Source organism: Nocardia sp. NPDC058499, from assembly GCF_042719915.1.
In the GTDB taxonomy this organism is placed as follows: Bacteria; Actinomycetota; Actinomycetes; order Mycobacteriales; family Mycobacteriaceae; genus Nocardia.
This window is the reverse complement of the sequence record NZ_JBHXMZ010000008.1, coordinates 115,344-230,686: the sequence shown is the minus strand read 5'-3', so window position 1 is coordinate 230,686 and position 115,343 is coordinate 115,344. Positions and strand designations below refer to the sequence as shown.

Below are 115,343 nucleotides of genomic sequence, written 5' to 3'. Positions count from 1 at the left end.
GGGCTGGTTCGAGACCGGGTGCGCGCCGCTGCCATGTGGGACCGACCCGGTGTCGGCCGGAATGGGCCGGTCGGCCGTCGGGTGTGCGCCGCTGCCGTGCGGGCCCGGCGCGCTGTGGGCCGGATCGGGCTGATTCGCGAATGGATATGCGCCGCTGACGTGTTGGCCCGATCCGCTGTCGGCAGGATCGGGCCGGTCGGCGAGGGGGTGTGTGCCGCTGCCGTGAGCGGTCGGACCGCCGTCCGGTGAGTCGGACTGCTGCGGTCCGGGTGCGACCGACGGGTCAGCCGGGGACTCGGCGGCCGTATCCGCCCGCGACGATGCCTCCTCCGGTGGGGGCGGCAGGTCGGGGAGCCGGCGCAGTGGTTGCTGCGTCACCGGTGTGTCGCCGGTCGGGGGCGGGTCGGGTAGTGGTGGCGGCGGGGGCCGGAAATCACCTGGGCCGGTGGTGGGCGTATCCGCCGACCGGTTCGGGGTAGATGCGCTCGCGGAATCGTCCGATGGCGCGGGCAGGGGCGGGATCGGATGGTGCGGCCGTAGCCGGTCGAACTCGGGAGCCGGTTGGCTCGGGTTGCGTACCGGCAGGCCCGGCCGCTCCGACTCCGGGGCCTGGAAGGCCGTCGGCGCGGCGGACGCGGAGGCGTCGAATCCGGAATCGGCGGCCGAGGTGTTCGGCCGGTCCGGGCCGGGTGCCTGCGGTGGCGCCGGAGTATCGGTGGGCTGGGCCGCCGCGGTGAACTGTTGCTGAGGCGGCGGTGCCGGTGGGAGACCCGTGCCGTTCGGCGGTTGCTGACCATCGGGACCCCGCCGCGGACCCGGCCCGGTGCCCCATGCCGGCTGCCCGTCCGAGGGCTGCGGCACCGGCGCCTGCTCCGGCGGACCGGGGATATTCTGCGGTGCCACCGGCGGCAGTTGCGCCGGCGGTGCGCTCGGACCGGCCTGCGGGAACGCGTCCGGGGAAGGACCGGGCTGTGAAGGCCGGTCCGCGTGCGGATCGGCGGGGGACTGCGGAACCTGCTGCGTAGACCACTGCGCGGTTCCTTCGGCCCAGTTGTTGCGCTGCGACGGCCGCGGACCGTTGTTGTTCGGCAGCAGCTCGCCGACGCGTTCTTCGAGCGAGGGTTCGGACTTGTTCTTGTTACGGAACCAGCCCTTGCCCTTCTTCTTGTCGCCCTCGGAATCGGATCGGTCGTCGCCGCGTCCGCGCCGGTTGAAGAAGCCGTTGGCCGGTTCCGGGGTCTCCGGGATGAACTCGTCCTGCGGAAGGTTCTCCACCGGTGGTGGTTCGTAGTTCCGGAAATTGGTCTGCCCGACCATGGTGACCTCGGTATCGGCCAGCCATGGCGGCAGCATGGGGAGGCCGTCGTTGCTGCCGCTCACCGGTTCCCCTCCTGGAATGGTCGTCCTCGGTCAGCGGCCAGTTTACGCGACAAGTCCCATTCCACTCGGTGCCGGGGAGACATCCGCGTACGCCGCGCGACGCCACCAGCACTTACCCCTTTTTGCCCGATTGCAGACCTACCGGTAAGCTGACCAGGCGGTGTATCAAAGCGCCGCCTGTTCGTGTGCGATCGGTTGTGGTCATCCGCGTTGTGCAGTGCGAGCCACCGTGGGTGGCCACCGCGGCGCTTCGGCCGGATGCACCGGGCAGTACCAGGTAATCAGACCAGGTTGAGTGTAACCGGGATCGCGGAGGATATGGCGAAGAAAGACGGGGCCATCGAGGTCGAGGGGCGGGTTGTCGAGCCGTTGCCCAATGCGATGTTCCGGATCGAGCTCGAGAACGGGCACAAGGTCCTCGCGCATATCAGCGGCAAGATGCGTCAGCACTACATTCGCATCCTGCCGGAGGACCGGGTCGTCGTCGAGCTGTCACCGTACGACCTGTCCCGCGGTCGGATCGTCTACCGATACAAGTGAACGATGTGAGCCCCGGCTCGCTCATCCGAGATTTCCCCGGTCGTGCCCGACCGGGGTCAACTGTGTTCACACCCCGGTGTGGACCGCAACGAAAGATTGGACGGACGTGAAGGTTCAGCCGAGCGTCAAGAAGATCTGCGAGAAGTGCAAGGTGATCCGGCGTAACGGCCGGGTCATGGTGATCTGCGACAACCTGCGGCACAAGCAGCGGCAGGGCTGACGCCGGCGCCGAGCACCGAACGCGGTTCGGATTGGCACTACAGAAGAACTCCCAGCGCCAGCCGCACACTGAGGTTTTCCGGAATTTTTCCGGAGGGTGTGCGTGCCTACCCCCGGTACGGAGGCCGGGGCCCCACCAGACGAGGGGACGGACAGGGAGCAGACCTCCGCAACAGTGAAGGAACTGCCAGATGGCACGTCTCATGGGCGTCGATCTCCCGCGCGAGAAGCGCATGGAGATCGCACTGACCTACATCTACGGCATCGGTCGTACCCGCTCCAAGGAGATCTTGGCGGCCACGGGCGTCAGCCCGGACCTGCGCTCGAAGGATCTCACCGACGAGCAGGTCACGCAGCTGCGTGACTACATCGAGGGCTCGTCGCTCAAGGTCGAAGGTGATCTTCGCCGCGAGGTTCAGGCCGATATCCGTCGCAAGATCGAGATCGGCTGCTACCAGGGCCTGCGTCACCGCCGTGGCCTCCCTGTGCACGGCCAGCGCACCAAGACCAACGCGCGCACCCGCAAGGGCCCGAAGCGCACCGTCGCCGGCAAGAAGAAGTAGGGGATAACAGATGCCTCCGAAGTCCCGGGCCTCCGGCCCGAAGAAGAGCCAGAAGTCGCGTCGCAGGGAAAAGAAGAACGTTCCCCACGGCCACGCGCATATCAAGAGCACGTTCAACAACACGATCGTGTCCATCACCGACCCCACGGGCAACGTCATCTCCTGGGCGTCCTCGGGTCACGTCGGGTTCAAGGGTTCGCGCAAGTCGACCCCGTTCGCCGCGCAGCTGGCCGCCGAGAACGCGGCCCGCAAGGCGCAGGAGAACGGCGTCAAGAAGGTCGACGTGTTCGTCAAGGGCCCGGGTTCGGGCCGCGAGACCGCGATCCGTTCGCTGCAGGCCGCCGGCCTGGAGGTCGGGACGATCTCCGATGTCACTCCGCAGCCGCACAACGGTTGCCGTCCGCCCAAGCGGCGTCGCGTCTAAGCGGGAAGGAAGGTAGAGCACAATGGCCCGTTACACCGGACCCATCACCCGCAAATCGCGTCGCCTGCGCGTCGACCTGATCGGCGGTGACCAGGCTTTCGAGCGTCGCCCCTACCCGCCCGGCCAGCACGGCCGCGCGCGGATCAAGGAGAGCGAATACCTGCTGCAGCTGCAGGAGAAGCAGAAGGCCCGCTTCTCCTACGGCGTTATGGAAAAGCAGTTCCGCCGGTACTACGAAGAGGCCAATCGCCTCAAGGGCAAGACCGGTGACAACCTGCTGCGTCTGCTGGAGACCCGGCTGGACAACGTCGTGTACCGCGCCGGTCTGGCCCGGACCCGTCGTCAGGCCCGCCAGCTGGTCAGCCACGGCCACTTCCTGGTGAACAACAAGAAGGTCAACGTTCCTTCTTTCCAGGTCACCCAGTACGACATCATCGATGTCAAGGAAAAGTCGCTGGCGACCCTGCCGTTCCAGGTGGCCCGTGAGACCACCGGCGACCGGCCGGTCCCCGGCTGGCTCCAGGTCGTCCCGGGCCGGCTGCGGATCCTGGTGCACTCCATGCCGGAGCGCGCCCAGATCGATGTGCCGCTGCAGGAACAGCTGATCGTCGAGTACTACTCGAAGTAACCGGCCGGCTGTGCCGCTGGTGCGGGCCGTCGAGAGGACGGCCCGCACAACCACTGAACGAGGCGTCAAATAGCGGGCGCCCAACACAGGAGGATTGATCCCATGCTGATTTCCCAGCGTCCGACCCTCACCGAAGAGGTCATCGCCGACAACCGGTCGAAGTTCACCATCGAACCGCTCGAGCCGGGTTTCGGGTACACCCTCGGTAACTCGCTGCGGCGCACCCTGCTGTCCTCGATCCCGGGGGCCGCGGTGACCAGCATCCGCATCGACGGCGTTCTGCACGAGTTCACCACCGTGCCCGGGGTGAAGGAGGATGTCACCGACATCATCCTGAACCTCAAGGGCCTGGTCGTGTCCTCCGAAGAGGACGAGCCGGTCACCATGTACCTGCGCAAGCAGGGCCCGGGGACCGTCACCGCCGATGACATCGTGCCGCCGTCGGGTGTGGTCGTGCACAACCCGGATATGCATATCGCCACCCTGAACGACAAGGGCAAGCTCGAGATCGAGCTGGTCGTCGAGCGTGGTCGCGGTTATGTCCCGGCGGTGCAGAACAAGGCGACCGGTGCGGAAATCGGCCGGATCCCGGTGGATTCGATCTACTCGCCGGTGCTCAAGGTGACCTACAAGGTCGAGGCCACCCGTGTCGAGCAGCGCACCGACTTCGACCGGCTCATCCTCGACGTGGAGACCAAGAACTCCATCAGCGCGCGGGACGCGCTCGCCTCGGCGGGCAAGACCCTGGTCGAACTGTTCGGCCTGGCCCGTGAACTGAACGTCGAAGCCGAAGGTATCGAGATCGGCCCCTCCCCGGCCGAGGCGGATCACATCGCCTCCTTCGGGCTGCCGATCGAGGATCTGGACCTCACCGTCCGTTCCTACAACTGCCTGAAGCGCGAGGGTGTGCACACCGTCGGCGAGCTGGTGGCGCGGACCGAATCGGATCTGCTGGATATCCGCAACTTCGGCCAGAAGTCCATCGACGAGGTCAAGGTCAAGCTGCACGCGCTCGGCCTGTCCCTCAAGGACAGCCCCGCGTCCTTCGACCCGTCCAGCGTGGTCGGCTACGACGCGGCCACCGGCACCTGGTCCGACAGCGGCACTTTCAGCGACGACAACGGCGGCGAGCAGGACTACGCCGAAACCGAACAGCTCTAGGCCGATCGGGGCGGGCGCCCCGTTAGCGGTCTTTACCAAGGAGAACCCACAATGCCCAAGCCCAAGAAGGGTGCTCGCTTCGGCGGGTCGGCGTCGCACCAGAAGGCGATCTTCGCCAATCTGGCCACCGCGCTCTTCGAGCACGGTCGGATCACGACCACCGAGGCCAAGGCCAAGGCGCTGCGCCCCTACGCCGAAAAACTGGTCACCAAGGCCAAGGCCGGTACGCTGGCCGACCGCCGCGAGGTGCTCAAGGTGATCCGGAACAAGGATGTCGTGCACGATCTCTTCGCCGAGATCGGTCCGTCGTTCGAGGGCCGCAGCGGCGGCTACACCCGGATCATCAAGACCCTGCCGCGTAAGGGCGACAACGCCCCCATGGCGATCATCGAGCTGGTCCGGGAACAGACCGTGACCAACGAGGCCGATCGCGCCCGCCGGGTTGCCGCGTCGAAGAAGACCGAGGAGCAGGCTCCCGAAGCCGAGGCGACCGAGGCTCCGGCCGAGGAAGCCGCGGCCGAGGAGAAGGCCGACGACAAGGCGTAATTCGTCTGCCGTGGATACGTACCGCGCGTCCACGGTTCGTCGATGAGCCCGCCGCCCCGTAACGGGCGGCGGGCTCGTCCCGTTTCCGGAGGATGATCTGGTGCTCGAATACGAGCCGGAATCGCAGGCTCGCCCCCGAACCACGGCCACCGGCCGCCGCACTACTGCGATCGGTGACGCGGTTGCGGCCGGCGCCGCAGGCCACACCGAAAGACCGGGGCCCGGTGGCGCCGGTGAGGGGCCGGTAGCCGGCTCCTCCGATCTGTCTCCGTCGGCCGGCGAGCACGCACGGCCCGGGTCGGTGCACGACCGCGTACCGGCGAGTGCCGGTGCCGATCCGGTGACGGCGGAAACGTGGGAAGAGGCCGCAACAGATGTGGCGCGGTTCCGGCTGGATATCTCCTACGACGGCACCGATTTCACCGGGTGGGCGCGGCAACCCGGACTGCGGACCGTGCAGGGGGAGCTCGAGGAATCACTGGGGAAGGTGCTGCGAGAGCCCGTCCAGTTGACGGTGGCCGGGCGGACCGACTCCGGTGTGCACGCCGAAGGTCAGGTCGCGCATTTCGATACCGCGGCGGACGTGGATGCGGACAAGCTGATCCACCGGATGGCGAAATTCCTGCCCCGGGACGTGCGAATCACCGGAATCCGCCCGGTACCCACCGAATTCGACGCCCGTTTCTCGGCGATCCGCCGCCACTACGTCTACCGCCTCACCACCGCGCCCTACGGTCCCGACCCACTGGCCGCGCGCAGTGTGGTGGGGTGCAGGCCGGTCGACCTGGAAGCGATGCGCGCCGCGTCCCGCGCTCTTCTCGGCCTGCACGATTTCGCCGCCTTCTGCCGGCGCCGGGAAGGCGCCACCACGATCCGGGAGTTGCAGCGCTACGAGTGGGTGCGCGACGGCCACCGGCTCGACGCCTACGTGAGCGCGGACGCCTTCTGCTGGTCGATGGTGCGCAGCCTGGTGGGTGCGGTCCTCGCGGTCGGGGAGGGGCGGCGCACGCCGGAATGGGTTGCCGGGTTGCTGGAAGAGCGGCAGCGTTCGAGTTCGGTAACGGTGGCTCCCGCGCACGGGCTCAGCCTGGTCGCGGTCGACTACCCTGCGGAATCCGAGCTCGCGGCCCGCAACGCGCAGACCCGTGAAGTCCGCTCGATTGCGCCGGGTGGCTGCTGCGGGGGCTGATCGGCATTAGCCTTCCAATAGGCATGGCCATCGCGCTTGTTCAGGAGGGTGGGCGTACACCACGGGCACCGTTGCCGCATCTAGACGGCAGGCGCTCGATCAGCCGGAGTCACTACCGAAGGGACTGCGACGCGGCGCCCCCGGCCCCGGCCCGGTGCGGTGGTGTGTGGCCTGATGCGGTATGGCTCGGCGCAGTGTGGGTGTGCACCCGTATGGTGCGGTCCGGCGTCGTGCGGCACGGCTGATTCGGGGAGCCTCGATGCCGGGATCCCCGGCGTGCATGCCGTTGCCGGGAGCACGTGAAAACGATATCGCGGCAACAGGTTTCGGGTAATCGATGACGTCTCTCGGTGTAGGACGGGCGTCGGGCGACGTCAGGGCGGTGGGGGACGGGGATAGGGTCGGTGGCGGAATTGTCCGGTCGACGACAAGGTTGCGGTAGACATGACGATTGATCTCGGACCTTACGGCGTATGGCGCTACTACAAACTGTTCACCCCGCAAGCGGCGGCCGAGCTGGAGGGCCTCGGCTACGGGGCGCTGTGGCTGGGTGGTTCGCCGACCCCCGATCTTCCGGTGGTGGAGGACCTGCTAGCGGCGACCGAAACGCTGAAGGTGGGCACCAGCATCGTCAATATCTGGACCGCGCCGGCCGGTGCGGTCGCCGAATCCTTCCACCGGATCGAGCAGCGGTTCCCAGGGCGCTTCGTGCTCGGTATCGGCTGTGGTCATCCCGAAGCCGATAAGCCCTACCGATCCCCGTACGAGGCACTGGTCGAGTACCTGGATGAACTGGACGCCGCGAAGGTGCCGGTTTCCGGCCGAGTGCTCGCCGCGCTCGGCCCCAAGGTGCTGAAACTGGCTGCCGATCGCACCGCCGGTGCCCTGCCCTACCTCACCACGCCGCAGCACACCGAGCAGGCCCGCACCGCAGTCGGTGACGCGCTGCTGGTGCCCGAGCAGAAACTGGTCGTCGACACCGACCCGGAACGCGCCCGGGCCACCGGCCGCACGGTGGTCGAGATGTATCTCGGGCTGCGCAACTACACCACCAACCTCCGGCGGCTGGGCTACACCGACGACGATATCGCCAAGCCCGGGAGTGATCGCCTGCTGGACGCGCTCGCCGTCCACGGGTCGGCCGAGGAGGTCGCCGACCAGGTCCGCGCGCATATCGACGCGGGCGCCGACCACCTGGCGCTGCAGGCGCTGGGCGAGGACTATCTCGCCACCCTGCGCGCCCTGGCCCCGTTGCTGAACCCCTGAACAGCTTCGTTCGCCGAGCTGTTCATAGCGGGCCGGGCTTTCCGATGCCTTCATGGCCGTTGCGGCAGATGTCGTCGATGAGACTATTGGTGTTCAGGAGCGGACGAGGCGGGCGATGGCGTCGGTGGCCTCTTTGATCTTGGCTTCGGCCTCGGGGCCTCCGGCGACCGCCGCATCCACGACGCAGTGGCTTATATGGTCCTCGAGCAACCCCATCGCGACGGCCTGCAGCGCCTTGGTCATCGCGGAGACCTGCGTGAGGATATCGATGCAGTACTTCTCCTCTTCGACCATCCGCTGCAAGCCCCGCGACTGGCCCTCGATCCGGCGTAGCCGCTTCAGATAATCTTCCTTGCTGGTGATGTAGCCGTGATGTGCGTGTCCGTGGGCGGCCGTCGTGTCGGTGGCCGTGTCGGCTGTGGTCGGGTCGGAAGTCACCGGGTATCTCCTCTGCGCCGGTCGGAAGACCGTCTATACCCCCATAGGGTACAGTCACCGGCGATTTCTGTCAGGTGCCCGCCGTGCGTTCGCGGGCCGGGCGCGCGAGAATCGACACTATGACATCCCACGATCGACCTGCGCTGGCGGTTATCGGCGGTAGCGGATTCTACGACTTTTTCGACGGCGCCATGGAACCGGTTACGGTACGCACCCCGTACGGGGACCCGAGCGCACCGATAACGGTCGGCACCGTCGAGGGGCGTCCGGTCGCATTCCTGCCCCGCCACGGCAGTCGGCACGAGTATTCCCCGCACACGGTGCCCTATCAGGCGAATATGTGGGCGCTGCGTTCGCTGGGTGTACGGCGGATCTTCGCCCCGTGCGCGGTCGGCAGCCTGCGCCCGGACTGGGGGCCGGGCACGGTGGTGATCCCGGACCAGCTGGTCGACCGGACCTCCGGCCGGGCCCAGACCTATTTCGACGCCAACGGCATCCACGTATCGTTCGCCGACCCGTACTGCCCCGACCTGCGCGCGGTCGCGGTGAAATCCGCCGACAGCGCGGTCCACGTGCAACCACACGGAACCATGGCCGTGATCCAGGGCCCGCGTTTCTCCACCCGCGCCGAAAGCCGGTGGTATGCCGCGCAGGGCTGGGAACTGGTCAATATGACCGGTTATCCCGAAGCCGTCCTCGCCCGTGAGCTGGAAATGTGTTACGCCGCCCTCGCCCTGGTCACAGATCTCGATGCCGGGCTCACCGAAGGCGACGGGGTGCATGCGGCGGATGTCTTCGCCGAATTCGAACGCAATATCGGGCCTTTCAAGAAGCTCGTCCACGACGCGGTTGCCGCCATCGCCGATACCGGCACCTGCGAACACTGCCGGGTACACGCCGGTGTCGCACTCCCGTTCGAGCTGCCGTGAACGGAGCGGACGAGCCACGTGCCGTGGACGGTCCGCTCCGTTTGGAGGTGATAGTCGCCAGTATCCGGCCGCAACGTTTCGCCCCCGTGGTCGCCGACTGGTTCATCCGCACGGCCCGCGCCCGGCCCGAGTTCGATACCGGGGTCATCGACCTGCTCCATGCACCGCTTCCGCCGGACCTTTCCGAAACGCCGGAAACCGAGCGTTTCCGGGAACGACTCGCGGCCGCCGACGCCTTCGTCGTGGTGACCTCGGAGTACAACCACGGCTACCCGGCGTCCCTGAAAACCGCGCTCGACAGCGTCAAACACGAGTGGCGGGCCAAACCGATCGGATTCGTCTCCTACGGCGGTCTATCGGGCGGCCTGCGGGCGGTGGAGCAGCTGCGCCAGGTCGTCGCGGAAATCCATATGGTCTCGGTCCGGGAGACGGTGAGCTTCCACCGCGCACGTAAACAGTTCGACGCCGACGGTAACACCGGCGACGGTGCCGCCATCGACGCAGCCGAGCGGATGCTCTCCCAGCTGGCCTGGTGGGGAAGGGCCCTGGCCGCGGCTCGGGCGAGCGACCCGTATCCGGGATGAAGGCGAGCGGCCCGTATCCGGGGTGAATCGGTTCGCGAGTGCCGTCGGATCGGCATTCCCGCATTCTCGATGCGTGCCGCCGCTGGGCTTCCTGTGCGATTTGTCGCAGCAGAGTGCGACGATGGCGTGCGGGAGGAGGATTCGATGAAATCGACAGATTCACCGGAGCCGCAGCGTCCGGTATCGATCGGGGAATGGGTGGCGCGGGCCGTCGCGGTGGTGCTGCTCGTTCCGGTGCGGCTCGTCTGGGAGGGGCTGAAGCTGTGCGGGCGGGCCATCGTGGCGGCGGGTGTCTTCATCCGGGACAGGTTGCTGGTGCCGGCGAGCCGGTTCGTCTGGTATTGGCTGATCCGGCCGCCGTGGCTGTTCCTGACGGATGTGGTGTGGGGCTGGGCCTTTCGGCATGTGCTGTGGGGAATGGTGCTCAGGCCGCTGGGTGCGTTCGTGCTGGACTGGGTGCTGCGCCCGCTCCGGTATGCCGTAGAGCAATGGCTCTGGCGGCGCGCGATACGACCCGTGCTCGTCATGGTGTGGCGGTGGGTGCTCCGCCCGGTGCTGTACGCGATCGCGGCAACCGCCGAATGGTTCTGGCGGTGGCTCCTGCAGCCGGTGCTGTACGCGGTGGCAGTCACCGGCCGGTGGTTGTGGCAGTGGGGTGTCGTATGGCCGCTGCGCATGGTGCAGCGATGGTTGCTGCGATTCTGCTCGCGGCCCTCGCCGCGTACGGCTGGCGGGGCGCCACCGCGGTGGTACGCGTGCTGGTCGTCGTGCCGTGTGTGTTCGTCTACCGCTATGCGTTGCGCCCGGTGCTGCGGGCACTGGCGGTGGTCGGTGAGGTGGTTGTGGTGCACCCGATCGCCTGGGTGCACCGGCGGGTGGTGGCACCGATGAACCGGATCGTGGCCGACCTGTGGAAGGCCGTATTCGGCCGCTGAAACCCGGTGCCGCGGTGCGGCTTTCCTCAGCGGCGCTGCGGCTGGCGGGCGGGGGCGGGCCGTGCCCGGTCCGCCGGCTGGCGGGTACGGGGTTCGCCGATATATGTGTGCTCGCGCGGGATCGAGACCAGGTTCAACGGGATCTGAGTGGTCGCGGTGCGCAGAACCACCCGGCTGCCGATCGCGCCGGGCTGCTGGATCGACAGATCCGGTTTTGTGGCGGGCCAGCCCATCGGGTCGCCGGTGACGTAGATCGTGGTGATACCGGCGTGCGGGGCAGGCGCCATCACACCGTCGACGACCGTCGCGGTGAACCCGGCGTCGGACTGGTGGGTTTCCATCGCCAGCATCAGGCGTTCGGGGTTTCCGATCGTCTCGATCAGCTGATACCAGGCATGCGGCCGGTTCGTGCGGACCAGGATCCGCTCGCCGACGGCCAGCGCGCGGAAGACCAGCTGCTGGGCCAGATACAGCTCGCCGGCGACGTACACCGCAGAAATACCGGCACCGATGATGCGCAGCGCGACGCCGTTACCTTCGTCGTCCGAGCCGATCAGCTGACCGCAACCCGACGACGGCAGGGCGAGCGCGTCCAGGACCTCGACGGGGTATTCGGCGGTCGGCACTACATCTTCCAGGTCGGGAACACCGATCGGCAGATGCGCGAGCAGGCTGTCGCGATGCCGGCCGTTCACCGACACCATGCCCTTCGATTTCGTCTTCTCCGGCATCTCCCGCAGCGTCGACCGCCAGGCCGCCCCCACATGCACGGTGTCCGCGGTTGTACCCGGGCGCAACCGCACTGCCACCGTGGTACCGCGCGACTCCGCGACCCACAACTGCGAGAGGATCTCCGACCCCAGCTGTTTCGGGTCGATCGCCGCCCCGATGTTCACGCTGTTGCCGAGTTCGGCATAACGCCACCGATGGGTGAGATCGCGCGCATCCTCACCGTGGATGACCTGCCGCACGGCCGACCGGATCTCCGATGCGGTCAGCAGGCGCGACGCGCAGCCCGCGTCTTCCAGTGTGCGTACGATCCGCTGGGTCGCGATGGTCACCGACCGTGCGGCTCCCTCGTCGCCACCGCCCCGCCGGGACGCGGCGCCGGGGCAGTCGACCATATCGAAACCGATCGCCAGCCAGACGGTGCGATGCGCCGTGGCGGGCAGCGGGCCCAGCAGCGATTCGTAGATGGCACCCGCCGGTGTGCCGGAGCGGCTGCGGTGGCCGTGACTGATGATGTCGATACCGCTGAGCAGGATGTCGTGCTGGGCGAGGCAGGTCGCCAGTTCGGCCATCGGCAGCAGGTGCGAAGCGTGGACCGCGGTGCGGTCGATCCGGGTCAATCCTCCGGGCGGGGGCAGTACCTCGACGACGGCGACAACTCGGCTCTCATCCCAGTACAGGCCCAGTGAACGGTCGTCGGGGCCACGGAAATCGTCGCTGTCGCCGATCCGGTATTCCCGGTGCGCGCGGTAGTTCCACCAGGTGGCGATCCAATCCAGCAGTACCCGGCGGCCGATCGGGATCAACGGGATCAACCCGGTGACCACCGCGACCCCGAGGGCGATCCACGGACTCAGTCCAACCAGCAGCACGACGGTCGCCGCGCCGAGCGCGAGTACCTGCGCGATGAGCAGATTCGGCATCGAAATACGCCCGAACAGCAGGTTGCGCCTGCGTCCCGATGTGGCTGGCACGGCCATAAGAGTCCCCCAGGTACCCGGTGTCGGCCGATTATCGGGCGGCCGAGCTGAACTACGTCCCCGGGAACTGTACTGTGTTCCGCGAGCACGAGCACAGTTCGGGGGAAGACGATGCCTTCAAAGCCCACAACTCGGTGGCAGATCAGCGGCTACAACTTTCTGGTTCGCCGGATGGAGCATGCGCTGGTGCGACGCGACGTGCGAATGCTGCACGATCCCATGCGTTCCCAGGTGCGTGCCTACGTGGTGGGCCTGGTCCTGGCCATTGTGGTGCTGGCGGGGTGCGGTGTGCTGGCGCTGCTCCGCCCGCAGGACAAGGTCGGCGACAACACGCTCCTCATCGGTAAGGAATCCGGCGCGGTCTACGTGGTGCTCAACGATGTGGTGCATCCGGCGCTGAACCTGGCCTCGGCCCGGCTGGCTGCCGGTGATGCGCCCAAGGCGGTGATCGTCAAGGAATCGGAGGTCGGTAAGAAGGCGCGGGGGCCGCTGATCGGTATCCCCGGTGCGCCCAGCGCGATCCACTTCGATTCCGAAGGCAAAGGCCGGCCGTGGACCATCTGTGACGTGCTGAAGAACGACGGCAGTCAGGACCGCACGACCTCGGTGCTCGCGGGCGGTCTGGAACTGGGCGCGAAGGCCTCGGCCGTGGAACCCGGTAAAGCACTGCTCGTGCAGGGGGAGAAGCACACCTACCTGGTGTACGACAACAAACGCGCCCGGGTCGATATGAACGATCGCCCGGTCACCGACGCTTTGAACATCACCGGTGCCACGCCGCGCCCGGTGAGCGAGGGCCTGATCAACGCGATCCCCGAGGTCCTGCCGCTCATCGCTCCGCCGATCGCCGATCCCGGCGGTGTCCCCGATTACCAGATCGGCGATCACCGTATCGGTGAGGTGGTGCAGGTGGGCACCTCGCAGGAGTTCTATGTGGTGCTCGCCGACGGTCTGCAGCAGGTCTCGCCGCTGACCGCGGACATCATCCGCAACGCCAACCCGCAGACCTCCAGCGATTTCATCATCGACCAGGCCCAGCGCACCCGCGCCGCCGTTTCCTCGGCGCTGCAGGTCCAGACCTACCCGGCGACGGCGCCGAGCATCCTCGAGGCCATGGACCGGCCGGTGAGCTGCCTGTCCTGGAAACCGGTCCCGGAAGCGGGCGAGAACACCGGCACCCGCGCCGAACTGCAGCTGATCACCGGAGTGAGCCTGCCGATGAAGGACAGCGCCAAACTGGTTCCGCTCGCGCAGGCCGACGGTTCCGGCCAGAACGTCGACTCCACCTATATCGCCCCGGGCACCGGCGCCTACGTCCAGACCACGGGTATCGAACCGGACAGCAGGCGTAAGGACAGCATCTTCTATATCGCCGATACCGGTGTGCGGTTCGGGATCAAGAATGCCGACGCCGTGAAGGCACTCGGCATGCCGGACAAGGCCGAACCCGCACCCTGGCCGATCGTGGGTTTGCTGGCGTCCGGGCCGACCCTGGGCCGGGAAGAGGCGCTGGTCGCACACGATGGTGTCGCACCGGATCCGGAGCCGGCGGATCAGCCGGTCGCTTCCACGAAATAGTCCGCGTTCCGGCTCCCCGGACCAGCAGGGGAGCCGGAGCCGCACCTACCCGCTTGGCCGGGTGAGCCTGTCGAGTTCGGCCCTCGGCCCGGTCGTGCGACCGGTCAGCGATCTGTTCCCGAGCCGGCCGGTGAGATGCTGATCGGGCCGGCGCACTGACGATTTCCGACCTGGACCAACCTCCGCCGAGGTATTCCGGGCCAAGCTTGCTCAGTCCCCTCGGTGACCCACCTCGCCACATCGATGCCGGGCCGGCGGAGCGGAATCGGCACTGGCGCACATCCTTCAACCGCCCCGGACTCCGTCCCGAGGATGCCGAATCGGCGGAACCAGGTCCGCACACCGGATGAACCCGGCGAGGGGCGACGTCGTACTTCCGGAACGAACTCGAACACCTGGTCCGGACACCCATGACAGGTGCAGTAGGCATCGCTGTGCAAGGAAGACATCCGAGTCGCCGGCCCGCTACTTCCTGGGAACGCACCCCGGCACGGCGGCAGGCCGGATGGTCCCGATCGCTATACCGACGGTTCTCAGGCGTCGTCTTCGCCGACTCCGAACCGTCGCCGCGTGGGGAACGACGCCAGATAGCCGATGATCAGGCTGCCGCCGATGATTCCGCTGCCGATCAGCGCCACATTGCGGGCCGTGTGGTCCGGCGGGTCGGGTGGCGCGGGTACCGCGAGTTGTTTGCTCATCGGCGGATTCGGTTCTTTGGGCCGGAGTTCGCCGGTGACCTCGTTGGTCAGGGCGGCGACCGGGTCGACCGCGCCGTAGCCCACGTACGGGTTCCAGCCTTCGGCCGGGGCGTGCGCGGTGGCCTGGATCCGTTTCATCACTTCCACGGCCGAAAGTTCCGGGAAACGTGAACGAACCAGTGCGACCACACCGGAAACATAGGGAGCGGCGAAGCTCGTTCCGTTGATGCTCTGCTGGCCTTGGGCGCCGACAGTGCCGTTGATGACCCCGGTGCCGACCGCATCCAGTGACACGATGTTCTCTCCGGGGGCGGCGACGCTCAACCACGGTCCGGGAACGGTGAATTCGGAGGGTGCACCGTCGGCGTTGATGGAGCCGACCGAGAGCACCAGATCGTCATAGCGGGCCGGCGTGACATTGACGGTTGTTTTGCTCCACGGATCCGCAGCGGGATCGAGTGGATCCAGAATGTTGGTGTTGCCCTTGCAGTTGTCGTTGTCGGTATTACCCGCGGAGGTGACGACCACGGCGTTCTTCGTATGCACCGCGTAGTGCAGTGCCGCGCCCAGCGAACCGTCGGAGATGGGGCTGGAACTGCAGGCGACCTCGGAGATGTTGATCACTGTGGCGCCCATATCCGCGGCGCGCCGGATGGCCTGCGCCATGGTCGCGACATTTCCGTATCCCTCTTTGGAGAGGTCCTCGGGGGATTTGGTGGCGTTACTGCCCGCCTTCACGTATTTATCGCTCGTCTGGCGAATCGCGAGGATGGTCGACGCGGGTGCCACACCGGAAAAACCTTGACCCGGAACTTGACTCGCGGCGATGATGCCGGCCACCAGTGTGCCGTGCGCATCGCAGTCCTCGGTGCCGTCGCCGCTGTTCGACACGAAATCTCCGCCGGCGCGCAGGCCCGGCAACCGCGGATGCCGGGCGACGCCGGTATCGATCACCGCAACAACTTGACCTTCTCCTTTGGAGAACTGCCACGCGTGCGGGAGGTCCAGCGCCGCCTGCGCGGCGGGCACGGTCGGGCCCTCGCCGCCGGCGACCGTGCTGGTGCACGGGGCGTTGGCCTTGCGTTCGGTCGGTTCGCTCGGTTTCGCCGGATCACCGGAAGGCACCTGCCCCGGGTCCACCGCCGGGGGCCGGTCGGCGTAGGCGATCGGTTGCGCGAACCCCAGCGATGCGCTCACCCCCAGGACCGCGGCCACGGCCGCGGTGCGGATCCCCCGGCTCACAGTCCGCGGACGAGGGAGTAGAAGTCGGCCACCCAGAACACGAGCGGCAGCACGGCGGCCACGAACCCGTATTCGATCAGTTCGGCCGCGCGCCGCATCGGCGGTGTCGCCGACTGGTTGGGGACGATGATGCCCAGGATCAGGGCCGCGATCACCATCACCAGCGCCGCCCCGAACGCCGCCAGCGGCAGATCGGCCACGAACGCCATGGCCGCCAGCATGACCAGCAGGATGGCGGCACCGGCGACGATCAGGATGACGGCCTGTTCCGCGCCGGCGTAGGTGCGGCTGCGGAACATGAGAACTGCCGCGCAGACGAGCGCGAGGGCGATGCCCTGCCAGTAGAAGCCGCCGTAGTCGGGATCGGTGGCCACCAGGGCGCCGACCACCGTGACCAGTGCAGTCGCGGTGACCAGTCCGCTCAGATAGGTGCGCGCCCGCATGGATTTCGCGTGCAGGATGTCGAGCGTGGGCAGGGCGCGATGGTCGTCGGGATCTTCCTCGGTGGGGTCGATGGGGGTCCCCGGGGCCGGAACCGGCGGCAGCGGTAGTTTCGCCAGCGCCATCGAGATACGCGGGGCCAGCGACAATGCGCCGAGCCCGACGGCCGCCACCACGGCGCCGACCGCCTCGAGCCGCTGCGCGGTGAGCAGCCCGACCAGCGCCGAGGGCACCAGGAAGATCGCTACGGTGCCGGCGCCGATGAACACCCCGAGCCCGACACCGGTCACACGCCAGGCCAGGATCGCGGTGGCCCCGAACAGTGTGGACCCGAGCAGCAGATGCGCCCAGCCGTAGTGGTCCGGGACGATGAGCATGCCGCCGGTGAAGGCCAGTGGCAGTGCGCAGGCGCCGAGTACCAGCGCCGTTTTCGGATCCCCGTAGACGCGGCTCAGGACCATCGCCGCCGCCACCAGCAGTACGGTCACACCCAGCGCGATCGCGCCGGTGATCCAGCCGGGCATCGCATCGGGCGCCGCCAGCAGGCCCGTGCAACCCGCCAGCATGGCGAGAACGGCCAGGATCGAGCCGGTGGTCCGCGCGGTCTTCGGGTTCCAGCCGCGGAAATGTTCGGCGTCGGCGACGGCGACGTTGTACATGATGTCGTCGAACAGTGGAGTGGGCGCGGTGTTCGCGGAGCTCTCCAGCATCAGCAACTCGCCGTCGCGGATGCCCTGTTCGCCCAGGCTCAACGAGTTCGACAGCGGCGGCTGACCGATCCGCGCCAGCACCCAATCGGCCGGTTCGAACCGTTCGCCCTGATTGTCGAACTCATTGGTGCGGCTGTGCGCGGCGACCATATCGACGACGCTGGGAATGACCAGGGCCACGGGCACATCTACCGGGATGGCCATATCGACCTGTGTGTGTTTGGCCAGAATGGTGACCCTGGTGAGATCCGGTGCGCGGACTATACCCCGCGAGGAATCTTCCTCCATATGGTCGAGTCGCGCATGCGTCACGCTTCCCCCAAGTTTGTTCGCTACCCTGCCGTTTTCACATTCTCCCAGCAGACGGCGCGGGTTGCGTGCCCCCGTCGCGGCCAGCAGAATGCAGGTCGAACTGTACGACATGTTCGCGCCTGCCTCTACACTGAGCCCGAACATCGCATTGCCACAAGGGGGATCTCGCTCGATGACCACGGTTCGGTTTCAGCGGCGTGCGCGCCGGGAGGTTCCACGAACCCCGGGCGGCGAAGTGACACTGCAACCGCCCCCCGAGATTCCCCGGGTAACGCCGGGAAACCTGCTGATGAAGCTCATGCCGGTGGTGATGATCATCGGCATGGTCGGGATGATGGCGTTGATGTTCACGCAGGGCGGCGGTATCGCGTCCAACCCGATGTCGTTGATGTTCCCGATGATGATGATGGTCTCGATGATCGGCATGTTCGCCGGTCAGGGGAACGGCAAAGGCGCCAAGGCGGCCGAGGCCAACGAGGACCGCAAGGATTATCTGCGTTATCTCGACCAGGTCCGCAAAGATGTCGACGTGACCGCCACCGAACAGCGGTCCGCGGTCGAATGGAGTCACCCCGAACCCGGTCTGGTCTGGATGCTCGCGGGCACCTCCCGGATGTGGGAACGCCGTCCCAGCGACAAGGACTTCTGTCATGTGCGCATCGGGATCGGTGGTCAGCGGCTGGCCACCCGCCTGGTGGCGCCGGAGACCGGCCCGGTGGAGGAACTCGAACCCATCGCCGCGGTATCGCTGCGACGTTTCGTCCGGGCCCATTCCACGGTCCCGGATCTGCCGACCGCGGTCGCGGTGAAGGGTTTCGCCACGATCGCGCTCGACGGCGACCGCGCCCAGGCCCGCGATATGGTGCGCGCGATGATGGTCCAGCTGGCCATGTTCCACGGCCCCGACCAGGTGCTCACCGCGGTGGTCTGCGGACCCGACACCAGCGCGGAATGGGAATGGACCAAATGGCTGCCGCATACCCAGCACCCGGATGCCCAGGACGGTATCGGCAGTCAGCGCATGTTCTACGGCTCGATCCGGGAGATGATGGCCGGTTTGGCGCCGGTCCTGGCCAACCGTGTCCGCTATTCGCGTAACCAGCCCACCAACTCCGCCATGGTGCATGTGGTGATCCTGGTGGACGGGGGCCTGCTCGAAGCCGAGGAGGATCAGCTGCGCGAGGCCGGGTACGAAGGTGTCACCGTTATCGACCTCTGCGGCTACGCTCCACGGCTCGCCGTCTCCCGCGGGATCACCCTGACCATCCGCAACGGCGAATGCCTGGGTCGCGGAGCCACCGGTAACCAGGAACGTTTCGCGATGATCGACCGGCTCAGTCCGGAGCAGGCCCAGCAGGTGGCCCGCCGCCTGGCCCCCTACCGGGCCGCGACCCAGCGCAGTAGCGATGTCGAGGTCACCGAGGGCGAAACCATCGACACCTGGGCCCAGCTCATGGGCCTCGGCGACCTCGGTTCCTTCAACCCGGAGAGCGCCTGGCGTCCCCGCTACGGCCGGGAACGCCTGCGGGTGCCGTTCGGTGTCGGCGCCGACGGGCTGCCGGTCGTTCTCGATATCAAGGAAGCCGCCGAATCCGGTATGGGCCCGCACGGCCTGTGTATCGGTGCCACCGGTTCCGGTAAATCGGAGTTCCTGCGCACCCTGGTGCTGAGCCTGCTCGCCACCCATTCGCCGGACCAGCTGAACCTGGTCCTGGTCGACTTCAAGGGTGGTGCGACCTTCCTCGGCCTCGACCAGGTCCCACATGTCGCGGCCGTGATCACCAATCTCGAAGAAGAGGCCGACCTCGTCGACCGTATGCGCGACGCCCTGGCCGGTGAGATGAACCGCCGGCAGGAAGTTCTGCGTCAGGCCGGTAACTTCGCCAATGTCTCCGACTACGAGAAAGCCCGTGCCGCCGGCGCCGACCTGGATCCGCTGCCCGCGCTGTTCGTGGTGCTCGACGAATTCTCCGAACTGCTCACCCAGCACCCGGATTTCGCCGAACTGTTCGTGATGATCGGTCGTCTGGGCCGCTCGTTGCATGTGCATCTCCTGCTCGCCTCGCAGCGGCTGGAAGAGGGCAAACTCAAGGGCCTCGAATCCCACCTGTCCTACCGGATCGGCCTGAAAACCTTCTCCGCCAACGAATCCCGCCAAGTACTCGGCGTTCCCGATGCGTACAACCTGCCCGGCGTCCCCGGCGGCGGTTATCTGAAATCCGATTCGGGCGAGATCCAGCGTTTCCAGGCCTCCTACGTTTCGGGCGCGTATGTGGGTGGTGGTCCGCAGCGCGATATCTCGGTCGCCACCAGCGCCGGTGAAATCGATATCACCGCGCGGCCGTTCCTGGCCAAACATGTCGAATTCCGTGCCGCGGATCGTGTTCCACTGGCTCCCGAACCCGTCGACGAGCCGGAACCCCTGGTCGAAGACGGCGAACAGATCTCCAACCTGGGCATGATCGCCGCCCGGATCCGCGGGCACGGCCGCCCCGCGCACGCCATCTGGCTGCCACCGCTGGACGCCGCCCCGCCGCTCGACGAGCTCAACGAGCGTTCGATCCTCACCGGCGAATACAACGCCGTCGCAAGCCTGCGCGCACCCATCGGCATCGTCGACCGCCCCTACGATCAGCGGCGTGATCCGCTGGTCGTGGACCTGTCCGGCGCCCGCGGCAACGTCGCCGTGGTCGGCGGTCCGCAGTCCGGTAAATCGACGATGCTGCGTGCGCTGATCATGTCGATGTCGATGACCCACACCGCCGAACAGGTGCAGTTCTACTGCCTCGACTTCGGTGGCGGCACCCTCGCCAGCCTCGAGGGCCTACCTCATGTCGGTTCGGTCGCGGCCCGCCTGGACCAAGACAAGGTCCGCCGCACAGTTGCGGAGATGACCACCATCGTGCGCAACCGTGAACTGCGGTTCCGCCAGCTCGGCATCGAATCGATGTCGGAATTCCGCCGCCTGCGTGCCGGCGACCCCTCCAGCAGCCAGGCCGCCGCCGGCGCCCACGAGGACCCCTTCGGCGACGCCTTCCTGGTGATCGACGGTTACGGCTCCATCCGCCAGGATTTCGAGCCCCTCGAACAGGCCATCATGAACCTCGCCGTCCAGGGCCTCTCCTACGGTGTGCACGTAGTGATCGCCCTGTCCCGCTGGATGGAGGCCCGCCCCCAGCTCAAGGACCAGATCGGTACCCGCCTCGAACTACGTCTCGGCGATCCGGCCGACTCCGAATTCGGCCGCAAGGTCGCCGCACTGGTACCGCAGGGCCGTCCGGGACGCGGTATGACCCCGGAGAGCCTGCATATGATCACCGCGCTCCCCCGGGTCGACGGTTCCTCCGATCCGGACGACATCAGCCGCGGTGTGGCCGACGCCGTCGCCCGCCTGCAGCAGGCGACGCCGGGACGCCCGGCGCCCCAGGTCCGGATGCTGCCCGAACAACTCGACCGCGAGCAGTTCGTGCGCGCCATCGGTCCCTGGCAGGGGCCGCCGGACCGGCGCAATGCCGCGATCCCGATCGGTATCAACGAATCCGAGCTGGCCCCGGTATTCCTCAACTTCGACGAGAATCCGCATTTCCTCATCTTCGGCGACACCGAATGCGGGAAGTCGACCCTGCTGCGCAATATCGTCAGCGGGATCATCGAATCCAACGCGCAGAATCAGGCCGCGCTCATCCTGGTCGATTTCCGCCGCACCATGCTGGGTGCGTTCCCGCAGGAAAGGCTGGCCGCCTACGCGACCGGCGCCGAGGGCCTCAAGACCAATATGCGCGATCTCGCCGGACTCTTGCAGACGCGTCTGCCCGGCCCGAACATCACGCCGCAGGAATTGCGCGACCGTTCCTGGTGGTCCGGCCCCGACCTCTACGTGGTCGTCGACGACTACGACCTGGTGTCCAGCGGCTCCGCCGGTAACCCGATCGCGCAGATCGTGGACTACCTCGCCCACGCCAAGGACATCGGCCTGCATCTGATCATCGCGCGGCGTTCCGGCGGCGCGGGCCGGGCCATGTACGAAGCGGTGATCTCGCGGATGCGGGATCTGGCGACGCCCGGCCTGGTCATGAGTGGTAGCCGAGAAGAAGGCAACCTGATGGGCAATGTGCGCCCGAGCGCAATGCCGCCCGGGCGGGGGACCCTGGCCGGCCGGTCCGCCGCCGAGCTCATCCAGACCTCGTGGATGCCGGGCCTGTAATGCCCGCCGTCGAGATCGCGCTGACCGAAACCCGGCTGTGGGCATGGAGTGCGAACACCCATGCAGACTTCGTGCCCTCGGTCGTCCCGGGCAGCGACGGTCGTACTCTCGTTGTCGGCGAGCCGCTGGCACCGCCGTCGATCGCGGTATCGCCGGCACAGCTCATCACCGCCGACCGCATCGCCTACGACCCGGGTATGCCGAAACCGGTGGACGCGCTGGCCACCGTTTTCGGCCACACCCTCACTCAACTGCGTATCAATTCACCCTGCGAGCGCTTGACGGTGGTGCACCCCAGCGAATGGGACCCGCATCGCCTGGCCGTCCTGCATTCCGCGGCCACCCGCCATGCCGGCCACGTAGAACTGCAGCCGGCGGCTCTTCGCGCGGTAATCGCCACACAGCGGATCCGGGACGTGCGCACCGTGGTCCTGGAATTCGGCCCGTTGTCGACCACCGCATCGACGGTGGTGCCGAGTGACAGCGGCCCGCGGCTCGAATTCTGTGAACACGAACCACTTCTCGCCGCAGTCGAGATCAGCGGCGACGAGCACGGCCGTACGTCCTTCCGTTCGATGATCGAACGCCTGATCCACGGCTGCCAGGTCGATTCCGTGGTCATCGTCGGCCGCACGGACGCCGATTTCCTCAATCTCGTCGCCGACGTGATCGGCGAACTGTGCCGCGCCGAACTACTCGTTCTCGGCGGCGCCGACCTGGTGCGGGCCCGCAACACCGACCCCATCGACCAGCGGCCCAGCCTCCCACCGGCCGCCGCCGACGCCGAATGGCTGCAACCACTGCGCGAACGAGCGGCCGCCACCAGGCCACCGCGCTCGAAAACTCCGCTCTATGTCGGCGCTGCCGCGGTAATGGCGCTTGCGGTACTGGTGGCCGGTGGAGTCTTCCTCGGTATGTCCACCGGAGGAGATTCCGAGGCGGTCGCCTCCACTCCGACGACCACCAGCGCCCCCGCCGAATCACAGGAACCCGCACCCGACTCCGGTTCCATGACCGTAGGGCCCATTGCGTTCACCGTTCCCGAAGGCTGGCGGGTCACCAACCCCACCACCGCATCAACCGACCGCGTGGTCCTGGAGCCCGCCGAGGGGCTGAAGGCTCGCATCACGGTCATCCAGGAACAGTTGCTGGCCTCCGGCGCCGGCTACGAACAGGTGGCCGCCGACCTCGAAGCCAAAAGAGCGTCGGCCGCAGCAGGTTTGTACTCTCCGATCCGCCGCGACGTGGTCTTCGGTGGCCGCTCCGGGCTCGCCTATTCCGAGCATCCGGAGGGCGGATCCACCGTTGACTGGCATGTTATCGTCGAGCACAGCATCCAGATCAGCATCGGATGCCAGTATCAGACAGGGGGGCAGGACTCGATTACACCTATCTGTGAAGACCTCGCATCCTCGCTGGACATCACCCGATGACACCCGGCCGGGATTTTTTCCGAAATTCGTTGGAACCGATTGGGCGGGCACTCCGTCCAATCATCATGAAGGCAAGTTCGGACCGTTTGCGGACGCAGGGGGTCCGGATCCGAACTCGTAACGAGGAGGAATCATGTCGGTAGTTGCCGATTTGGCCGCAATGGAGACTGCTGCCAAGCACGTCGAGACGGTGAACTCGCAGATCCAGTCCGAGATCGGCAGGGTCCGCGACATTGTCGCCGGTTCTCAAGGCGTATGGGAAGGCGCAGCCGCTGCTGCCTTCGTCAGGATCATGGGGGACTACGACCAGAAGGCGCAGCAGCTGAACAGTGTGCTTGCCGAGATCGCGGTCCAGATCCGGGAGAACGGACGGGGCTACGACGCACAGGAAGAGGCCAACCTGGCCGCCCTGAACTCGGCAGGTGCCTCGGGTGATCTCGGTGCCCCTGCTTCCAGCCTGAACATCTGAACCCAGCCGCCACATCAGACTTAAGGATTTTCCATGTCGAAGGTGAATTATTCGAAGGACCAGCTGATCGCGATGTCGGGTGACCTTCGCGCTGCGAAAGGTCGCTTGTCCGAGACGCATCAGGAGCTGCTGGGATACGTGAACGGCCTGGTTGCCCAGTGGGAGTCCGGTGCCCAGCAGGCCTACCTCGATAAGCAGACGCGATGGAATAATGCCATCGAGAATCCCGCTGACAACTCGGGACTTCTGCCCATTATCGAGGCTATCGCAAAGGTTGTTGAGGACGGCGCCATCGATATGGCGACCACCGATGCGCAGAATGCCGCGAAGTGGATGTGACGTCATCCTGCCGATAGCCCTGTGCCTCGAGCTAATCGCTTGGGGCACAGGGCTTTATCGCTACTGTGGCGCTTCGTTCAGGAGCAGATACTGGGCCGATGTTTTCTGATGTAGCTCCTGTATCTGGATGGCATCCTTGATGTAGGCCGCATAGCGGCCGTTGGTGAAGTAACAGGCCAAAGACTGGGTTTCCTCCGGGTTTTCGACACAGTGCGCAGATGGCAGCCCGGGCGGGGCTTCGACAGGATCGAGCTCAGGTTCCAGTTGTGAGATGAAGAAGGCTTTCAAGCGGTCTGCTGCTGCCGAATCGCTCGTCCTGTAGACGGTGGTGCCGGCATCGCCGCCGGCCAGGGAGAGTAGATCGACTCCGGCGTCTTCGTAAGCCCGCTTTGTCAAATCGGGGCGCTCGGTAAGGTGGAGTGCAACATCCGGGCCGATCGCCACTTCGGGGACGCCTTCGCCGCCGGGCAGTGTGTACCGAATGATCTCTTCATTATCGATTGGGAGCTCGTCGAGCTCGTCGACAGGTGTCGGTTGATAGCCTTCGAGGCTCGCGAATTGCTTATCGAGGACGGATTTTGCGGTATTTGCCAACGGAGCCGGGTCGGGCGGTATGTCGACCCCCGGCCCCACTTCGATCGCGACCATGTATTCACCCTGGGTGGTCCAAGCATAGATCCTGTCGTATTGTCCGATGTACGCTCTTGCGCCGGGGTAGTCAGGAATCGCGGTCGGGCCTTTTGGTGGGTATCGCCCGTTCAGGTATTGATCGGAGAGATAGTTCGCGGCGTGGGTTGCTTGATCAGGCGTCGAATACCGCAGAACTCTCAGAGTTACGGCTCGCCCGTGAAGTTCGTCTTCCCTGCGCTGCCCTCTGGTTTCCCAGCCTACGACAAATCCGGGTACGTCTGTTGTGAGGTTTTGAGTGAACTGGGGAGGGTTGAGCTGTGTGAACAGATTCTGCTGATTGATTATGCGGCCGAATACCAGTTTTGGTTCGGTTTCCATTATCAATGGTACGAACTTCGCTAATCGAAGCGCTTCCTGAGCGTCGATATTCTCAGGCTTCCGTACCTCTTCTGCTTCCCGTGGCGTAGTCCTGTAGTTGCCGGGCTGCAGTGCTGAAATGTCTACGACCGCCCCGGTTTCGGTTTCCTGTCCGCATCCCGCTGTCACGGCTGTAACCAGCACGGCCATTGCTACCGAAATTCTATTGGTCCACTGCATGTATTCCCCCTGCTATGGGTCAACCGACGACGTTCGCGATGGCTGGAACGAGTTCATCCACCATTACGGCTGGTGATTGATCGGTCCACACCTGAAAACCTTGCACGGCATTGATATCGTCGATAACAACAATTTTTGCCGACGACGTAAGAAAATCGTTGGGTAGTCCGCCCAGTCCGCCGTTCCCTGCGCTGCTATCGGATCGAGAAACTATGACCAAGTCGAGAGGTTGAGGAAGGTTGAATGAGGCCAGTGACAGGTCGCGGGGGGACTTTTCGTTCTTGACCGGAAGATACTCGTCGCTGTAACGGAACCCGATATCGCGCAGAAAGTTTGCCTGTGGGGATCCGTCGAGCGCCACGGAGAACAGGGAATTCCCGTAGTTGAAGGCCGCTACTGTTTTGCCCGCAAACTCCGGATGTTCGGAGCGTATCTCTGCCAGGTCTGCTCCGGTCGAGCCTCCGGAATCGCCGCTCGATACCGTGAAGACAACACCGACGGCGGCAAGAACAGCGACAACGGCGACTGCGGCGAAAACGAGGATTCCTCGCCTCTTCCCGACGGTCCGTGATTGGGGATTGCGGTCTGTGTACGACTCCCGCGGTTGCGTGACAATAGATTCCTGGTTCCGGGGAAAATTCGGAGCGCTGGGATATCCGCTGGTGTACGGGCCGCCCGTAGTCTGGTAGCCGGAGTGTAGCGTTGTATCTCCGCCCGCCGGAGCAGGGTGCATACCTTGTCCGAAAAGCGCCGCATGCGCGTCGTATACAAACTCGCGGCAGCTGTTGTATCGGTTGGTGGGGTCTTTCGCGAGAACTTTGGTGAAGACATGGTCCAGGGCAGGCGGCAGGTCTCGGCGTACTGATGAAATGGCGGGCGGCACTTCGTTCAGGTGGCCCATCATGACCACGGCCGGAACCGTCGAAGGAAAAGGGTTCTGACCGGTGAGTAACCGATAGAACGAGCACCCGAGGCTATAGATGTCGGAGCGGTGGTCGAGCGGCTGTCCCAGTAGTTGCTCCGGGGAAGCGTAGGCCACGGTGGCCATGAACTTTCCTGTTGCTGTGAGGTCTTGGCTGTCGTCCACCGACTTGGCCACGCCGAAATCGGTCAGCAGCACTCGTTCCTGTTCGTCCTCCGCGGAGCGGGAGAGCAGGAAGTTGGCCGGTTTGATGTCTCGATGGAGCAGGCCGCGGCGGTGTGCGTAGTCGAGACCTTTGCCGACCTCTGCGATGATGTGCATCGACCGCTGCGGCGGCATGGAGGCGGGACCTTGACGTGCCTCGTCGGCGGCATCGGCGCCGGGCACGTACTGCATCGCGATCCATAGCCGGCTGTCTTCCTCGCCGCGGTTGTATACCGAGACGATATTGGCATGGTCCAGGCCGGCGGTGAGGTTGGCTTCCCGTTCGAAGCGGGCGCGGAACTCCGGGTCACGGGAGAGTTCCTCGCTGAGGACCTTGATCGCGTCCTGACGAGGAAGGCTCGGATGCTGCCCCAGATACACCGAACCCATACCGCCACTGCCGAGTACGCGCACGATGCGGTAGCCACCGATAACGGCGCCGGGCGGTAACGCCATCTAAACCTCCTCTGGTTCGACCGCCCGGTAGTGAGCAATCGTTCTATCGGGCATCGTCGAACAAATCCTGCCCCATGGTCCGCCGCGCGGCACGGCGACCTCGATGCTCGCTGTCACGCCGGTTACCTACTGTTGGCCAGGATCGCGTACTGCGCGGATGTCGCCTGAAAGAGTTCCGGTGAGGGCAGATTCCTGAATCCCATGTCATCGACCAGCGCGACGTAGCGGTCGTAAACCACAACGCAGTAGTAGGGTTCGAACATCAGGCTGGACTCGTCGCGTTGGACGCAACGGGCGTCGGCCAGTCCCGGCGGCCCATCGAACTCCTCGTCGTACTTGCCGGGGCGTGCGAGTACGCTCTGCAGGGCGAACGCCTGGGGAACGCCGGCCGTCCGATAAACGATTGCATTATTCCGGGCAACTAGATCGACGCCGTACGCGTTGTAATCCGGGATTGCCGCCGCGTCGTACTCCCAGTGGAGATGGGCAGCCGCGGAGAAGGCGCCGGAATCGTCGAACGCAGCGTTGTTTTGATATTCGTTGGGCAGCGCGAGATTCACGATGCCTTCTGGGTTGGTGGGTAGGTCCAGCATCTCATCGGGCGGGGTCGGTGTAACGTCCTTCAAGGCAATGGACTGAAGGTCGAGGATCCTTTTCAAGCGCTCACGCGTCTGACTCACTTCGGTAGCCGGTGCCTGCATCGCCGCGACGATGACATACGGGCCGTGCGCAGCATAGAGCTGCGCTCTGTCCTGGCTCGGTGAGATACCGGCGTAGGTATCCGTGTACCCGGCCAACTCGAGCTTCTCGCGGATGGGGGACTTGGACTCGGTAAATGCATTGAATTCGGCTGCTGCGGTTCGAGCATAATGGTCGTTGCCGAATCGCATGAGACCGATAACGGTGTCTTTCAGATTGCGGATGCTGTTGTTGGATCGGGCTGTTGCGACGCCCGAAACGAAGAAGTTCTTGTTTGCGATCGGGACAAATTCCTCGGGCGTAAGATCGTTCAAGGTATCCGTTCCCTCGCGGAGAAGCGATGTCTCTCGGAGGTAGCGGAGATCGGGGTCCACGGTGTGCGGAGAGATCAGGAAGTCCAGCATTCTGCGTGACTCGAGAGCGTATATATCCCAGGCGGTGCTGACTTTCATCTCGAAGGGAGTCGGCTCGGTGGGGAAGGTGCCGTAATCCAGTGCATCCAGGTCGACTGAGGTCATGCCTGGTTCGGGATGTCCGGCAATTTCTTGTGAGCAAGCGGTTGCCGTCCCGGTGGCGAGTAAGGCGATCGACGCTGCCGCCAGGCAGCGTATCGCATATGTGGTTCTCCCCTTGGCGACTTTCACTATCTCCCCCTATCTGGCAAGCAAGGCATACTGAGCTGAGGTCTTCTGGTGCAGATCCTGAATCTGTGATCCTTCTACCTGCGCGAAAAAGTGTCCCGTCCGGAAAAGGCAGAAGTTGGATGGCCTTGTCTCGTACTCCTCGAGCTTCCTGCTGTAGCAGTGGACCTGGCCGCCGTCGATTCCCTCGGGAACTTCGATCGGCGTGGATTCGGTGGAGTCCGTCTTCGGCTTGAAGTTGTTCAGCAGTGCTTCGGCGCCCTCGGCGGAATCGCTCCGCATTACTACAGATTCGGCCAGCCCGATGGCTGAAACCTGTCCCTTCTCGAAGAAGTCCAGGTTTTCTATTCCGCTGAGCGCGAACAGTGCTCCGCGCCCGCGGAATGCTCCCGCCGGTCCCGTTGTGGCAATTAGTGTTTCGCTTTTCGGGAGCGTCAATGCCAGGATGTTGTCCGGATCGAGTTCGACATCGTTCAACTGCTCGGCGGGTGTGGGCTCGAATTCATCGAGCAACGGTAGCTGGATATCGAGCAAGGCTTCGGTACGTTGCACCATCTCGGGTAGTTCCGCCCTACCCGAGAGATCGTTGTACTTGATGTAGGTGACGTAACGGTCGTGGCTGGTCCAGCTCCCCAGCGAGGTTATGCCAGGACGCCAATGCGCCTTGGAGTGCGGATATTTGCTGAGCTGGACCGGCCGGTTGTCGGTGTTGAAGGTGAAATCGTCGTGTTCGAGCCCGGTTGCCACGGATTCGGCGGTGGCTGCGTCCGGGAACATCAGGACCGCGATGCTCATCTGCTGCGATGTATCGACCTCACCGCCGGTCGACCAGGTGTGTACCCAGCCTGCCACCAGTTCGCCCGCGACCTCGTCGAAAGTATCGTTGATCACCAGCGATTGCATATCTCGACGGTCGAGTACAACCGGTCCACCCATGCCCATCAAGCGCGTGACGTACGCGGGATCGGCTTCCAACGGCAGCGCGACAAAGTCGCCCAAGCGCTGCGCCTCGCGGTAGCGCGCCGCATCCTCATCCGCTGCCGTTCCGTATTCGAGCGGTTCTGTCGGATAGTTCCCCACATCGAGATCGGCGAGATTCGGTTCGGCCCGGACGGCCTCGCCCGGCACCACCGAACCGCAGCCCCCAACCGCCGCCGCCAGCACTCCAGCTGCCAGTATTGCGCGAAATCTGCGCAGCAGAGTACGTCCTGGTCGGTGCATGGCGGCGGCCCCCTACATTCTGATCTCGCGGAATCGTACTGCACCTACCGCGTCGGAATTGGATAAGTCCGGCGTATGAAGACCAACCAGCACTGATGTAGTCGATTGGCCGACACGACGTTCCGTGGGAGCCGCGGGCAGGAACCGGGACGGCCTGCGCCTACCGGAGATGGCCGATAGCACGACCGGCCGGGTGGGATGCCGGACACAATCAGCGCGGTACCCCGCCGCCGGCGCGGCGATCTGGATGATGGATGGTGTGCGTTCCCGCAGGTACGGCGTTATCGCCGCTTCGATCGTCGCGTTGTTCCTCACCGGGTGTGGGGTGGGTGAGGAACTCGTGCCCATTCCCGAGGGGACCCCACCCGGCCCTGGGGTGCCGGTTCCGGTGATCGATATCGACGCTCCCGGCCGGACCGCGGCGTTGTTGAACGGCTGGGCGGCGGAGCATGCGGATCGGCTGGAGATGCCGGTGGCGGCGTTGGAGGCGTATGGGTATGCGGCGGTGGTGATGGGGAGGTCGCGGCCCGAGTGTGGGGTGGCTTGGACGACGTTGGCGGGGATCGGGAGTGTGGAGAGTGATCACGGTCGGCATCGTGGTGCCGAGGTAGGGGTGGATGGGTTGGTGCAGCCGGGGATCATCGGGATTGCGCTGGACGGGTCGCCGGGGGTGGCGGAGATCCGGGATACCGATGGTGGGCGGTTCGATGGGGATACGGTTTTCGATCGGGCGGTCGGGCCGATGCAGTTCATTCCCGAGACCTGGCGGAAGTGGGGCGTGGACGCGAACGGGGACGGGGTCGCTGATCCGCACAGTATCGACGATGCGGCGTTGACGGCTGCCCGTTACCTGTGCGTCAGCGGCGGGGATCTGCTGAGTGCGGAAGGGTGGAGCCGGGCGCTGTTCACCTATAACCGGTCACAGAGCTATATGGAGGAGGTCCGTGACCGGGCGGCGGCCTACAGCGTCGGCCGCCGCGTGTGATGGGAATTGCCGCCCCCGCTCGCTGAACTCGCATCGCCGTCGGTGCCGGGCGAGACCTCCACTGGGAGTGTCGGCGAACCTGCGGCGACCGCGTACCGCCGAGGTCGCCGTGGGAACCTGTCGCCCCGGCGAGAATCAGGTCGCGTCAGATCGTCCCCGCGCCGTCGAGGTGCGTGCGGTGGGTGCACAGAGTCTCGCCCACCCGGCCGGCGACTACGGGCCCCTGGACAAAGCTGCTCGCGGACCGACCTCGCTCGGGCGTGCTGTGGCTCATGGGCGGCGTGTGCGCGCGACCTGGTGGCACTGTCCTGGGCGGCAGGGTCCGTTGTGTGGCGGTGTACCGGATGGGCCGCGGCTTCCGGGGAGCTCGGCGTGGTGCGGGGCGGCAGATGGACTGGGTCCGAGCGGGCCTACTAGGCTCGCGATTGCACGGCTCTTTCCTGATCACACCGTGCCGACAGCCGAAGGAGTGTTGTTTTCGTGGCCATCATCGAACAGGTCGGAGCTCGCGAGATCCTGGATTCGCGCGGTAACCCCACCGTCGAAGTCGAGATCGCCCTCGACGACGGCACCCTGACCCGGGCCGCGGTGCCGTCGGGTGCGTCCACCGGTGAGCACGAGGCCGTGGAACTGCGGGACGGCGGGGAGCGCTACCTGGGCAAAGGGGTGCAGAAGGCGGTCGAGGGGGTGCTGGACGAGATCGCGCCGGCGGTGATCGGGCTGGACGCTGTCGAACAGCGGACCGTCGATCAGGCGCTGCTGGATCTGGACGGCACCCCGGACAAGTCCCGGCTGGGTGCGAACGCGCTGCTGGGTGTGTCGCTGGCGGTTGCGCGGGCGGCGGCCGAGTCGTCGGGGCTGGAACTTTTCCGTTATCTCGGTGGGCCGAACGCGCATGTGCTGCCGGTGCCGATGATGAACATCCTCAACGGTGGCGCGCACGCCGATACCGGGGTGGATGTGCAGGAGTTCATGGTGGCGCCGATCGGGGCGCCGACGTTCAAGGAATCGCTGCGCTGGGGCGCGGAGGTCTATCACGCGCTGAAAGCGGTGCTGAAGGAGAAGGGGCTGGCCACCGGGCTGGGCGACGAGGGCGGTTTCGCCCCGGACGTCGCCGGCACCCGGGAAGCGCTGGACCTGATCAGCGTCGCGGTCGGGAAGACCGGGCTGAAGCTGGGCCGGGATGTGGCGCTGGCGCTGGATGTCGCGGCGACCGAGTTCTACTCCAACGGTGCCTACCAGTTCGAGGGCTCGGCGCGCAGTGCCGCCGAGATGGCGAAGTTCTACACCGAACTCCGCGCCGCGTACCCGCTGGTGTCCATCGAGGACCCGCTGTCGGAGGACGATTGGGACGGCTGGGTCGCGCTCACCGACGAGATCGGCGACAAGGTGCAGCTGGTCGGCGACGACCTGTTCGTCACCAACCCGGAACGGCTCGAGGACGGTATCGCCAAGGGCGCCGCGAATGCGCTGCTGGTGAAGGTGAACCAGATCGGCACGCTCACCGAGACCCTGGACGCCGTCGACCTCGCGCACCGCAACGGGTACAAGACGATGATGTCGCATCGGTCGGGTGAAACCGAGGACACCACCATCGCGGATCTGGCCGTCGCCGTGGGCAGCGGGCAGATCAAGACGGGTGCACCGGCGCGCAGCGAGCGGGTGGCGAAGTACAACCAGCTGCTGCGGATCGAGGATGCACTCGGCGATTCGGCCCGGTACGCCGGCGATGTCGCCTTCCCCCGGTTCACGTTCGAGGACTGAGCAAGACGATGGCGGAGCGGCGTGCGCGCGGGGCCAGCCCGGCCGGGCGTGGTAACCGGCGTACGTCGCGTGCGCCGTCCCGGCGGCCTGCCGCCGAAGTGCACGGTGGTGCCGAACGGGTGCGTCGTACCACCCGCCGGTCCCGCAGTCGCGCCGCGGGGGCCCGGGACTGGTCGGAACGGACCATCCTCGGGCTTTCCGCCGGTAAGGCGATCATTCTGGCGATGGTGGTGTGTGCGCTGGCCATGACGCTGGCGGTGCCGATGCGTACCTTTTTCACGCAACGCTCGGAAGCCGCCCAGCTGGCGGCCGAACGCCGGACGCTCGAGGCCGATATCGCCGTACTGAAGGACCGCCGGGCACAACAGGAGGATCCGGCCTACATCCGGTCCGAGGCGCGGGACCGGTTACGGCTGGTGATGCCGGGTGAGACCCCGTATATCGTGCAGGTTCCGGGTATCGAGGTACCCGCCATTCCTGACCCGCAGGCGCCGCGCGACGTTCCCGACCCGTGGTACACCGACCTGTGGCGCAGTATTTCCGAACAACCACCCGTCGAAGAATCGGCCCCACCCGCGCCGCAGCCGGAAGGAAACAGGTGAGCACACCCGACGACCGAGATCTGCAGATCGTCGCCGAACAATTGGGCCGCGCCCCGCGCGGGGTGCTCGCCATCGCCTACCGGACACCCGACGGTATGCCCGCGGTGGTGAAGACCGCGCCGAAACTGCCCGACGGCACTCCTTTCCCGACGCTGTATTACCTGACCGATCCGCGGCTCACCGCCGAAGCCAGCCGGTTGGAGTCCGCGGGCGTGATGAAGGGGATGACCGAACGGCTGGGCCACGATCCCGGGCTGGCCGCCGCCTACCGGGCCGCGCACGAAAGTTATCTGGCCGAGCGCGACGAAATCGAGCCGCTGGGCACCGATTTCAGTGGCGGCGGTATGCCGGACCGGGTGAAATGCCTGCACGTGCTGATCGCGCACGCGCTGGCCAAGGGGCCGGGGGTGAATCCGCTCGGTGACGAAGCGGTGGCGCTGGCCGCCGAGAACGGTTTGCGGGGGACCGCGGTCCCGGCGGACTGGCCGCAGTACCCGCCGCCGGAACACGAATCATGATGCGAGACCCCGCCCGCCGCGGACCGCATGTACCAGCTTCGAAGGAGTCGCCGTGACCGACAGGGTGGCCGCCGTGGATTGCGGCACCAATTCGATCCGCCTGCTGATCGCCGATATCGGCGCGGACGGCACGCTGACCGATGTGCATCGGGAGATGCGGATCGTGCGGCTCGGCAAGGGCGTGGACGCGACCGGCCGGCTCGACCCGGCGGCGATCGAACGCACCCGGGTGGCGCTGGCCGACTACGCGACCCTGATGGCCGAGCACGAGGTGCGGCGGGTGCGGATGGTCGCCACCTCCGCGACCCGCGATGCGGCGAACCGGGAAGATTTCTTCGCGATGACCCGCGCCGAACTGGGTCGCGTGGTGCCGGGCGCCGAGGCCGAGGTGATCACCGGCGACGAGGAGGCGCGGCTGTCGTTCGCGGGCGCAGTGGGTGAGCTGCGGCCGGAGGACGGGCCTTTTGTGGTGGTCGATCTGGGTGGCGGCTCCACCGAGCTGGTGGTGGGGGACAGTACCGGTGTGCGGGCGGCGTTCTCGGCCGATATCGGCTGTGTGCGGGTCACCGAACGGTGCCTGCACGGGAATCCGCCGACGGCCGACCAGGTGGCCGCGGCCCGCGATTTCGCGTCCGAGCGGCTTACCGAGGCCTTCACCCATGTACCGGTGGACGGCGCGCATACCTGGGTAGGGGTGGCCGGCACGATGACCACACTTGCCGCGGTGGCCCTGGACCTGCCCGAATACGATTCCGCGAAAACGCATCTCGCGCGGATCGAACTGCCGGACCTGAACGCGGTCTGTGATCGGCTGATCGGGATGGATCACGACGAACGAGCCGCGCTGGGCCCCATGCATCCGGGACGGGTGGATGTCATCGGCGGCGGTGCCGTGATCACCGAGGTGCTGGCGGCCGAGCTGGCCGAGCGGGCCGGTATCCGGGCACTGGTCGTCAGCGAACACGACATTCTGGACGGTATCGCCCAGTCGATCGCCTGATCCCGGCGCACGCGTCGACGTGCGATATCGGTTCGGTGCGGTATGCCACGCGGCGGGTGTGGTTCATGGCACAGTCGGAGAATGTCGGAAGCACCTTCCACGGCGGTCCCCGGCCGGACCTTTTTCGGGCACCCGATCGGCCTGGTCAATCTGTTCGGTGTGGAACTGTGGGAGCGGTTCTCCTTCTACGGCATGCTCACGATCCTGGGCTATTACCTGTACTACGAGACCACCGAGGGCGGGCTCGGGCTCGACCAGGACGCGGCTGTAGGGCTGGTAGGTGCCTACGGCGGTCTCGTCTATCTGTGTACGGTGCTCGGTGGATGGGTGTCCGACCGGCTGATCGGGATGGAACGGACCGTCTTCTACGGCGGGGTCGTGGTGATGGCGGGGCATATCGCGCTCGCCCTGATTCCAGGTCTGGCCGGGGTCGGTATCGGCCTGGTGCTGGTCGCCTTGGGCAGTGGCGCGCTGAAATCGAATGCGTCGGCGCTGCTGGGCACCTTGTACCCGAAGGGGGACGCGCGGGTCGACGGTGGTTTCACGCTGTTCTACCTGGGGATCAATCTGGGCGCCTTCGTCGGGCCGTTGCTCACCGGGCTCCTGCAGGAGGAGTGGGGTTTCCATGCCGGCTTCGGGGCGGCCGCGGTCGGGATGGCGCTCGGGCTGATCCAGTATGTGGTGTTCCGGCGCAATCTCGGAACCGCCGGCCGCGACGTACCGGATCCGCTGCCGCGCCGCGCGCTCGGCCCGCTGGCGGGGCTGTTGCTCGTCGCGATCCTGGTGATCGTGGGTGTGCTGGTAACCGGCCTGGTCACCATCGGCAATCTGCCGGATGTCACCACGGCGCTCATCGTGGTGGCCGCCCTCGTCTACTTCGCCGTACTGCTCACTCACCGCCGGGTGACCGCGGTCGAACGGAGCCGGGTGTGGGCGTTCGTGCCGCTGTTCGTGGCGAATGTTGTGTTCTGGGCGCTGTTCCAGCAGATCTTCACCGTGCTGGCGGTGTATTCCGACGAACGGATGAACTGGAATATCTTCGGCTGGACGGCGCCGTCGAACTGGATCGGCTCGGTGGAACCGGTGTGGATCATCGCGCTGTCGCCGCTGTTCGCGTTGATGTGGACGAAACTGGGCGGCCGTGCGCCGAGCACGCCTCGCAAATTCGCTTTCGGTGTGATGGGCATGGGGGCGGCGTTTTTGCTCTTCGTGCCGATGGCGGGGACCACCGGTAAGGCGGTGCCGGCGCTGGCGGTGCTGTTCATCATGGCTGTGTTCGCCGTCTCGGAGCTGCTGATCTCGCCGATCGGGCTGGCGGTCACCACTCAGCTGGCGCCCGAACATTTCCGCGCCCAGATGATGGCGCTCTATTTTCTGTCGGTGGCACTGGGCACCACGCTGTCCGGCGTACTGGCCCGGTTCTACTCGGCAGATGCCGAATTCGCCTACTTCGGGATCACCGGGCTGGTGGCCATCGCGGCCGGTGTCGTGATTGCGGCGTTGTCGTCGTGGATAACCCGATATATGTCGGGAGTGCACTAGCGTTCCCGATACTCGCGCCGGAAAGACGAGGAGACCGCCGTGACGACCCCGAAAAGCCGCAGTTCGCTGTTCCGCACCAAATCGGTGGAGCAGTCGATCCGTGATACCGACGAACCCGGCGCGAAACTCCGCAAGGAGCTCACCGCATGGGACCTCGCGATCTTCGGTGTCGCCGTCGTCATCGGCGCCGGTATCTTCACCCTCACCGCCCGCACCGCGGGCAATGTCGCCGGGCCGTCGGTTTCGCTGGCGTTCGTTTTCGCCGCCATTGCCTGTGGGCTCACGGCGCTGTGTTATGCCGAATTCGCCTCGACTGTGCCGGTGGCCGGTAGTGCGTACACGTTCTCCTACGCGACCTTCGGTGAACTCGCCGCCTGGATCATCGGCTGGGATCTGCTGCTGGAGTTCGCGCTCGCCGCCGCCGTGGTTTCCAAGGGGTGGTCGCAGTACCTCGGTCAGGTGTTCGATCAGGGCGCCGCGGTCGTCGATATCGGCGGAGTGACTTTCGATTGGGGCGCGGTACTGCTGATCGCGGTCCTGACCACGCTGCTCGCGCTCGGCACCAAACTGTCCTCGCGCGTTTCGGCGGTGGCCGTGGCGATCAAGATCGGGGTCATCCTGCTGGTGATCATCGTCGGCCTGACCTTCTTCGACTCCGCCAACCTGACCCCCTTCATCCCGGAGTCGGTGCCCGGTGAGGAAGGCTCCGGCCTGACCCAGTCGCTGTTCTCCTGGGTGACCGGCGGCGGTAACAGCAGCTTCGGCTGGTACGGCCTGCTCGCCGCGGCGAGCCTGGTGTTCTTCGCGTTCATCGGCTTCGATGTGGTCGCGACAGCGGCCGAGGAGACCAAGAACCCGCAACGCGACCTGCCGCGCGGCATCCTGGGCTCGCTGGTCGTCGTGACCATCCTGTACGTGGCCGTGACGGTGGTCCTGACCGGGATGGTGCCCTATACCGAACTCGCCGGCGACAACGCCACCTTGGCCACCGCCTTCGAAGTGCACGGTGCCACCTGGGCCCACCGGATCATTTCCATCGGTGCGCTGGCCGGTCTGACCACTGTTGTCATGGTGATGTTGCTCGGCCAGACCCGAGTGCTGTTCGCCATGTCCCGAGACGGGCTCACTCCGCGCTGGTTCGCCAAGACCGGTTCGCGCGGTACTCCGGTGCGGATCACGGTGACCGTCGGCATCGCCTGTGCGATCCTGGCCGGTTTCGTGGACTTCGGCACGCTCGAGGAAATGGTCAATATCGGGACCCTGTTCGCGTTCCTGCTGGTCTCCATCGGCGTGGTGGTGCTGCGTCGCACCCGCCCCGACCTGCCGCGTGGTTTCCGGGTTCCGTTCGTGCCGTGGGTGCCGATCTTGGCGGTACTGGCCTGCCTCTGGCTGATGGTGAATCTTTCCGTCGAAACCTGGCTGCGTTTCGTAGTCTGGATGCTGCTCGGTTTGGTGATGTACTTCGCATACGGCCGACGGCATTCGCTGCTCGGCAAGTCCGCTTCCGAACAGGGGTGATGGCGATGCATCTACCGTGGCGGTGGTTCCGGCGCCGGGACGTACCGACGATCTACGACCCGCAGCGAACCGATGCCTCGGGCACCGAACTGGTGGTGGAGTGGATCGATGCGGTTACCACGGGCCTGGCCACGGCTCCGCCCGGACCGCCCGAAGCGGCCCCGGCCCGGGTCTGCGACGGTATGTTCACGGCCGCCACGATCGTCGCGGTACTCATCGACAAGATCGCCGACCGCACCGAGTACCGGGTCGCGAACAACCGCTGTATGGCCTCGGCGGTGGATTTCATGAAGGTGCTCGGTGAGGACACGCTGCGCCGCTACCGTATCGACGGGGTGCAGCCGGTGGGCTGGGAGAACCTGGGTCCGGAGATGGACGAGGCGCTGATCGCCCGCCGGCTGGGCCGGCTGGGTGAGGCGCTGCAACTGGCCTTACTGGCGGTGACAACAGATTACGATCTGTCCGACGAGGTTCGCGAGGCGGCGGAGGAATCGGGTTTGCTGGCGGCGGACGTATTGGTCGAGGCCTGTCAGGCGATTCAGACAGATCCCACCATGTGACTCACTTGCGCCGGGTATTCCGGTACGGGTGTACGAGTCGGTAGTGTGTGGTCCGCACGCCCCCATAGCCCAATTGGCAGAGGCAGCGGACTTAAAATCCGCACAGTGTGGGTTCGAGTCCCACTGGGGGCACCGCTGCGCCACAGGTGAATCGGTGTTTTCACCGGCAGTGGCGGAGCCGGGCCCCTGTTCGGTCCGCAGTGAGTCCGCAGTTTGCCTGTTCGGGAGATATCGGGAGTTGCCGGTCCGGCGCGTGCGGATCGCGCCACCCGTCAGGAGGCTTCCGGGGAGCGGGCGTCGAGGGCGCGCAGGATGTCGTCGGCGAGTTGTTCGAGCACCGCCGACGCGGTGGTGACTAGGGCTGCAGGGTGGACTCGGGCCGCTTCTTGTAAACCCCGCGGCCCACCTGCAGGTAGGACAGGCGGTCGGCCGCGCGGGTGCTGAACCGCCGGACGATATCGAAGACGTGGGCATCCTTGCCGATGACGACCCGGCCCTTCCCCTTCATCGTCGCGTCGACCATCCGGCGCGCGACATTCTCGGGTTTCGCCGCGAAACCCTCGGCCAGCTTCTCCGGTGCCCCCATCTGCTGGGAGACCTGGCGTACGAGATCGGTCCACACTGTCCCGGGCAGCACCGTGGTGACGGTGACCTTCGAACTGCCGCGCAGATCCTGCGCCATCCCGTAGCTGAACAGCGCGAGTGCGGCCTTCGAGGCGCCGTACACCGCGGAGCCCGGGAACGGGGCGATCGCCGACAGGCTCGAGGTGTTCATGATGACGCCCGCCGGTCGTTCCTCGAGGTGCGGGAGGAAGGCGCGCGACATCCACACCGCACCGAAGAAGTTCACGCGCATCAACGTTTCGATCCGGTCGTCGCTGATATCGGCGAGGGTCTGCAGGTTCTGCGGGATGCCCGCGATATTGAACACGCCGTCCACCTGTCCGTGTGCGGCGATCACGGTCTCCGGGAACGCGGCCACGGCGGCACGGTCGGCGATATCGAGCCGGTAGGCGGTGAAGCGGCCGGGGTCCGAGGCCAGTGCTGCGGTGCGGGCCAGGGCCTGCTCGTCGAGGTCGGCGCCGGCCACGGTCGCGCCGCGGCCGATCAGCTCCAGTGCGACGCATCGCCCGATACCGTTTCCGGCTCCGGTGACTACGAAGACGTTTCCCGCGACCTGCATGCTCGATCTCCCGTGTGTTCGCTGGACAGCTGTCCGAACGTATCAGGCGAATCGCGCACGGTGTCGTCGTCATCCTGTGCATCGGGCATAGTCGGGGTGTGCCGAACAGCAGAGCGCCCCGCGTACATCTGGGTCCCGATCAGGAGACCGCCCTGGCCGATGGTGTCGAGCGCGGCGGCGGTGTATTGGTCCCGCTCGCCGACGCGGACGCGGTGGTCTGGGCGCAGGGCCCGGATACGTTCCCCGCCGAGCTCCCGGATTCGGTCCGCTGGGTGCAGCTGCCCTCGGCCGGCGTCGAATCGTGGCTGGCGGCCGGACTCGTCGACCATCGGCGGATCTGGACCTCCGCGGCCGGCGCGTACGCGGGCAATGTCGCCGAGCACGCGACACTGCTGCTGCTCGCCGGGGTGCGTGGGCTCGCCGAACAGGCGCGGGCGACCTCCTGGCGCAAGGCGGAGTTCGATGCCCGCGTCGGCACGCTGCGCGGCGCGACGGTGGCGATCGTCGGCTGCGGCGGTATCGGCCGCGCGATGATCCCGTTGCTCACCGCGTTCGGCGCGCAGGTCCTGGCGGTGACCCGATCCGGTATCCCGGTGCCCGGTGCGGCGGAAACGGTGGACGCGACCCGCACCGCCGAAATATGGTCCCGCGCCGATCATTTCGTTATTGCCGCCCCCTCGACCGCGGATACCGCGCACCTCCTGGACGCGGACACGCTGGCCCGGATGAAGCCGACGGCGTGGATAGTGAACGTGGCCCGTGGCGCCCTGATCGATACCGAGGCACTGGTGCGCGCGCTGGGCGACAACACGATCGGCGGCGCCGCGCTCGATGTCACCGACCCCGAACCGCTGCCCGCCGGCCATCCGTTGTGGACACTGCCCAACGCGCTGATCACACCACATATCGCCAATCCCGCGACCGGGCTCACCAGGGCCCTGGCAGATCATGTGCGGGCCAATGTCGAACGTTTCGCGGCCGGGGAGCAGTTGTTTGCGGTGATCGACACCGAGCGCGGCTACTGAGATGTTGTCCGGTGCTCTGCTCCAGGGCGAGGACGAAGGCCCACCCGGGATGCCGGGCCAGGGCCGAGCGTGCCCTGGCCCGGGCGTTGCCGCTGTCACTCGTGTCGCGCTGGGGCACGCTCCCGAGCCACCCCGTTTGCGGCGGTGGCGGGTGGATCGGTGACGGTGCACGAACGCACCGGCGCGAATTCCGGCGACATGCCTGCCCGATTCGGGTGGGAGCGCGGGCCCGGGCGGGGTAGTTTCTGCCTATGACGGATCCGTCGTACAACTATGGACGGCAGGACCCTTACCGACAGGGTCACCAACAACAGCCGGGGTACCCGCAGCAACCGGGGTACTCCGAGCCGCCGGGGTATGCGGAGCCGGCGGAGCCGAAAATCAACCTGGGCCGGTTGTGGGCGGGCGGGCTCGGCACCGCCGTGGTGGTGGCACTGGTCATCGTGGTCGCCATCATGCTGGTACGCGGCATCCTGAACATCGCGGTCCTGGCCCCGGAGGGCGCGGGCGCCTATGGAACGGTCTCCACCACCTCGTACGCGATAGCCGGCGCGGCTGCCGCGATCGCCGCCACCGGCCTGCTGAACCTGCTCTTGGCGCTGATGCCGAATCCGCTGCAGTTCTTCTACTGGATCACGGGGCTGGTCACGGCGCTGGCGGTCCTGCTGCCGTTCACCCTGGTGGCCGGGCTCGACGCCAAGATCGCCACCGCCGTGATCAACCTGATCGCCGGCCTGTGCATCATCACGCTGCTGGGGTCGATCGGGGCGGGCGCGATCGACCGGCGCCAGCAGTACTGAACCGGAGCTGACCCGCCGCATCGAGGATAGGCGCCTACCGGCCTCCGACGAGGTCTTCGGCCCAGGGCAGGACGCCGGTGGAAACCCGACCGGGCCGGCGCCGCCCGCAACTGAGCTGTCGTAGAACTCGGCGAGGTGCCGGCTCCGGAACGCTTCACACCCGGGCGAATGATTCCGTGTGTTCCGGCGGTGCCGGCGCGAGCGGTTCGGGTTCCGGGGGCGAGTTCTCGGTACGGGGCCGTGACCGGTGGCGGATGTAGAGCAGTTGCAGCACGCCGATACCGATGAGACCGAGTACGAAGGTGGCAATTCCCAGCGGCGTACCCGGCGGCCGCCACGTGACCTCGAGTTCGGCGTTCTCGGTGCCTGCCGGTATCTCCACCGAGACGAATATTTCGTCGAGGGCACCGGAGTCGTGCTCGCGCCCGTCGATCGTGGCCCGGTAGCCCGGCCAGGCCAGCCGTGCGAACGTGATACGCCCGCCCTGCTCCGACGAGACCCGCACGGTACTGGTGTTCTCGGTTTCCGAGACCGAGACGGCGTCGACACCTTCGGTGTGGGCGATTCGGCCACCCGTCGTCGAGACCGGGCCGGTATCGCGCTCCAGGACCCAGATCCATTTGTCGTTCGGCGGATAGTCCACCCAGTGCCAGCCGGGTGGAGGCGGATTGTCGCGGGCATCCGGATACACCAGCCGCATCAGGGTGATCCGGTCGACCTTCATCAGGTCGACCAGGGGTTCACCGGTCAGCGGTTCCGGGGCGAAGATCTTGTCGAAGGCCTCCGGGCAGGTGCTGCCCTCCCAGCGCATACAGGTGTGTTCCGAGAACGCGCGGTGCCCGATGGGGGTGTAGCCGTTGACGTAGTCGAGTCCGAGGTCCGCGGCATAGAGACCCACGACCAGCGAACTGTAGACGCCGGTGAGATCCTTGGCGTCGCCCGGGAAGATCGCACTGTTGCCGAGTTGCAGGGTTGTGCCGTCGAAGTCCGGGAACAGTGCCTGCGCCGCGGAGCGACGTTCGGGCAGGTTCCACGACATCGGGTGCGGATACGAGCTGTCCACCTGGTAGTACGCGATCGGGGCGAAGGTGACCAGCAGCGCCGTACACGCCGCGATCCGGCCCCATTTCGCGAACACCACCACGACCGCGATCCCCAGTACCACCACGACCGCGGCGGCCCCGATATGCGTCCAGATGCGGTCCTGCGGAGCCGATGACACCGACCGCACCAGCAGTGCCAGCACCAGCACCCCGGCTACCCCGAACCGCGTTCGCCAATTCGTGAGGGTCCCGTGGCGGCTCAGCAGGACACAGCACAGCACGAGCAGTGCCAGGGCGAGCATCGGCAGGATCCGCGCCGGCCACCGCAGTGGACCGAAGGCGGCCGGGCCCGCGGTCCACATCAGTGCGATACCGGCGAAGATCACCGCCCCGGCGGACTGCCGCAAGGTCTGCCCGGCCGCCTTCCAATCGATGAATGCCAGCGCCGGAATCAGGAACCAGGCGATATAGACGATCGGCATCGGTTGGATCAGGCCGAACCACGAATTGAACGACGGGAGTGTGCTGGGCAGGCTCGCATTCAGCGATTCCGACCACGGCACGGTCATGAAACCGTCGTTGTTGATCATGTCGTCGGCGGTCCGCCAGGTCACTTCGGCCGAGAGTATCGAGGGCAGGTAGGTCATGAGGCCGGCTGCCCCGGCGCAGCCGGCGGCCAGCAGTAGTCGCACCGACGGCCACGGTGTGCGCTGATACACCCACTCCCCGGCGGCGACGGCGACGATCATGAGCGCGGATTCGACACCGGGCCAGACATAACCGAGAGTGATTGCGAAGAACAGGAATACGAACACCGGAACCGGGCCGCCGCGGCCGCGTGCGTAGCGCACCCCGGACGCCCACGCATGCGTCAGCCACGCCGTACCGGCGAGACCGAGCACCCAGCTCGCCTGGTCCAGGAACAGCAGCCATCCCGAAAAGCAGAACGCGGCACCCGCCACCGCCGCCCACGCCGGGTGCGCCCGGTACGCCAGGCACACCCGGAACACGCCGAGCGCGAGAACGATCGAATACGCGAGCTTGACCAGGGTCGCCAGCACGACGAGGTTGTCGAACGACGGCGCCAGCAAAGCGACCAGCAGCTGCGGCGGGTTGAACACACTGGCCTGGCCTTCGACCAGGAAGTTCCCGGACATCCACTGTTCCGGTGCGATACCCGGGAATTCCCCCTCCCGCAGGCGCCGTCCGACGTCGAGCCAGAGGGGAACGTACTGGGCCTCGGTGTCGTCGGTGTAGAAGTGCCGGGAGTTGGCGAACAGTACCGCAGCGTACCCGGCGAGCACCCCGAGAACGGTCGCGGCGGCCCAGCACAACGTCGTCTTTCGTTCAGCTCGTAAACCGAAGTCAGGCACGGTTCAGTGACATTACAGTCCACGCGGTCGGCAAAAGTGGTGTGGGTCTCATAAATCGGCTTACGGCTATCGAAAGCCCCGCGAATCGGCTGCCGGATTCACGGTTCCGCCGCCCAGCGCCGGCACTGTCGAACCGGGGCTATTCCGCCATTCGCACCCGGACCAGCTGTTTGCCGAGGTTCGCCCCGTCGAACAGCCGTTGCAATGCGGCCGGGGCATTCTGCAGGCCGTCGACGATATCCTCGGCCCAGCGCAGTTCTCCTGTGGCAGCCCAGCCGGACAGCCGCGCAAGTGCGGCCGGGAACACCGCGGCGTGGTCGAAGAACAGGAAGCCCTCCATGCGGGCGCGACGGAAGGCCAGCTGCATATAGTTCGCCGGGCCGGTTCCGTAACCGTCGTCGGTGTAGCCGGAGGAGATGGAACCGCACAGGGCGATCCGGGCGTGCACAGCCAGGTTGTCCAGTGCCTGTTCCAGCAGCGCACCGCCGATATTGTCGAATACCGCGGTGAGACCGTCCGGCGCGAAATCGCGTAACCCGGCCCGGATATCGTCGGTGCGATAGTTCAGGCAGGCGTCGAACCCCGCGGTATCGCGTACCCAGCCGGTCTTGCGGTCCGATCCCGCGGTACCGATAACCCGCGCGCCGGCCAGCCGGGCGATCTGCCCGGCGAGGGAACCGACACTTCCGGCTGCGCCGGTGACAAGTACCGCGTCGGATTCCGCGACCCGTAGTACCTCCGTTACTCCGATATAAGCGGTGAGTCCGCTGACTCCGAAAACCGTGAGCGTATGGCGGGGTTCGATACCCGGCGGTACCGGATTGACGCCGAAGAGGCCGCCGGTGCGTGCGATCGCGTACTCCTGCCAGCCGAGTTCGCCGTAGACCCACCGGCCCTCCGGCAGCTCCGGGTTGCGCGATTCGACCACGCGACCCACCCCGCTGCCGCGCATCACCGCACCGATATCCACCGGCTGGATGTAGGTCGGTCCGGGGTTGAGCCAGGTGCGCTGGGTTGCGTCGATACCGAGCCAGAACACTTCGATCAGCGCCTCACCGTCGGCCGGGACCGGCCGGGGGACGGTCTCGGTGGTGAAGGTGGTAGTGGTGATTCCGGCGGCAGGCCGGTCCCGGAGGATTATCCGGCGGCAGGTTCGGGCGGGCACCGGCCAGTCTTACCAGGCGTGGGAGAGCTCGCCGAACGATTATTCGGGAGAACCCTGTGATCTGCGGATCTGTCGCGCCGGAGGGGTTGTGTTCACGGTGATTGCAACCGGTGCCCCGGCGGCTCGGGCGCCGTAACCTCGATCTCCGGTCCAGGTTCGGGAGCACACCGTCATGATCAAGTTACTTGTTTTCACCCTCGTGGGTATCGGCGCGCAGATCGTCGACGGCACGCTCGGGATGGCCTTCGGCGTCACCGCGACGACACTGCTCGTGCTCAGCGGTACGGGTGCCGCGCATGCGAGCGCGGCGGTGCATTTCGCGGAGGTCGCGACCACGCTGGCGTCGGGTATCTCGCACTGGCGGTTCGGCAATGTCGACTGGAAAATGGTGCTGCGGCTGGGCGTGCCCGGCGGTGTCGGCGCCTTCCTCGGCGCGACCGTGCTCTCCCGGATCTCCACCGAGGCCGCCGAACCGGTGACCGCGGGAATCCTGCTGGCGATCGGCGTCTTCCTGGTCATCCGGTTCTCATCCCGGCCGCCGCTGGAGATCGCCGCTTCGGAGAAGGCCGCGCATTCCGCGAAATTCCTGACCCCGCTCGGCTTGTTCGGCGGTTTCATCGATGCCAGCGGCGGTGGCGGCTGGGGCCCGGTCACCACCAGTACGTTGCTGACCACCGGCCGGGCCGCGCCCCGCCGGGTGATCGGTACCGTGAGCGCCTCGGAGTTCATCGTCTCGGCGTCGGCCAGTGTGGGATTTCTGCTCGGCCTCGGCTCGGAATTCTTCGACAATCTGCTCATCATCGCCGGCCTGGCGCTTGGTGGTGTGCTGGCCGCTCCGCTCGCGGCATGGCTGGTGAGCCGGGTGGCTCCGGCGGTGCTCGGCACCGGTGTCGGCGGTGTGCTGGTGTTGACGAACGTGCGCACCCTGTTCAAAACCTTCGATATCGAGGGCGCCCCGCGCACGATCGCCTATGTGGTGATCGTGGTGGTGGCGGTTGCGCTCACCGGTTACGCGTGGCAGAAATCCCGGGCGGCTCGAACCACGGAGACGGCGGACCCGGCAGCCGGTGAAACAGGCCGGGGGAGCGGCGACGTGGACCTCGCGGGCGGTGGCGCCGAACCGGTACAGACCGCATCCCGGTCGCAAGGAAACGAAGAAAGCCCCGATTCGGCGGAGGTGCCGGTCAGGTAGGGCTCCGCGAGACACCACCTGGTGGGTGCGGCGTCAGCGTCCGGGGAGACGATCCGGAAGCGGACGCCGCACTCTGTGTGGTTTCGGATCGGTCCATGGGCGTGGTGATGCCGGTCGATCCGCGGATTCGGTGGGTTCGATCCGCGGCCCGGAGCCGGGGCCGGCCAGGGGCCCGCCCCGGTTCATCGATTCGTGAGTACTCGGTCGTCCGTGACCGGGTCGATGGTCTTGCGGATCCGGCCGGGCGCCCACGCCCCCAGTACGAAGGCCATCACCACGGTCAGGACCCCGAGGGCCAGTGAGGCCTGCTGGGCGCCGTGCACGAAGGCTTCCTTGGCGAAATCCGCCAGCGGTGCCGCGACCGGCCCGGCCTGCTCGGTGACTTCCAGTGCCGCGGCGAGTGAATCGCCGACCGGCCCGCGTGCCTGCTCGGGCAGACTGGGCAGAGCCGGCGCGATCCGGTCGGAGTAGCCGACGGCCAGGATGCTGCCGGATACCGCGATCCCGATGGCCGCACCGACCTCCCGGGAGGCGTCGTTGACCGCCGACGCGACCCCGTGCTTCTCCGGCGGCGTGCCGTTGATGATGGCGGCGGTCGCGGGCGCGGTGCACAGGCCGAGCCCGGTGCTGAGGATCAGCAGCGGCCACAGGACGTCGATATAGGTGCTGTCCACGGTGGTGCGGGAGACCAGGAGGAGCGCGATGCCGACGCACAGCAGTCCGATGAATGTCGGCAGTCGCAGGCCGAAACGTTCGGCCAGCCGGGGCGCGAAGATCGAGATACCGATGAGGGGCGCGATCATCGGCGCCATCGCCAGCGCCGACATGAGCGGTGAATAACCGAAGATCAACTGCATGTACTGGACGAACAGCAGGAAGTAACCGAACGCCACCAGGAACTGCACCCCGACGCTCACCGCCCCGCTGCCGAAGCCGCGGTCGGCGAACAGCCGGACATCCAGCAGCGGATGCGGAACCCGGAGCTCCACCGTCGCGAATCCCACCGCGGCCAGGACCCCGGCGCCGAACAGCCCGAGAACCAGCGGATCGGCCCAGCCACGTACGGGTGCTTCGATCGCACCGACCACGACGGCTCCGACCGCGACGGACGAGGTGATCCCACCCCAGAAGTCCAGCGGCGGGCGTAGTTCGTCCACCGATTCGGGCACGGTGCAACCGGCGATCGCGAGGACGGCACCGGCGATGGTCATCGCGAGGAAGATCGCCTGCCACGACCACACCTGCAGCAGGAGTCCGGAGCCGAGGATGCCGATAACGGCGCCGCCACTGACCACACCGGCCCACAGCCCGACCGCGACCCCGCGCTTCTCGGCGGGAAATCCACCGGTCAGCAGCGACAGCGTGGACGGCATGACCAGCGCCGCGCCGATCCCGGCGATCGCGCGGGAGCCGATGATCCAGTTCGGTGCGTCCAGGAACAGCGGTATCGCGGAGGCGATAGCGAAGATGACCAGCCCGAGCACCATCATGATCCGGCGGCCGTACCGGTCCCCGAGTGCGCCGGAGAACAGGACCAGGCAGGCCAGCGCGAGGGTGTAGCCGTCGACCACCCAGGTGAGCTGCTGCTGGCTGGCGCCGGTATCGGCGGCGATCTCCGGCAGCGCCGTATACAGCGCGGCCATCGCGGCGATCACCAGTGCGACGGCCAGGGAGGACAGTGTCAGCAGCCAGATGTGTGCCCGGGACAGGCGCGTATTCGCGGACGTCATGGTCACCTCTCGACGGGAGCAAACAAGCAGTTGCTTCTTTCATGATCAGAGCACAGTTACCGGTAACCACCTTCGGTGATCTCCGTCACGATAGCGTTCGGGCTGGTCATCGTGCCGTCCGCGGTTGCTGGGCCAGAAGGGGCGAGCGACCCGGCGGCGCCCGCGACCGCACGAATTCGGCCCCTTCCGTCGTGTCCCGCGTGGCTACCCTGGGGCGGGTGAAGGCAGATTCCGCGCTCCTGGTTCCGGTCGCCGCTCAGTTGGACGACATCACCTGTATCGGCCCGGAAGCGGACCCTGCCGACGTGGGCCTGGCCCCCGCGGAGATCGCCGCGATCTGGGAGTCGGTACGCGACTGGTATCGGCTGGGTGGCACGCCGGCGATTCAGGTATGCCTGCGCCGAAACGGGAAGGTCGTGCTGAACCGGGCGATCGGCCACGGCTGGGGTAACGCGCCGGGCGACGGCCCGGACGCGCAGCGTATTCCGGTCACCACAGAATCGCCGTTCTGCGGTTTCTCCACCGCGAAGGGTGTTTCCGCGGCGGTGCTGTTCCTGCTCATCGAAGAAGGGGCGTTCGGCTACGACGACCGGGTCGGCGACTACATCCCCGAATTCGCGGCGAACGGTAAGGCCGCGATCACCATCGGCCAGGTGCTCGCCCATTCCGCTGGGGTGCCGTTCGTGACCCCGCCCTTCCGCGGCCACGAAATGACCTTCGACGAAGAGCTCGCCCTTCGCGGGCTGGCCGCGCTGAAACCCAGTTATCCACCGGGCCGGTTCCGCGTCTACCACGCCCTCACCAGTGGTTTGATCCAGCGGCTGCTGGTGCAGCGGGCCACCGGTAAACGGCTCCGGGACCATCTGGCCGAACGGATACTGGACCCGCTGGGGTTCCGCTGGACGAATCTGGGCGTGCGGCCCGAGGACGTGGACGCCGTGGTGCCGAGTGTGAAAACGGGTCCGCCGCCGTCGCGGCTGGCCGCGTTCGTCGCGGGGAAGGCGCTCGGTGGCGGATTCGCAAAGGACGCGGTGAACCGGGAATCCAATCGGGCGTTCCTCACCGCCGAGCTGCCGTCGGGAAATCTCGTGACGACCGCCGCCGAACTCGCACGCTTCTACGAGATCCTGGCGCGGGGCGGTGAACTCGACGGAGTCCGGGTCATGCGCCCCGAAACTGTGCGCGAGATGGTGCGTCCCGCGCCGCGGGTGCCCGGTGTCGCCGGGCGGGTGAGCCGCGGCGGATACGAATTGGGCGGGCGCCGTTCGAAATTCGGCCGCGATACCACGGCGCATTTCGGGCGCAGCGGGTTCACCACCCAGTACGGCTGGGCCGACCCGGAACGTGGGCTCGCCGGTGGGATCCTGACCAGCGGTAAATCGTCGGTCGACGGAGACCGGCCGTGGAAACTCGTAGCGCAAATATCCGCCGCGTGCCCGGCGTTACCGCCGGCTCAGCGGGTCTTCGACCTCTGAACCGTGCAGGCCCGGACTTGCGGCGTTGCTGCGCCGTCCGCTGCATAGCCGCCGGGCGCCGTGCGGGCGCGTCGAGTACCGCTTCTTTCGCGCGGCTCGCGATGGTCGATCGGCACCGACGGGCGGGGCCGGGGGGATCACCAGTGCGTGCCGGGGACCCAGCGGGCGGCGCGGCGCAGGACCGTTCCGGTGCCTCGTGCCGCTCTTGCCCGTACGCGGGGTAGCGGACCGGAGGGGCGCGGGTTCGCGGGGAGTTCGTCGTCCTCGGGGATGCCGGTCTCCACGTCGCGCACCATGGTGAGTCGCGACTGAGGCAGCGGTTCGGCCTGTTCGCCGCGGGCGGCCGCGGAATCGGGGATCATCCGGTAGTAGCGGTGCAGGACGAGATCGCGGATACGCGGGGCGAACAGGGCGCCGTATTCGCCGAGGGTGCCGACCGGGACGTCGATACGCCGTGGACGTTCCGTCAGGGCGCGGACGATGGTCGCGGCCGCCCATTCCGGTGATTCGGCCGGGCCCTGGTTACCGGTAGGGGCGATCATCGGGGTGCGTACCAGCGGCATATGGATGGTGGTGAAGGTGACTCCGTCGGCCATGGTCTCCACTGCCGCCACCTCGGTGAACTTGTCCAACGCGGCTTTACTGGCCAGGTAGGCGGAGTACCGCGGTGTGGCGACCTGTACGCCGGCGCTGCTGATATTGACGATATGGCCGAACTTCCGCTCGCGCATCTGCGGGAGCAACGCCAGTGTGAGCCGCAGCGCGCCGAAGTAGTTGACCGCCATGGTGCGTTCGTAATCGTGGAGCCGGTCGGTGGAGCGGTGGATGGCCCGGCGGATGGAGCGCCCGGCGTTGTTGACGAGCATGTCCACATGGCCGTGTTCGGCGATGATCTTCGCCAGGGTCGCCTCGACGGATGCGGAATCGGTGATATCGCACGGGTATCCGTGGGCGGCGCCGCCGCCGGCCCTGATCTCGTCCACCACCGCGGCGAGTTCGTCCTCGCGGCGGGCGAGTAGCAGCACCACCGCGGCCTTCTTCGCCACCGCCGTCGCCGCCGCCCGGCCGATCCCGGACGAGGCGCCGGTGATGAGGACGTGGCGCCCGGTGAGGTCACGTTTGCCGCGGTGGGTTCCGTTTGCGCTCATCAGCCAGCCCCTCTGTACAGGTCTATCCCGGCCGAACTTACTCCAAAGTAAGAAAGCGCGCCAGGGTCGAATCTGTTCGAAAACGAGTTCGAATACAGCCTCATTGTTCGAACATATGTGCGATACTTGGGTTCATGACGGACGATCGGATGGCGGATATCTATGCCGCGGTGCGGCTCGGCGGCGTGAATCGAGAGGCGGCGCGACAGGCGCTGCGAATGCTGTGGGATCAGCTCGGTACGGACGGGGAACCGCTGCACCGGAGCGTGGTCGCTCATCACCTGGCCGATCTCCAGGACACGGCCGAGGAGGCGCTGCTCTGGGACACCCGGGCGCTCGACTCGGCATTCGTGCCCGGCATCCCGCTCGACGACGGGCTGCTCGGGTTCCTGCCCTCGCTGTATCTGAGCCTGGCCGACAGCCACCGGCTGGTCGGCGACTTCGATGTGGCCCGGATGCAGCTGGCCCTGGCCCGCGGGCATGCGAGCGTCCTCGCCGATGACGCCTATGGGCGAGTGATCCGGGCCGGGGTGGATCATGTCGCGACCTTGCTGGCCGCCGAATCCACCGACCGGGTGGCCTGCTGAGGTGGCGTATGGGATGGAGTAACGGGCCACCCAGCTGGGCCGAGCTGGAACGGGTGCTGTCCGGTCGCGCGAAGCCGGGGCCGCCGCCCGGCGACGGCGGCGACGCTCCCGGGTGGAGTCGCAGTCGTGGTGAGTACCGGGCCGAACCGCTGGTCCGGCCGCCCGGCCCGGTGGTTCCCTACGCGGAACTGCATGCGCATTCGGCGTTCAGTTTCCTCGACGGTGCCTCGCCGCCGGAGGAGATGGTCGCCGAGGCCGCGCGGCTGGGCCTGTCGGCGATCGCGCTCACCGACCACAACGGTTACTACGGGGTGGTGCGGTTCGCCGAGGCCGCGGCCGAATACGGTATGCCCACGGTATACGGGGCGGAACTCACCCTCGTGGAATCCGGTATACCGCATACCGATTCGGCGATCCGCGCCGGTTCTGCGTGGCCGGGCAGCATCGATCCGGTACTTCGCAGTGGTGCCGATTCAGCGCGGAACGCGGGCATCGGTCCGGTGCGTGCGGACTCTCCGCCTCGTACCGGCGCCCCGGATCCGGAAGGGGAACACCTGCTGGTGCTGGCGCGCGGGCAGGAAGGTTATCGGCGGCTGTCCCGGGAGCTCGCGGCGGCGCATATGGCAGCGGGGGAGAAGGGGATCCTGCGTTACGACCTCGACGCGCTCACCGCGGCGGCCGGCGGGCACTGGCAGATACTCACCGGCTGCCGTAAGGGTCGCGTGCGGCGGGCGCTGGAACAGGACCTCGCGGACGGCGGGCAACCGCTGCGCACCGAGGCGGCCCTGCGAGACCTGTGCGAGCGTTTCGGCGCCGACCGGGTCGCGGTGGAACTCACCCGCTACGGACTACCGGGCGACGACGAGCGCAACAACGCACTCGCCGCGGTGGCGGAACGGGCGGGAATCCCCGTGGTGGCAACCACCGCAGCCCATTTCGCGACCCCCGGCCGCGGCCGCCGCGCCGCCGCGCTCGCCGCCATCCGGGCCCGGCGCAGCCTCGACGATCTCGCCGGCTGGCTCGCCCCCGCCGGCGGCACCCATCTGCGTTCGGGCGCGGAAATGGCCGGCCTGTTCGAGGAATTTCCGGCTGCGGTATCGAATTCGGTACTCATCGCGCAAGAGTGCGCATTCGATCTGAAGTTGATCGCGCCGCAGCTGCCGCCGTTCGATGTGCCCGCCGGTCACGACGAGAACTCCTGGCTGCGGGAACTCACCCTGCGTGGCGCCGCCGACCGGTACGGGCCTTCCTCTCGGAATCCGGCCGCCTACCGGCAGCTCGAACACGAGCTCGCCGTGATCGAGCGACTCGGTTTCCCGGGCTATTTCCTGGTGGTGCACGATATCGTCCGGTTCTGTCACGAGCACGACATCCTGTGCCAGGGGCGGGGTTCGGCCGCCAATTCCGCGGTCTGCTTCGCCATCGGGATCACCAACGTCGATCCGGTGGCCAACAAGCTGTTGTTCGAACGTTTCCTCTCCCCGGAACGGGACGGGCCGCCCGATATCGATGTGGATATCGAATCGGACCGCCGCGAGGAAGCGATCCAATATGTGTACCGCAGATACGGCCGGGAGTATGCGGCGCAGGTGGCGAACGTGATCACCTACCGCGGGAAATCCGCGGTGCGTGACGCCGCCCGTGCGCTCGGTTTCGCCCCGGGCCAACAGGACGCCTGGAGCCGGCAGGTGAGCCGGTGGACCGGAGTGGGCGCGGAAACCGGCACCGATATCCCCGCGCCGGTACTGGAACTGGCCGCCGATATCGAAGGCCTGCCGCGGCATCTGGGAATCCATTCCGGCGGAATGGTGATCTGCGACCGGCCCATCGCTGATGTATGCCCGGTGGAATGGGCCCGGATGGCCGGGCGCAGTGTGCTGCAATGGGACAAAGACGATTGTGCAACAGCAGGTTTGGTGAAATTCGATCTCCTCGGGCTGGGGATGCTTTCCGCGCTGCACTACATGATCGACCTGGTGCGCGAACATATCGGGGTGACGGTCGAACTGCACACCCTGGACCTCACCGAACCCGCCGTGTACGAAATGCTGTGCCGCGCGGATTCGGTCGGGGTTTTCCAAGTGGAATCCCGTGCGCAGATGGCGACCCTGCCGCGATTGAAACCGAAGAAATTCTTCGATCTGGTGGTCGAGGTCGCGCTGATCCGGCCCGGTCCCATCCAGGGTGGCTCGGTACATCCCTACATCCGTCGTAAAAACGAGGTGGAGGAGGTCACCTTCGAGCATGAGGCGCTCCGGAACTCGCTGGAACGAACTCTCGGCGTACCACTGTTCCAGGAACAGCTGATGCAGATGGCGGTGGACGTCGCCGGATTCACCCCGGTGGAAGCCGATCAACTGCGCCGTGCCATGGGGTCGAAACGCTCCCCGGAGAAGATGGAACGGTTACGCGGCCGGCTGTACCAGGGAATGCGCGACCTGCACGGGATAACCGGCGAACTCGCCGACCGTATCTACGAGAAACTACTCGCATTCGCGAATTTCGGCTTCCCGGAAAGTCATTCACAGAGTTTCGCGGCCCTTGTGTTCTACTCCGCCTGGTTCAAACTGCACTATCCCGCGGCGTTCTGCGCCGGATTGCTGCGGGCGCAGCCCATGGGTTTCTACTCTCCGCAGTCACTGGTCGCCGATGCCCGCCGGCACGGGGTCGCAGTACACGGCCCGGATATCAATGCCAGTCTGGCCGAGGCCACGCTGGAACAGCAGGGCACCGAGGTGCGGCTGGGTTTGGCGGCGGTACGCGGTATCGGGTCGGATCTCGCCGGCAAAATAGTCGCGGCACGTGCGGAAAGCGGTCCCTACACGTCATTCCTCGACCTCACCGGACGTGTGGAAATGACCGTGCCGCAAGCCGAATCGCTGGCCACCGCCGGCGCGCTCGGATGTCTCGGGTACTCGCGCCGGGAAGCATTGTGGGCGGCCGGAGCGGCCGCGGGTGAACGCGCCGACCGGCTCCCCGGAACCGGCGCCTCGACCAGCACACCCGCCCTACCCGGTATGAGCGACCTCGAACACGCCGCCGCCGACGTCTGGGCCACCGGGGTCTCACCGAACAGCTATCCCACCCAATTCCTACGCCCCCGCCTCGACGCACTCGGCGTGATCCCGGCCGCCGGCCTGCTCGCGATCCCCGACGGAACCCGGGTCCTGGTCGGCGGCGCGGTCACCCACCGGCAGCGACCCGCCACGGCCGGCGGGGTCACCTTCCTGAACCTGGAAGACGAAACCGGCATGGTGAACGTGGTGTGCTCAGCCGGTCTGTGGACGCGGTACCGCCGACTCGCCCAGGGGGCAACAGCGCTGCTCGTCCGAGGCCGGGTACAGAACGCCGAAGGGGCAGTGAGCATCTACGCCGAACACCTCCGCCGCCTCGATATGCGTATCGGTTCCCGCTCTCGCGATTTCCGTTAGATCGGCGCGCGGGGTTTCGGCCGTTGTTCGGGTACCGGATCCCGGAACACGCATTACGCTGCCAGCATGCGAAGGCTCGGGGTGTTGTTCGTGGTCCTGTGTGGTTCGGTGTTGCTCACCGGATGCGGTGGCGGTTCCGACTCCACCAAGGACGCGCCGTCATCGATGGAAGGCGGCGCACCCGCCGCGACCCCCGGGTTTCGGATCCAGCAGGGACCGGCCCGCGAACAGGCACCCGCACCGGATAACGGGCCGCAGGTCACCGACCGTAAGGAAGTCGTCACGGGGACGGTGGATCTCACCGCCGACGATCCGATCGCCGCCGCGCAGACCCTGACCGACCGGGTGATCCGGCTGGACGGGCGAATCGATCAGCGCACCGAGAATCCAGGCACCGAGGACAATGATCCGCACGCGAATCTGGTCATCCGGATCCCGGCCGGTGAAACCGACGCGTTCATCGACGGTCTCGGGGAGGTCGGCGAGGTCACCGAGATCAGCACCAACCGCGACGATGTCACCCTGCAGTGGCAGGATCTCGATGCCCGGATCACCGCCCTGCGGGCCTCGGTCGACCGGCTCCGCGATCTGATGGCCCGCGCCGCCAACACCGCCGATCTGATCGCCGCCGAAGAAGCCCTCGCCGACCGACAGGCCGAACTCGACAGCCTCACCGGCCAGCGGCGCTACCTCGACGACCAGATCACCCTGTCCACGCTGACCATCGATATCGGCACCACCGCGGACAAGAAAGGCGATACCGGGCCCGCCAACTTCTGGGACGGTGTGGTCGACGGGTGGAATTCGCTGGTCGACTGGTTGAAGAACGCCGTGGTGTTCGCCGGTCAGGCACTGCCGTGGCTGGTCTTCCTCGCCGTGCTCGGCGCGATCGTCGCGGCGGTCGTCCGGCTCTTCCGGGGGCGGCGCGGTAAACCCCGCACCACCGCTGCGGTCGCGCCCCCGGCGAGCACCGCAACCCCGGATGCCACCGCCGCATCGGCCGACGAGCCCGGTGCGGCCGGAAAACCCGTGTCATCGGCTGCCGAGCCCGGCGTGGCTGCCGACAAGTCCACTCGGTCTGCGGACACGTCCAACCCTGCTGCGGACAAATCCGGTGGAGCTGAGGATCAGCCCGGTCGACCGGCCGGGGAGTAGGGCAGTTTGCCGGCCACGGTGCGCGCGCTGATCAAGCCGAACAGCCGCAAAGGTCCGCTGGTGGAACAACTGCCCGACGGCACCCTGCAGCTGTGGGTGCGGGCGCCGGCTGTCGAGGGCAAAGCGAACGAGGCCGCAGTCGAACTGCTCGCCCAGCATTTCGGGGTGCCGAAGAGCGCGGTCCGCCTCACCGCGGGAGCGACGGCACGGCACAAGCGGTTCGAGATCGACTCGTTGGCCTGATGCCCACTCGTCGCTAGACGGCGTCCGGGAACCCGTGCTGGCGCCACGCCTCGTACACCCCGACCGCTGCCGCGTTGGCGAGGTTCATCGACCGGCGTCCCGGCAGCATCGGGATACGAACCTCTTCGGTGATGTGGTCGTCGGCGAGTACTCCGGCCGGGAGCCCGGTCGGTTCGGCGCCGAAGAGCAGCACGTCACCGGGCCGGTAGGCGATCTCGGTATGCGCGGTGCCCGCCCTCGTGGTGAACGCGTACACCCGCTCGGGCCGCAGCCGCGACCAGGCGGTGGCCAGGTCCGGATGGACGGTTACCGAGGCCAGATCGTGGTAGTCCAGTCCGGCTCGCCGCAGCTTGGCCTCCGACAGATCGAAGCCGAGCGGCTCGATCAGATGTAACTCGCTGCCGGTGCCGGCGGCCAGCCGGATCGCATTACCCGTATTGCCCGGTATGCGCGGTTCGTGGAACATCAATCGGAACACAGCCGACCAGTCAACCAGGTGGGCTGAAGATTAGCTGGGCACAGCCCGGCGCTGGGCCGGTTTTCCGGTGGCGTACCGTTCCTCGACGGGCCACAGGCCCGGACGGACCTGCTCTGACCAGTTCGGACGCAAAGGGACGGCCGCTGCGCGAAAACTCCGTGCGCACTTCGCCGGGTACCGGAGCCCGTCGGCTGCCCCGTAGGTATCGCGCCTGCTATGCGCTGCGCGATGGCGCCGTTGGTGGTCGAATGGGCTGTCCGATCGACTCTGGAGGGAGAAAGATGGCCGTGCTGCAGGGCCAAGGGGGTTCTGGCGACGATGGGGTGCAGGCGGGTGAACCCGGTGGACCCGGCGGCCTCAGCCGGCAGCTGGCCAATCGACATATCCAGCTGATCGCGATCGGTGGCGCGATCGGTACCGGGCTGTTCATGGGATCGGGTAAGACGATCTCGCTGGCCGGGCCCTCCGTGATCCTCGTCTACATGATCATCGGCTTCTTCCTCTTCTTCGTCATGCGGGCGATGGGGGAGCTGCTGCTGTCGAACTCCGGTTACAAATCGTTCGCGGATTTCGCGGGCGATCTGCTCGGCCCATGGGCGGGGTTCTTCACCGGCTGGACCTACTGGTTCTGCTGGGTCGTCACCGGTATCGCCGATGTGGTGGCGATCGCCGGATATGTCGCGTTCTGGTGGCCGGATCTGCCGCTGTGGATTCCGGCGCTGGTCTGTATCGCGGTGCTGCTGGTATTGAATCTGCCCACGGTGCGCGCCTTCGGGGAAACCGAGTTCTGGTTCGCCCTGATCAAGATCATCGCCATCGGTGCGCTGATCGTGACCGGCCTGGTGATGATCCTGACCGGGTTCACCGGTGACAGTGGTACGCCGGCCTCGCTGGCCAACCTGTGGAACGACGGCGGCTTCTTCCCGACCGGCCCGATGGGCTTCGTCGCCGGGTTCCAGATCGCGGTGTTCGCCTTCGTCGGTATCGAGCTGGTGGGCACCACCGCTGCCGAGACCAAGGACCCCGAGCGCACTCTGCCTCGCGCGGTGAACTCGATCCCGGTCCGGATCCTGCTCTTCTATGTCGGCGCCCTCGTCGTGATCTGCGCGGTAACCCCGTGGCGTCAGGTATCGGCGGACGAAAGCCCGTTCGTGGCGATGTTCACCCTCGCCGGCCTCGGTATCGCCGCGAGCGTGGTCAACTTCGTGGTGCTGACCAGCGCGACCTCCAGCGCCAACTCGGGTATCTACTCGACCTCCCGGATGGTGTTCGGTCTCGCGGGGGAAGGTAACGCGCCCGCGGTGTTCGGGAAACTGTCGCCGCGCCGGGTCCCGGCCAACGCACTGCGTTTCTCCTGCGCGTTCCTGCTGATCGGCGTGGTGCTGCTCTATGCCGGACAGTCGATCGTCGAAGCGTTCACGGTGGTCACAACCATCTCGTCGCTGTGCTTCATGTTCGTCTGGACGATGATCCTGGCCAGCTACCTGGTCTATCGCAAACGGCGCCCGCATCTGCACGCCGCATCGACCTTCAAGATGCCCGGCGGGATCCCGATGGTCTGGGCAGTGCTGGCGTTCTTCGTTTTCATCGTCTGGGCGCTCACTCAGGAGAGCGATACCCTGCAGGCTCTGCTGGTGACACCGATCTGGTTCGTCGTCCTGGCGATCGCCTACCTGTTCGTGCGCCGCAGCCCGCACCACGCGGCGCTGCGGAAACAGCATCAGGAAAAGGTCCTTGCGGAGATGACTGCCCTGCGCTGAATCGGCCTGGACGGGCGACGTCTCGGGCCGGCCGGAAACCGGTGCGCGGCGTCGCCCGTGAAGGGCGAAGCGCTGTATTCGAACAGGCCCCTACCGCATACGGCCGCCGCACGCTACCGGTTTGCATCCCGGACCGGGGCGCGGCGCTCCCTTCCGGCCATCAGGGCGGGAGGACGGCACCGGCCGCATCTGGAACAATCGCACCGTGACCGACGCCGAGACTGTGACCGAGGGCGAGCCCGGCAGCGGTAACCGCCTGGCCGGGTTCCTACGCTGCCATCTGCCGATGGTGGTGGTTGTCGCGGTGATCGCGGTCGCCGTGGTTTTCGTCGCGCAGGACCGGTGGCGGCGCGGCGCCATCTTCTTCGGCGGCGCGACACTCATCGCCGCCGCATTCCGGCTGTGCCTGCCCACGGTGCGGGTGGGATTGCTGGCGGTGCGCAGCAAACCGTTCGACGTGGGCGCACTCACCCTGCTGGGCAGCGTGATCGTGTTCCTTGCCGCCACTATCAATACGCTCGGCGTGAGCTGAAACCGGGAGCCGGATACCGCCCCGTCCCGGGGGTCGCCGTCACCTGACGGGGCCCCCGGTGAGGCGAAGGCGACAACCCCGCGTCAGCGGTGGGTGCGGGCCAGGCCCATCGTCTGGACCAGCAGCTTGCCGATGGCTTCGGCCTCGGTGAGGAACGCATCGTGACCGTCGCGGGACGAGATGACCTCGAAATGCCGGCATCCCGCCAGCCCCTCGGCCAATTCCCGCTGGGTATGCAGCGGGTACAGCCGGTCGGAGTCGATCCCGCCCACGATGCACGGCACCTCGGCGCGTGCCATCGCGGCCTCGATCCCGCCACGGCCGCGGCCGATATCGTGCCGGTTCATCGCCTCGCTGAGCAGCACATAGGTGGCCGGGTCGAAGCGTTTGCACAGTTTCTCGGCCTGGTATTCGAGATAGCTCTGCACCGCGTACCGGCCGCCGTCCCACGGGTCTTCACCGGCCTGCGGGCTGTTGGCGAACCGGCTGTCCAGCTCGACCTCCGTGCGGTAGGTGAGATGCGCGATCCGCCGGGCGATACCCATTCCGGCCATCGGCGCCCGGCCGGTGCCGTGGTAGTTACCGTCCTGCCAATCGGGGTCGCCGGTGATAGCGGCGATCTGGGTGGTCTGCGTGCCGATCTGATCCGCTGTCGCGCGGGCACCGACCGCGAGGACCAGGGCCGCGGCCAGCCGCTCCGGGGCGCACAGCATCCACTCGAGAACCCGCATCCCGCCCATCGAACCGCCGATCGCCGCGGCCAGCCGGTCGATACCGAGCAGGTCGAACAGCCTCAACTCGGCACTCACCTGGTCGCGGATGGAGATCTCGGGGAAGCGTGCCCCCCACGGCGCGCCGTCGGGCGCCGGGGAACCGGGGCCGGTGCTGCCCTGACAGCCGCCGAGCACATTGGTGGCGACCACACACCATTCGTCGGTGTCGATCGGCGCGCCCGGCCCGACCATCCCGTTCCACCATCCGGGTTGCGGATGCTCGGCATCGGGTTCGCCCACCACATGGGAATCACCGGTCAGCGCGTGCTCGATCAGCACCACGTTGTCCATGGCCGGGGACAGTTCGCCCCAGCGCTGGACGACCAGTTCGACCGCCGGTAGCCGGGCCCCGTTCTCCAGAGTGAGCTCGCCGATCTCGATCACGCCGACGGTGCCGTCGGACGGCGGTAGCTGCGCCACGGGTACGGCCCTGGTCTGTTCGGTGTTCACCTTCACGCGATGGCTTCCGCCCGCTGGGCCGCGACCGGCGGCGATAGCCGGGCCATATGAGTCACGGCCGTGAGGTGGGCGGGGATACTGCCATCGGTCATCTCGTGCTCCAGAAAATAGGGGGTTGCTCGCCGCGAAACGGAGTGCCAGGGCCGAGGCGACCAGCACCGGCACATAACGGCGACCTCCTGACATGCGCTTGCTCCCGGCTTTCGGAAGCCCGGTCATCACCCGGAGCACCCCACCGCAGCTGGAGGGTTGCCGGCCAGCGAGCCGGGGCTTGACGCTGGCACTCATGACCTGTTCCACATGGTAGCTGTGGGCTGTGGTGGATAGAAATCGGCATGGGCCACCACCAGGTAACCTTGTGGCGCGACTCACTGTGTGAGATCTCACGACCGGGCCTGGCTGCACCGTGCGATCACCACAAGCAGTACGCTCGTCTTGGTTACATCAGACGTCTCGTGGACAACGCGGGATGTATACGTTGTCTGTTGAACAGCTGGGGTCCGCTCACAAGCGTGTTCGCCTGGTTGTGCAATGAGGGCACCATCTTAGGAGGACACGAAGATCCATGTCCAAGATCAAGGTTGAAGGCACCGTCGTAGAACTCGACGGCGACGAGATGACCCGGATCATCTGGCAGTTCATCAAGGACAAGCTGATCCACCCGTACCTCGACCTGAACCTCGAGTACTACGACCTCGGCATCGAGTACCGCGACAAGACCGACGACCAGGTCACCGTCGACGCCGCGAACGCCATCAAAGAGCACGGCGTGGGCGTCAAATGCGCGACGATCACTCCTGACGAGGCCCGAGTCGAGGAATTCGGTCTCAAGAAGATGTGGCGGTCGCCCAACGGCACCATCCGCAACATCCTCGGCGGCACCATCTTCCGCGCGCCCATCATCATCTCCAATGTTCCGCGCCTGGTCCCCGGCTGGACCAAGCCGATCATCATCGGCCGCCACGCCTTCGGTGACCAGTACCGCGCCACCGACTTCAAGGCCTTCCAGGCCGGGACCGTCACCCTGACCTTCACCCCGGAAGACGGCAGCGAGCCGATCGTCCACGAGGTCGTGAAGATGCCGGAAGACGGCGGCGTCATCATGGGTATGTACAACTTCAAGAAGTCCATCGAGGACTTCGCGCGCGCCTCGTTCAACTACGGGCTGCAGCAGAACTACCCGGTCTACATGTCGACCAAGAACACCATCCTGAAGGCCTACGACGGCATGTTCAAGGACACCTTCCAGGAAGTGTTCGACGCCGAGTTCAAGACCCAGTTCGACGCGGCCGGCCTCACCTACGAGCACCGGCTGATCGACGATATGGTCGCCTCCTCCATGAAATGGGAGGGCGGCTACGTCTGGGCCTGCAAGAACTACGACGGCGATGTGCAATCCGACACCGTCGCGCAGGGCTTCGGTTCGCTGGGCCTGATGACCTCGGTCCTGCTCACCCCGGACGGCCAGACCTGCGAGGCGGAGGCCGCGCACGGCACCGTCACCCGGCACTACCGTCAGCACCAGCAGGGCAAACCGACCTCGACCAACCCGATCGCGTCGATCTTCGCCTGGACCCGCGGCCTCGAACATCGCGGCAAACTCGACAACACCCCCGAGGTGATCGGTTTCGCGCAGACCCTCGAGGACGTGGTCATCAAAACCGTCGAAGGCGGCCAGATGACGAAGGACCTCGCGCTGCTCGTCGGCGGCGACCAGGGCTACCTGACCACCGAGGAATTCCTCGCGGCGCTCGACGCCAACCTGGCGCGCGCGCTGCGCTGACCAACCCGGCCCCACGGGCCCGGGTACTGAGCAAGGCCCGGAGCGTGGAGGCCGAGTGCTTTCGACAACGCCGAGAACAGGGCTGTGTTCTCGGCGTTGTTTGTTTGGTCAGGGGTAATGGTGGGGCTGCTCGAGGAGGGGGTGGGGGCTGCTCGAGGATGGGATGGGGGCTGCTCGCGGAGGGGGTGGGGGCTGCTCGTGAAGGGGGTGGGGGCTGCTCGTGAAGGGGATGGGTGGGTCTGCTCGCGAAGGGGATGGGTGGGTCTGCTCGCGAAGGGGACGGGTGGGTCTGCTCGCGAAGGTGCTGTGTTTTTGGCGCGCTGGCGCGCGCGGGTTTTGGCCCCCTAGGTCCATGCTTTCCGACCGCGATACTCGCGGCTGCGCCGCATTGTCTCGCGGTCGGAAAGCATGGACGGGCCAAAACCTTTCAGGGCCTCGCTGGACTCGGCACCGCTGTTGGTTGCGTTGGGGTTGTTCGGGAGGGCCTCGCTGGGCTTGGCGCGGCTGGTGGTGTGTTGGGGGTTGTTGGGGAGGGGCTGGCTGGGCTTGGCGCGGCTGGTGGTGTGTTGGGGGTTGTTGGGGAGGGGCTGGCTGGGCTCGGCGCGGCTGGTGGTGTGTTGGGGTTGTTCGGGAGGGCTGGCTGGGCTCGGCACCGTTGTGGGGTTCGCTGGGGTGTATCCGGGGCTCGTCGGGCTGGGCTTCGTTGCGGGGGGCAGGAGGTGGGCGAAACCTCAGCGCGGGAGCGATGGAACTGGCAGGCTGTCAACAAGGCGGATCATCCGCCCGGTGATTTACGCCGTAATGTTGCTGCTTGCACGGAGGACGCCGATGTTCGAATGGTCCGATACCGATCTGATGGTCCGCGACGCGGTCCGGACTTTCATCGATAAGGAAGTACGCCCCCACCTCGACGCACTGGACAGCGGGGAAATGCTGCCCTACCCGGTGCTGCGCAAGCTGTACGCGGGTTTCGGTATCGGCGCGATGGCCGAAGAGGCGCTGCACAAACAACTGGCTGCGCGGCGCGCGGCGGACGACGGTGCGGAGAAGGCGGCCTCGGGGGAGAAGGGTTCCGCCGGCGGCGGATTCGATCAGCAGACCATGATGGCCGTCGTGACCAGTGAACTCTCCGGTGTCTGCATGGGCCTGTGTAGTTCACTCGGGGTGAGCACCGGCCTCGGCGGCGCCACCATCCTGTCCCGCGGCACACTCGCCCAGCAGGAGCGGTGGGTGCCCGATATCGTCAGCCTCCGCAAGATCGCATGCTGGGCGATCACCGAACCGGATTCCGGATCCGACGCCTTCGGCGGCATGAAAACCTACGTCCGGCGCGACGGCGACGACTACATCCTCAACGGGCAGAAGACCTTCATCACCAACGGCCCCTTCGCCGATACGCTCGTCGTCTACGCGAAACTCGACGAGGGCGACGGAACACCGGCCCGCGACCGCAAGGTGCTCACCTTCGTCCTCGACAAGGGTATGGAAGGCCTCACCCAGGGCAAACCGTTCAAGAAGATGGGCCTGCACGCCTCACCGACCGGTGAACTGTTCTTCGACAACGTCCGCCTCGGCCGCGACCGGTTGCTCGGCGAAACCGAGGAACACCGCGGTGGTGACGGCCGGGAAAGCGCGAAATCCAGTTTCGTGGCCGAACGCGTCGGCATCGGCTTCATGGCCCTGGGCGTGATCAACGAATGCCTGCGGCTGTGCACCGAATACGCCCGCAACCGCAAACTGTGGGGTCAGGAGATCGGCCGCTTCCAGCTCATCCAGCTCAAGCTGGCCAAGATGGAAGTGGCGCGGATCAATGTGCAGAACATGGTCTTCAACATCATCGAACGCGGAAAAGCCGGTAAACCGCTGAGCCTTTCGGAAGCCTCCGCGGTGAAACTGTATTCCTCGGAAACGGCAACCGAGGTCGCGATGGAAGCAGTGCAGCTCTTCGGCGGCAACGGCTACATGTCGGAGTACCGGGTCGAACAGCTGGCCCGCGACGCGAAATCGCTGATGATCTACGCGGGCAGCAACGAAATCCAGGTCACCCACGTAGCAAAGGGCATCCTCGACCTCTGAGAATGGTCGCGAGCGAACTGTCGTGCCCGGTGACACCGGCGCGACAGGCTTGGGCCGACCGTTCACGGACAGCAAGAAGTTCACCGATTCCCCCTCCGGAAAACCAACGCAACCAACGGCGGCGCCGAGTCTTACGAGGCCCTGAAAGGTTTTGGCCCGTCCCTGCTTTCCGCCCGCGAGACAATGCGGCGCAGCCGCGAGTATCGCGGGCGGAAAGCAGGGACCAAAGGGGCCAAAACCCCGCGCGCCGAAGGCGCGCCAGACTATACAGCGCGCAGGTGGTCGCGGCTGGCGTAGATGTGTTCGGCGACGAGGGTGGCCATCCGTTCGGGGTCTTCCAGCATGGGCACATGCCCGGCCCGGTTCAGCATGATCCGGTCCGCCGATTCCGGCAGCTCACGCAGGAACCGCCGGCCGTGCGCTGCCGCCGGTAGGATGCGGTCGGAGTCGGCCAGGATCACCCGGACCGGGGTGGTCAGGTCGGACATATTCGCCAGGGACGGTCCCCGCAGGGTGCCGGCGGTCAGCGCGGGCAGTGCGGGACAGTGCAGCGCGGCCAGGATCACGGCCGAGATATCCGCCCGGGAGACCGCGCGGGTGTTCTTGGTGAGCAGGTGGGCCATCGCCCAGCGCAGGAGCCGGTTGTCGACCGGGGAACGGCCCAGCCGTCGCAGGATTTCGGTGAGCGGGATCATCGGCGCGATCGTGGCGGCCGCGCGGAGCTGCGTCACCGACGGGGTTTTCCAGCCGCCGGCCGGAGCGATGGCGGTGAGTGTGCGGGCCCGGCCGCGGCGGGCCAGTTCGAACCCTACCCAGCCGCCCAGCGAGTTACCGGCGATATGGCAGGTGCGCCAGCCGAGATCGTCCAGTTGCGCCTCGACCCGGTCGGCCAGGGTGGCGGCGGAGTAGCGGCCGTCCGGGAACTCCGGCCCGCCCCAATGCCCGCCCAGCGCCGGTGCGAAGACTTCGCACCGGGCGGCCAGCAGGGTGGCGGTCCGTTCCCAGCAGTGCGGTGAGAGCAGAACACCGTGCAGGAGCAGTAGCGGTTCGCCGGAGCCCAGATGCAGGGCGGGGACCGCCTCGGGTGCTGTGGTTGCGGAGGTGCCTGACATCGATGTCGTCACCCCTTCCTGGCAAGTAGCGGTGACCTGTCATTCTACGGTCGGGCGGGGGAGAAAATCCTCCCTGTCGTCGAACGCCGGCGGCGTTCGACGGAGCAGGGGAGGGACCGCCGTACAAGGGGCATGCTTCCGCTGAGTCCCGGTCAGTAGCCCTTCGGGGCGGCGGCCGGGTTGGTTTGCTGGACGGCGGACTGCAGATTGCTGCCGTCCTTGGCGACGTCGTATCGTTCCATGACGTAGTTCATACTTGCCGCGACGTTGGCAACTGGATCGTAGATATTGTTGGACGTTCCGGCTACATGATATGCCTCGAATGTGCCCGGAATCGTCTGGGTGAGACCGCGCGAATGCTGACCCGAAGCGGCATTCGAATCCCAATTGTTGATGGCATTGGGGTCGCCACCGGACTCCCGTTCGATCAGTACGAGATATCCACGCGTCCAGTTCTCCCGCGCCTCCGGGTCGTGAATACCGAGTGCATCCAGAGCGCCGTCGATGGCGGCTTTCACATCCTTGCTTCCGGTATATGCGGCGTAGTCGGCGTCGGTTGCGGCGGCCACGTATTCCACACCGTCGTTGGCCGCTGACGAGGCGGGCGAATTCGGGGCGATGGAAGGCAACATCGGACCTGATGCCGAGGGGCTGATACTGCGGGGATGTGTCGGGTCGTCGAGTTCTATCCCGAGCGCCTCGGCTGCCGCGCGGTCCGAAACGCCGCTCACCTGCTCGTAGGTTTTGTTCACGGTGTCCCAGAGCCCGGTGAAGAGCACATTGACGTTATGCGTCGGGAGTACCTGTCGCGGATTCTCGCCGTTTTCGTCGGTGACGGTGTATTGCGCGGCGTGGGCGGCATCGATCTTGTCGTTGAGCTGGCCGACGGAGGTTTCGATGGCATCGTAGGCATCGGTAACGGCTTTGCCGATTCCGGCGGTCCGCATGGGGATACCGTCCTTGTCCTGCAGGTCGTATTCCGACTTGACCCGGTTCACCTCGTCCCGGTGTTCGCCGTAGCGCTCGAGCATGGCTGCCTGGCCGTCCGGATCGTCGATTCCCTCGTTGCGCAGCAGCTGCCACATATCGGGTGCCTGGGAGGGAGTGCCCTCGCCGAGCAACCGGATCTGTTCCTGAATAACTCCCTCAGCGGTCACGAACAGCGCCTTCAAACCCTCCGGGGCAGAAGGGGGCAGGTCGTGCAGATCGCCCATCTTCTTGGTGCTGGGAGGACTCATCGGCAGTTCACATTCGCCCGGAGAGATAAGGTCAGCACACAACGATTATCGGATCTCCCCGGGCATGGGAACCTTTGCTGCGGGCAGGACCGGGCCGGGCGTCGACGGGTCGCCGTATCGTGCCCTTGTACTGTCGACCCGTGCCTTACATCCTTTCGACCGTCAATGTCAATGGCGTTCGGGCCGCCGCTGGGAAGGGTCTGCTGGCCTGGTTGAGCCGGACCGAGGCCGATATCGTCTGCCTGCAGGAGACGCGTGCCGACGACACCCAGATCGCCGCCGCGCTCGCCCCGGCGCTGGCCGAAGGCTGGCAGCTCGCGCACGCCGAGCCCGGCGTCAAGGGCCGGGCGGGGGTGGGTGTGCTGTCGCGGCGGCCGATGCGGTCGGTGCGGGTCGGGATCGAACCGGACAGCGAATTCCTCTCCACCGGAAGGTATATCGAGGCCGAGTTCGACGATGTGACCGTGGCCAGTGTGTATGTGCACACCGGTGAGGCGGAAACGCCCCGGCAGGACGAGAAATACCGGTTCCTGGACGAACTCGCCGCCCGGATGTCCACGCGCACGGGCGCGTTCGTCATCGCCGGCGACTGGAATATCGCGCATACCGAGCGGGATCTGAAGAACTGGAAGGGCAACCTGAAGAAATCCGGTTTCCTGCCCGCCGAACGGGCCTGGCTCGACCGGCAATTGGCCGCCGGCTACGTGGATGTGGTGCGAAAACTTCACCCGGAGGGTGACGGTCCGTTCAGCTGGTGGTCGTATCGTGGGCGCGCGTTCGACAACGACACGGGGTGGCGGATCGATTACCAGCTGGCGACGCCGGAGGCGGCCGAGCGGGCGAAACAGGCTGTGGTCGAACGTGCCGCGACCTACGCCGAGCGGTGGTCGGACCATGCACCGGTGACCGTCCAGTATCGATGAAGGGGAGTTCCGTGCGTGCGAAAGTTGTGAAGATTCTGTCCGCGGTGGGTGCCGCGGTGGTGGCGATCGTCGTCGCTCTGCTCACCCAGACCGGCGACGAGCCGGCGTCGAACACCGCGGCCACACTGTCGTCCGGTGCCACGTCGACGGTGAGCGGCCAGCCCACGCCGGGCAAGGCCACTCCCGCCGACTCCCCGGTGGTTTCGCGGGTGGCAGGGGTGCCCGAACGTGCATACGAAACGCTGGAAGAGATCGATGCGGGCCGCTGGCCGGATTCGGCGAACGCCCCCGGCACGAAAGGCGGGATCACCTTCCAGAACCGGGAAGGCCGGCTGCCGGCGACCGATGGTTCCGGCAAACGCGTGAAATACCAGGAATGGGATGTGAACCCGAAGAAGCCCGGGCAGTCCCGTGACGCCGAACGGATCGTCACCGGCAGCGACGACTCGGCCTGGTACACCGGCGACCACTACGACACCTTCACAAGGATGCGCTGATGCCCGAACCTCTCGCGCTCGCGGATTTCCTGGATTTCTCCTACGACGCCGAACTCCGCCCCGCCGCCGGCAGCATGACCGCCCTGGGGGCGATGCAGGTGGATGCGGCCGAGTTCAGCGGTATCCGCTACCGCGCCCCGGCGGGGTTCCGGGTGCGCGAACTGCGCGGCAGCCGGATGCGCACTGTGCCGGCGCTCTACGACGAATTCGCCGCCGCCCTGCAGTTCCCGTACTACTTCCGGCCGAACAAGGATTCGTTCGACGAATGCCTGCTGGATATCGACGACACCCTCGGCGAGGCCAAGGGCTATGTACTCGCGATCCGCGACGCCGGTCAGCTTCTCGCAGACGCGCCCGATGAGCGGGAATGGTTCGCCTCGGTCGTCGAGGAATGCGCGGATTTCTGGCCGTCGCGCGAGGTGGTCTTCCGGGTGATCCTGCAGGGCGAAGCGCAGGGACTGACGTCCGTCCCGATCCGTTTCTGATCCCCGCGGGCGGGATTCCGGCCTGGGCTGAGGCCATGGAGTGCCGTTCTCGATCAGGCCGGGTCGTTGCGGCGGGCGAAGTCTTCGCCGAGGAGGACGAAGACGTCGGTGGTGTAGTCGATGAGGGTGTCGCGGCTGATCGCGAGATCGCCGCGGACCCAGCTGGTGAGGGTTTGGACGAGGCCGCCCACCAGGTAGGTGGCCCGGAAATCGATTACCGGGTCCGGGGCGGGATCCGTGATGCCGTAGAACTCGATACCTTCGCTGGCCACCAGCCGGGCGAAGACGCGGATGGTTTCGGTGGTGCGGGCGCGTAGCTGCGGGGTGGCCATGGCGGCGACCATGGTGACCTCGGTTTTGCGGGGATCGTCGGTGAGCAGGTGGATACCGGCGGTGATCGCGGCGTGGGCTCGGGCGCGGGAATCGCCGGTTGCGGTGTGCGCGGCGGCGACGACGGCCAGGACCAGTTCTTCGGCGATTCCGTCCACCAGGGCGGTGAGTACGTCGTCGCGGCTGCCGAAACTCTCGTAGTAGTAGCGCTCGTTCAGGCCCGCCTGCGTGCACATACCCGACACGGTCAGCTTGTCCAGGCCCTGGGTGCCGATGATCTCCAGTGCCGCATCCAGAAGCGCGGACCGTCGCTGGGCCCGCCGTTCCTCTGCGGACAAACCGCCATAGGTGCGCTGCGCTGCCATACCTAAATGATGGCGGGTGGACGGCTGCCGGGTGTGGGCGGGGCAATTTGGTGGTGGGTCTTGCCAGAAACCCGGAACTGGTGGATGCTATTGCCAGATGCGCGGGTGCGCGGTGCTCAGAGTTGAGCTGGACCGGGAGGCTGAGATGGCCATGGACACGGGGTACTTTGCCGACGATTCGATGATCCGGCGGGTTATGCGGAAGCGGGCCGTGGGCCTGACCTACGGGCTGCGGGCGTTGGTGATCGGTGCGGTCCACCCACTGCTCTATGTGGGGACGGCCGAATCCACCGAGCACCGCGATACGCCCTACACCCGGCTGGCGCTCACCGGGAAGCTGTTCGAAGCGGTGTTCTTCGGGACCAGGGAAGAAGCCGATCGGGCGCTCGAGTTCACCGGGAAGAAGCACCAGAAGGTGGTGGGGCGGATCCCGGAGGATGCGGGCGCACATCATCCGGCGGGGACGGCGTACTCCGCCTACGACCCCCACCTGAGCTTCATGACCATGGCGTTCACCTTCGAATCCGCGGAGGTCATGTACGACCTGCTGGTCAAACGGCTCACCGATGGTGAACGCGAGGGTTTGTACCAGGACTATGTGCGGTGGGGGGAGCTGTTCGGGATGCCGCGCGAGGCCGCCCCGGCCGACTACGGGGCCTTCCGCGCGTACTTCGACGGTTACCTCGCCTCCGACGAACTGTTCCTCACCGACGAAGCGCGCAAGGTCGGCAACTATCTGTGCGGCCATGTGGTGCCCTACCCGCAGCCGCTGCCGGCGCGGCAGGTGAGTTCGGCGTACTACCTGCTGGTGCAGGGCAGCCTGCCGGAGCGGATCCGGCAGATGTACGGCATCGAGTGGAAACGCACAGACGAGCTGGCCTACCGAGGATTGGCGCAGTCGGTGCGCAATGCGCACAGTGTGCCGTCGGTGCTCGTGCCACGACCGGTGAAGACTGCGCTCAACGGGCCGAGTGCGCCGGTGTACCGGCTGATCACCAAGCAGGAACAGGAGCTGGCCCGGGCCGGAAAGCGCAGTATGCCCGGCATCGATCCGCGTAAGTGGGCAGAGCGAAATTCCGCTTGAGCGGCATGCGAAGATCGGGGCATGTCCAGTCCTGCCCAGACCCCGGCCGCCGGGGAGCGTAAACAGCGAGTGCTCTCCGGCATCCAGCCGACCAGCGCCTCGTTCCATCTCGGGAACTACCTCGGTGCCCTGCAGTACTGGGTCACCCTGCAGGACGACTACGACGCGCTGTACTTCATCCCGGATATGCACGCCATCACGGTGTCGCAGGACCCGAAGGAACTCCGCAAACGCACCCGCATCGCGGCGGCGCAGCTACTCGCCCTGGGGATCGACCCGGCGCGCGCCACGCTGTTCGTGCAGTCGCAGGTGCCCGAGCACGCGGAGCTGGCCTGGGTGCTGAGCTGTATCACCGGCTTCGGTGAGGCGAGCCGGATGACGCAGTTCAAGGACAAATCGGTGAAACAGGGGGCGGACAACACCACCGTCGGACTGTTCACCTATCCGGTGCTGATGGCCGCCGATATCCTGCTCTACCGCCCGCATCAGGTACCGGTGGGCGAGGACCAGCGCCAGCATCTGGAGCTCACCCGCAATCTCGCGCAGCGGTTCAACACCCGGTTCAAGAAGACCTTCGTGGTCCCGGAGCCCCATATCGTCAAGGGCACCGCCAAGATCTACGATCTGCAGGATCCCACCGCCAAGATGAGCAAATCGGCGAGTTCGGACGCCGGTCTGATCAATCTTCTCGACGACCCCAAGGTTTCGGCGAAGAAGGTGCGTTCCGCGGTGACCGATACCGAACGCGAAATCCGCTACGACGTGGAGAACAAACCGGGTATCAGCAACCTGCTGGTGATCCTGTCGGCGCTCACCGAGACGCCCATCGTGACCCTCGAGAAAGGGTACGCGGGCCGCGGTTACGGTGATCTGAAAGCCGATGTCGCCGACGCACTGATCGGATTTGCCACCCCTTTGCGGGCGAAAGTGGAAGAGTACATGGCGGATCAGGGCGAACTCGATCGCATTCTCGGCATCGGCGCCGAACGTGCGCGCGAGATCGCCGGTAACACTCTCGCGCAGGTCTACGACCGGGTCGGGTTCCTCGCCCGCTGATCGGTCGCGCGGCCCATGCGCGTTGGCGGTGAGGGGCGCAGACAGTGCAGGTGATCGACAACGTCAAATCCGCGATCAGCCGGATGATCGGGCAGCGGCCCTGGCTGGACCATATGGTCCGCGCCTTCGGCAGATACCAGGACCAGCGCGGTGACTACTACGCGGCGGGGATCACGTATTTCACCGTACTGTCACTGTTTCCGCTGCTGATGATCGCGTTCGCCATCGCCGGTTTCGTGCTCGCCGGGAACGACGAGCTGCTGCGGGAACTGCAGGCCAAGGTCGTCGAGAACGTCCCCGGCGAAATGGGCGGCCAGCTCAACGATCTGATAGATCAGGCGGTCGGTTCGCGCGGTGCGGTGGGTGTGCTCGGCCTGCTCACCGGGCTCTACTCGGGCCTGGGCTGGATGGCGAATCTGCGTAAGGCGCTGACCGAGCAGTGGGAACAGAAATCGAACGAGCAGAACTGGTTCCACACCAAACTCTCCGATCTGCTGGCCCTGCTGGGACTGTTCCTGGCGCTGGCGCTGTCGCTCGGACTGTCGGTTCTGGCGTCGAGCCGGCTCGGCGTGCAGCTGCTGGAACTGGTGGGGCTCGAGGAGATGCCGGGGTCGCGGTGGCTGTTGTGGCTGCTGTCGACGCTGCTCGCACTGGTCGCCTCGTGGGCGCTGTTCACCTGGATCATCGCACGGTTACCGCGGGAACCGGTCACCGTGCGCAGCGCCGCGAAGGCCGCGGTCCTGGCCGCGCTCGGGTTCGAGGTGTTCAAGAACATCGCCGGGATCTACATGCGGTCGGTGCTGAGCAGTCCGGCGGGCGCGGCCTTCGGTTCGGTGATCGGCATCATGGTGTTCAGCTACGTGGTGTACCGGATCATCCTGTTCGCCACCGCGTGGGCGGCGACCGCGCGGGAGAACGAGCAATTGGCCTCGGTTCCGGTTCCGGAGCCCGCGGTGATCCGGCCGCGGGTGCAGACCTCCGGGCGGCCGGGCATGGGCGGGGCGGCGGCACTGTTCGGCGCGGGTGCGCTCGCCACATTGGGGGTCGCCAGGCTGCGCCGGGGCCGGGCCCGGAAGTCCGCGGCGTAGCAGCGGGACGCCGAGCTAGCCCCGGAACCAAGGGGTTTCACGGCCGGGAGTACGACGTGCGGAGCGGTTTCCACCTTGTGGCCGCCCCGCCCGGCCGGTACGTCAGTGCCGCCGGGTCCGGACGTGCCAGGTGCCGACCAGCAGGATCGGGACCAGAATCAGGCCGGCGACCATGAGCAGCATCCACAGCTCGTCGTATTCCTCGTCCGCCGCGGGTTGCGCCGAGTACGCGATATCGCCGTTATCGGGCGGGACAGCCAAACCTGGTGCAGCGGAAACAGCTTCGGCCTCGTCTCCGGGGATATCGCCGACCTTCGCCGCGGGATCCAGCGCGAAACCGTAGTCGAGCAGCTGGGCGGCCTGTTCCCACGGGCGGATCGGCAGCACATCGGCCTGCAGCAGCGTGACGACGAGACGTCGACCGTCACGTTCGGCCGCCGCGACGAAGGTCTGCCGGGCGTCGTCGGTGAAACCGGTCTTCCCGCCGAGCGCTCCGGGATAGTTGTAGAGCAGGCCGTTGTCGTTCGCGATCGGGAACCCGGGGTGGTCCTGATCGCCGGGGATCGCCGGGTTCGGTGGATAGCCGGGGAAATCGAGCTGCTCGGTGCCGATCATCTGCGCGAACAGCGGAATCGACATGGCTTCGCGGAACAGCAGCGACAGATCGTATGCCGACGTGCTCATCCCCGGCCCGTCCAGTCCGGACGGGGTGGCGGCGCGAGTGTCGTAGGCGTGCAGGGCTTGCGCGAGATCGTTCATCTTCGCGACCGCGGCCTCGTCGCCGCCGAGCTGGGCGGCGATCGCATGCGCGGCATCGTTGCCCGACGCCATCACCAGGCCGTGCAGCAGCTGACGGTTGGTATACCGGCCACCCGGCCCCATCCCGACCCGTGTGCCCTCCACATCGGCATCGGCCTGGGTGCCGACGACGATCTGGTCCAGGTCGAGCGTGCGCAGGGCGACGGTGGCCAGCAGCACCTTGATGGTGCTGGCCGGGCGGTACCGGCCGTGCGGATCCTTGGCGGCCAGCACTGCCCCGGTATCCAGATCGGAGACCATCCACGCAGTCGCGGAGATATCCGCCGGCACCGCCGGCGCAGCCGCGGGCAGGACGACCCCGCATTCGCCGAGGCGCTTACCGCCGACCGGCGGCTCGGGGATCGGTAGTGCAGTGGGCGGGGCTTCCCCGGGGGCGGGCACCTCGGAGGAGTCGATGGCCGGCGGCGGCTGCGTCTTCTGCGGGCAGGTGTCGGTTACCGGGGTCGCGAACGGGGTGGTGGTGGGTGGTGGTTGTGCTGCCGCGGGAGCGCCCACGATCAACGGTCCGGCCGCGAGCAACGCGGCGGTGAGCACCGAGCCGATACGGCGGGCGGTGCGCTGGTGGAGCTCGGTGGTGTACATCGGGGAAGAGCCTAGAAGGTTTTCCGGGCAGCGAGACATCGGCAAAGGACTCGCCCCGCGTCGAACCGGAACGTGCCCGGTCACAACACCCGGACACAACTCAGCCCAGGAGAACCGCGTAACCGGGTTTGATGATGTCGTCGATGATCCGCAGTCGCTCCGGGAACGGGATGAACGCCGACTTCATCGCATTGATGGTGAAACGTTCCAGATCGCTCCAGCCGTAGCCGAAGGTCTGGTGCAGTTTCAGCATCTCCCGGCTCATACTGGTATCGCTCATCAGCCGGTTGTCGGTGTTCACGGTGACCCGGAACCGCAACCGGGCCAGCAGATCGAACGGATGTTTGTCCAGCGAGGGCACCGCCCCGGTCTGCACATTCGACGAGGGGCACAGTTCGAGCGGCACCCGGGTATCGCGTACGTATTGGGCGAGCCGCCCCAGCCGGGCGTCGGCGATCCCGCCGGTCACCTCGATATCGTCGACGATCCGCACACCGTGCCCCAGCCGGTCGCAACCGCAGAAGGCCAAGGCCTCGTGGATGGACGGCAGGCCGAACGCCTCACCCGCGTGAATGGTGAAGTGGGCGTTGTTCACCCGCATGTACTCGAAGGCGTCCAGATGCCGGGTGGGCGGATAACCGGCCTCCGCGCCCGCGATATCGAAACCACACACCCCGCGGTCCCGGAACCGGACCGCCAGTTCCGCGATCTCCCGTGAGCGGGCGGCATGCCGCATGGCGGTCAGCAGGCAGCGCACCACGATGGGATGCCCGGCCGCCGCGGCCGCCGCCTCCCCGGCGGCGAACCCGGCCAGCACGTGTTCGACCACCTCGTCGAGGGTGAGGTCCTGTTCCAGATGCTGTTCCGGCGCGAACCGGACCTCCGCGTAGACCACGCCGTCGTCCGCCAGATCCTCGGCGCATTCCCGGGCCACCCGGTGCAGGCCCTCGGGGGTCTGCATCACCGCGACGGTATGGGTAAAAGTCTCCAGATAGCGTTCCAGCGAACCGCTGTCGGCGGCCTCCCGGAACCACCGGGCCAAACCCGTGGCGTCGTCGGCGGGAAGGTCGTCGTATCCGCAGTCGCGGGCGAGTTCGAGGACCGTCGCGGGCCGCAGGCCGCCGTCGAGGTGATCGTGCAGTAGCGCCTTCGGCGCCCGGCGCAAGGTGGCGAGGTCCAGCGGCATGGGTCCGGTCATGTATCGACGGTATCGCCGATTTCCGGGCCGGGCAGCCGTACGCTCCGAATGATCCCACCTCTTCGGCTGCCGCTCACTCCGAGTTCCCGGGGTGGTCGGGCGGCCGTTGTGCGTCGGTAAGGCGGCGAGTGGAACGAACGGGGCAGGCCGCGCAGGCTCCTCGGGCCGACCCGGGCACAGACCGGATCCGCCGGTGCCGGCGGGCAACGGTGACCTGCGGTCGACCGGCAGATCGGCCGGGCTTCCGAGACGGGACCCGGGCGCGCATCCGGCACTCAGCCCGGGCCGACCCGGTCGAGGATCAGGGGGCCGCGGCCCAGGTGTTCCGCGGACTGCGGGCTGATGGTGACCGCCTCGGCCAGGGCTTCGTGGGCCGCGGGTAATGCTTCCGGAGTGTCGGTGTGCAGGGTGAGCAGCGGCGATCCGGCCGTCACCCGGTCCCCGACGGTGGCGTGCAGGCGGATACCGGCGGCCGCTTGGACCGGGTCGCCCTGCCGGGCTCGTCCGGCGCCCAGCCGCCAGGCGGCGACTCCGGCAGCGCGCGCGTCCAGGCCGGTCAGCGTGCCGGTTGCGGGAGCGGACAGGGTCTCGGTGTGCTTCGCGACCGGCAACGGCGCCTCCGGGTCGCCGCCCTGGGCGCGGATCATGGTGCGCCAATGGTCCATTGCGCGGCCGTCGGCGAGTGCCTGGGCGGGATCGGTGTCCAGTCCGGCCAGCGCGACCATCTCGCGGGCCAGCGCCAGCGTCAGTTCGACCAGATCCGCCGGACCTCCGCCGGCCAGCACCTCCACCGCCTCGGCGACCTCGAGCGCATTACCCGCGGTCCTGCCGAGCGGTGTATCCATGGCCGTCAGCAGGGCGACGGTGCGCAGCCCGGCGTCGGCGCCCAGTTCGACCATCGTGGTGGCCAGCGTGTGTGCTTCGGCCCGGGTCGGCATGAACGCGCCCGCGCCGACCTTCACATCGAGGACGAGGGCGGCGGTGCCTTCGGCGATCTTCTTGCTCATGATCGAACTCGCGATCAGCGGGATCGATTCGACCGTGCCCGTGGTGTCTCGCAACGCGTAGAGGCGTTTATCCGCCGGTGCGAGATCGGCACCGGCGGCGCACACCACGGCGCCGGCGGCCGGGTCGGCGAGGATTTCGTGCATCCGGTCCGGGCCGATATCGGCGCGCCAGCCCGGGATGGACTCCAGCTTGTCCAAGGTCCCGCCGGTGTAGCCCAAGCCCCGGCCCGATAATTGCGGAACCGCCGCACCGCACGCCGCCACGAGCGGGGCCAGAGGCAGCGTGACCTTGTCGCCGACGCCGCCGGTGGAGTGTTTGTCGACGGTGGGCCGGGGCAGACCGGTGAAATCCAGCCGGCGGCCCGAGTCGATCATCGCGCGGGTCCACCTCGCGGTTTCGCGGCGGTTCATTCCGCGCAGCACGATGGCCATCGCCAGCGCCGACATCTGTTCGTCGGCCATCACACCACGAGTGAAAGCGTCGATGGCCCAGTCGATCTGTTCGTCGGAAAGCTCGCCGCCGTCTCGTTTCGCCCGGATGACCGATATTGCGTCGTGTACCGTCACGCTCTCAGTTTCGCAGCGCTCCGGGCAGAAAGCAGACGACCTGCCGTCGGACGGCACCCGTCGGCGCGGTCTCGATGACCGTGGCGGCACCACACCGCCGGTGCAGCCCTGCGACCCGCGAGAGTCCTGATCCCGCGGCGAGCGGGCCGGCGGCGATCTACTCCTGCAGAGCGCGCAGGGTTTCGAGGCGGTGCTGCACGGTCGGGCCGGTGGGCGCCACGATGATCTCGTCGGTGCCGGTTTCCTTCACCAGCGTGTCGAGGCGGTCCCGTACTTGTTCGCGGGTGCCGATGGCCTGATCCGCGTTGCGGTCGTCGACGAAGGCGTTCTCGGCATCCGACCACGGGTAGGCCTCGGCCTCTTCCAGCGTCGGGATGCGCTGCGGTAGCTGACCGGTGCGCATCCGCAGCTGCACCAGGCTCTGCGGCAGGGTCCGGCGGCGGGCTTCTGCTTCGGTATCGGCGACCACCGTCGCCACCGCCAGCATCGACCGCGGCTCGCTCAGCACCTCCGAGGGACGGAATTCGCGCCGGTACAGCTCGAACACCAGGGGAGTGGTGCGCCCGCCCGCGAAATGGTGGGCGAAGGCGAACGGCAGACCCATCATGGCGGCGAGCCGGGCACTGAAATCGCTGGAACCCAGCAACCACATCTCGGGCGGGTCGCCCTCGCCCGGAATCGCCCGGATCCGGTCACCCTGACCGCCTCGTAGCGGCGGGATGGTGCCGAAATAGGCCAGTAGTTCCACCACCTGCTTGGGGAAATCCTCCACGGCCTCGGCGGTCGCGCCGCGCCGGATGGTCGCCGAGATCAGCGGGTCCGTGCCGGCGGCCCGCCCCAGACCGAGATCGATCCGGTCCCCGTGCAGCGCGACCAGGGTCCCGAACTGTTCTGCCACGACCAGCGCCGCATGATTGGGCAGCATCACCCCACCGGAGCCGACCCGGATCCGCTCGGTAGCCGCGGCCACGGCGGCGATCAGCACGGGCGGCGCCGAACTCGCGATCCCCGGCATACCGTGGTGCTCGGCCACCCAGAACCGGCGGAACCCCAGCCGTTCGGCCTCGCGGGCGACGGTCAGCGTATCGGCCAGCGCCTGCCGATGTGATCCGTCGGCGGCGACGGCGGCCAGATCGAGCACGGAGAGGGGAACAGTCATACCGGGACCAACCCCCGGGGGCGTGTGGTGATTCCGGTCCGGCCGAATCGGTGACCCATCCCGCCCACCGGGCTTCGCGTCCGGTCGGCGCATGCCGGCGGTCCGGCAGCGCAGGCACTGCCGGACCCGATGAATACCAGGAGTGCCGGCTCGAACCGCCGATCGGCGCCGGGCGATCGATCAGGTGCGACCGGCCGCGAGATCGTCCGGCCCGAAGGCATCGCGCAGCAAGTCCCCCAGGGGAACCGGGCCGGCCCGGTGATCGACCAGGAGTTCTTTACCACCGAACTCGTACAGCACCTGCCGGCAGCGACCGCAGGGCAGCAGGACCTCACCCCGCGAATCGCAGACCGATACCGCGATCAGGCGAGCCGCCGACCGGGTGCGCTGGTTGCCGACCAGAACACATTCCGCGCACAACCCCAGCCCGTAGGACACGTTCTCCACATTGCAGCCGACCGAGATCGTTTCGCCGTCCCAGCCCGCCGCCCCCACCGGGAACTGGGAGTAGGGCGCATAGGCCCGCCCCATCGCCGCGTACGCCTCGGCCCGCAGCCCTGCCCAGTCGATATCCATACGTGCTCCCCGCAGGTGTGTGCTCGAACGGTCGGCTTCCATGTCTACCGTTGCCGCCCCGCACCGGCCAGTCGTTCCGAGCTCACCGGGCCCGACGAGAGGGGCGACGAGCGGGGCCGCGCATCGGATGCCGGCTCGGCTGCCGGCCTGCAGTGATGGCGTGCCGCGGGGCCGCGCCGCCCGGACGCGCCCACCGGTGCCGCCGCGCTCGGCTCGGCCCACCACAAACCCCGACATGCCGGCGACGTCATCGACCTCAGCGAGGTGCGTCAGCCCCGGCCCCTCCGGACCGGACGCAACCAACGCCGGCGCCCAGTCCAGCGAGGCCCCGAACCGTTCCGCCCCACGAACAACCCCGACGCAACCAGCGGCGCCGCCGAGTTCGAAACAGCGCGCGGTGCCGGCGATCCTGCCGCCTTTTCGTCCCACGAATGAACCCGACGCAACCAGCGGCGCCGCCGAGTCTTACGAGGCCCTGAGAGGTTTTGGCCCGTCCCTGCTGTCAGCACTCGAGGCAATGCGGCGCAGCCGCGAGCATCGAGTGCTGACAGCAGGGACCAAGGGGGGCCAAAACCCGCGCCGCCGGAGGCGGCGCCATCAACACTGAAACGCCCTGTTCGGTTCGGAGATATGTAGGGTGCCGGGCCGTCCGGCCCGGCCTCGTGGTCGCCAGGAAGGTGCCGAATGACGCTTCCGAAGTTCCTCATCGTCATGGTGTATTCGAAACTGTTGTTGTCCAGGCTCAATGCGTTCGACGAGGTCGAGGTGCAGTTGGAGTACCAGATCGTGCCCGACTACGACGCCGATCCCGCGGTGGGTAAGTATCCGGAGAGTTCGCCGGCCAGTCAGGCGCTACTCGGGCATGTGACCGGCGATATCGTCGATACGGAGTTCAACTACGAGGTTGTGCGGTTGCGGGTGGAGACGATCGGCGAGGGCGACTGAGCCTTCGCCGGGATTCGAATGGTTCTGCCGGGGCGCCGGGCGGGTCTGTCGTTCCGCCCGGCGCGTGGGCCGGTGTCGATTTCCGGAGATCTTTCGCCGGACACCCGATTCTTCGGCTACTCTCGAGTAACTTGGCCCGCACCACTGAGACATTTTGCACATTGCCCGGGCGCACAACGGCGACCCCGGCATTGAGAGCATTCGTCGCCGGCGGAAATCGGGCTCCCTTGGCGTGGAATCTTCGCGATTCGGTAAAACCGTTGCCGGGCAATGAATTACCAGATGAATCCCGGCTCGCGGGATGTTCGGCAGGCGAGGTCGTGTGGACGCGGGTGACCCGTCGCGTAACGCTGTAGCGACCCGAGAAAGGTAACCCTAACCTGCCCGATATCGCTGCAACGCGCGGCACGCCGAATTAGTTCCGCCAATGTGAGGGGATTAGAGTCCAGAACAGATCGGTTACACGTTCGGCGGCGGCGAGCCCAGCGACCGCGGCCCCGGGATAGGGCCCTGTCACAACCCGGCTGGTGCGTCACCGAATCCCGGCTCCACCGCACCGGTGCCGGGATCTGTGACCGGGTCCATCAACGATGTTGGAGGCACCGAGACTCTATGGCCACGATAGAAGCTCCGGCTCAGCCGAAGCGTAAAACGCTGTACCGAGGCGACCCCGGTATGTGGTCCTGGGCCCTGCACCGGATCACCGGTGTCACGGTCTTCTTCTTCCTGTTCGTGCACGTCCTGGACACCGCGCTGGTCCGGGTCAGTCCTGAAATCTACGACGAGGCGATCGAGCTCTACAAGACCCCGATCGTCGCGCTCATGGAAATGGGCCTGGTCTTCTGCGTGCTGTTCCACGCGCTCAACGGTGTGCGGGTCATCCTGGTGGACTTCTGGTCGCAGGGGCCGCGCTATCAGAAGCAGATGCTCTGGGGCATCATCGGCCTGCTGGTGGTGCTCATGGTGCCCACGATCGGCCGCATGTTCTACCTACTGCTGACGGAGCACTGAGCCATGACCGCACCTGTTCTCGGTAAATCCCACGATCGCCCGGCGAGCCTGGATCTTCCGCGGTCGCCGCGAGGCCGCGCAAGCAGCAACTTCGAGAAGTACGCGTGGCTGTTCATGCGTTTCTCCGGTGTCGCGCTGATCGTGCTGGTCCTCGGTCATATGGCGATCATGTTGTTGCTCGACGGCGGCGTGAAACGGTTGAACTTCGCGTTCGTCGCCGGCCGCTGGGCGAGCCCGTTCTGGCAGATCTGGGATCTGGCCATGCTGTGGCTGGCGCAGCTGCACGGCGGCAACGGTCTGCGCACCGTGATCGCGGACTACTCGCGCAAGGATTCGACCCGCTTCTGGCTGAACACGCTGCTGGTGCTGTCGATGATCCTGATCATGGGCGTGGGCACCTACGTCATCTTCACCTTCGACCCCAACATCAGTTAGGAACGGCCCCCTCGCATGAGTGAGCGCAGCGAACGAATCGACGCCGCAGGTGAGAGCGGCGAACGAACCAGCGGAACAGTTGTGTCTCGGCCTGTTCAGGAGCACCGCTACGACGTCGTGATCGTCGGTGCGGGTGGCGCCGGTATGCGGGCGGCCATCGAGGCCGGTCCGCGGGCGCGCACCGCGGTGCTGACCAAGCTGTACCCCACCCGCAGTCACACCGGCGCGGCCCAGGGCGGTATGTGCGCCGCCCTGGCCAATGTCGAAGAGGACAACTGGGAGTGGCACACCTTCGACACGGTCAAGGGTGGTGACTACCTGGTCGACCAGGACGCGGCGGAGATCATGGCCAAAGAGGCCATCGACGCGGTGCTGGACCTGGAGAAGATGGGTCTGCCGTTCAACCGCACGCCCGAGGGCAAGATCGACCAGCGCCGGTTCGGCGGGCACACCCGTGATCACGGCAAGGCCCCGGTGCGGCGTGCCTGCTACGCGGCCGACCGCACCGGTCACATGATCCTGCAGACGCTGTACCAGAACTGCGTCAAGCACGACGTGGAGTTCTACAACGAGTTCTACGTGCTCGACCTGGTGATGACCGATACCGAGCGTGGCCCGGTCGCCACCGGTGTGGTCGCCTACGAGCTGGCCACCGGCGAACTGCACGTGTTCCACGCCAAGTCGATCGTTTTCGCCACCGGCGGTTCCGGCCGGATGTACAAGACCACCTCCAACGCGCATACGCTCACCGGCGACGGTATGGCGATCGTGTTCCGCAAGGGCCTGCCGCTCGAGGATATGGAATTCCACCAGTTCCATCCGACGGGCCTGGCCGGCCTCGGCATCCTCATCTCCGAGGCGGTCCGCGGTGAGGGCGGCATCCTGCGCAATGTGGACGGCGAGCGGTTCATGGAACGCTACGCACCCACGATCAAGGACCTGGCGCCGCGCGATATCGTTGCCCGCTCGATGGTGCTCGAGGTGCTCGAGGGGCGCGGCGCCGGGCCGAACAAGGACTACGTCTACATCGACGTGACCCACCTCGGCGAGGATGTCCTCGAGGAGAAACTGCCCGATATCACCGAATTCGCCCGCACCTACCTGGGTGTGGACCCGGTGAAGGAACTGGTGCCGGTCTTCCCGACCTGTCACTACGTGATGGGCGGTATCCCCACCCGGATCCAGGGCGAGGTACTGCGTAACAACGACGATGTCGTGCCCGGCCTGTACGCCGCCGGTGAATGCGCCTGCGTTTCCGTGCACGGCGCGAACCGCCTCGGCACCAACTCGCTGCTCGATATCAATGTGTTCGGCCGCCGCGCCGGTATCGCCGCCGCCGAGTACGCCCACCGCGCCGAATTCGTCGAGATGCCGGAGAACCCGGCGCAGATGGTGCAGGAGTGGCTTTCGCTGATCCTGTCCGACCACGGCAACGAGCGGGTCGCCGATATCCGCACCGAATTGCAGCGGTCGATGGACAACAACGCCTCGGTGTTCCGCACCGAGGACACGCTCAAGCAGGCCCTCACCGATATCCACGCGCTCAAGGAGCGCTACGCCCGGATCACGGTGCAGGACAAGGGCAAACGCTACAACAGTGATCTGCTCGAGGCCCTGGAACTGGGCTTCCTGCTGGAGCTGGCCGAAGTCACGGTGGTCGGCGCGCTCAACCGCAAGGAATCGCGTGGTGGTCACGCCCGCGAGGACTACCCGGACCGCGACGATGTGAACTTCATGCGGCACACGATGGCCTACAAGGAAGGCGCGGATCTCCTCTCGGATATCCGGCTGGACTTCAAGCCGGTGGTGCAGACCCGTTACGAGCCGATGGAGCGTAAGTACTGATGACCGCTGTAGCCGAGAAGCCCGCAGCCGCGAACCCGGCGCCGGTGCCCGAGGGCTCGACCATGATCACCGTCAAGGTGGCGCGGTTCAACCCGGAGGACGGGCAGGGCCAGCACTGGGAGTCGTTCCAGGTGCCGGCGCTGCCGACCGACCGGTTCCTGAACATCCTCATCTACATCAAGTCCTACCTGGACGGCACGCTCACGTTCCGGCGCTCTTGCGCGCACGGTGTGTGCGGGTCGGACGCGATGCGGATCAACGGCGTGAACCGGCTGGCCTGCAAGGTCCTGATGAAGGATATGCTGCCGAAGAACGGTAAGCCGGTCACCATCTCCGTCGAGCCGATCCGCGGCCTGCCGGTGGAGAAGGATCTGATCGTGGATATGGAACCGTTCTTCGACGCGTTCCGGGCGGTGAAGCCGTACCTGATGACCTCCGGTAACGAGCCCACCTACGAGCGGATCCAGAGCCAGGCCGATCGCGCCCGGTTCGACGACACCACCAAATGCATCCTGTGTGCCTGCTGCACCACCTCGTGCCCGGTGTACTGGCACGACGGCAGCTACTTCGGCCCGGCCGCGATCGTGAACGCGCACCGCTTCATCTTCGACAGCCGCGACGAGGGCGCCCGGGAACGTCTGGACATTCTCAACGAGGTCGACGGGGTGTGGCGCTGCCGCACCACCTTCAACTGCACCGACGCCTGCCCGCGCGGTATCGAGGTCACCAAGGCGATTCAGGAAGTCAAGCGCGCGCTGCTGTTCGCGCGCTGAGTCGTTGTCGTAGCAACCGCCCCCGTGTCCCGCGCGGGGGCGGTTTTGTTTTCCCGACCGTTTGGGTTTCGTCACACGAACTTGATAATTCGGGTACCCGAACTTACCATTCTGACTGGAAGGCGGTGGTTCGGCATGCGGGTATTTCTCCGGCTCACCGCTGTGCTGGTGGTCTGCGCGACAGCGGTCGTGCTCACCGCCTGCCAGACATTCCACCTGCCCCGCGACGGGAAACCGGTGGTTGTCACCACCTTCACCGTGCTGGCCGATATCGCCGGCAATATCGCCGGCGAGCACCTCGAGGTGCAGTCGCTCACCAAACCGGGTTCGGAGATCCACGGCTACGAACCGACGCCCGGTGATATCAAACGTGCAGCCAAAGCCGATCTCATCCTCGACAACGGGATGAACCTGGAGGCCTGGTTCGGCCAGTTCGTCGCCGACCTCGACGCCGAGCACGTCACCGTGAGCGAGGGAGTGGCCTCGGTACCCATCACCTCCGACGCCTACGCGGGTAAACCCAACCCGCACGCCTGGATGTCCCCGCTCAACGTCCAGACCTACGTCGACAACATGGTGGCCGCTTTCACCCGCCTCGCACCCGAACACGGTGCCGCGTTCCGGGCCAACGGCGACAACTACAAACTCCGGTTACAGCAGGTGCACGACGAACTCGTCGCCGAACTCCGTGATCTGCCGCGCCGGCAGCGGGCCCTGGTGACCTGCGAAGGTGCGTTTTCCTATCTCGCTCGCGACGCGGGCCTGTCGGAGGCCTACATCTGGCCGGTCAATGCCGAACAGCAGGCCACACCGCAGCAGATCACCCGGGTGATCGAATACGTCCGCGACAATCAGGTACCCGCGGTGTTCTGCGAATCCACCGTCTCCGACGCGCCGATGCAGCGGGTCGTCGAGGCCACCGGTGCGCGGTTCGGCGGTGTTCTCTACGTGGACTCGCTGTCCGCGGCGGACGGTCCGGTGCCGACCTATCTGGACCTGATCCGCCACGATGCCGGAACCATCGCCGCCGCACTCACCGGGAGCCGGTCATGACAACCCCCGCGATCGACGTCGACGGCGTCACCGTCTACTACGGCGAGGTGCAGGCGCTCGACAGTGTCCGGCTGGCGGTGGACCCGGGCCGGGTGTGCGCGCTGATCGGGATGAACGGCTCGGGTAAATCCACGCTGTTCAAAACGCTGATGGGCATGATCGTCCCGGACCGCGGCACCGTCCGTATCGGTGGTGAGAAACCGGCAGTGGCCCGCCGCTGCGGACTGCTCGGCTATGTACCGCAGAGCGAAGCGGTGGACTGGTCGTTCCCGCTGTCGGTCCGCGATGTGGTGACCACCGGCCGCTACGGCCGGATGGGTTTCACCAGGCGGGTGAGCCGCACCGATCGGGCCGCGGTGGACGAGGCGCTGGAACGGGTCGAACTGACCGATCTCGCGGACCGGCAGATCGGGCGGCTCTCCGGCGGCCAGCGCAAACGCGCCTTCGTGGCGCGGGGTATCGCGCAGGGCGCCCGGATCCTACTGCTCGACGAACCGTTCGCGGGTGTGGACAAACGTTCCGAGGCGACGATCACCGGTCTGCTGCGCGAACTGGCAGGCGACGGGGCGACCGTCCTGATCTCCACCCACGACCTGCACGCCCTGCCCGGACTCGCCGACGAGGCGGCGCTGCTCATGCGCCGAGTGCTGGTGCACGGCAGCACCGAGGAGGCCCTGCGACCGGAGAACCTCGCGCTGGCCTTCGGACTCGATGTGCTGGAACAACGTTGACTTCCGCCCGGGCCGGCGGCTTCCTCGGAGCAATCAGGTGAGTGTTATGGATCCGATCGAATTCATGCTCGAACCGCTGCGGTACGCCTTCATGGTCCGCGCGCTGATCACGAGCCTGGTCGCCGCGATCGTCTGCGGTCTGCTCTCGTGCTGGCTGGTTCTCGTCGGCTGGTCCCTCATGGGGGACGCGGTCTCGCATGCCGTGCTGCCCGGTGTGGTGCTCGCGTATATCGCGGGGGTCCCGTTCGCTGTAGGTGCGGTGATCTTCGGCTTCCTGGCCGTGGCGCTGATCGGCCTGGTCCGCGATACCAGCCGGGTGAAAGAGGACGCCGCCATCGGCATCGTGTTCACCACCCTGTTCGCCTTCGGCCTGGTTCTGATCTCGGTGACACCCAGCGATACCGACCTCAACCACATCATCTTCGGCAATATCCTCGGCGTCGGACCGGACGAGCTGGTGCAGATCGCCGTATTGGCCGCCTTCGTCTTCGTCGTTCTCGTCCTCAAACGACGCGATTTCACGCTGTACGCCTTCGACCGTGTCCACGCCTACGCGATCGGCCTGAACCCGCGCGTACTCGGCGCGACGCTGCTCGGCCTGCTCGCGCTGACCGCGGTCGTGGCGCTGCAGGCCGTCGGAGTGGTTCTGGTGGTGGCCATGTTGATCATCCCGGGCGCCACGGCCTACCTGCTCACCGATCGGTTCGGCCGGATGCTGGTGCTGGCCCCGGTCATTTCGGCGCTCTGTGCTCTCACCGGCCTCTACGTCAGCTACTACGCTGATACCGCACCGGGTGCCACCATGGTTCTGGCGCAGGGTGTGGTGTTCACCGTGGTCTATCTGTTCGCACCCCGGCAGGGGCTCATCGGCTCCCGTCTGGCCACCGCGCGACGCCGCGCCCGCGACCGCAGTACCGCGGCGATCGCCGAGGATGGATCCGGCATACCCGGCTGAACCGACAGCCCGTCGAGGTTCCCGGCGCGGTAGTCCTGGCAGGGTTCACAGATCCGGCTCCTCGAGTGGTGCGGCGCGGCGCCACTGCTCGCCGGCGAGCACCACATGGTCCAGGAAACGGAGGCCGACGGTATGCGCCGCGGCGGCGAGCACACTACTGGCGCGCCGGTCGTCGAGACTGGGTGAGGGGTCGCCGGAGGGGTGGTTGTGTACGAGGGCGAATGCGCGACCGTCATTGCGTAGCACGGTGTTGAGGATTTCGCGGACCGGTACCGCCACCTCGTCGATCGCGCCCTCGGCGACGAATACCGATCGCCGCAGCCGGTTGCGCGTATCGCAGACCAGCACCAGCAGACGCTCGACCCGCGCCCCGGCGAACAGTGGGGCGGCCGCGAGCGCTACATCCTCGGCGCGCAACAGTGGTGCCGCGGGCGCCGGGCCGAGGCGGGCGCGGGCGGCGAGCTGGAAGGCAGCGATGATCGCGGCGGCCTTGGCGGTGCCCACACCGCCGAGGCGGGCAAGTTCCTCGGGACGTGCCGAGGACAATCCGGTTACTCCGCCGAATTCGGTGAGCAGGGTGAAGGCCAGTTCGACCGCGCTGGCCCCGCGTCTGCCCTGACCGAGCAGCAGAGCCAAGAGCTCGCCGTCGCTCAGCGCCTGCGGGCCCAGCGCGTACAGCCGCTCACGTGGACGCTGGGTGACGGGCAGATCGCTGATCGGTACCGACATGGTTCCCCCTCCGGACTCCGTATGCCCGGATCATGCCAACGGGTACCGACAGGTTCGCGCTGTACGCGCCGTCAGCTATCGGCGATCGCCGGCTGCGGCGATCGGTTCAGCGCCGACGCGGCCAGCCGCTCGAAATGCCGGAGCTGTCGTTCATGGACCACGATCCGGCGCAGCGCCTCGTGAATCGTGGCCTTATCGGTCCCCGTGCCCATGATTGCGCCGGCGGCCGCCAGCAGATCCTGATCCAGATCGATCCGCACTGTCGGCATGCGTCCTCCTTCGTACATCTGCCCTGCTGCCGCGGTGCGGCCGTCCCCGCCCGGCAGGCGCCGGCCGGGGCTGCGCGACGGCAAACACCGCTGGCCAGACAGTTTGCCCAGTTCGTGCCGGTTTATCGACAGAATGAGCCTGCGCGTGTCCACATCGAGACCTACCGCTGCGCGAACCGGGCGCCGACCGGGCCGGTTCAGCGCGGCGTCAGCCGGGATTCGAAATTGCGTTCCAGCTCACGCCACGCCCGGGCCTCCGCGTCGAACGGCGGGTTGGGTGCCATGCGGGTCGGGTCCGGGTTCAGCAGGTAGGAGACGTACCAGCCGAGCGGAGTCGATTTCGCCAGAGCTTGTTCCACCGCATCGTCCCCGGCGTAATCGGCGGCGTCGGTGAACAATTCCAGCACCAAGTCCAGCTGTTCGGTATCCACCGCCTCGGGACCCTCGGTCAGATCGTCGGCCAAGCCGGGCAGGACGTAGACGTTCTCGTCGGTGACCTCGACCTCCAGCGATCCGTCCACCGCGGCGGTCTGCACCTCGGCGAAGGTACTCACCCGGGCCAGATCGTGTTCGTGATCGTCGGCGAGGTAGCGGGCCAGGGCGCGTTCACTACCGAAGACGGAAATGGACTTCTTCGCCCCGAGGAAAATCGGTTCGTCGTCGAGATAGCAGCGCAATGTGAAGTATTCCGAATCCGAGGTGACGATCTTGACGGGGTCGATCCCGACTTCCTCCCAGAATGTGAGGTCCTCGTCTTCGTCCTCGTCGTCGGCATTCAGATCGACGGGTTCGATATCGCTGTCGTCATCGGTATCGGCGACGTCGTCGGCGTCGACCTCGTTCTCCTCGGCGGCCAGCAATTCCGCCTCGGCCAGGGCCACCGCCTCGGCGTCCACGGACGGGACACGCACCACCGAATCGATCGAATCCAGCACATCGTCCCAGCTCTTGGCCACCGCGGCACCGATCTGATCCCACAGTTCCAGGCCCTCGCGGCCCACGAACATGCTGGTGCCGCCGGCCAGCGCCCCGAGCGCGGGGTGGGTGGCGAAGAACTTCGTCACCGTCTCGAGTTCGCAGACCTCGCCGATATTGCGGACCATGGCCAGCGTGTCCTCGAGTTCGGCAACGGTGTCCACATCCGGATCACCGGCGGCCAGCTCCGGGACCCCGACCAGGTCGAACGAGTAGTTGTCCTCGGGCTCCAGCTCCGCTGCCGACAGCCCGGCGACAACCTTCCAGGCCGGATGGTCGACCAGATCGTTATCGGAATCGGTCCGGATGAAGGCCGCCAGTTCGGCTACGGATTCGAAGCCGTACAGGGCGTCCTCGTGTCCTAGGAACGCTTCCCACTCGTCATCCCCGTCACGCCAGCGCGGTGCCCAGAGGGTGACGAGATCGCCGTCGGTCAGACCGAGCTCGATCGGGACGATGTCTCCAGAAGCCATACGCGGAAGCCTAATAGGTAGAGCAGGGCCGAGCCCACCCCTGGGCCGACCACAGCCGGAGCGGAAGATGGACGTACCCGGTGCGGTGCACGCCCGGAGCATACGCCCAGGTACTCCCGATGGCACTGTGTGCTCGCCGCGACACCCGCGAAACGAGCCCGCGACCGGCCGTGATCAGGCGTTACCTGGATATCCCCCGGCCGGTTGCGTATCCGCCTGCGCAGCCGGTGCGAACGATTCGTTCAGTGCGGCAACGACCTCCGAGCGGCGGCCACCGGCCTCCTCGGCGGCCTGGCGGCACGCGGAGAGGATCAACTGTGCGGCTTCGGCGGGCGGGAGCGAGGTGACCCCCTCGGCGAGCTGCAGACCCACCAGTGCCCCGTTGCTGTCGATCTCCGCGCTCACCAACCCGTCCTCGGTGGTGAACCGGCCCCGGATCTGTTTCAGTCCGTACAGCGCCGCTTCGAGCGCCTCCAGTTTCTGGGTGGCCCCCGCGACCAGGGCGTCCATTTCCGCGCTCATGCTCCATCCCTCCTGGATCCCCGTGGTGGCGCGCCGTGGTGATACCGCGCGATCGGTAAATCGCGGCGGCTCATACCGGCCGCATCCAGCTCGTCGGCCCGGTGTCGGCGTCGTCCATCCGATCCAGTTCGTCGACCGCCTGCTGCCGGGTCGGCAACCCCAGCTGGTCCAGTATCTCCGCCGGCATTCCGTTCTCGGCCAGCAGTTCCCGGCGTTTCGCCTGCGCCGCGATCGTCGAGCGTTTGGTCAGCCGCAGGATCTCGTCGGCGAGTGCCTGTGCGCCGTAACGGTATTCGCTGCGTTCGAATTTGATCTCCACCGGCATACCCTGATCGGTGGCTCGTACCGACAGGGTGCCGGACCGGTTCCTGCTCCCGGCCACGGTGACGTTCGGTATCTCGGGAACCTGCTGCTCACTCATACTTCTGTCCAGTCGTCATGATCGGATATCCGCCCATCGCGGGGCAGCCTGGCATGTGGCCGACTCATTCCGTCGGCCGATAGAACCCGTAGAACTCCATCCCGCTGTTCTCGGTGCGGACGGAACCGACCTGTACCGGATCGCCGGCCTCGACGATCTGGCCGTTGCCGATCACCATGGCCACATGGCCGTCCCAGATCGCCAGATCTCCGGGCATGAGGTCGCCGGGGGAGACGGGGGTGGCGCCGTTGGCCTGCTCGTGGGCGAGCCGCGGGATCTCCACCCCGGCTTCGCCGTAGGCGTACTTCGTCAGGCCGCTGCAGTCCAGCCCGGCGCCCGGCGTGTTACCGCCCCAGACGTACGGGGTGCCGACGCAGCCGAGAGCGGATTTCACCGCGGTGGCCGCCTTCTCGTTCGGCGCCTCCACGACACTGCCGTCGGGCAGGGTGATCTTGACACCCTCACCGGACGTGGTGCCGGCGGAACTGGTCGTCTTACCGGGTGTTCCGGCGCTCGTCGTGGTGGTGCTGCCGCTGGGGCCCGACATCGCGGTACTCATCATCGTGCCGGCCACCCCGGCGACGCTGCTGAGGCCCGAGGTCACCGTGGAGATCGCCTGGCCGGCCACCGGCGCGGCGTTCGCGGCCGACGGAGTGGGCGGCGGCGGGGCGAGTTCGTTCATGGAGGCCGTATGGGTCTGCAGTTCGTTCTGCACCCGGCCCACGACACCCAGCGCCTGCCCCAGATGGTCGATCGCGGACCCGACGAGCACGGTCAACCCGGCCGGAGTGCCCAGCGTGGGGGCCATCGCAGTGGCGTTGTTCACGAACGATTGCGCGATGGCGGTGAGATCCTTGTTGCCGGTTTCGACATGGGCCGCCGCCTGCCCCATCACCGTGGCCATCTCGTTGCCGCGGTCGGAGATACTCGCCGCGGAGGTCTGCACCCGCAATGCCTTGGAGGTCGCGGCGTCGGCGCCGGTACCGTCCCAGGCGGTGTTCATCAGATTGATGCCCGTGCGGCCGAGCGAATGCACCTGATCGATCGCGGTGGACGCTGCCCGCAACGAATCACCCGGGCCGCCGGTGCCGAGCACGCCGGTGCCGAAACCGGCGAGCAGATCGAGGATCGGTTTGGCCAGTGCGCTGATATCGATCACCGGTCACTCCCCGGCGGCACCGCGCAGGGCGGCCGCATTGCTGGTATCGGCCTCGGCGTAACTCACGGCGGCCACCCCCGCCGCTCCGCTCATGGTGCCCAGTACGGCGGACAATTGGCCGATTGTCGCGGTATGACCCGCATGCGCGGCGGCGTAGGCGGCCAGGAAATCACCGCCGACCAGACCGAAGATCGGGCCGAGAATCGCGGGTGCGGCACCCGAGGTGCCGGCCCCTGCCGCCGCCAGCTCGGAGGCCATCACCCCGGCAGTGGTGCCGTAGGCCGCGATGCCTTCGGCATCGGCTGAGATGTTCACCATCAGAGGTTCCCCCATCGACTTCGTTAACGGGCAGAGTATGTCATCTACCGGATTCGACGCACCGGCTTCCGGCTCGGTTCCACCGAAATCGACATCCGGAAATCCCCGGCGCGACGGCGGCGCGCGCGCTTTCGACCTTATCGTTCCCTCATGCGTACGCACACCCTGGACCATCCGCTCGTGGCGAGCCTGCTGACCACGCTCCGCGACGAACGCACCCCCGACTCCGCCTTCCGGGCCGCGCTGCGCGACCTGGCCGGACTACTGGTGTACGAGGCGCTGCGCGATGCGCAGGTCGAGTACTACGACATCGACACTCCGGTCACCGCGACCCGCGGTGTGCGCCTGGCCCGCCCGCCGCTGCTGGTGCCCGTGCTGCGGGCCGGGCTGGGCATGGTGGAGGCGGCCACGAATCTGATTCCGCAATCGAAAGTGGGGTTCGTCGGCGTCGCCCGCGACGAACGGACACACCGGCCCGTGCCCTATCTGGAATCGCTGCCGAAGGATCTGTCCACGACACCGGTCATGGTGCTGGACCCGATGCTGGCCACCGGCGGCTCCATGGTGCACACGCTGAAACTGCTGGCGGGGCGCGGGGCCACGGATATCACCGCGGTGTGCGTGGTCTCGGCGCCGGAGGGGATCGCGGCGCTGGCCGGTTCGGGGCTGCCCGTCCGGTTGGTGACCGCGGTGATCGATGACCGGCTCGACGACGACGCATTCATCGTGCCCGGGCTCGGTGACGCCGGGGATCGGCAGTTCGGCCCGCGGTGAGCGATCAACCCGCCAGCGTGCGGCAGTACGCATCTGCGGCCGAAAGGCGTTGCTGGGCAGCATCTCTTGCGTACGTGAGGTCGTCTCGGCCGGAAACCGGCTGCACCACCTCCAGATAGCATTTGAGCTTCGGTTCGGTACCCGAGGGCCGTACCACGAGCCGCAGGCCGTCGCCGGTGAACAGCAGTGCGTCCGTGCGCATCCGGCCGCGCAACTGCGCCATATCGGTGTAATCGACCGCGGTACCGGCGAGTTCCCGCGGTGGTGTCGTACGCAAGGTGTTCACCACCGCCGCCGCGGCCCGCTGATCCGGCAGGCGCAGCGAGACCTGATCGCCGGCGTGCACCCCGAAGCGCAGCGCGTAATCGTCGAGCTCGTCGAGCAGGGTGCGGCCCCGGGCACGCAGCCGCGCCACCAGATCGGCGGCCAGCACCGCGGCGGAGACACCGTCCTTGTCGCGTACGGCCGCCGGGTCCACACAGTGGCCGAGCGCCTCTTCGTACGCGTACACCAGGCCGTCGCCCGCCCGGGCCAGCCATTTGAAGCCGGTGAGGGTTTCGGCGTAGCGGGCGCCGCGCTCGGCGGCCAGCCGGGAGAGCAATCGCGACGAGACGATCGTGGTCGCCACCAGCGCATCCGGCGGGGCGGTGCGCAGTACAGCGTCGGCCAGCAGGACACCGGTCTCGTCGCCACGCAGCATGCGCCAGCCGTCGGGGGTGGGTACGCCGAGCGCGCAGCGGTCCGCGTCGGGGTCGAGGGCGATGGCCAGGTCGGCACCCACCTGCTCGGCCAGTCGCAACAGCAGATCGGCGGCGCCGGGTTCCTCGGGATTCGGGAATGCGACCGTGGGGAAATCCGGGTCGGGGGTGAACTGTTCGGCCACCGTGTGGATATCGGTGAACCCAGCCGCGGTGAGCGCTTCCGCTACCGTGGCGCCGCCCACTCCGTGCAGCGGTGTGAGCGCGATCCGGATCCCCGCGCGTTCACCCGGACCGCCGATCAGCTGCGGTAGCTGGGCGACCCGCGCGAGGTAGCGGGAGTACAGGTCGCTGTCCGAGAACTCCACCGGGGTCCGCGGGATCGGTTCGGTCACCGCCGCGATCTGCTGCTCGATCTCGGTATCGGCGGGAGCGAGCAGCTGCGCGCCACCGTCGACGTACACCTTGTAGCCGTTGTCGGCGGGCGGATTGTGCGAAGCGGTGATCTGGACGCCGGCCACCGCGCCGAGCGCGCGGACGGCGAACGCGGTCACCGGGGTCGGCCACGGTTCGGGTAGCCGGACCACCGCGAAACCGGCCGCGGCCAGCACCTCGGCGGTGACCTCGGCGAACTCCGCCGACCCGTGCCGGGCGTCGCGGCCGACCACCACCTGTCCACCGCCCAGGCAGCGGTCGCGCAGCCATGCCGCGAGACCCGCGGTCGCGTGGGCGACGGTGGTCTCGTTCATCCGGTCCGGGCCCGGACCCAGCGGGCCCCGCAGCCCCGCGGTGCCGAACGTGAGCACTACAACTGCTCCAACAGCCCGCGCAGCAGTTTGCCCAGCCGGGGCGCGGCCGCCTGCCCTTCGGCCAGTACCTCGGCGTGCGCCAGCGGCGCCCCCGTGACACCGGCCGCCAGATTGGTGACCAGCGAGATCCCGAGCAACCGGGCGCCCAGTGCGCGCGCCGCGATGGCCTCGAGCACCGTGGACATCCCCACCAGGTCGGCCCCGATGGTGGCCAGCATGCGGATCTCCGCGGGGGTCTCGTACTGCGGTCCGGTGAGCCCGGCATACACGCCGTCGGTGAGATCCGGGTCGATCCGGCGCGCGAGGTGACGCAGTTCCGGGTCCCAGGCGTCCACCATGTCGACGAACGTGGGTCCGGTGAGCGCGGTCGCGCCCGTGAGATTGATGTGATCGCGCACCAGCACCGCCTCCCCGACCCGCAGACCCGGGCCGATACCGCCGGCGGCGTTGGTCAGGATCACCGTCTCCGCGCCCGCCGCCACCGCCGCCCGCACCGGGTGCACCACTTCGGCGGGGGAGTACCCCTCGTAGAGGTGCTGGCGGCCCATGAGCACCAGGGCTTCGATGTCACCGATCGATACCGACAGCACCCGCCCGATATGACCCTCGGCAGTGGGCGCGGCGAATCCCGGTAACTCCGGCATGGGGATTTCGGCGTTCGGGGTCCCGAGTTCGGCGGCGGCGTCCTGCCACCCCGAACCCAGCACCACCGCGACCCGATGCCGGGCCACGGAGGTCCGGGCGGCGATTTCCTGGGCAGCCTCGTCGGCAAGCATGGCGGTCAGTCTATGGCCTCCGGGCGCCGCGGACCGGTGTCATACCGGATGTGGTGACCGCCGCCGACCGCTGTGGGAGCCCGGTAGTTCTGCGGATACGCTCCACGTATGCCGTACCTGGAACGCGTGGAGAACGTTTTCGTATTGTCGCTGGGCAACGAGGGTCAGACCGACAGCGAGAACCGCTTCGGCCACGAATGGCTCGACGAGACGCATGCTCTGCTGGATACCGTGGAAGCGAGTTCAGGGCCCGCCGCTCTGGTCACGACAGCCACCGGAAAATTCTTCAGCAACGGCCTCGACACCGACTGGCTGTTCGCCAACCTCGACCGCATGCACGGTTACCTCGATCTCGTACACGGCCTGTTCAGCCGGATCCTGGCCTTCCCGCTGCCTACCGTGGCCGCCGTGAACGGGCATGCGTTCGGTGCCGGCGCCATGCTCGCGAGTTCGCACGATTTCCGGGTCATGCGCGCCGACCGCGGGTTCTGGTGCCTGCCCGAGGTGCATCTCGGGATGCCGTTCACGGTCGGAATGAACGCGCTGGTCACAGGCCGGCTGACCAATCAGGTCGCGCTCACCGCGATGACCACGGGCCACCGCTACGGCGGTCCGGAGGCATACGCCGCGGGCATCGTCGAGGAGACCGCCGATGCCGCCGATCTGCGCGATACCGCGGTCACCCGGGCCGCTGCCCTGGCAGCCAACCGGAACGCCAGCCTTCCGGTGATCAAACGTTCCCTGCATGCGGCGACGCTGGCGGCTCTGGCCGTCCCGACCACCGCGGACAACCTGGAATTCGCCAAGAGTTAGCATCCGGGTATCCGTTTCGTTGTCACTGTTCCGGTGGTCACACCCGGGACGTCGCCGGGCGCGGATCCGGCCGTGGTGGGAAACTGGAGGTGACGGCCGTTCCCCGAGGGGACGAGTGGAACCGCCGCCTGTACTGCGACCCAGGTCGCGGGCGATATGTGTTACGGGCCGGTCCCGGCACGCGGAGAAGTGGTTCGCAGCTGCTCGTTCTACGACAGGAGGATATTCGGTGAGCACATCCGGCCGTTCGGTGCGCGACGGACAGGACACGGTGACGGCGTGGCTGGCCGAGCACACGGTCGATCTCGTGCAGTGGCGACGGCATCTGCACGCGAACCCGGAGCTTTCCCGCACCGAGTTCGCCACCACCGAATTCGTCGGCACCTGGCTGACCAAGGCCGGCCTGTCGTTCCGGGTGCTGCCCAGCGGTACGGGCCTGATCTGCGATATCGGCCCGGAGAACGCCCCCAGGATCGCCCTGCGGGCCGATATGGACGCGCTACCGCTGCAGGAGTTCACCGGCCGGGATTTCGCCTCCACGGTTCCCGGCGTCTCCCATGCCTGCGGCCACGATGCGCATACCGCCGTCCTGCTCGGGACCGCGCTGGCCCTGGCCGACGCGGATCTGCCGGCCGGGGTCCGGCTGATCTTCCAGCATGCCGAGGAAGTGATGCCCGGCGGTGCCCTGGATATGGTCGCCGAAGGCGCTATGACCGGGGTGGATCGCGTCTTCGCCCTGCATTGCGACCCCCGGCTCGAGGTGGGTCGCGTGGGAATCCGGGTCGGCGCGATCACCTCCGCGGCCGACACCGTGGAACTGGTTCTGGACTCACCCGGCGGGCACACCTCCCGGCCCCACCTGACCAGTGACCTCGTCTACGCCATCGGCACCGTCATCACCGGCCTGCCCGGCCTGCTCAGCCGGCGGATCGACCCGCGCACCAGCACGGTCATGGTCTGGGGTGCGGTCAGCGCCGGCAAAGCGCCCAACGCCATACCGCAGACGGGGATGCTCACCGGCACCGTCCGCACCGGCGACCACGCCACCTGGTCGCTGCTGGAACCGCTGGTGCGGGAGATAGTCGACGGACTCCTCGCGCCGACCGGCGTGCGATACCAGCTCGACTACCGGCGCGGCGTACCACCGGTCGTGAACGACGAACAGTCGGTGCGGATGCTCAGCGACGCGGTCCGCGGGATCGGCCCGGACGCCCTCGCCGATACCCCGCAGTCCGGCGGCGGTGAGGACTTCTCCTGGTATCTGGAGGAAGTCCCGGGAGCGATGGCCCGGCTCGGCGTCTGGTCCGGTACGGGCCCCCAGCTCGACCTGCACCAGTCCACCTTCGATATCGACGAACGCGCCCTGGAGATCGGCGTCCGAACCTTCACCAACCTCGTCCTCCAGGCCGGTCGGCAACTCACCGCCTGACCTGCGCGAACCTGTCGCCACGGACTCCTCCGGGCAGCACCGAACCGAACGCAACCGACGGCAGCGCCGAGTCTTACGAGGCCCTGAAAGGTTTCGGCCCGTCCCTGCTTTCCGTGCTCGATGCCATGCGGCGCAGCCGCGAGCATCGAGTGCGGAAAGCAGGGACCAAGGGGGGCCGAAACCCCGCGCCGACGGAGTCGGCGCCGATAATTCAGCTGAAGTTGTTACCCGGGCCGACGTTGCGGCTGTTGCGGGTGCGTAGAGCGTGTACGTAGTCCGCTGGGGCACCGGCTTTTTCGGCGGCATCGGCCATCACGCCCAGATAGCGGGCCGAGGGGAGTCCGCCCTCGTAGGCGTCGAGAACGTACAGCCACGCCAGGATGGGTTCGGTGCCGCTGCCGGGGCTGGGAGTGACGCGGAGGCGGATCTTGCGGTGGATCCCGAAATCCGAGCCCTCCCACCGGTCCAGTCGCTGCTCGTCTTCCGGAGAGACGTCGTAGAGCACCACGAAGACCCGGGAACCCGGTTCTTCGACGACGGTGGCCAGCGGGCCTTCCCAGCCGATGTCGTCCCCGCTGAAGGTGAGGCGCCAGCCCTCCAGCCAGCCCGTCCCGAACATGGGGGAGTGCGGACAGCGCTCGAGCATCTGGGTCGAATCCATATTGGACCCGTAGGCAGCGTAGATCGGCACACCGGCAGCTTAGTTGTGTTCCGGCCCGCACCGGTACGGGGCGTCGTAATTGGTGCTGTGGGATCTGCTTCGAGGGCGTTTACGGGTGCCTCCGGCCGTGCCCGGACTGTCGCTGAGATCCACTGAACAGCACCGACTAGGATTGTCTCGGCGAGTGAGGGCCGCGACGCTGCCGCGCGCCGGGCGCGGGTGATCAGGACAGGGGAAGTTATGACCCGCATTGCAATCATCGGTGGCGGACCCGCAGGCTACGAGGCGGCGCTGGTGGCGGCGCAGCACGGCGCGCAGGTCGTACTGATCGATTCCGATGGTATCGGCGGGGCGTGTGTGCTCTGGGACTGTGTCCCGTCCAAGACGTTCATCGCATCCACCGGGATACGCACCGATCTGCGGCGGGCCCGCAATCTGGGGATAACGCTGGATCCGAGCCAGGCCGAGGTGCGGTTGCCGGAGGTCAATGAGCGGGTGAAGGCGCTGGCGCTGGCGCAGTCGTCGGATATCCGGTCCAAGTTGCAGGGCGCGGGTGTCCGGGTGCTGCCCGGCTGGGGCCGGTTGGCGGGCCCGGGGTCGGGCCGGGCCACGCACCGGGTCGCCGTGTCCTGTCCGGATGCCGCCGACGAAACCGTGGAGGCCGAGGTGGTGCTGATCGCGACGGGTGCTTCGCCGCGAGTACTGGCCGGCGCCGAGCCCGATGGGGAGCGGATCCTGAACTGGCGCCAGCTCTACGATCTGGCCGAACTGCCGGAAACCCTGGTGGTGGTCGGATCGGGTGTTACCGGCGCGGAATTCGTCTCCGCCTACACCGAAATGGGTGTCCGAGTGATCCTGGTCTCCAGCCGGGACCGGGTGCTGCCGGGCGAAGATGCCGATGCCGCACTGGTTCTCGAGGATGCTTTCGCCGAGCGCGGTGTGGAACTGGTCAAACACGCCCGCGCCGACAAGGTGGAACGTACGGCCGTCGGTGTGCTGGTAACCCTTTCCGACGGTCGCACAGTTACCGGTTCGCACGCCCTCATGACCGTCGGCTCGACGCCGAACACCACCGGTCTCGGATTGGAGGAGGCGGGCCTCGAACTCGACCGCGGCGGATACCTGCGGGTCGACCGGGTCTCGCGCACACCGGTCCCGGGCATCTACGCGGCCGGCGACTGCACCGGCCTGTTGCCGCTGGCCTCGGTGGCCGCCATGCAGGGCCGGATCGCGATGTACCACGCGCTCGGCGAGGGCGTGAGCCCGATCCGCCTGAAAACGGTGGCCTCGGCAGTGTTCACCCGCCCCGAGATCGCGACGGTCGGAGTGAGCCAGACCGCCATCGACGACGGCGAGGTACCGGCCCGGACGGTGATGCTGCCGCTGAACACCAATCCGCGCGCCAAGATGTCGGGATTGCGCCGCGGTTTCGTGAAGATCTTCTGCCGCCCGGCGACCGGCGTGGTGATCGGCGGTGTCGTGGTCGCACCCATCGCCTCGGAACTGATCCTGCCGATCGCTCTGGCCGTGCAGAACAATCTCACGGTCAACGATCTGGCGCAGACGTTCTCGGTCTACCCCTCGCTCACCGGTTCGGTCATGGAAGCGGCTCGCCAGCTCATGCGCCACGACGACCTGGGCTGACCCTGCCGCTGGTCGCGCTGCCCCGTCGTCGTTGATGAGCGAGAATCCACAGCCTCATGCGGGCCGGTGGAGGCCCCGACGGCGCCGCGGCCCGCCTGCAGGCACAGCCGTCGAAGCTGAACTGCCCAGCCGCAGCACCGAGTTCAGCGACTTTGCGTCCGGCCACCTTCAGCACCGGACGTAACCACCTGCAGTGCCGAGTCTTACGAGGCCCTGAGAGGTTTTGGCCCGTCCCTGCTTTCCGCGCTCGATGCAATGCGGCGCAGCCGCGAGCATCGAGTGCGGAAAGCAGGGACCAAGGTGGGCCAAAACCCGCGGCGCCGCAGGCGCCGCAAAAAGATACAGCACAGATTGCCGGACGGGCCGGGGTGTGGTTGACTTCCGGGGCAGAGATTGCGATCGGCGGGCGGTCGCGAGGTTTGGTGCCGGGGGGTTCGTCCTTTCGGACTCGGACAGCGAACGGCCCACTCAGGCCACCGCTGGAGTCGTGTCTCAGATGAGGCAGAACTGGTTGCGGTGCGCAGGTGCCGCCGCATCCGGGAAAGGGATTGGGCGAATAGTGAAACATCGTAAGCCGAGCCGGGCGACTCGGGCGGTGGCGAGCACTTCGCTGCCGCTTGCGACCGCAGCGGCCATGGCCATCTTCGCATCGCCGGCGGGGGCCGTTCCGGGTGATCAGCCGACCACGCCGACGACTCCGGCGCCCGCTCAGCCGGGTGCTACGCCGGAGCAGGAGGGTCCGGAGACCACGCCGAGCCAGCCGGGTGTGCAGAACGAGGGCGGGCAGAGTCGGGACGGGAACGACGAGGAGTCGGGTAGTACTCCCACTCCGAGTCAGCCCGGGGTGACGACGCCGAAGCCGGGTGAGGAAGGCGAGCAGGCTCTTACGGGTCCGACTCAGCCGGGTGTCACCACGCCGCGTGTGGCGCCGCTGCCCGTTCCGGGTCAGGACGATCCGGTGCAGCCGGCGATCGCGCCGGATAAGCCCGAGGGTGAGCAGCCTGCGGTGCCGGGGCAGCCGGGCGATCGGCCGGCCGGCCCCGAGACCGAGGGCGACGCGCAGGCCGCCGATCCGGGCACCGAGACTTTGGTCCAGCCGCAGGCTCCCGAGTGGGAGGCTCCGCGCCTGCAGTCGGCGCCGGTGGCGCCGGTGGTGGAGATGCAGGGCGCGCATATGGAGGTCGGTGCCGCCATCGACGGCGGTGCGCTGGCGCCTGGGCATTTCGCCAATACGCATCACTTCACGAACCAGTCGGGGTATGTCGGTACGGCCGGTTTCCGTACCCCCACGGGTACCGGCGAGGCCGGTATCTCGGTGGAGTTCGTCGACGAGAACACCATCAATGTCTCCACCTTCACCGGTGGGAACGGGCTGCCGGACAATCGGCTCGATCACACGATCGACACCACCCCGGTGAACACCGCCAAGGCGGCTGTCGAGCACTGGATCGCCATGCAGCCGGGCGGCGCGGACGCGCTGAAGGCCGCGGCCGAGATTCCGCCGCCTCCGCCGCTGCTGCCGCCGGGTAACTACCCGGAGCAGTCGATCAACGTCGCTGGTGTCAATACCAACTGGGGTGGTTCGCTCCAGTACTGATACGAGTGAAATCTTGCCGGGTGGGGCGGTCGGGTACGGCCGCCCCACCCGCGTGTCTCGAAAGGGATGGGCCGTGACCGGCGAGGGCGAAGACAAGAGGCGCGAATCCGACCGGGCGGATTTCGGTCCGCCCACGGGTGATTTCGGGCCGCCGGTATCGGAATTCGGCCCGCCCGTATCGGAGTTCGGGCCCCCGGTATCGGAGTTCGGGCCGCCGACCGGTGATCTACCGGTGCAGGGCTGGCAACCGGCGGGCGCGGAGAACCCGGAGCTGGCCTGGCGGCCGGCCGACGGGGCCCCGGGCACGTCGCCGGAGCCGCCGACGGTTCCTGCGCCGCCGCCGCAGTATCGTGCGCCGGACAGTTCCACGCCGGCGTATCCGGCGACCGGTGATTCCGTGCCGGTGACTCGTCCGCGTCCGGGGAGCGCCGATGACGCGACGGTGCGTCATTCCCTGCCTGCCGATCCGGCGTCGCAACGCCGGCCGGGTACCGAGCCGGCGCCGGAGTCGGAACAGGCGACAGTGCGGCACAGTGCCGCAGATCTGCGCTGGCCCGGTTCCGAACCGAGCGATCGAGGAGACGAGCCGGTGCGGCCGCGTTCGGGCGGCCTGTCATGGGACAGCGACCCGATCGCACAGAAACTCACGCCGCAGTCGGTGTCGAGCGCCCTGACCGAGAAACCGCGTCGCGATCTGCCTATCGGCACGATTGTCACGGTGGCGGCGGTGATCGTGGCGTTCATCGCGGTCGGCGTGGCGATTGTCGTGGTCCGGGGCGACGGCGGTGAAGGGGGTACCGGGCCCACTGCGGAGGCCATCGAAGGGCTGAGTTGCCCGGCGACGCAGGACGGCGCGGTCACGGTGGGTAGCGGTGCCGGCGATACGACGAGCGGGCCGGATGCCGTGCTCGGTTTCCAGCACGCCTTCTACGTCCAGCGCAGCGGTACCGCTGCGCGGGAGTTCGTGGCGCCGGATTCGCCGGCCATTTCCTCCGCCGAGACCATCCAGGGCGGGATCGATGAGCAGATCCCGGCCGGTACGCAGCATTGTGTGCGGATCACCGAGCGGACCGCCAATACCTTCGATGTGGACCTCACCGAGCGCCGACCGAACGGGGTGACGACGGTGTACAAGCAGACGGTCACCACGGTGGAGCGCGACGGGAAGACGCTGCTGTGGGTTATCGAGGATCGCCGCTGATCCCATGATCTGAGATCACAGTTTCATATTCTGGTTTTCATGGGATGATTGGGTATCGACCAGGTGATACCCGGAGGCCCCCATGCCCGATGAAGAAGCTGCGCCACTGGCCGGAAAGCTGGCCGGGCTGACCAGTTCCGCCATCCGCGACCTGCTGAAACTCACCGCCGCGGCGGATGTCATCAGCCTCGCCGGTGGTCTGCCCGATGCCGCGCTCATGCCCGGTCCGCGGATCGCGGCGGCGGCGGAATCGGCGCTGCGCGGTCCCGGCGTGCTCCAGTACACCGAGTCGCCGGGCTGGGGACCGCTGCGCGATGTCCTCGCCGGTCGGGAATCCGTGCGACTGGGCCGGCCGGTCGGGGTCGGGGAAGTGTTCGTCACCCACGGCTCCCAGCAGGCGTTATCGCTGCTCGCGGAGGTGCTGCTCGACCCCGGCGCGCTGGTCGTGGTCGAGGATCCGGCCTATGTCGGCGCGCTTCAGGTGTTCCGGGCCGCCGGCGCCCAGATCGTGGCCGTGCCGCTGGACAGCGAGGGTATGCGGGTCGACCTGCTCGAAGAACTGATCGCCGCCGGGCAGCGGCCCGCAGTCGTGCATACGGTGAGCAACTTCCACAATCCGGGCGGTGTCACCATGAGCCCTCGCCGGCGCCGGGCGCTGGCCGCCGCGGCCGAGAAGCACCGGTTCTGGGTGATCGAGGACGACCCGTACGGCGAACTGTGGTTCGACCGGCCCGCACCGGAACCGGTCGCGACGTATTCGCCGGCGGTGATCCGGCTGTCCTCGGCGTCCAAGATCCTGGCTCCGACCCTGCGGGTGGGATGGATGGTCGCCCCGGAACGGGTCTGCCGCGCGGTCGAACTGCTGAAACAGGGCGCCGACCTGTGCGGTTCCGCACTGACCCAGCAGATCGCCGCCGAACTATTGGCCGATACCGAGTGGCTCGGCGGCCATATCGATACGGTGCGCGGGGTCTACGCCGCCCGCGCCACCGCGCTGGTGGACGCCGTGGCCGAGCAGTTCGGTGATCGTCTGCGCTGCAGTTCCGCCTCCGGCGGGATGTTCGTATGGGCGGAGTTCACCGACGGTACCGACACCACCGAACTGTTGCCCCGTGCGCTCGACGCGGGTGTCGCCTTCGTGCCCGGGCAGGCGTTCGCGGTCGCCACCCCGTACTCGCATGCCATGCGCATGTGTTTCACCACCGCGGCGCCCGAAGTGCTGGGAGAGGCCGTGACCCGGCTGGCACGGGCAGCGGAGCAAGTCCCCGCGGCGGCCGGTCAGTCCGCCCAGTTGTAGGTGCGTTCCACGGCCTTGTTCCAGTCGCGTAAACGGGACTCGCGTTCGGCAGCCGGCATGGCCGGGTTCCATGTGGTTTCGGCGGTCCAGTTGGCGCGGATATCGTCGGTACCCGACCAGTAATCGACCGCCAGCCCCGCGGCGTACGCGGCACCCAGGGCGGTGGTCTCGTTGACCAGCGGGCGAACCACCGGAAGGTCGAGGATATCGGCCTGGAACTGCATGAGCAGATCGTTGGCGACCATCCCGCCGTCGACCTTGAGCGCGACCGATTCCAGGTTCAAGTCGTTGGCTTCGGCGTCCGCGCGCATCGCGTCCATCACCTCACGGGTCTGGAACGCGGTCGATTCGAGGATCGCCCGCGCCAGATGCGCCTTGGTGACGAACCGGGTGAGGCCCGCGATGACACCGCGGGCATCGGGCCGCCAGCGCGGCGCGAACAGCCCGGAGAAAGCAGGCACGATATAGGCGCCGCCGTTATCGTCCACGGTGCGGGCCAGATCCTCGATTTCCGGCGCGGCATCGATGATGCCGAGGTTGTCGCGGAACCACTGCACGAGGGCGCCGGTGACGGCGATCGACCCCTCCAGCGCATACACCGGCGGCCGCTCACCCAGCCGGTAGCAGACGGTGGTGAGCAGGCCGTGTTCGCTGAACACCGGTGTGGTGCCGGTGTTCAGCAGCATGAAGTTCCCGGTGCCGTAGGTGTTCTTGGCCTCGCCGGGGGACAGGCACGCCTGCCCGAATGTCGCGGCCTGCTGGTCGCCGAGGATGCCCGCGACCGGTATCCCGGCCAGCGGTCCCGCGGCGATCTCCGCGTAGACCTCCGAGGAACTGCGGATCTCCGGCAGCATCGGTGTCGGCACGCCGATCTCGGCGCAGATCTCGCTGTCCCATTGCAGGGTCCGCAGATCCATCAGCAGCGTTCGTGACGCATTGGTGACATCGGTGATGTGCCGGCCGGTCAGATTCCACAGCACCCAGCTGTCCACCGTGCCGAAGCACAGCTCCCCGGCCTCGGCCCGCTGCCTGGCGCCGGGAACGGCATCCAGGATCCAGCGCACCTTCGGACCGGAGAAATAGGTCGACAGTGGTAGTCCGGTGCGATCGGCGTAGCGGCCGGCACCCTGATCACCGGCCAGTTCGGTGCACAGCCGGTCGGTGCGGGTGTCCTGCCAGACGATGGCGTTGTGGATCGGCCGGCCTGTCTCGCGTTCCCACACCACCGTGGTCTCGCGTTGATTCGTGACACCGACCGCCGCGATATCGGCCGCCTGGGCCCCGGCCTCGTCCAAAGCCGCACCGAGCACGAATTCGGTGTTACGCCAGAGTGTTTCCGGATCGTGCTCCACCCAGCCCGGTTTCGGGAAGAGCTGCTCGTGTTCCCGCTGGGCCAGGCCCGCGATCCGGCCTGAGCGGTCGAAGAGAATGCATCTGCTCGAGGTCGTGCCCTGGTCGATGGCGGCCACATAGCGCATGGCAGGAGGCTAGCGTAACCGGGCATGTCGGTGACGGGTGTCTCGCTGCGCCCGATCGTCGCGGATCTGCGCATAGGCTGTAGGGCGAACTCACGGAACCATAGCCGACCTCGTCGAACGCTCCAGGAGTCGAAACCCATGACCATTCAGCCGGGATCACAGTTTCTAGGACCGGACCAGCGGCGCACGGCCTGGGACCGGCTCGGCAAGGACCATTTCGATGTGATCGTGGTGGGCGGCGGGGTCGTCGGGGCCGGTATCGCGCTGGACGCCGCGACCCGCGGGCTGCGGGTGGCGCTGGTGGAGGCGCGGGATCTGGCATCGGGTACCTCCAGTCGCTCGTCGAAAATGTTCCACGGCGGCCTGCGGTATCTGGAACAGCTGGAATTCGGGCTGGTGCGGGAGGCGCTGAAAGAGCGCGAACTGTCCATGGCGCGGCTCGCACCCCATCTGGTGAAACCGCTGCGCTTCCTGTATCCGCTCACGCGCCGGGGCTGGGAACGCCCGTACGTGGCCGCGGGACTGTTCCTCTACGACACCATGGGTGGCGCGAAATCGGTTCCCGGGCAGAGTCATCTGTCCCGGCACGGTGCCCTGCGGCTGGCGCCGGGGTTGCGCCGGAATTCACTGATCGGCGGGATCAGCTACTACGACACCGTGGTCGACGATGCCCGGCACACCATGACGGTGGCCCGGACCGCGGCCCACTACGGGGCGGTGATCCGCACCTCGACCCAGGTGGTCGGGTTCCTGCGCGAAGCGGACCGGGTGGTCGGGGTCCGGGTACGCGACAGCGAGGACGGGTGCAGCGCCGAGGTCCGCGGCCATGTGGTGATCAATGCGGCCGGAGTGTGGACCGACGAGGTGCAGGCACTGTCACAGCAGCGCGGCCGGTTCCATGTACGGGCGTCGAAGGGCGTGCATATCGTGGTCCCGCGGGACCGGATCGTCAGTGATGCCGCGATCATCCTGCGCACCGCGACCTCGGTACTGTTCGTCATTCCGTGGGGCGCGCACTGGATCGTGGGCACCACCGATACCGATTGGAATCTGGACCTGGCACATCCGGCCGCCACCAAGGCCGATATCGACTACTTGCTCGAACGGGTGAACGAGGTGCTGGTCACCCCGCTCACTCATGCCGATATCGACGGCGTCTACGCCGGTCTGCGACCGCTGCTGGCCGGGGAGAGCGACGACACGTCGAAACTGTCGCGCGAGCATGCGGTGGCCCGGATCGCACCGGGCCTGGTCGCGATCGCCGGCGGGAAATACACCACCTACCGGGTGATGGCCTACGACGCGGTGGACGAGGCCGCGCAGGACATTCCCGCCCGGGTGTCGCCCTCGATCACCGAGAAAGTTCCGTTGCTCGGCGCCGACGGATATTTCGCGCTGGTCAACCAGACGGTGCAACTCGCCGACGAGTACGGTCTGCATCCCTACCGGGTGAAGCATCTGCTGGACCGCTACGGCTCGCTGATCGACGAGGTCATGGCGTTCGCGGCGGACCGCCCGGAACTACAGCAGCCGATCGCGGCCGCGCCCTCGTACCTGAAGGTGGAAGCCGTGTACGCGGCCGCCGCGGAAGGCGCACTGCATCTCGACGACGTGCTGGCCCGCCGTACCCGCATCTCCATCGAATACCCGCATCGCGGCGCCGACTGCGCCGAGGAAGTGGCGGGTCTGATGGCCGGGGTGCTCGGCTGGGACGAGGCCGAAACGAGCCGGGAGGTCCGGACCTACCTGGCCCGGGTGGACGCCGAGGTGCGCTCACAGACTCAGCCCGACGACGCCTCCGCCGACGCGCTACGCGTGGCCGCGCCGGAACCCCGGCCGGAGATCCTGGAACCGGTGCCGATCGAGCGTTGAACGCCGATCGTGCCCGCCGCCGCTCGACGGCAGCGTGCGACCTGCAATCGGGTGTATGTATGCCACGGGGCGGGCCGTCTCCGCTCATCGAACACCAGGCGCCCGGCTTCCGGGCCGGTGACGCCGCATCGGGGGACGTGGATCCGGCATGCCATGGGTAGGCGCCGTGATGCACAGGCCGTTCGGCGGCCGGCGATCGCCTCCTCAACGGTTGCCGCCCGGTTTCGGTGGTCCGCGTGGACCGTAGGCGGGGGCTACCGCGGACAGCGTGGGCGTCGGCGGCTGCTGGCTGCGGTGCGGGGCCGGGTCGGCACCCTTACGGCCGGCGCCTGCTGTACCGGAGATCTCACGTCGCCGGGTGCTCCGCAACGTCGGCCACTGCGTCGAGTGGTCGCTCGGGGGGCAGCGATGGGTGGTCGGTGAATCGGGCCGCGGGCGGTCAGTGTGCCGCAGGTGGGATGTCCGCGGGAGCCGTGGTGATGGCGGGGCCGAGTGGTGAGGGCGTGGTGCTCGAGGGGGACGGGGCCGGGTGGAGCAGGAAATAGCAGAACACCGCGGTCGCCACGATAGCCAATATCGCCGACAACAATTTGCCGGCGAAGGCGGCCAGGTGGAGAGTTCGGGTGTACATGGGACCTGCTTCCGGTGCGGTACCCGTGTGTCGTCGCGACGATGCCGATCATTACCACGCCCATGGCGACCGTCACAGAAGTGGCAACGGCCGATATGCGACAGATTACGTGCTCATTCCGGTATGACCTGGCATTTCGGACAGTAGTAGATTCCGCGTTCCCGGCGGCTCACCTGATCACCGCGTGGCGCCGACTCACCCAGCAGATCGACCCGGACAGCGGTACCGCAGCGCTGGCAGGGGCGGCGCGCCCGCCCGTAGACCAGTGGCCGCCACGGCGGCTGATGGGCGGCCCGATACAGGACCCGGTGCGCTTCGTTGACGAGGGCGAGCAGATCTCCGGCCTCGGCCACCGGCCGGGCCGGATGTACCTTGCGCAGGTAGCAGACCTCGCTGCGGTAGATATTGCCGATTCCGGCGAGGTTGCGCTGATCCAGTAGCGCCAGCCCGATCGGAGTGTCCGGCTGCCGGGCCAGCCGGTCGACGGCGACGCCCGGATCCCAGTCGGGGCCCAGCAGATCGGGCCCGAGATGATCGATTGCGGTGTGCTCGTCGGCGCGCCGCAGCACCTCCACCAGCCCCAGGTCGAATCCCACCGCCTCCACTTCGTCGGTGCCGAGCACGAGCCTGGCGGTGACCCGGGGTTTGGTCCAGCGCTGGCCGCAGTGGAACACCCGCCAGCTGCCCTCCATTTTCAGGTGGGTGTGGATGCTGACCGTCTCGGTGCGGACGAACAGGTGTTTCCCGTAACTGGCGACGCTGTCCACGACCTGCCCACGCAGATCGACGGTCGCGTAGCGGGGGACCCGGAAATCGCTGCGGGTGAGCGTTTCGCCCGTCAGCGCCGCCCGCAACCGACCGGCGGCCAGGAACACCACATCACCCTCCGGCATAGTCCTCCTCCACTTCGCGGGTGGTTCCACCGGCGCGGCCCGGGCGAAATTCCATGTCCTCGAGGGAATGGACGACCGGCACCGGCCGGTACTTCCGAGCATCGGCGGGGGGCGAGCGGAACACCCGCGCACCGTACGAACGGCTGTTCGGTACCGGCCGATGGGTGCCCGCAGCACCATGAAGCGGGTGGACCACCGTGTCGTAACCGGATGACGTCATCCCGTACTTGTTCCGGCAGGGTGGCGGGTGGCGCGCCACGTCGCCTTCTGCCCCGGGGGCGGGTAACGGCGCGTGCGCGCGAGCAGGGGCCGGACAGCCCTCGCCGGTCACCGTCGTCCGCGCAGGCGCAGGCCGCGCGGGGTATCGCTGAAACCGGCTCCGGTCAGGAAACCGGCGAATGTGTTGCCGTGCACCGATTCGCCGTCGACCCGGTCGATGACCAGCGAATCCACTCGACCCGAACGCACCAGATCGGCGAGCGCGGTGGCGGCGGCATGCCGGTCGGCCGGGTCCTCGGTGCAGGTGAGCAGGGTCCGGCCACCGCGCTCGAGGTACAGCACGAGTTCGCCGTCGACGAGTACGACCAGCGCCCCTGCTTTGCGGCCCGGGCGATGGCCGGCCCCGCCGGCTGTCTTGGGCCAGGCGAGGGCGGCACCGTACGGGTTTGCCGGATCGCAGGCCGCCAGCACCAGGGCCGGGGCGGCCGGCCGCCGGTCGCCCTCGAAGGAGCGCAATCGGTCCACCACATCGGTGGTGGAGAACTGGGCGCCGCCGAGGGAGTCCACGAAGTAGCCGCGCCGGCAGCGGCCGCGATCCTCGAATTCGCTGAGAACCCGGTAGGCGAGTGCGAACCCGCCGGGCATACCCTCGTTCTGCACCGCGCCCTTGGTCACCACACCGTAGCGTTCCAGCAGCAGGTCCGCGGTGGCGTGGGCGCGAACCGTGTTGTCGAGGGCGCGTTCGGGCAGCAACGACCACCGGCCTGCCACGGTGGGCGGTCCCGAACGGGTCGGCATGGCCGGCCGGGGCAGATAGGCGCGCCCGCGTGGCGCGCGCCGGGGGGTGCGGTGCGCGGCCGGTGTCCGGGTCGCCCCGGAGAGGCGTGCGCGCACGGGCGCGAAGGTATCGCCGGAGATCAGCCCGGCCCACACCAGGTCCCACAGCGCCGCCGCGACCCGAGGGTCGTCGAGAACGCCGGTCGCATCGGCGAGCTGACGGAAGAAATAGGCACCCCCACCACCGCGTAGAGCTAGGAGGGGCGAAACCCGGCCCGGCCCGGCCCGCCCGCCGACTGCATCCCGCCCCGCGGCAGAACCCGCCGTCGGCGACGACGATTCGACCCGATCGTCGGCTTCACCCTTGCCTGTGGCGGAGTCTGTTGTCGGTGACGGTGGTTCGAGTCGGTTGTCGGCTTTACTCTTGCCTGTGGCGGGGCCTGTTGTCGGTGACGGTGGTTCGAGTTGGTTGTCGGCTTTACTCTTGCCTGTGGCGGGGCCTGTTGTCGGCGATGGTGGTTCGAGTTGGTTGTCGGCTTTACTCTTGCCTGTGGCGGGGCCTGTTGTCGGCGATGGTGCTTCGAGTCCGCTGTCGGTTGTATCGGGTCCGGCGGCAGGACCTGCCGCCGACGATCCCAGCTCCTGCCCGGCTGCCGTCCCGCGTCCCGCGGCCGAACCGGTGGGCGACGCCGACCATGCGGCGGGTTCGGCGCCCAGTGCGGTCAGCAGGGTGAGGTGGAGGTCGTCGAGTTCCAGTTCGTCCGGGGCCGGCAGGGTCAGCGGAGCCTGGTCGGCCGGGTGCAGGGCGATCCATCCGTCCTTGGCGTTGATCATCCCGTGCCCGGACCACCGGACCTCACCGGTGGCCATGAGTTCGTCGAGCATCCCCGGCGTGTAGTCGCGGACGCGAGCGGGCAGTACCAGCGACTCCCACGCCGAAGCCGGTACCGGGACCCCGGCGAGCTGGTCCACCACGGCCGCCACCCCGTCGATACCGCGCAACTCCCCACTGCCGATGTGCTGCCAGTCGGGGAGGAAGCGTGCCAGGGCGGCCGTGGAAACCGGTTCGATCTCGTGCCGGGCGGCGGCCAGGCTGCGGCGGCGCAGCCGGCGCAGAACCTGGGTGTCACACCATTCGGACCCTGCCGTTTCGGGGGTGAATTCGCCTTCCACCACCCGCTTCTCGGCCACCAGCCGATGCAGTGCCGAGGCGACCACCGCGGAACCCAATCCGAAGCGCCGCGCGACCGCGTCCGTGCCGAAGGGGCCGTGGGTGCGCGCGAAGCGGGCCACCAGATCGCCCAGCGGATCGGGTACCGGCTCGATGAAGGCCGCCGGGGTGCCGATCGGCAGCGGAACGCCCAGTGCGTCGCGGAGCCGGGCGGCGTCCTCGATCGCGGCCCACCAGACCCGGCCCGCGTAGGTCACCTCCAGTGCCCGCCGGGCACCGGCGAGTTCGGCGAACCAGTCCGCCGGGTCTTCCCGGCAGCGCTGCCGGGCCTCGTCCGCGGTGAGCGGCCCGAGCAGGCGCAGCAGGTCCGCCAGGCCCTCCGCATCGCGTGCCTTGCGTTCCGGGGTGAGCCGCTGCAGTTCCTGTTCGGTCTGCGCGAGGATCTCGCCGTCGAGCAGTTCGCGTAGTTCCACTCGGCCCAGTAGTTCGGCCAGCAGGCTCGAGTCCAGGGACAGCGCCGCCGCGCGGCGTTCGGCGAGCGGGCTGTCGCCCTCGTACATGAACTGGCCGATGTAGTCGAACAGCAGTGCGTTGGCGAAGGGTGACGGGGTGGCGGTCTCCACTTCGACCAGCCGGATCTGCCGCCGCGCCACCCTGCCCAGCAGATCCCGCAGCGCGGGCAGATCGTAGACATCGCGCAGGCATTCCCGCACTGTCTCGAGCAGGATCGGGAAGTCCGGGAATTTCCGTGCGACATCGAGTAATTGGGCCGACCGCTGTCGCTGCTGCCACAGCGGCGCCCGCTTACCGGGATCCCGGCGGGGGAGTAGCAGTGCGCGGGCGGAGCATTCGCGGAACCGGGAGGCGAACAGGGCCGAACCGCCCACCTGCTCGGTCACGAGCTCGTCGATCTCGTCCGGTTCGAAGACGAACAGCTCCGCTCCCGGGGGTTCGTCGGTGGTATCGGGTAGCCGCACGACGATACCGTCGTCGGAGGCATTGGGCGAGGCATCCACCCCGAACCGTTCGCGCAGCCGGGCGCCGACGGCCAGCGCCCACGCCGCGTGCACCGGCATACCGTAGGGGGAGTGCAGGATCAGCCGCCAGTCGCCGAGTTCGTCGCGGAATCGTTCCACCACCAGGGTGCGATCGGTGGGCAGCCGGCCGGTGGCGGTGCGCTGATCATCCAGCAGCGCACGAAGATTGCCGACGGCGTTCTCGTCGAGCCCGGCGGCGGCCGTTCGCGCGGTGAAATCCCCGGACGCGGTATCCGAACCGGCCTTGCGGACGAATTCGCCCAGCGCGGCACCCAGTTCGGCCGGGCGGCCCAGCGAATCACCGTGCCAGAACGGTAACCGGCCGGGATGACCGAAGGCGGGGGTCACCAGGACGCGGTCGTAGGTGATGTCCTCGATCCGCCAGCTGGTGGCGCCGAGCGCGAACACATCGCCGACACGCGATTCGTAGACCATCTCCTCGTCGAGTTCGCCTACCCGGGAGGCTTTCTCGCCCACCATGTACACCGCGAACATACCGCGGTCTGGGATGGCGCCGCCGGAGGTCACCGCCAGCCGCTGGGCGCCGGGGCGGCCGGTGAGGGTGCCGGCGTCGCGGTCCCAGACCAGCCGCGGGCGTAGCTCGGCGAACTCGTCGGAGGGGTAGCGCCCGGCCAGCAGGTCCAGTACGGCCTCGTAGGACGACCGCGGCAGTGCCGCATAGCTGCCGGTGCCGCGGACGGTATCGAACCAGGTGTCGACGTCCAGTGGTTCCAGGGCGCAGGCCGCCACCGTCTGCTGCGCGAGGATATCCAGCGGATGCGCGGGTATCTTCAGTTCCTCGATCTGCCCGGCCAGCATCCGCTGCGCCGCCACCGCGCAGTGCATCACATCGGTGCGGTGTTTCGGGAACAGCACCCCGCGCGAGATCTCGCCCACCTGATGCCCGGCGCGGCCGATCCGCTGTAACCCGCTGGCCACCGAGGGCGGCGCCTCGACCTGCACCACCAGGTCCACGGCACCCATATCGATACCGAGTTCGAGGCTGCTGGTGGCCACCACGCAGCGCAACCGCCCGCTTTTCAGATCGTCCTCGATCAGGGCCCGCTGCTCCTTGCTCACCGACCCGTGGTGCGCCCGGGCGAGCAACGGTTCGGCGCCGTGGATTACCTCCGTGGAGGGGCCGAGCTGAGCGGGCGGGGCATGGGCGGTATCGGGGCCCTCCCCGAGCTGCCCCGCATAGGTTTCGTTCAACCGGGCGGTGAGCCGTTCGGCCAGGCGCCGGGAGTTCGCGAAGACGATCGACGACCGGTGGGCGAGAACGAGCTCGACGATCGATTCGTCCACATGCGGCCACAGCGAACCGGGCTGCTCGGAATCGCCCGGTTCCGTCATATCCTCGACCGGCACCCGTACCGACAGATCGAAGGTTTTCGGCGCGGGCGGCGACACGATGGTGATGGGGGCCGGCCCCACCAGGAATTTGCCCACTTCCGCGGGCGGGCGCACCGTCGCGGACAACCCGATCCGCTGGGCGGGCCGTTCGGTGAGCGTATCCAGCCGGGCCAGCGAGAGCGCCAGATGCGACCCGCGTTTGGACCCGGCGATCGCGTGCACCTCGTCCACGATCACCGTCCGGACCCCGCGCAGCGTCTCCCGGGCCGCCGAGGTGAGCATCAGGAACAGCGATTCCGGGGTCGTGATCAGGATGTTCGGGGGTGTGCGCTGTAACCGCCGCCGTTCCTGCGCCGGGGTATCCCCGGATCGGACGCCCACGCTGATCTCCGGCGCCGGCAGCCCGAGCCGCCGCGCCGTCTGGCGCACACCCACCAGCGGCGACCGCAGATTACGTTCCACATCCACCGCCAGCGCCTTCAATGGGGAGATGTAGAGCACGGACGTCCCGGCCACCGGCGGGTCGGCCCGAGCCAGCTCGTCGATGGCCCACAGAAACGCCGAGAGGGTCTTACCGGACCCGGTGGGCGCGATCACCAAGGTGTGCTCACCGGCCGAGATAGCCTGCCACGCACCCAGCTGAGCGTCCGTGGGCGCGGGGAACGCACCGTCGAACCACTGCTGGGTGGCGGCGGAGAACTCGGTCATGGATTCCAGTCTGCACCTGTCCACCGACAGTTGCCGGTGCACGCCCCGGCCTTCAGGGCAGGCTGCCGTCGACCAGTTCGGGATCCTCGTCGGTGATCTCGGGCGCCCCGAAATCGCGGATCAACTCGGCGAGGCGAACCAGATCGGCGGTGCTCACCCCGCCCACCGGCCGGAATTCCCGGTCGAGGCGGCGACGGAGGAACGCTGTTCTGGATATCCCGAGCGCATGAGCTTGCCGGTCTATCTCGTCGACTATTGCGCCGGGCACGGCACGGATCAGAATATCTGTCATTCCTCGATCACCTCCTGCTCGCGGGGGCACGACGGGCCCGGGGGCCGGCCCTGGATACGAGCCGGCGACCGGTGACAGTTCGGTGTTTCTATGCTGCGACGGTGCCTGGTGTTCGCAAACTCGAGTTGATCTCCCACGGTGTACCGCGGCGCTGAAGGCGGCACGTTCCCGGCCGGCTAACCGCTCACCCCGGCGGGACGGGCGGCGCTGGTGGAGCGGGTGTTCGAACCACCGGCGGGCGCACGGGTACTGGTGGGCCCGGAGCGGCGAACCAGAGAAGCTGCCCGACTGCTCGGCCTGGATGCCGCGCCACCATCCAGATTACGCGATCTTGACGCCGGATCCCGGCATCGCGACTGAATCGTTCTGGCGTATCGATATGCCGGCGGCGGTCAGCCCAGCGCGACTGATGTACCGAGCGAGAACGGGAAATCGCGGAAGGTCATACTCGCCGGCACCGATCCGGCCGGCACCTCGTACACCAGATGTGTACCCAGCGATTCCCCCGGCTGCAGTGTGCGCGGGGCCGCGGCGGTGGCGGCACGCTGCGCCGTGGCCGTCACGTCCGGGCCGAACTTGCCGCCGGCCGTATCGTGCAGTTCCTGGCCCAGCGGGGTGTAGGTCTTCGGCTCGGGCGCGATATTGCGGACGGTGAAACTCACCACCACGAACATGCCCTGGGCGCGGTCGAAACCGATCGTGGGCACATCGGATTCCACATTCCGCACAAGGAACTCGAAGCTGCCGTCGCGGACCTCGGTCCCCGCGGACGCGGTGGGCCGGTCGTCGCCGGAGAAGAATTCGATCGATCCCACGCCCTTTACCAGGGCCGCCATACAACCGCCGATCAGAAGCAGCGGTATCACCACGAGCACGATCAACCACAGCAGCAGCCTGCGCAACCGGCTCTTCCGCCGCCGCGGCCGAGGAGCCGGACGGGCCCGGGGCGTACGCCGTGCGGGCGGCGCAGAGGGGCGGGGCGCCGGACGGGCCGGCACGACCGGCCGGGCTCCCGCATGCGCCATTTCGCCACCGGGCGGCGCGCCGCCGGGGGCGTGGGCGGTTTCCAGCCGGGTATATGCCCGGGTCGGTGGATGACCGGGCCCGGCCGCTCCGTGCGCGGCACCGGCCGCGGCGAGGCCGGTGTAGGGACGGGTTCCCGGGGGCGGCGCGGCCGCCTCGTATCGGCGCGTGCCCGCTGGTTCCGCACCGGGTTCGTAGCGGCGGGTGCTCGGATTCGGGCCGGGTGTGCCCGCGGGTGCCGGGGTCTCGTACCGGCGGGTGACGGGCCGGTTCGGTGCTTCGTATCGGCGGGTGCCTGCCGGACTCGCGTCGAGCTCGTAGCGATGGATTCCAGGGTGTTCGGCGGGTGCGGGTGCGGCCGGCGGGCTCGGGAGGGCCGGCGTCGCCGCGGCGGCCCGCGCGAACTCACCGGCCGACGCGAAGCGGTCCCCGGGTTCCTTGGCCAGCGCGCGGGCGATCACCGCGTCCAGCCGCTCGGGGATACCCGGCACCAGCGCCCGCACACTGGGTGGGGCGGTGGTGAGATGGTCGTGCATCTGCCGGGCCGGGTCGGTATCGCCGAACGGCCGGATACCGGCGAGGCATTCGAACAGCACACAGCCCAGCGAATAGATATCCGCCCGTGCGTCGGTGTCACCGGTGAACCGTTCCGGCGCCATATATGCCCAGGTGCCCACCGCCAGACCCGATGCGGTCAGCGCCGTACTGCCGGCGCCGTGTGCGATACCGAAATCGATCAGGTACACCAAGCCGTCGCGCCGGATGACGATATTGGACGGTTTCACATCCCGGTGCACCAAACCGGCCCGGTGCGCGGCATCCAGCGCGGCCGCTGTCTGCGTGACGATATCGACGGCCCGCTCCGGCGGTAGCGGACCGCGGTGCAGGACCCGTGACAGATCCTCACCCTCGACGTACTCCATCTCGATGAACAGCCGGCCGTCCAGCTCACCGTGTGCGTGGATCGATACGAGATGCCGGTCGTGCAGGCGGGCGGCGAGCTCGGCCTCCCGCTCGAACCGGCTCCGGTAGGTCGGGTCCGCCGCGAGTTCGGCGGGCAGCAATTTCAACGCCACCGTCCGCCCCGGGCGTCCGCCCACGGGATCGGCGTGCGCCAGCCACACCTGACCCATACCGCCCTGGCCGAGCAGCCGCTCGAGCCGGTAGGGGCCCAGTCGCTGCCCAGCCATGACCATCCTTCCTGTCACCGTCGCGCCGCGGGTCCCGGCGAGCGCGGTGGTCCGGAACCGTGCGGCGCCCGGACTGTACTCCGACCCTAATGGTGACCCGCCGGCCCGCACAGCGTGACCGGCAGCACCGAGAACGTCGATGCTGCCCGTGCGCTGTGCCCGGACAGCAGCGGGAGAACCCACATGGCATCGGGCGGTGTCATGTTCGGTTCGGGTGTCGGAGGGCCTTGCTCCCTGGAGAGCTGTCGAGGGCGCTCCGCGACGTAGCGGACCCTGTGCCAGGGTGGGCGGATGGAGCCGATCGAGATCAATGCGGGAGCGTGGTATCTGCGTGCGCTGCGGGCCGACGAACGGATAGATGATCGGCCCGCGCTACAGGAGGGCGGGATAACGGATCCGGAATATGTGCCGAGGCGGAATGCCCAATGGGCGGACGAGTCGAATTTTTCCTGGGCCGTATGCGATCCGGTCACGGCGGAATTGGTCGCGGAGATCGTGGTTACGCCGGAATCGGGTGGTAGCGCGCGCATATCCGGCTGGTCCAGGCCCGGCCACGGTGCTGCTCTGGAGGCCGGGCTGGATGCGGTGCATCGGTTCGTGGAGGGCGCACTCGGGTTACGGCCCGAGCCGGGCGGCCGGGCGAACTGATCGCCGAGACCTCTTACCGAACCAGCCGGCCACAGCCGATCGATCACTCAGGCCAGGTCTCGCAGCACCCGGTCCACAGCGGCGACCGCCGCTTCCAACTCCGCGGGTTCCACGGTCAGCGGTGGCCGGAAACGGATACCGCGTGATCCGGTCCCGACCATCAGGACGTGTTCCTGTTCGCGCAACGCGGTGAGTACCGCGTCGCGGAAACCGGGCTCGGGCAGGGATATCGCGCATATCAGGCCCCGGCCGCGCGGGTCGGTGACCGCCGGATGCCGCTGAGCGAGTTCACGCAGTAACGCCTGGAGGTGTTCGCCGAGTACCGCCGCGCGTTCGATCAGCCCGTCGCGTTCGACGACCTCGAGTATCCGCCGGGACCGCACCATATCGGCCAGGTTGCCGCCCCAGGTGGAGTTGAGCCGGGACCCGACGGTGAAGACATTAT

Annotated in this window: 101 protein-coding genes, 1 tRNA gene and 1 riboswitch (2 of these 103 cut by a window edge); of the genes, 61 read left to right on the top strand and 41 right to left on the bottom strand. The window is 67.3% G+C overall.

The window, feature by feature from the left end; all coding sequences use genetic code 11:
- Window positions 1-1,380 carry the 5' end (the start) of an AAA family ATPase gene (locus ACFWPH_RS24275; protein WP_378754414.1) on the bottom strand. Its footprint begins 1,491 nt before the window's first position, so only the first 1,380 of its 2,871 coding nucleotides appear in the window; the start codon lies at window positions 1,378-1,380; its stop codon lies off the left edge, out of view.
- A gap of 318 nt (window positions 1,381-1,698) precedes the next feature.
- Here ACFWPH_RS24275 and infA point away from each other — a divergent pair, with 318 nt between their 5' ends.
- The 9 genes from infA to ACFWPH_RS24230 all read left to right on the top strand — a co-directional run bounded on the left by infA (window position 1,699) and on the right by ACFWPH_RS24230 (window position 7,916).
- The gene (gene infA / locus ACFWPH_RS24270) at window positions 1,699-1,920 is read left to right on the top strand and encodes a translation initiation factor IF-1 (protein ID WP_003418601.1); all 222 of its coding nucleotides are present in this window, start codon (window positions 1,699-1,701) and stop codon (window positions 1,918-1,920) included.
- Window positions 1,921-2,026: 106 nt separating this feature from the next.
- Window positions 2,027-2,140 (top strand): 50S ribosomal protein L36, encoded by a 114-nt coding sequence (gene rpmJ / locus ACFWPH_RS24265; RefSeq protein WP_025347279.1) that lies wholly within the window; start codon window positions 2,027-2,029, stop codon window positions 2,138-2,140.
- A gap of 190 nt (window positions 2,141-2,330) precedes the next feature.
- Window positions 2,331-2,702, top strand: coding sequence for a 30S ribosomal protein S13 (gene rpsM / locus ACFWPH_RS24260; RefSeq protein ID WP_062977203.1), 372 nt, complete (start codon window positions 2,331-2,333; stop codon window positions 2,700-2,702).
- Between the two features lie 10 nt (window positions 2,703-2,712).
- Window positions 2,713-3,126: a 30S ribosomal protein S11 gene (rpsK, locus tag ACFWPH_RS24255; RefSeq protein WP_033244291.1), complete on the top strand. Its 414-nt coding sequence runs from the start codon at window positions 2,713-2,715 to the stop codon at window positions 3,124-3,126.
- Window positions 3,127-3,148: 22 nt separating this feature from the next.
- Complete coding sequence (gene rpsD / locus ACFWPH_RS24250; protein ID WP_033244292.1) at window positions 3,149-3,754, top strand: 30S ribosomal protein S4; 606 nt, start codon at window positions 3,149-3,151, stop codon at window positions 3,752-3,754.
- Window positions 3,755-3,856: 102 nt separating this feature from the next.
- Complete coding sequence (locus tag ACFWPH_RS24245; protein WP_033244293.1) at window positions 3,857-4,915, top strand: DNA-directed RNA polymerase subunit alpha; 1,059 nt, start codon at window positions 3,857-3,859, stop codon at window positions 4,913-4,915.
- 51 nt (window positions 4,916-4,966) lie between these two features.
- On the top strand, window positions 4,967-5,461 hold the full coding sequence (rplQ, locus tag ACFWPH_RS24240) for a 50S ribosomal protein L17 (protein ID WP_378754413.1): 495 nt from the start codon (window positions 4,967-4,969) through the stop codon (window positions 5,459-5,461).
- Window positions 5,462-5,801: 340 nt separating this feature from the next.
- Window positions 5,802-6,650 carry a tRNA pseudouridine(38-40) synthase TruA gene (gene truA / locus ACFWPH_RS24235; RefSeq protein WP_378754495.1) on the top strand — a complete coding sequence of 283 codons (849 nt, stop codon included), beginning with the start codon at window positions 5,802-5,804 and terminating at the stop codon, window positions 6,648-6,650.
- Between the two features lie 444 nt (window positions 6,651-7,094).
- Window positions 7,095-7,916: an LLM class F420-dependent oxidoreductase gene (locus tag ACFWPH_RS24230; protein WP_378754412.1), complete on the top strand. Its 822-nt coding sequence runs from the start codon at window positions 7,095-7,097 to the stop codon at window positions 7,914-7,916.
- Window positions 7,917-8,009: 93 nt separating this feature from the next.
- Here ACFWPH_RS24230 and ACFWPH_RS24225 read toward each other — a convergent pair whose 3' ends face one another.
- The gene (locus tag ACFWPH_RS24225) at window positions 8,010-8,354 is read right to left on the bottom strand and encodes a metal-sensitive transcriptional regulator (protein ID WP_378754411.1); all 345 of its coding nucleotides are present in this window, start codon (window positions 8,352-8,354) and stop codon (window positions 8,010-8,012) included.
- 119 nt (window positions 8,355-8,473) lie between these two features.
- On the opposite strand from ACFWPH_RS24225, the gene ACFWPH_RS24220 reads away from it, so the two are divergent.
- From ACFWPH_RS24220 to ACFWPH_RS24210, 3 genes are all read left to right on the top strand, one after another.
- The gene (locus ACFWPH_RS24220; RefSeq protein ID WP_378754410.1) at window positions 8,474-9,283 is read left to right on the top strand and encodes an S-methyl-5'-thioadenosine phosphorylase; all 810 of its coding nucleotides are present in this window, start codon (window positions 8,474-8,476) and stop codon (window positions 9,281-9,283) included.
- A 23-nt stretch (window positions 9,284-9,306) separates the two neighbouring features.
- Window positions 9,307-9,867, top strand: coding sequence for an NADPH-dependent FMN reductase (locus ACFWPH_RS24215; RefSeq protein ID WP_378754409.1), 561 nt, complete (start codon window positions 9,307-9,309; stop codon window positions 9,865-9,867).
- A 686-nt stretch (window positions 9,868-10,553) separates the two neighbouring features.
- Window positions 10,554-10,802, top strand: coding sequence for a hypothetical protein (locus tag ACFWPH_RS24210; protein ID WP_378754408.1), 249 nt, complete (start codon window positions 10,554-10,556; stop codon window positions 10,800-10,802).
- A 26-nt stretch (window positions 10,803-10,828) separates the two neighbouring features.
- On the opposite strand, the gene eccE is transcribed toward ACFWPH_RS24210, so the two are convergent.
- Window positions 10,829-12,511: a type VII secretion protein EccE gene (eccE, locus tag ACFWPH_RS24205; protein ID WP_378754407.1), complete on the bottom strand. Its 1,683-nt coding sequence runs from the start codon at window positions 12,509-12,511 to the stop codon at window positions 10,829-10,831.
- 111 nt (window positions 12,512-12,622) lie between these two features.
- On the opposite strand from eccE, the gene eccB reads away from it, so the two are divergent.
- On the top strand, window positions 12,623-14,089 hold the full coding sequence (eccB, locus tag ACFWPH_RS24200; RefSeq protein ID WP_378754406.1) for a type VII secretion protein EccB: 1,467 nt from the start codon (window positions 12,623-12,625) through the stop codon (window positions 14,087-14,089).
- A 533-nt stretch (window positions 14,090-14,622) separates the two neighbouring features.
- On the opposite strand, the gene mycP is transcribed toward eccB, so the two are convergent.
- Together mycP and eccD are read right to left on the bottom strand one after the other, a co-directional pair.
- Window positions 14,623-16,029 (bottom strand): type VII secretion-associated serine protease mycosin, encoded by a 1,407-nt coding sequence (gene mycP, locus ACFWPH_RS24195; RefSeq protein WP_378754405.1) that lies wholly within the window; start codon window positions 16,027-16,029, stop codon window positions 14,623-14,625.
- Window positions 16,026-17,492 (bottom strand): type VII secretion integral membrane protein EccD, encoded by a 1,467-nt coding sequence (gene eccD, locus ACFWPH_RS24190; RefSeq protein WP_378754404.1) that lies wholly within the window; start codon window positions 17,490-17,492, stop codon window positions 16,026-16,028. The genes mycP and eccD overlap by 4 nt, the downstream gene beginning before the upstream one ends.
- A gap of 172 nt (window positions 17,493-17,664) precedes the next feature.
- Between eccD and eccCa the strand changes: the two genes are divergently transcribed.
- From eccCa to ACFWPH_RS24170, 4 genes are all read left to right on the top strand, one after another.
- On the top strand, window positions 17,665-21,696 hold the full coding sequence (gene eccCa / locus ACFWPH_RS24185; RefSeq protein ID WP_378754403.1) for a type VII secretion protein EccCa: 4,032 nt from the start codon (window positions 17,665-17,667) through the stop codon (window positions 21,694-21,696).
- On the top strand, window positions 21,696-23,129 hold the full coding sequence (locus tag ACFWPH_RS24180) for a type VII secretion-associated protein (RefSeq protein WP_378754402.1): 1,434 nt from the start codon (window positions 21,696-21,698) through the stop codon (window positions 23,127-23,129). The genes eccCa and ACFWPH_RS24180 overlap by 1 nt, the downstream gene beginning before the upstream one ends.
- 133 nt (window positions 23,130-23,262) lie before the next feature.
- Window positions 23,263-23,598: a WXG100 family type VII secretion target gene (locus tag ACFWPH_RS24175; protein WP_068041177.1), complete on the top strand. Its 336-nt coding sequence runs from the start codon at window positions 23,263-23,265 to the stop codon at window positions 23,596-23,598.
- A 33-nt stretch (window positions 23,599-23,631) separates the two neighbouring features.
- On the top strand, window positions 23,632-23,937 hold the full coding sequence (locus ACFWPH_RS24170; protein WP_068041184.1) for a WXG100 family type VII secretion target: 306 nt from the start codon (window positions 23,632-23,634) through the stop codon (window positions 23,935-23,937).
- Window positions 23,938-23,997: 60 nt separating this feature from the next.
- On the opposite strand, the gene ACFWPH_RS24165 is transcribed toward ACFWPH_RS24170, so the two are convergent.
- From ACFWPH_RS24165 to ACFWPH_RS24150, 4 genes are all read right to left on the bottom strand, one after another.
- Window positions 23,998-25,134, bottom strand: a complete 1,137-nt coding sequence (locus ACFWPH_RS24165) for a hypothetical protein (RefSeq protein WP_378754499.1) — start codon at window positions 25,132-25,134, stop codon at window positions 23,998-24,000.
- 49 nt (window positions 25,135-25,183) lie between these two features.
- Window positions 25,184-26,746 (bottom strand): serine/threonine-protein kinase, encoded by a 1,563-nt coding sequence (locus tag ACFWPH_RS24160; protein ID WP_378754401.1) that lies wholly within the window; start codon window positions 26,744-26,746, stop codon window positions 25,184-25,186.
- Between the two features lie 122 nt (window positions 26,747-26,868).
- Window positions 26,869-28,089: a hypothetical protein gene (locus tag ACFWPH_RS24155; protein ID WP_378754400.1), complete on the bottom strand. Its 1,221-nt coding sequence runs from the start codon at window positions 28,087-28,089 to the stop codon at window positions 26,869-26,871.
- A gap of 9 nt (window positions 28,090-28,098) precedes the next feature.
- Window positions 28,099-29,250, bottom strand: coding sequence for a hypothetical protein (locus tag ACFWPH_RS24150; protein WP_378754399.1), 1,152 nt, complete (start codon window positions 29,248-29,250; stop codon window positions 28,099-28,101).
- 307 nt (window positions 29,251-29,557) lie between these two features.
- On the opposite strand from ACFWPH_RS24150, the gene ACFWPH_RS24145 reads away from it, so the two are divergent.
- The 9 genes from ACFWPH_RS24145 to ACFWPH_RS24105 all read left to right on the top strand — a co-directional run bounded on the left by ACFWPH_RS24145 (window position 29,558) and on the right by ACFWPH_RS24105 (window position 37,928).
- Window positions 29,558-30,292 carry a lytic transglycosylase domain-containing protein gene (locus tag ACFWPH_RS24145; RefSeq protein WP_378754494.1) on the top strand — a complete coding sequence of 245 codons (735 nt, stop codon included), beginning with the start codon at window positions 29,558-29,560 and terminating at the stop codon, window positions 30,290-30,292.
- Between the two features lie 480 nt (window positions 30,293-30,772).
- Window positions 30,773-32,056 carry a phosphopyruvate hydratase gene (gene eno, locus ACFWPH_RS24140; RefSeq protein ID WP_378754398.1) on the top strand — a complete coding sequence of 428 codons (1,284 nt, stop codon included), beginning with the start codon at window positions 30,773-30,775 and terminating at the stop codon, window positions 32,054-32,056.
- An 8-nt stretch (window positions 32,057-32,064) separates the two neighbouring features.
- On the top strand, window positions 32,065-32,658 hold the full coding sequence (locus ACFWPH_RS24135; RefSeq protein WP_378754397.1) for a septum formation initiator family protein: 594 nt from the start codon (window positions 32,065-32,067) through the stop codon (window positions 32,656-32,658).
- Window positions 32,655-33,176 carry a DUF501 domain-containing protein gene (locus ACFWPH_RS24130; RefSeq protein WP_378754396.1) on the top strand — a complete coding sequence of 174 codons (522 nt, stop codon included), beginning with the start codon at window positions 32,655-32,657 and terminating at the stop codon, window positions 33,174-33,176. The genes ACFWPH_RS24135 and ACFWPH_RS24130 overlap by 4 nt, the downstream gene beginning before the upstream one ends.
- Before the next feature lie 52 nt (window positions 33,177-33,228).
- On the top strand, window positions 33,229-34,176 hold the full coding sequence (locus tag ACFWPH_RS24125; protein WP_378754395.1) for an exopolyphosphatase: 948 nt from the start codon (window positions 33,229-33,231) through the stop codon (window positions 34,174-34,176).
- Between the two features lie 81 nt (window positions 34,177-34,257).
- Window positions 34,258-35,718 carry a peptide MFS transporter gene (locus ACFWPH_RS24120; protein WP_378754394.1) on the top strand — a complete coding sequence of 487 codons (1,461 nt, stop codon included), beginning with the start codon at window positions 34,258-34,260 and terminating at the stop codon, window positions 35,716-35,718.
- A gap of 39 nt (window positions 35,719-35,757) precedes the next feature.
- The gene (locus ACFWPH_RS24115; protein ID WP_378754393.1) at window positions 35,758-37,236 is read left to right on the top strand and encodes an amino acid permease; all 1,479 of its coding nucleotides are present in this window, start codon (window positions 35,758-35,760) and stop codon (window positions 37,234-37,236) included.
- Window positions 37,236-37,796: a hypothetical protein gene (locus ACFWPH_RS24110; RefSeq protein ID WP_378754392.1), complete on the top strand. Its 561-nt coding sequence runs from the start codon at window positions 37,236-37,238 to the stop codon at window positions 37,794-37,796. Before ACFWPH_RS24115 ends, ACFWPH_RS24110 begins: the two co-directional genes overlap by 1 nt.
- A gap of 58 nt (window positions 37,797-37,854) precedes the next feature.
- Window positions 37,855-37,928 (top strand) — tRNA-Leu (locus tag ACFWPH_RS24105).
- Window positions 37,929-38,151: 223 nt separating this feature from the next.
- Here ACFWPH_RS24105 and ACFWPH_RS24100 read toward each other — a convergent pair.
- Complete coding sequence (locus tag ACFWPH_RS24100; RefSeq protein ID WP_378754391.1) at window positions 38,152-38,979, bottom strand: SDR family NAD(P)-dependent oxidoreductase; 828 nt, start codon at window positions 38,977-38,979, stop codon at window positions 38,152-38,154.
- Window positions 38,980-39,077: 98 nt separating this feature from the next.
- Here ACFWPH_RS24100 and ACFWPH_RS24095 point away from each other — a divergent pair, with 98 nt between their 5' ends.
- Both ACFWPH_RS24095 and ACFWPH_RS24090 read left to right on the top strand, forming a co-directional pair.
- The gene (locus ACFWPH_RS24095; protein WP_378754390.1) at window positions 39,078-40,004 is read left to right on the top strand and encodes a D-isomer specific 2-hydroxyacid dehydrogenase family protein; all 927 of its coding nucleotides are present in this window, start codon (window positions 39,078-39,080) and stop codon (window positions 40,002-40,004) included.
- A 251-nt stretch (window positions 40,005-40,255) separates the two neighbouring features.
- Window positions 40,256-40,804: a DUF6069 family protein gene (locus ACFWPH_RS24090; protein ID WP_033244317.1), complete on the top strand. Its 549-nt coding sequence runs from the start codon at window positions 40,256-40,258 to the stop codon at window positions 40,802-40,804.
- Between the two features lie 154 nt (window positions 40,805-40,958).
- Here ACFWPH_RS24090 and ACFWPH_RS24085 read toward each other — a convergent pair whose 3' ends face one another.
- Together ACFWPH_RS24085 and ACFWPH_RS24080 are read right to left on the bottom strand one after the other, a co-directional pair.
- Window positions 40,959-43,220 carry a hypothetical protein gene (locus ACFWPH_RS24085; protein WP_378754389.1) on the bottom strand — a complete coding sequence of 754 codons (2,262 nt, stop codon included), beginning with the start codon at window positions 43,218-43,220 and terminating at the stop codon, window positions 40,959-40,961.
- A gap of 139 nt (window positions 43,221-43,359) precedes the next feature.
- Window positions 43,360-44,385, bottom strand: coding sequence for an NADP-dependent oxidoreductase (locus tag ACFWPH_RS24080; RefSeq protein WP_378754388.1), 1,026 nt, complete (start codon window positions 44,383-44,385; stop codon window positions 43,360-43,362).
- A 172-nt stretch (window positions 44,386-44,557) separates the two neighbouring features.
- On the opposite strand from ACFWPH_RS24080, the gene ACFWPH_RS24075 reads away from it, so the two are divergent.
- Window positions 44,558-45,577, top strand: coding sequence for a sulfite exporter TauE/SafE family protein (locus tag ACFWPH_RS24075; RefSeq protein ID WP_378754387.1), 1,020 nt, complete (start codon window positions 44,558-44,560; stop codon window positions 45,575-45,577).
- Between the two features lie 182 nt (window positions 45,578-45,759).
- Here the strand turns inward: ACFWPH_RS24075 and ACFWPH_RS24070 are convergent, their stop codons facing one another.
- A complete protein-coding gene (locus ACFWPH_RS24070; RefSeq protein WP_378754493.1) occupies window positions 45,760-47,307 on the bottom strand; it encodes an MFS transporter in 1,548 nt (515 codons plus the stop codon).
- Between the two features lie 218 nt (window positions 47,308-47,525).
- On the opposite strand from ACFWPH_RS24070, the gene ACFWPH_RS24065 reads away from it, so the two are divergent.
- A complete protein-coding gene (locus ACFWPH_RS24065) occupies window positions 47,526-48,782 on the top strand; it encodes a serine hydrolase (RefSeq protein ID WP_378754386.1) in 1,257 nt (418 codons plus the stop codon).
- Window positions 48,783-48,919: 137 nt separating this feature from the next.
- Here ACFWPH_RS24065 and ACFWPH_RS24060 read toward each other — a convergent pair whose 3' ends face one another.
- Window positions 48,920-49,930, bottom strand: a complete 1,011-nt coding sequence (locus ACFWPH_RS24060) for an SDR family NAD(P)-dependent oxidoreductase (RefSeq protein ID WP_378754385.1) — start codon at window positions 49,928-49,930, stop codon at window positions 48,920-48,922.
- 134 nt (window positions 49,931-50,064) lie between these two features.
- Between ACFWPH_RS24060 and ACFWPH_RS24055 the strand changes: the two genes are divergently transcribed.
- The 4 genes from ACFWPH_RS24055 (at window position 50,065) to ACFWPH_RS24040 (ending at window position 55,346) form a co-directional block, all read left to right on the top strand.
- Complete coding sequence (locus tag ACFWPH_RS24055; protein ID WP_378754384.1) at window positions 50,065-50,517, top strand: hypothetical protein; 453 nt, start codon at window positions 50,065-50,067, stop codon at window positions 50,515-50,517.
- 8 nt (window positions 50,518-50,525) lie between these two features.
- Window positions 50,526-53,948, top strand: a complete 3,423-nt coding sequence (locus tag ACFWPH_RS24050) for an error-prone DNA polymerase (protein ID WP_378754383.1) — start codon at window positions 50,526-50,528, stop codon at window positions 53,946-53,948.
- 66 nt (window positions 53,949-54,014) lie between these two features.
- Window positions 54,015-55,103 (top strand): DUF4349 domain-containing protein, encoded by a 1,089-nt coding sequence (locus tag ACFWPH_RS24045; protein WP_378754382.1) that lies wholly within the window; start codon window positions 54,015-54,017, stop codon window positions 55,101-55,103.
- Between the two features lie 6 nt (window positions 55,104-55,109).
- Window positions 55,110-55,346, top strand: coding sequence for a DUF167 domain-containing protein (locus ACFWPH_RS24040; protein ID WP_378754381.1), 237 nt, complete (start codon window positions 55,110-55,112; stop codon window positions 55,344-55,346).
- A gap of 13 nt (window positions 55,347-55,359) precedes the next feature.
- On the opposite strand, the gene ACFWPH_RS24035 is transcribed toward ACFWPH_RS24040, so the two are convergent.
- On the bottom strand, window positions 55,360-55,824 hold the full coding sequence (locus ACFWPH_RS24035) for a tRNA (cytidine(34)-2'-O)-methyltransferase (RefSeq protein ID WP_378754380.1): 465 nt from the start codon (window positions 55,822-55,824) through the stop codon (window positions 55,360-55,362).
- Between the two features lie 281 nt (window positions 55,825-56,105).
- Between ACFWPH_RS24035 and cycA the strand changes: the two genes are divergently transcribed.
- Both cycA and ACFWPH_RS24025 read left to right on the top strand, forming a co-directional pair.
- Window positions 56,106-57,584 (top strand): D-serine/D-alanine/glycine transporter, encoded by a 1,479-nt coding sequence (cycA, locus tag ACFWPH_RS24030; RefSeq protein ID WP_378754379.1) that lies wholly within the window; start codon window positions 56,106-56,108, stop codon window positions 57,582-57,584.
- Window positions 57,585-57,870: 286 nt separating this feature from the next.
- On the top strand, window positions 57,871-58,116 hold the full coding sequence (locus ACFWPH_RS24025) for a DUF3017 domain-containing protein (protein ID WP_051157170.1): 246 nt from the start codon (window positions 57,871-57,873) through the stop codon (window positions 58,114-58,116).
- Window positions 58,117-58,199: 83 nt separating this feature from the next.
- On the opposite strand, the gene ACFWPH_RS24020 is transcribed toward ACFWPH_RS24025, so the two are convergent.
- Window positions 58,200-59,345 (bottom strand): homoserine O-acetyltransferase, encoded by a 1,146-nt coding sequence (locus ACFWPH_RS24020; RefSeq protein WP_378754378.1) that lies wholly within the window; start codon window positions 59,343-59,345, stop codon window positions 58,200-58,202.
- A 184-nt stretch (window positions 59,346-59,529) separates the two neighbouring features.
- Window positions 59,530-59,640: riboswitch (SAM riboswitch) on the bottom strand.
- Window positions 59,641-59,913: 273 nt separating this feature from the next.
- Here ACFWPH_RS24020 and ACFWPH_RS24015 point away from each other — a divergent pair.
- Both ACFWPH_RS24015 and ACFWPH_RS24010 read left to right on the top strand, forming a co-directional pair.
- A complete protein-coding gene (locus tag ACFWPH_RS24015; protein ID WP_062977292.1) occupies window positions 59,914-61,131 on the top strand; it encodes an NADP-dependent isocitrate dehydrogenase in 1,218 nt (405 codons plus the stop codon).
- Window positions 61,132-61,959: 828 nt separating this feature from the next.
- Entirely contained in the window at window positions 61,960-63,207 is a 1,248-nt protein-coding gene (locus tag ACFWPH_RS24010; protein ID WP_378754377.1) for an acyl-CoA dehydrogenase family protein, read from the top strand.
- Window positions 63,208-63,470: 263 nt separating this feature from the next.
- Here ACFWPH_RS24010 and ACFWPH_RS24005 read toward each other — a convergent pair whose 3' ends face one another.
- On the bottom strand, window positions 63,471-64,319 hold the full coding sequence (locus tag ACFWPH_RS24005) for an alpha/beta fold hydrolase (protein WP_378754376.1): 849 nt from the start codon (window positions 64,317-64,319) through the stop codon (window positions 63,471-63,473).
- Window positions 64,320-64,471: 152 nt separating this feature from the next.
- On the bottom strand, window positions 64,472-65,557 hold the full coding sequence (locus ACFWPH_RS24000; RefSeq protein ID WP_378754375.1) for a transglycosylase SLT domain-containing protein: 1,086 nt from the start codon (window positions 65,555-65,557) through the stop codon (window positions 64,472-64,474).
- A 140-nt stretch (window positions 65,558-65,697) separates the two neighbouring features.
- On the opposite strand from ACFWPH_RS24000, the gene ACFWPH_RS23995 reads away from it, so the two are divergent.
- Genes ACFWPH_RS23995 through ACFWPH_RS23985 form a run of 3 tightly spaced genes read left to right on the top strand, consistent with a single transcriptional unit; the run spans window position 65,698 to window position 67,462 of the window.
- The gene (locus tag ACFWPH_RS23995) at window positions 65,698-66,480 is read left to right on the top strand and encodes an exodeoxyribonuclease III (RefSeq protein WP_378754374.1); all 783 of its coding nucleotides are present in this window, start codon (window positions 65,698-65,700) and stop codon (window positions 66,478-66,480) included.
- 11 nt (window positions 66,481-66,491) lie between these two features.
- Window positions 66,492-66,977, top strand: a complete 486-nt coding sequence (locus tag ACFWPH_RS23990) for a ribonuclease domain-containing protein (RefSeq protein ID WP_378754373.1) — start codon at window positions 66,492-66,494, stop codon at window positions 66,975-66,977.
- Complete coding sequence (locus tag ACFWPH_RS23985; RefSeq protein ID WP_378754372.1) at window positions 66,977-67,462, top strand: barstar family protein; 486 nt, start codon at window positions 66,977-66,979, stop codon at window positions 67,460-67,462. Before ACFWPH_RS23990 ends, ACFWPH_RS23985 begins: the two co-directional genes overlap by 1 nt.
- Before the next feature lie 53 nt (window positions 67,463-67,515).
- On the opposite strand, the gene ACFWPH_RS23980 is transcribed toward ACFWPH_RS23985, so the two are convergent.
- Window positions 67,516-68,157 (bottom strand): TetR/AcrR family transcriptional regulator, encoded by a 642-nt coding sequence (locus ACFWPH_RS23980; RefSeq protein WP_378754371.1) that lies wholly within the window; start codon window positions 68,155-68,157, stop codon window positions 67,516-67,518.
- 145 nt (window positions 68,158-68,302) lie between these two features.
- Between ACFWPH_RS23980 and ACFWPH_RS23975 the strand changes: the two genes are divergently transcribed.
- The 3 genes from ACFWPH_RS23975 to yhjD are packed head-to-tail and all read left to right on the top strand — an operon-like array spanning window position 68,303 to window position 71,385.
- Entirely contained in the window at window positions 68,303-69,241 is a 939-nt protein-coding gene (locus ACFWPH_RS23975) for an oxygenase MpaB family protein (RefSeq protein WP_378754370.1), read from the top strand.
- A 21-nt stretch (window positions 69,242-69,262) separates the two neighbouring features.
- Window positions 69,263-70,297: a tryptophan--tRNA ligase gene (gene trpS / locus ACFWPH_RS23970; protein ID WP_378754369.1), complete on the top strand. Its 1,035-nt coding sequence runs from the start codon at window positions 69,263-69,265 to the stop codon at window positions 70,295-70,297.
- A 44-nt stretch (window positions 70,298-70,341) separates the two neighbouring features.
- Window positions 70,342-71,385 carry an inner membrane protein YhjD gene (gene yhjD, locus ACFWPH_RS23965; protein WP_378754368.1) on the top strand — a complete coding sequence of 348 codons (1,044 nt, stop codon included), beginning with the start codon at window positions 70,342-70,344 and terminating at the stop codon, window positions 71,383-71,385.
- Window positions 71,386-71,487: 102 nt separating this feature from the next.
- On the opposite strand, the gene ACFWPH_RS23960 is transcribed toward yhjD, so the two are convergent.
- The 5 genes from ACFWPH_RS23960 to ACFWPH_RS23940 all read right to left on the bottom strand — a co-directional run bounded on the left by ACFWPH_RS23960 (window position 71,488) and on the right by ACFWPH_RS23940 (window position 77,293).
- Complete coding sequence (locus tag ACFWPH_RS23960) at window positions 71,488-72,786, bottom strand: D-alanyl-D-alanine carboxypeptidase family protein (RefSeq protein WP_378754367.1); 1,299 nt, start codon at window positions 72,784-72,786, stop codon at window positions 71,488-71,490.
- Between the two features lie 100 nt (window positions 72,787-72,886).
- Window positions 72,887-73,984: an adenosine deaminase gene (locus ACFWPH_RS23955; protein WP_378754366.1), complete on the bottom strand. Its 1,098-nt coding sequence runs from the start codon at window positions 73,982-73,984 to the stop codon at window positions 72,887-72,889.
- Between the two features lie 275 nt (window positions 73,985-74,259).
- Window positions 74,260-75,558 carry a thymidine phosphorylase gene (locus ACFWPH_RS23950; RefSeq protein WP_378754365.1) on the bottom strand — a complete coding sequence of 433 codons (1,299 nt, stop codon included), beginning with the start codon at window positions 75,556-75,558 and terminating at the stop codon, window positions 74,260-74,262.
- Window positions 75,559-75,715: 157 nt separating this feature from the next.
- Window positions 75,716-76,717 (bottom strand): LLM class flavin-dependent oxidoreductase, encoded by a 1,002-nt coding sequence (locus ACFWPH_RS23945; RefSeq protein WP_280416680.1) that lies wholly within the window; start codon window positions 76,715-76,717, stop codon window positions 75,716-75,718.
- A 180-nt stretch (window positions 76,718-76,897) separates the two neighbouring features.
- Window positions 76,898-77,293 (bottom strand): cytidine deaminase, encoded by a 396-nt coding sequence (locus ACFWPH_RS23940; RefSeq protein WP_378754364.1) that lies wholly within the window; start codon window positions 77,291-77,293, stop codon window positions 76,898-76,900.
- A gap of 684 nt (window positions 77,294-77,977) precedes the next feature.
- Between ACFWPH_RS23940 and ACFWPH_RS23935 the strand changes: the two genes are divergently transcribed.
- From ACFWPH_RS23935 to ACFWPH_RS23900, 8 genes are all read left to right on the top strand, one after another.
- A complete protein-coding gene (locus ACFWPH_RS23935) occupies window positions 77,978-78,238 on the top strand; it encodes a GreA/GreB family elongation factor (RefSeq protein WP_378754363.1) in 261 nt (86 codons plus the stop codon).
- A gap of 612 nt (window positions 78,239-78,850) precedes the next feature.
- The gene (sdhC, locus tag ACFWPH_RS23930) at window positions 78,851-79,249 is read left to right on the top strand and encodes a succinate dehydrogenase, cytochrome b556 subunit (protein WP_081595325.1); all 399 of its coding nucleotides are present in this window, start codon (window positions 78,851-78,853) and stop codon (window positions 79,247-79,249) included.
- Between the two features lie 3 nt (window positions 79,250-79,252).
- Window positions 79,253-79,684, top strand: a complete 432-nt coding sequence (locus ACFWPH_RS23925) for a succinate dehydrogenase hydrophobic membrane anchor subunit (RefSeq protein WP_378754362.1) — start codon at window positions 79,253-79,255, stop codon at window positions 79,682-79,684.
- 15 nt (window positions 79,685-79,699) lie between these two features.
- Window positions 79,700-81,529, top strand: a complete 1,830-nt coding sequence (gene sdhA / locus ACFWPH_RS23920) for a succinate dehydrogenase flavoprotein subunit (protein WP_378754361.1) — start codon at window positions 79,700-79,702, stop codon at window positions 81,527-81,529.
- Window positions 81,529-82,302 carry a succinate dehydrogenase iron-sulfur subunit gene (locus ACFWPH_RS23915; protein ID WP_378754360.1) on the top strand — a complete coding sequence of 258 codons (774 nt, stop codon included), beginning with the start codon at window positions 81,529-81,531 and terminating at the stop codon, window positions 82,300-82,302. The genes sdhA and ACFWPH_RS23915 overlap by 1 nt, the downstream gene beginning before the upstream one ends.
- A gap of 135 nt (window positions 82,303-82,437) precedes the next feature.
- Entirely contained in the window at window positions 82,438-83,355 is a 918-nt protein-coding gene (locus ACFWPH_RS23910) for a metal ABC transporter substrate-binding protein (protein ID WP_378754359.1), read from the top strand.
- Window positions 83,352-84,086: a metal ABC transporter ATP-binding protein gene (locus ACFWPH_RS23905; RefSeq protein ID WP_378754358.1), complete on the top strand. Its 735-nt coding sequence runs from the start codon at window positions 83,352-83,354 to the stop codon at window positions 84,084-84,086. Before ACFWPH_RS23910 ends, ACFWPH_RS23905 begins: the two co-directional genes overlap by 4 nt.
- A 46-nt stretch (window positions 84,087-84,132) precedes the next feature.
- The gene (locus tag ACFWPH_RS23900) at window positions 84,133-85,041 is read left to right on the top strand and encodes a metal ABC transporter permease (RefSeq protein WP_378754357.1); all 909 of its coding nucleotides are present in this window, start codon (window positions 84,133-84,135) and stop codon (window positions 85,039-85,041) included.
- A gap of 45 nt (window positions 85,042-85,086) precedes the next feature.
- On the opposite strand, the gene ACFWPH_RS23895 is transcribed toward ACFWPH_RS23900, so the two are convergent.
- From ACFWPH_RS23895 to ACFWPH_RS23865, 7 genes are all read right to left on the bottom strand, one after another.
- Window positions 85,087-85,770 carry a RadC family protein gene (locus tag ACFWPH_RS23895; protein ID WP_378754356.1) on the bottom strand — a complete coding sequence of 228 codons (684 nt, stop codon included), beginning with the start codon at window positions 85,768-85,770 and terminating at the stop codon, window positions 85,087-85,089.
- Window positions 85,771-85,841: 71 nt separating this feature from the next.
- The gene (locus tag ACFWPH_RS23890; RefSeq protein WP_280419635.1) at window positions 85,842-86,039 is read right to left on the bottom strand and encodes a type II toxin-antitoxin system VapB family antitoxin; all 198 of its coding nucleotides are present in this window, start codon (window positions 86,037-86,039) and stop codon (window positions 85,842-85,844) included.
- Between the two features lie 197 nt (window positions 86,040-86,236).
- A complete protein-coding gene (locus ACFWPH_RS23885) occupies window positions 86,237-87,487 on the bottom strand; it encodes a primosomal protein (RefSeq protein ID WP_378754355.1) in 1,251 nt (416 codons plus the stop codon).
- A gap of 174 nt (window positions 87,488-87,661) precedes the next feature.
- On the bottom strand, window positions 87,662-88,009 hold the full coding sequence (locus tag ACFWPH_RS23880; protein WP_378754354.1) for a YbaB/EbfC family DNA-binding protein: 348 nt from the start codon (window positions 88,007-88,009) through the stop codon (window positions 87,662-87,664).
- 70 nt (window positions 88,010-88,079) lie between these two features.
- Window positions 88,080-88,430 carry a hypothetical protein gene (locus tag ACFWPH_RS23875; RefSeq protein ID WP_051157155.1) on the bottom strand — a complete coding sequence of 117 codons (351 nt, stop codon included), beginning with the start codon at window positions 88,428-88,430 and terminating at the stop codon, window positions 88,080-88,082.
- Between the two features lie 64 nt (window positions 88,431-88,494).
- Window positions 88,495-89,589, bottom strand: a complete 1,095-nt coding sequence (locus ACFWPH_RS23870) for a C40 family peptidase (protein WP_378754353.1) — start codon at window positions 89,587-89,589, stop codon at window positions 88,495-88,497.
- 3 nt (window positions 89,590-89,592) lie between these two features.
- Entirely contained in the window at window positions 89,593-89,907 is a 315-nt protein-coding gene (locus ACFWPH_RS23865) for a type VII secretion target (RefSeq protein WP_033244659.1), read from the bottom strand.
- A 150-nt stretch (window positions 89,908-90,057) separates the two neighbouring features.
- On the opposite strand from ACFWPH_RS23865, the gene upp reads away from it, so the two are divergent.
- Window positions 90,058-90,681: a uracil phosphoribosyltransferase gene (upp, locus tag ACFWPH_RS23860; RefSeq protein ID WP_280419630.1), complete on the top strand. Its 624-nt coding sequence runs from the start codon at window positions 90,058-90,060 to the stop codon at window positions 90,679-90,681.
- A 4-nt stretch (window positions 90,682-90,685) separates the two neighbouring features.
- On the opposite strand, the gene ACFWPH_RS23855 is transcribed toward upp, so the two are convergent.
- Both ACFWPH_RS23855 and ACFWPH_RS23850 read right to left on the bottom strand, forming a co-directional pair.
- Window positions 90,686-92,185 carry a phospho-sugar mutase gene (locus tag ACFWPH_RS23855; RefSeq protein ID WP_378754352.1) on the bottom strand — a complete coding sequence of 500 codons (1,500 nt, stop codon included), beginning with the start codon at window positions 92,183-92,185 and terminating at the stop codon, window positions 90,686-90,688.
- A complete protein-coding gene (locus ACFWPH_RS23850; protein WP_378754351.1) occupies window positions 92,185-92,964 on the bottom strand; it encodes a purine-nucleoside phosphorylase in 780 nt (259 codons plus the stop codon). The genes ACFWPH_RS23855 and ACFWPH_RS23850 overlap by 1 nt, the downstream gene beginning before the upstream one ends.
- Before the next feature lie 108 nt (window positions 92,965-93,072).
- Between ACFWPH_RS23850 and ACFWPH_RS23845 the strand changes: the two genes are divergently transcribed.
- The gene (locus ACFWPH_RS23845; protein ID WP_378754350.1) at window positions 93,073-93,777 is read left to right on the top strand and encodes an enoyl-CoA hydratase-related protein; all 705 of its coding nucleotides are present in this window, start codon (window positions 93,073-93,075) and stop codon (window positions 93,775-93,777) included.
- Between the two features lie 271 nt (window positions 93,778-94,048).
- On the top strand, window positions 94,049-95,206 hold the full coding sequence (locus tag ACFWPH_RS23840; RefSeq protein WP_378754492.1) for a M20 family metallopeptidase: 1,158 nt from the start codon (window positions 94,049-94,051) through the stop codon (window positions 95,204-95,206).
- A 211-nt stretch (window positions 95,207-95,417) separates the two neighbouring features.
- Here ACFWPH_RS23840 and ACFWPH_RS23835 read toward each other — a convergent pair whose 3' ends face one another.
- A complete protein-coding gene (locus ACFWPH_RS23835; protein ID WP_280398103.1) occupies window positions 95,418-95,897 on the bottom strand; it encodes a gamma-glutamylcyclotransferase in 480 nt (159 codons plus the stop codon).
- Window positions 95,898-96,107: 210 nt separating this feature from the next.
- On the opposite strand from ACFWPH_RS23835, the gene ACFWPH_RS23830 reads away from it, so the two are divergent.
- From ACFWPH_RS23830 to ACFWPH_RS23815, 4 genes are all read left to right on the top strand, one after another.
- On the top strand, window positions 96,108-97,511 hold the full coding sequence (locus ACFWPH_RS23830) for an NAD(P)H-quinone dehydrogenase (protein ID WP_378754349.1): 1,404 nt from the start codon (window positions 96,108-96,110) through the stop codon (window positions 97,509-97,511).
- 595 nt (window positions 97,512-98,106) lie between these two features.
- A complete protein-coding gene (locus ACFWPH_RS23825; protein WP_378754348.1) occupies window positions 98,107-99,108 on the top strand; it encodes a hypothetical protein in 1,002 nt (333 codons plus the stop codon).
- Between the two features lie 73 nt (window positions 99,109-99,181).
- Window positions 99,182-100,309, top strand: a complete 1,128-nt coding sequence (locus ACFWPH_RS23820) for a hypothetical protein (protein ID WP_378754347.1) — start codon at window positions 99,182-99,184, stop codon at window positions 100,307-100,309.
- An 82-nt stretch (window positions 100,310-100,391) separates the two neighbouring features.
- Complete coding sequence (locus ACFWPH_RS23815; RefSeq protein WP_378754346.1) at window positions 100,392-101,606, top strand: PLP-dependent aminotransferase family protein; 1,215 nt, start codon at window positions 100,392-100,394, stop codon at window positions 101,604-101,606.
- Here ACFWPH_RS23815 and glpK read toward each other — a convergent pair.
- The gene (gene glpK / locus ACFWPH_RS23810; RefSeq protein ID WP_378754345.1) at window positions 101,588-103,084 is read right to left on the bottom strand and encodes a glycerol kinase GlpK; all 1,497 of its coding nucleotides are present in this window, start codon (window positions 103,082-103,084) and stop codon (window positions 101,588-101,590) included. The genes ACFWPH_RS23815 and glpK overlap by 19 nt on opposite strands.
- Window positions 103,085-103,222: 138 nt before the next feature.
- Here glpK and ACFWPH_RS23805 point away from each other — a divergent pair, with 138 nt between their 5' ends.
- Window positions 103,223-104,956 (top strand): glycerol-3-phosphate dehydrogenase/oxidase, encoded by a 1,734-nt coding sequence (locus ACFWPH_RS23805; RefSeq protein WP_378754344.1) that lies wholly within the window; start codon window positions 103,223-103,225, stop codon window positions 104,954-104,956.
- Between the two features lie 439 nt (window positions 104,957-105,395).
- On the opposite strand, the gene ACFWPH_RS23800 is transcribed toward ACFWPH_RS23805, so the two are convergent.
- From ACFWPH_RS23800 to ACFWPH_RS23780, 5 genes are all read right to left on the bottom strand, one after another.
- Window positions 105,396-105,587, bottom strand: coding sequence for a hypothetical protein (locus ACFWPH_RS23800; protein ID WP_378754343.1), 192 nt, complete (start codon window positions 105,585-105,587; stop codon window positions 105,396-105,398).
- A gap of 113 nt (window positions 105,588-105,700) precedes the next feature.
- Window positions 105,701-106,480, bottom strand: a complete 780-nt coding sequence (locus ACFWPH_RS23795) for a DNA-formamidopyrimidine glycosylase family protein (protein ID WP_378754342.1) — start codon at window positions 106,478-106,480, stop codon at window positions 105,701-105,703.
- Between the two features lie 327 nt (window positions 106,481-106,807).
- Window positions 106,808-111,745: an ATP-dependent helicase gene (locus ACFWPH_RS23790; protein WP_378754341.1), complete on the bottom strand. Its 4,938-nt coding sequence runs from the start codon at window positions 111,743-111,745 to the stop codon at window positions 106,808-106,810.
- 52 nt (window positions 111,746-111,797) lie between these two features.
- A complete protein-coding gene (locus ACFWPH_RS23785) occupies window positions 111,798-112,037 on the bottom strand; it encodes a hypothetical protein (protein ID WP_378754340.1) in 240 nt (79 codons plus the stop codon).
- Window positions 112,038-112,429: 392 nt separating this feature from the next.
- Window positions 112,430-114,250, bottom strand: a complete 1,821-nt coding sequence (locus ACFWPH_RS23780) for a serine/threonine-protein kinase (protein WP_378754339.1) — start codon at window positions 114,248-114,250, stop codon at window positions 112,430-112,432.
- A 291-nt stretch (window positions 114,251-114,541) separates the two neighbouring features.
- On the opposite strand from ACFWPH_RS23780, the gene ACFWPH_RS23775 reads away from it, so the two are divergent.
- Window positions 114,542-114,898, top strand: a complete 357-nt coding sequence (locus tag ACFWPH_RS23775) for a hypothetical protein (protein ID WP_378754338.1) — start codon at window positions 114,542-114,544, stop codon at window positions 114,896-114,898.
- Between the two features lie 47 nt (window positions 114,899-114,945).
- Here the strand turns inward: ACFWPH_RS23775 and lat are convergent, their stop codons facing one another.
- Window positions 114,946-115,343, bottom strand: partial view of an L-lysine 6-transaminase gene (lat, locus tag ACFWPH_RS23770; RefSeq protein ID WP_378754337.1) — the final stretch only. The gene runs 955 nt beyond the window's last position; 398 of the gene's 1,353 nt are visible here — the last part of the coding sequence; its start codon lies off the right edge, out of view — the gene reads right to left on this strand; its stop codon occupies window positions 114,946-114,948.

Bases quoted from the DNA above. Each gene is read 5' to 3' on its own strand.
- infA (WP_003418601.1), top strand. From the start codon at position 1,699: ATGGCGAAGAAAGACGGGGCCATCGAGGTCGAGGGGCGGGTTGTCGAG.
- rpsM (WP_062977203.1), top strand. From the start codon at position 2,331: ATGGCACGTCTCATGGGCGTCGATCTCCCGCGCGAGAAGCGCATGGAG.
- rpsK (WP_033244291.1), top strand. From the start codon at position 2,713: ATGCCTCCGAAGTCCCGGGCCTCCGGCCCGAAGAAGAGCCAGAAGTCG.
- rpsD (WP_033244292.1), top strand. From the start codon at position 3,149: ATGGCCCGTTACACCGGACCCATCACCCGCAAATCGCGTCGCCTGCGC.
- ACFWPH_RS24245 (WP_033244293.1), top strand. From the start codon at position 3,857: ATGCTGATTTCCCAGCGTCCGACCCTCACCGAAGAGGTCATCGCCGAC.
- rplQ (WP_378754413.1), top strand. From the start codon at position 4,967: ATGCCCAAGCCCAAGAAGGGTGCTCGCTTCGGCGGGTCGGCGTCGCAC.
- ACFWPH_RS24230 (WP_378754412.1), top strand. From the start codon at position 7,095: ATGACGATTGATCTCGGACCTTACGGCGTATGGCGCTACTACAAACTG.
- ACFWPH_RS24220 (WP_378754410.1), top strand. From the start codon at position 8,474: ATGACATCCCACGATCGACCTGCGCTGGCGGTTATCGGCGGTAGCGGA.
- ACFWPH_RS24210 (WP_378754408.1), top strand. From the start codon at position 10,554: ATGGTTGCTGCGATTCTGCTCGCGGCCCTCGCCGCGTACGGCTGGCGG.
- eccE (WP_378754407.1), bottom strand. From the start codon at position 12,511: ATGGCCGTGCCAGCCACATCGGGACGCAGGCGCAACCTGCTGTTCGGG.
- eccB (WP_378754406.1), top strand. From the start codon at position 12,623: ATGCCTTCAAAGCCCACAACTCGGTGGCAGATCAGCGGCTACAACTTT.
- eccCa (WP_378754403.1), top strand. From the start codon at position 17,665: ATGACCACGGTTCGGTTTCAGCGGCGTGCGCGCCGGGAGGTTCCACGA.
- ACFWPH_RS24180 (WP_378754402.1), top strand. From the start codon at position 21,696: ATGCCCGCCGTCGAGATCGCGCTGACCGAAACCCGGCTGTGGGCATGG.
- ACFWPH_RS24175 (WP_068041177.1), top strand. From the start codon at position 23,263: ATGTCGGTAGTTGCCGATTTGGCCGCAATGGAGACTGCTGCCAAGCAC.
- ACFWPH_RS24170 (WP_068041184.1), top strand. From the start codon at position 23,632: ATGTCGAAGGTGAATTATTCGAAGGACCAGCTGATCGCGATGTCGGGT.
- ACFWPH_RS24165 (WP_378754499.1), bottom strand. From the start codon at position 25,134: ATGGCCGTGCTGGTTACAGCCGTGACAGCGGGATGCGGACAGGAAACC.
- ACFWPH_RS24160 (WP_378754401.1), bottom strand. From the start codon at position 26,746: ATGGCGTTACCGCCCGGCGCCGTTATCGGTGGCTACCGCATCGTGCGC.
- ACFWPH_RS24145 (WP_378754494.1), top strand. From the start codon at position 29,558: ATGGATGGTGTGCGTTCCCGCAGGTACGGCGTTATCGCCGCTTCGATC.
- ACFWPH_RS24135 (WP_378754397.1), top strand. From the start codon at position 32,065: ATGGCGGAGCGGCGTGCGCGCGGGGCCAGCCCGGCCGGGCGTGGTAAC.
- ACFWPH_RS24120 (WP_378754394.1), top strand. From the start codon at position 34,258: ATGTCGGAAGCACCTTCCACGGCGGTCCCCGGCCGGACCTTTTTCGGG.
- ACFWPH_RS24110 (WP_378754392.1), top strand. From the start codon at position 37,236: ATGGCGATGCATCTACCGTGGCGGTGGTTCCGGCGCCGGGACGTACCG.
- ACFWPH_RS24100 (WP_378754391.1), bottom strand. From the start codon at position 38,979: ATGCAGGTCGCGGGAAACGTCTTCGTAGTCACCGGAGCCGGAAACGGT.
- ACFWPH_RS24090 (WP_033244317.1), top strand. From the start codon at position 40,256: ATGACGGATCCGTCGTACAACTATGGACGGCAGGACCCTTACCGACAG.
- ACFWPH_RS24075 (WP_378754387.1), top strand. From the start codon at position 44,558: ATGATCAAGTTACTTGTTTTCACCCTCGTGGGTATCGGCGCGCAGATC.
- ACFWPH_RS24070 (WP_378754493.1), bottom strand. From the start codon at position 47,307: ATGACGTCCGCGAATACGCGCCTGTCCCGGGCACACATCTGGCTGCTG.
- ACFWPH_RS24060 (WP_378754385.1), bottom strand. From the start codon at position 49,930: ATGAGCGCAAACGGAACCCACCGCGGCAAACGTGACCTCACCGGGCGC.
- ACFWPH_RS24055 (WP_378754384.1), top strand. From the start codon at position 50,065: ATGACGGACGATCGGATGGCGGATATCTATGCCGCGGTGCGGCTCGGC.
- ACFWPH_RS24050 (WP_378754383.1), top strand. From the start codon at position 50,526: ATGGGATGGAGTAACGGGCCACCCAGCTGGGCCGAGCTGGAACGGGTG.
- ACFWPH_RS24045 (WP_378754382.1), top strand. From the start codon at position 54,015: ATGCGAAGGCTCGGGGTGTTGTTCGTGGTCCTGTGTGGTTCGGTGTTG.
- cycA (WP_378754379.1), top strand. From the start codon at position 56,106: ATGGCCGTGCTGCAGGGCCAAGGGGGTTCTGGCGACGATGGGGTGCAG.
- ACFWPH_RS24025 (WP_051157170.1), top strand. From the start codon at position 57,871: ATGGTGGTGGTTGTCGCGGTGATCGCGGTCGCCGTGGTTTTCGTCGCG.
- ACFWPH_RS24015 (WP_062977292.1), top strand. From the start codon at position 59,914: ATGTCCAAGATCAAGGTTGAAGGCACCGTCGTAGAACTCGACGGCGAC.
- ACFWPH_RS24010 (WP_378754377.1), top strand. From the start codon at position 61,960: ATGTTCGAATGGTCCGATACCGATCTGATGGTCCGCGACGCGGTCCGG.
- ACFWPH_RS24005 (WP_378754376.1), bottom strand. From the start codon at position 64,319: ATGTCAGGCACCTCCGCAACCACAGCACCCGAGGCGGTCCCCGCCCTG.
- ACFWPH_RS24000 (WP_378754375.1), bottom strand. From the start codon at position 65,557: ATGAGTCCTCCCAGCACCAAGAAGATGGGCGATCTGCACGACCTGCCC.
- ACFWPH_RS23985 (WP_378754372.1), top strand. From the start codon at position 66,977: ATGCCCGAACCTCTCGCGCTCGCGGATTTCCTGGATTTCTCCTACGAC.
- ACFWPH_RS23980 (WP_378754371.1), bottom strand. From the start codon at position 68,157: ATGGCAGCGCAGCGCACCTATGGCGGTTTGTCCGCAGAGGAACGGCGG.
- ACFWPH_RS23975 (WP_378754370.1), top strand. From the start codon at position 68,303: ATGGCCATGGACACGGGGTACTTTGCCGACGATTCGATGATCCGGCGG.
- trpS (WP_378754369.1), top strand. From the start codon at position 69,263: ATGTCCAGTCCTGCCCAGACCCCGGCCGCCGGGGAGCGTAAACAGCGA.
- ACFWPH_RS23960 (WP_378754367.1), bottom strand. From the start codon at position 72,786: ATGTACACCACCGAGCTCCACCAGCGCACCGCCCGCCGTATCGGCTCG.
- ACFWPH_RS23955 (WP_378754366.1), bottom strand. From the start codon at position 73,984: ATGACCGGACCCATGCCGCTGGACCTCGCCACCTTGCGCCGGGCGCCG.
- ACFWPH_RS23945 (WP_280416680.1), bottom strand. From the start codon at position 76,717: ATGACTGTTCCCCTCTCCGTGCTCGATCTGGCCGCCGTCGCCGCCGAC.
- ACFWPH_RS23940 (WP_378754364.1), bottom strand. From the start codon at position 77,293: ATGGATATCGACTGGGCAGGGCTGCGGGCCGAGGCGTACGCGGCGATG.
- ACFWPH_RS23935 (WP_378754363.1), top strand. From the start codon at position 77,978: ATGACGCTTCCGAAGTTCCTCATCGTCATGGTGTATTCGAAACTGTTG.
- sdhC (WP_081595325.1), top strand. From the start codon at position 78,851: ATGGCCACGATAGAAGCTCCGGCTCAGCCGAAGCGTAAAACGCTGTAC.
- ACFWPH_RS23925 (WP_378754362.1), top strand. From the start codon at position 79,253: ATGACCGCACCTGTTCTCGGTAAATCCCACGATCGCCCGGCGAGCCTG.
- sdhA (WP_378754361.1), top strand. From the start codon at position 79,700: ATGAGTGAGCGCAGCGAACGAATCGACGCCGCAGGTGAGAGCGGCGAA.
- ACFWPH_RS23915 (WP_378754360.1), top strand. From the start codon at position 81,529: ATGACCGCTGTAGCCGAGAAGCCCGCAGCCGCGAACCCGGCGCCGGTG.
- ACFWPH_RS23910 (WP_378754359.1), top strand. From the start codon at position 82,438: ATGCGGGTATTTCTCCGGCTCACCGCTGTGCTGGTGGTCTGCGCGACA.
- ACFWPH_RS23905 (WP_378754358.1), top strand. From the start codon at position 83,352: ATGACAACCCCCGCGATCGACGTCGACGGCGTCACCGTCTACTACGGC.
- ACFWPH_RS23900 (WP_378754357.1), top strand. From the start codon at position 84,133: ATGGATCCGATCGAATTCATGCTCGAACCGCTGCGGTACGCCTTCATG.
- ACFWPH_RS23895 (WP_378754356.1), bottom strand. From the start codon at position 85,770: ATGTCGGTACCGATCAGCGATCTGCCCGTCACCCAGCGTCCACGTGAG.
- ACFWPH_RS23890 (WP_280419635.1), bottom strand. From the start codon at position 86,039: ATGCCGACAGTGCGGATCGATCTGGATCAGGATCTGCTGGCGGCCGCC.
- ACFWPH_RS23885 (WP_378754355.1), bottom strand. From the start codon at position 87,487: ATGGCTTCTGGAGACATCGTCCCGATCGAGCTCGGTCTGACCGACGGC.
- ACFWPH_RS23880 (WP_378754354.1), bottom strand. From the start codon at position 88,009: ATGAGCGCGGAAATGGACGCCCTGGTCGCGGGGGCCACCCAGAAACTG.
- ACFWPH_RS23875 (WP_051157155.1), bottom strand. From the start codon at position 88,430: ATGAGTGAGCAGCAGGTTCCCGAGATACCGAACGTCACCGTGGCCGGG.
- ACFWPH_RS23865 (WP_033244659.1), bottom strand. From the start codon at position 89,907: ATGGTGAACATCTCAGCCGATGCCGAAGGCATCGCGGCCTACGGCACC.
- upp (WP_280419630.1), top strand. From the start codon at position 90,058: ATGCGTACGCACACCCTGGACCATCCGCTCGTGGCGAGCCTGCTGACC.
- ACFWPH_RS23850 (WP_378754351.1), bottom strand. From the start codon at position 92,964: ATGCTTGCCGACGAGGCTGCCCAGGAAATCGCCGCCCGGACCTCCGTG.
- ACFWPH_RS23845 (WP_378754350.1), top strand. From the start codon at position 93,073: ATGCCGTACCTGGAACGCGTGGAGAACGTTTTCGTATTGTCGCTGGGC.
- ACFWPH_RS23830 (WP_378754349.1), top strand. From the start codon at position 96,108: ATGACCCGCATTGCAATCATCGGTGGCGGACCCGCAGGCTACGAGGCG.
- ACFWPH_RS23815 (WP_378754346.1), top strand. From the start codon at position 100,392: ATGCCCGATGAAGAAGCTGCGCCACTGGCCGGAAAGCTGGCCGGGCTG.
- glpK (WP_378754345.1), bottom strand. From the start codon at position 103,084: ATGCGCTATGTGGCCGCCATCGACCAGGGCACGACCTCGAGCAGATGC.
- ACFWPH_RS23805 (WP_378754344.1), top strand. From the start codon at position 103,223: ATGACCATTCAGCCGGGATCACAGTTTCTAGGACCGGACCAGCGGCGC.
- ACFWPH_RS23800 (WP_378754343.1), bottom strand. From the start codon at position 105,587: ATGTACACCCGAACTCTCCACCTGGCCGCCTTCGCCGGCAAATTGTTG.
- ACFWPH_RS23795 (WP_378754342.1), bottom strand. From the start codon at position 106,480: ATGCCGGAGGGTGATGTGGTGTTCCTGGCCGCCGGTCGGTTGCGGGCG.
- ACFWPH_RS23790 (WP_378754341.1), bottom strand. From the start codon at position 111,745: ATGACCGAGTTCTCCGCCGCCACCCAGCAGTGGTTCGACGGTGCGTTC.
- ACFWPH_RS23785 (WP_378754340.1), bottom strand. From the start codon at position 112,037: ATGACAGATATTCTGATCCGTGCCGTGCCCGGCGCAATAGTCGACGAG.
- ACFWPH_RS23780 (WP_378754339.1), bottom strand. From the start codon at position 114,250: ATGGCTGGGCAGCGACTGGGCCCCTACCGGCTCGAGCGGCTGCTCGGC.
- ACFWPH_RS23775 (WP_378754338.1), top strand. From the start codon at position 114,542: ATGGAGCCGATCGAGATCAATGCGGGAGCGTGGTATCTGCGTGCGCTG.